General features: G+C 65.3%; 106 protein-coding genes and 3 tRNA genes (1 of these 109 running past the window's edge). 67 read left to right on the top strand and 42 right to left on the bottom strand.

Annotation, left to right across the window (positions count from 1 at the left end):
• Positions 1-223, bottom strand: partial view of a peroxidase family protein gene (locus AC5RT4_RS06495; RefSeq protein WP_494105210.1) — the beginning only. The gene continues 5,003 nt to the left of window position 1, outside the view; the window shows 223 of its 5,226 coding nt (coding positions 1-223); its start codon is at positions 221-223; the stop codon falls past the left edge of the window.
• Positions 224-328: 105 nt separating this feature from the next.
• Positions 329-745, bottom strand: a complete 417-nt coding sequence (locus AC5RT4_RS06490) for a hypothetical protein (protein ID WP_494105209.1) — start codon at positions 743-745, stop codon at positions 329-331.
• A gap of 391 nt (positions 746-1,136) precedes the next feature.
• Between AC5RT4_RS06490 and AC5RT4_RS06485 the strand changes: the two genes are divergently transcribed.
• Together AC5RT4_RS06485 and AC5RT4_RS06480 are read left to right on the top strand one after the other, a co-directional pair.
• Positions 1,137-2,495 carry a BTAD domain-containing putative transcriptional regulator gene (locus AC5RT4_RS06485; RefSeq protein WP_494041660.1) on the top strand — a complete coding sequence of 453 codons (1,359 nt, stop codon included), beginning with the start codon at positions 1,137-1,139 and terminating at the stop codon, positions 2,493-2,495.
• Between the two features lie 15 nt (positions 2,496-2,510).
• On the top strand, positions 2,511-3,926 hold the full coding sequence (locus AC5RT4_RS06480) for a sensor histidine kinase (protein WP_494105208.1): 1,416 nt from the start codon (positions 2,511-2,513) through the stop codon (positions 3,924-3,926).
• A 137-nt stretch (positions 3,927-4,063) separates the two neighbouring features.
• Here AC5RT4_RS06480 and AC5RT4_RS06475 read toward each other — a convergent pair whose 3' ends face one another.
• The gene (locus AC5RT4_RS06475; protein ID WP_494105207.1) at positions 4,064-4,726 is read right to left on the bottom strand and encodes a YcnI family copper-binding membrane protein; all 663 of its coding nucleotides are present in this window, start codon (positions 4,724-4,726) and stop codon (positions 4,064-4,066) included.
• Between the two features lie 187 nt (positions 4,727-4,913).
• On the opposite strand from AC5RT4_RS06475, the gene AC5RT4_RS06470 reads away from it, so the two are divergent.
• Positions 4,914-6,944, top strand: a complete 2,031-nt coding sequence (locus AC5RT4_RS06470; RefSeq protein ID WP_494105206.1) for a multicopper oxidase family protein — start codon at positions 4,914-4,916, stop codon at positions 6,942-6,944.
• A 148-nt stretch (positions 6,945-7,092) separates the two neighbouring features.
• On the opposite strand, the gene AC5RT4_RS06465 is transcribed toward AC5RT4_RS06470, so the two are convergent.
• The 5 genes from AC5RT4_RS06465 to AC5RT4_RS06445 all read right to left on the bottom strand — a co-directional run bounded on the left by AC5RT4_RS06465 (position 7,093) and on the right by AC5RT4_RS06445 (position 10,073).
• Complete coding sequence (locus tag AC5RT4_RS06465) at positions 7,093-7,545, bottom strand: DUF4383 domain-containing protein (protein ID WP_494041663.1); 453 nt, start codon at positions 7,543-7,545, stop codon at positions 7,093-7,095.
• Entirely contained in the window at positions 7,482-8,075 is a 594-nt protein-coding gene (locus AC5RT4_RS06460) for a MarR family winged helix-turn-helix transcriptional regulator (RefSeq protein WP_494041664.1), read from the bottom strand. The genes AC5RT4_RS06465 and AC5RT4_RS06460 overlap by 64 nt, the downstream gene beginning before the upstream one ends.
• A 92-nt stretch (positions 8,076-8,167) precedes the next feature.
• Entirely contained in the window at positions 8,168-8,842 is a 675-nt protein-coding gene (locus tag AC5RT4_RS06455) for a DUF3618 domain-containing protein (RefSeq protein WP_494105205.1), read from the bottom strand.
• Entirely contained in the window at positions 8,839-9,270 is a 432-nt protein-coding gene (locus tag AC5RT4_RS06450; protein ID WP_494041666.1) for a phage holin family protein, read from the bottom strand. Before AC5RT4_RS06450 ends, AC5RT4_RS06455 begins: the two co-directional genes overlap by 4 nt.
• A complete protein-coding gene (locus AC5RT4_RS06445; RefSeq protein WP_494041667.1) occupies positions 9,267-10,073 on the bottom strand; it encodes a hypothetical protein in 807 nt (268 codons plus the stop codon). Before AC5RT4_RS06445 ends, AC5RT4_RS06450 begins: the two co-directional genes overlap by 4 nt.
• A 315-nt stretch (positions 10,074-10,388) precedes the next feature.
• Between AC5RT4_RS06445 and AC5RT4_RS06440 the strand changes: the two genes are divergently transcribed.
• The gene (locus AC5RT4_RS06440; protein ID WP_494105204.1) at positions 10,389-11,054 is read left to right on the top strand and encodes a diguanylate cyclase domain-containing protein; all 666 of its coding nucleotides are present in this window, start codon (positions 10,389-10,391) and stop codon (positions 11,052-11,054) included.
• Between the two features lie 32 nt (positions 11,055-11,086).
• Here the strand turns inward: AC5RT4_RS06440 and AC5RT4_RS06435 are convergent, their stop codons facing one another.
• Both AC5RT4_RS06435 and AC5RT4_RS06430 read right to left on the bottom strand, forming a co-directional pair.
• On the bottom strand, positions 11,087-11,413 hold the full coding sequence (locus AC5RT4_RS06435) for a hypothetical protein (RefSeq protein WP_494041669.1): 327 nt from the start codon (positions 11,411-11,413) through the stop codon (positions 11,087-11,089).
• Between the two features lie 194 nt (positions 11,414-11,607).
• Positions 11,608-11,952, bottom strand: a complete 345-nt coding sequence (locus AC5RT4_RS06430) for a hypothetical protein (RefSeq protein WP_494105203.1) — start codon at positions 11,950-11,952, stop codon at positions 11,608-11,610.
• A gap of 134 nt (positions 11,953-12,086) precedes the next feature.
• Here AC5RT4_RS06430 and AC5RT4_RS06425 point away from each other — a divergent pair, with 134 nt between their 5' ends.
• The 7 genes from AC5RT4_RS06425 (at position 12,087) to AC5RT4_RS06395 (ending at position 20,170) form a co-directional block, all read left to right on the top strand.
• Positions 12,087-13,304, top strand: a complete 1,218-nt coding sequence (locus AC5RT4_RS06425) for an MFS transporter (RefSeq protein WP_494105202.1) — start codon at positions 12,087-12,089, stop codon at positions 13,302-13,304.
• Between the two features lie 74 nt (positions 13,305-13,378).
• Positions 13,379-14,080, top strand: coding sequence for an esterase/lipase family protein (locus AC5RT4_RS06420; protein ID WP_494041672.1), 702 nt, complete (start codon positions 13,379-13,381; stop codon positions 14,078-14,080).
• 110 nt (positions 14,081-14,190) lie between these two features.
• Positions 14,191-15,087 carry an LssY C-terminal domain-containing protein gene (locus AC5RT4_RS06415; protein ID WP_494105201.1) on the top strand — a complete coding sequence of 299 codons (897 nt, stop codon included), beginning with the start codon at positions 14,191-14,193 and terminating at the stop codon, positions 15,085-15,087.
• Positions 15,088-15,192: 105 nt separating this feature from the next.
• Entirely contained in the window at positions 15,193-16,011 is an 819-nt protein-coding gene (locus tag AC5RT4_RS06410) for a carbon-nitrogen hydrolase family protein (RefSeq protein ID WP_494105200.1), read from the top strand.
• Positions 16,012-16,112: 101 nt separating this feature from the next.
• Entirely contained in the window at positions 16,113-16,952 is an 840-nt protein-coding gene (locus AC5RT4_RS06405) for a gamma-glutamyl-gamma-aminobutyrate hydrolase family protein (protein ID WP_494041675.1), read from the top strand.
• A gap of 236 nt (positions 16,953-17,188) precedes the next feature.
• Positions 17,189-18,316 carry a glutamate--cysteine ligase gene (locus tag AC5RT4_RS06400; protein ID WP_494105199.1) on the top strand — a complete coding sequence of 376 codons (1,128 nt, stop codon included), beginning with the start codon at positions 17,189-17,191 and terminating at the stop codon, positions 18,314-18,316.
• A gap of 75 nt (positions 18,317-18,391) precedes the next feature.
• On the top strand, positions 18,392-20,170 hold the full coding sequence (locus tag AC5RT4_RS06395) for an N-acetylglutaminylglutamine amidotransferase (protein ID WP_494105198.1): 1,779 nt from the start codon (positions 18,392-18,394) through the stop codon (positions 20,168-20,170).
• Between the two features lie 14 nt (positions 20,171-20,184).
• On the opposite strand, the gene AC5RT4_RS06390 is transcribed toward AC5RT4_RS06395, so the two are convergent.
• Positions 20,185-21,090, bottom strand: coding sequence for a phosphatase PAP2 family protein (locus AC5RT4_RS06390; RefSeq protein WP_494105197.1), 906 nt, complete (start codon positions 21,088-21,090; stop codon positions 20,185-20,187).
• A gap of 100 nt (positions 21,091-21,190) precedes the next feature.
• On the opposite strand from AC5RT4_RS06390, the gene AC5RT4_RS06385 reads away from it, so the two are divergent.
• The 3 genes from AC5RT4_RS06385 to menD all read left to right on the top strand — a co-directional run bounded on the left by AC5RT4_RS06385 (position 21,191) and on the right by menD (position 26,403).
• Complete coding sequence (locus tag AC5RT4_RS06385; protein WP_494105196.1) at positions 21,191-22,186, top strand: o-succinylbenzoate synthase; 996 nt, start codon at positions 21,191-21,193, stop codon at positions 22,184-22,186.
• Between the two features lie 183 nt (positions 22,187-22,369).
• Positions 22,370-24,439 (top strand): PhoX family protein, encoded by a 2,070-nt coding sequence (locus tag AC5RT4_RS06380; protein WP_494105195.1) that lies wholly within the window; start codon positions 22,370-22,372, stop codon positions 24,437-24,439.
• A gap of 182 nt (positions 24,440-24,621) precedes the next feature.
• Positions 24,622-26,403 (top strand): 2-succinyl-5-enolpyruvyl-6-hydroxy-3-cyclohexene-1-carboxylic-acid synthase, encoded by a 1,782-nt coding sequence (menD, locus tag AC5RT4_RS06375; RefSeq protein WP_494105194.1) that lies wholly within the window; start codon positions 24,622-24,624, stop codon positions 26,401-26,403.
• A gap of 26 nt (positions 26,404-26,429) precedes the next feature.
• Here menD and AC5RT4_RS06370 read toward each other — a convergent pair whose 3' ends face one another.
• The 5 genes from AC5RT4_RS06370 to AC5RT4_RS06350 form a co-directional block, all read right to left on the bottom strand.
• Positions 26,430-27,656 carry an aminotransferase class I/II-fold pyridoxal phosphate-dependent enzyme gene (locus AC5RT4_RS06370; RefSeq protein WP_494105193.1) on the bottom strand — a complete coding sequence of 409 codons (1,227 nt, stop codon included), beginning with the start codon at positions 27,654-27,656 and terminating at the stop codon, positions 26,430-26,432.
• Between the two features lie 296 nt (positions 27,657-27,952).
• Positions 27,953-28,756 (bottom strand): amino acid ABC transporter ATP-binding protein, encoded by an 804-nt coding sequence (locus AC5RT4_RS06365; protein ID WP_494041683.1) that lies wholly within the window; start codon positions 28,754-28,756, stop codon positions 27,953-27,955.
• 12 nt (positions 28,757-28,768) lie between these two features.
• Positions 28,769-29,560: an amino acid ABC transporter permease gene (locus AC5RT4_RS06360; RefSeq protein ID WP_494041684.1), complete on the bottom strand. Its 792-nt coding sequence runs from the start codon at positions 29,558-29,560 to the stop codon at positions 28,769-28,771.
• A gap of 150 nt (positions 29,561-29,710) precedes the next feature.
• Entirely contained in the window at positions 29,711-30,514 is an 804-nt protein-coding gene (locus AC5RT4_RS06355; protein ID WP_494105192.1) for an ABC transporter substrate-binding protein, read from the bottom strand.
• 168 nt (positions 30,515-30,682) lie between these two features.
• Positions 30,683-32,074 carry an isochorismate synthase gene (locus AC5RT4_RS06350; protein ID WP_494105191.1) on the bottom strand — a complete coding sequence of 464 codons (1,392 nt, stop codon included), beginning with the start codon at positions 32,072-32,074 and terminating at the stop codon, positions 30,683-30,685.
• Between the two features lie 159 nt (positions 32,075-32,233).
• Here AC5RT4_RS06350 and AC5RT4_RS06345 point away from each other — a divergent pair, with 159 nt between their 5' ends.
• From AC5RT4_RS06345 to AC5RT4_RS06335, 3 genes are read left to right on the top strand one after another with little or no spacing between them, the layout of a single operon-like run.
• Positions 32,234-33,016, top strand: a complete 783-nt coding sequence (locus AC5RT4_RS06345; protein WP_494105190.1) for a demethylmenaquinone methyltransferase — start codon at positions 32,234-32,236, stop codon at positions 33,014-33,016.
• A gap of 3 nt (positions 33,017-33,019) precedes the next feature.
• Positions 33,020-34,360: a geranylgeranyl reductase family protein gene (locus AC5RT4_RS06340; RefSeq protein ID WP_494105189.1), complete on the top strand. Its 1,341-nt coding sequence runs from the start codon at positions 33,020-33,022 to the stop codon at positions 34,358-34,360.
• Positions 34,357-35,457 (top strand): polyprenyl synthetase family protein, encoded by a 1,101-nt coding sequence (locus tag AC5RT4_RS06335; protein WP_494041689.1) that lies wholly within the window; start codon positions 34,357-34,359, stop codon positions 35,455-35,457. Before AC5RT4_RS06340 ends, AC5RT4_RS06335 begins: the two co-directional genes overlap by 4 nt.
• Before the next feature lie 308 nt (positions 35,458-35,765).
• Here AC5RT4_RS06335 and AC5RT4_RS06330 read toward each other — a convergent pair whose 3' ends face one another.
• Together AC5RT4_RS06330 and AC5RT4_RS06325 are read right to left on the bottom strand one after the other, a co-directional pair.
• Positions 35,766-36,191, bottom strand: a complete 426-nt coding sequence (locus AC5RT4_RS06330) for a hypothetical protein (RefSeq protein WP_494105188.1) — start codon at positions 36,189-36,191, stop codon at positions 35,766-35,768.
• A 13-nt stretch (positions 36,192-36,204) separates the two neighbouring features.
• Positions 36,205-36,873, bottom strand: a complete 669-nt coding sequence (locus AC5RT4_RS06325; protein WP_494041691.1) for a trimeric intracellular cation channel family protein — start codon at positions 36,871-36,873, stop codon at positions 36,205-36,207.
• Between the two features lie 60 nt (positions 36,874-36,933).
• Here AC5RT4_RS06325 and AC5RT4_RS06320 point away from each other — a divergent pair, with 60 nt between their 5' ends.
• From AC5RT4_RS06320 to AC5RT4_RS06295, 6 genes are read left to right on the top strand one after another with little or no spacing between them, the layout of a single operon-like run.
• Complete coding sequence (locus AC5RT4_RS06320) at positions 36,934-37,827, top strand: sirohydrochlorin chelatase (protein WP_494041692.1); 894 nt, start codon at positions 36,934-36,936, stop codon at positions 37,825-37,827.
• 54 nt (positions 37,828-37,881) lie between these two features.
• Positions 37,882-39,627 (top strand): nitrite/sulfite reductase, encoded by a 1,746-nt coding sequence (locus tag AC5RT4_RS06315; RefSeq protein ID WP_494105187.1) that lies wholly within the window; start codon positions 37,882-37,884, stop codon positions 39,625-39,627.
• Positions 39,624-40,415 carry a phosphoadenylyl-sulfate reductase gene (locus AC5RT4_RS06310; protein WP_494041694.1) on the top strand — a complete coding sequence of 264 codons (792 nt, stop codon included), beginning with the start codon at positions 39,624-39,626 and terminating at the stop codon, positions 40,413-40,415. The genes AC5RT4_RS06315 and AC5RT4_RS06310 overlap by 4 nt, the downstream gene beginning before the upstream one ends.
• Positions 40,412-41,359, top strand: coding sequence for a sulfate adenylyltransferase subunit CysD (cysD, locus tag AC5RT4_RS06305; RefSeq protein WP_494041695.1), 948 nt, complete (start codon positions 40,412-40,414; stop codon positions 41,357-41,359). Before AC5RT4_RS06310 ends, cysD begins: the two co-directional genes overlap by 4 nt.
• Entirely contained in the window at positions 41,359-42,771 is a 1,413-nt protein-coding gene (locus AC5RT4_RS06300; RefSeq protein ID WP_494105186.1) for a sulfate adenylyltransferase subunit 1, read from the top strand. The genes cysD and AC5RT4_RS06300 overlap by 1 nt, the downstream gene beginning before the upstream one ends.
• Positions 42,772-42,821: 50 nt before the next feature.
• Entirely contained in the window at positions 42,822-43,988 is a 1,167-nt protein-coding gene (locus AC5RT4_RS06295) for an RtcB family protein (protein ID WP_494041697.1), read from the top strand.
• A gap of 26 nt (positions 43,989-44,014) precedes the next feature.
• On the opposite strand, the gene AC5RT4_RS06290 is transcribed toward AC5RT4_RS06295, so the two are convergent.
• Together AC5RT4_RS06290 and AC5RT4_RS06285 are read right to left on the bottom strand one after the other, a co-directional pair.
• Positions 44,015-44,842, bottom strand: a complete 828-nt coding sequence (locus tag AC5RT4_RS06290; RefSeq protein ID WP_494105185.1) for a glycerophosphodiester phosphodiesterase — start codon at positions 44,840-44,842, stop codon at positions 44,015-44,017.
• 113 nt (positions 44,843-44,955) lie between these two features.
• On the bottom strand, positions 44,956-45,366 hold the full coding sequence (locus tag AC5RT4_RS06285) for an Hpt domain-containing protein (RefSeq protein ID WP_494041699.1): 411 nt from the start codon (positions 45,364-45,366) through the stop codon (positions 44,956-44,958).
• Positions 45,367-45,697: 331 nt separating this feature from the next.
• On the opposite strand from AC5RT4_RS06285, the gene AC5RT4_RS06280 reads away from it, so the two are divergent.
• From AC5RT4_RS06280 to AC5RT4_RS06255, 6 genes are all read left to right on the top strand, one after another.
• Positions 45,698-46,837, top strand: a complete 1,140-nt coding sequence (locus tag AC5RT4_RS06280) for an ABC transporter substrate-binding protein (RefSeq protein ID WP_494105378.1) — start codon at positions 45,698-45,700, stop codon at positions 46,835-46,837.
• Between the two features lie 35 nt (positions 46,838-46,872).
• Complete coding sequence (locus AC5RT4_RS06275; protein ID WP_494041700.1) at positions 46,873-47,598, top strand: ABC transporter ATP-binding protein; 726 nt, start codon at positions 46,873-46,875, stop codon at positions 47,596-47,598.
• Positions 47,588-48,622, top strand: coding sequence for an ABC transporter permease (locus AC5RT4_RS06270; protein ID WP_494105184.1), 1,035 nt, complete (start codon positions 47,588-47,590; stop codon positions 48,620-48,622). Before AC5RT4_RS06275 ends, AC5RT4_RS06270 begins: the two co-directional genes overlap by 11 nt.
• 138 nt (positions 48,623-48,760) lie before the next feature.
• A complete protein-coding gene (locus tag AC5RT4_RS06265; protein WP_494105183.1) occupies positions 48,761-50,536 on the top strand; it encodes a glycoside hydrolase family 5 protein in 1,776 nt (591 codons plus the stop codon).
• A 152-nt stretch (positions 50,537-50,688) separates the two neighbouring features.
• Positions 50,689-51,960: a uroporphyrinogen-III C-methyltransferase gene (gene cobA, locus AC5RT4_RS06260; protein WP_494041703.1), complete on the top strand. Its 1,272-nt coding sequence runs from the start codon at positions 50,689-50,691 to the stop codon at positions 51,958-51,960.
• A 99-nt stretch (positions 51,961-52,059) separates the two neighbouring features.
• Positions 52,060-53,526: an FAD-dependent oxidoreductase gene (locus AC5RT4_RS06255; protein ID WP_494041704.1), complete on the top strand. Its 1,467-nt coding sequence runs from the start codon at positions 52,060-52,062 to the stop codon at positions 53,524-53,526.
• A gap of 101 nt (positions 53,527-53,627) precedes the next feature.
• On the opposite strand, the gene AC5RT4_RS06250 is transcribed toward AC5RT4_RS06255, so the two are convergent.
• Genes AC5RT4_RS06250 through AC5RT4_RS06240 form a run of 3 tightly spaced genes read right to left on the bottom strand, consistent with a single transcriptional unit; the run spans position 53,628 to position 55,992 of the window.
• Complete coding sequence (locus AC5RT4_RS06250; RefSeq protein ID WP_494041705.1) at positions 53,628-54,842, bottom strand: SRPBCC family protein; 1,215 nt, start codon at positions 54,840-54,842, stop codon at positions 53,628-53,630.
• A gap of 28 nt (positions 54,843-54,870) precedes the next feature.
• On the bottom strand, positions 54,871-55,698 hold the full coding sequence (locus AC5RT4_RS06245; RefSeq protein WP_494041706.1) for a DUF1206 domain-containing protein: 828 nt from the start codon (positions 55,696-55,698) through the stop codon (positions 54,871-54,873).
• Positions 55,699-55,701: 3 nt separating this feature from the next.
• Entirely contained in the window at positions 55,702-55,992 is a 291-nt protein-coding gene (locus AC5RT4_RS06240; protein ID WP_494041707.1) for a hypothetical protein, read from the bottom strand.
• 153 nt (positions 55,993-56,145) lie between these two features.
• On the opposite strand from AC5RT4_RS06240, the gene AC5RT4_RS06235 reads away from it, so the two are divergent.
• Complete coding sequence (locus AC5RT4_RS06235; protein WP_494041708.1) at positions 56,146-56,682, top strand: hypothetical protein; 537 nt, start codon at positions 56,146-56,148, stop codon at positions 56,680-56,682.
• Between the two features lie 93 nt (positions 56,683-56,775).
• Here the strand turns inward: AC5RT4_RS06235 and AC5RT4_RS06230 are convergent, their stop codons facing one another.
• The 3 genes from AC5RT4_RS06230 to AC5RT4_RS06220 all read right to left on the bottom strand — a co-directional run bounded on the left by AC5RT4_RS06230 (position 56,776) and on the right by AC5RT4_RS06220 (position 60,145).
• Positions 56,776-57,993, bottom strand: coding sequence for an AI-2E family transporter (locus AC5RT4_RS06230; RefSeq protein ID WP_494041709.1), 1,218 nt, complete (start codon positions 57,991-57,993; stop codon positions 56,776-56,778).
• A 118-nt stretch (positions 57,994-58,111) separates the two neighbouring features.
• Positions 58,112-58,792 carry a FadR/GntR family transcriptional regulator gene (locus tag AC5RT4_RS06225; RefSeq protein WP_494041710.1) on the bottom strand — a complete coding sequence of 227 codons (681 nt, stop codon included), beginning with the start codon at positions 58,790-58,792 and terminating at the stop codon, positions 58,112-58,114.
• Positions 58,793-58,798: 6 nt separating this feature from the next.
• Positions 58,799-60,145: an MFS transporter gene (locus AC5RT4_RS06220; protein ID WP_494105182.1), complete on the bottom strand. Its 1,347-nt coding sequence runs from the start codon at positions 60,143-60,145 to the stop codon at positions 58,799-58,801.
• A gap of 145 nt (positions 60,146-60,290) precedes the next feature.
• Here AC5RT4_RS06220 and AC5RT4_RS06215 point away from each other — a divergent pair, with 145 nt between their 5' ends.
• On the top strand, positions 60,291-61,844 hold the full coding sequence (locus AC5RT4_RS06215) for a CYTH and CHAD domain-containing protein (RefSeq protein WP_494105181.1): 1,554 nt from the start codon (positions 60,291-60,293) through the stop codon (positions 61,842-61,844).
• A 15-nt stretch (positions 61,845-61,859) separates the two neighbouring features.
• Here AC5RT4_RS06215 and AC5RT4_RS06210 read toward each other — a convergent pair whose 3' ends face one another.
• A complete protein-coding gene (locus tag AC5RT4_RS06210) occupies positions 61,860-63,296 on the bottom strand; it encodes a PucR family transcriptional regulator (RefSeq protein WP_494041713.1) in 1,437 nt (478 codons plus the stop codon).
• 168 nt (positions 63,297-63,464) lie between these two features.
• Here AC5RT4_RS06210 and AC5RT4_RS06205 point away from each other — a divergent pair, with 168 nt between their 5' ends.
• Together AC5RT4_RS06205 and gabT are read left to right on the top strand one after the other, a co-directional pair.
• Positions 63,465-64,895, top strand: a complete 1,431-nt coding sequence (locus AC5RT4_RS06205) for a gamma-aminobutyraldehyde dehydrogenase (protein ID WP_494105180.1) — start codon at positions 63,465-63,467, stop codon at positions 64,893-64,895.
• 46 nt (positions 64,896-64,941) lie between these two features.
• Entirely contained in the window at positions 64,942-66,312 is a 1,371-nt protein-coding gene (gene gabT, locus AC5RT4_RS06200) for a 4-aminobutyrate--2-oxoglutarate transaminase (protein WP_494105179.1), read from the top strand.
• A 90-nt stretch (positions 66,313-66,402) separates the two neighbouring features.
• On the opposite strand, the gene AC5RT4_RS06195 is transcribed toward gabT, so the two are convergent.
• Together AC5RT4_RS06195 and rarD are read right to left on the bottom strand one after the other, a co-directional pair.
• Positions 66,403-67,644, bottom strand: coding sequence for an NAD(P)/FAD-dependent oxidoreductase (locus AC5RT4_RS06195; protein ID WP_494105178.1), 1,242 nt, complete (start codon positions 67,642-67,644; stop codon positions 66,403-66,405).
• Between the two features lie 42 nt (positions 67,645-67,686).
• On the bottom strand, positions 67,687-68,736 hold the full coding sequence (gene rarD / locus AC5RT4_RS06190) for an EamA family transporter RarD (protein ID WP_494041717.1): 1,050 nt from the start codon (positions 68,734-68,736) through the stop codon (positions 67,687-67,689).
• Positions 68,737-68,819: 83 nt separating this feature from the next.
• Here rarD and AC5RT4_RS06185 point away from each other — a divergent pair, with 83 nt between their 5' ends.
• From AC5RT4_RS06185 to AC5RT4_RS06155, 7 genes are all read left to right on the top strand, one after another.
• A complete protein-coding gene (locus AC5RT4_RS06185; protein WP_494041718.1) occupies positions 68,820-69,818 on the top strand; it encodes a DNA topoisomerase IB in 999 nt (332 codons plus the stop codon).
• A gap of 104 nt (positions 69,819-69,922) precedes the next feature.
• Complete coding sequence (locus AC5RT4_RS06180; protein WP_494105177.1) at positions 69,923-71,356, top strand: FAD-dependent oxidoreductase; 1,434 nt, start codon at positions 69,923-69,925, stop codon at positions 71,354-71,356.
• 157 nt (positions 71,357-71,513) lie between these two features.
• A complete protein-coding gene (locus tag AC5RT4_RS06175) occupies positions 71,514-72,854 on the top strand; it encodes a GAF domain-containing protein (protein WP_494105176.1) in 1,341 nt (446 codons plus the stop codon).
• 90 nt (positions 72,855-72,944) lie between these two features.
• The gene (gene exaC, locus AC5RT4_RS06170) at positions 72,945-74,468 is read left to right on the top strand and encodes an acetaldehyde dehydrogenase ExaC (protein ID WP_494041721.1); all 1,524 of its coding nucleotides are present in this window, start codon (positions 72,945-72,947) and stop codon (positions 74,466-74,468) included.
• Positions 74,469-74,471: 3 nt separating this feature from the next.
• On the top strand, positions 74,472-74,882 hold the full coding sequence (locus AC5RT4_RS06165; RefSeq protein WP_494041722.1) for a DUF779 domain-containing protein: 411 nt from the start codon (positions 74,472-74,474) through the stop codon (positions 74,880-74,882).
• Positions 74,883-75,056: 174 nt separating this feature from the next.
• Positions 75,057-76,604 carry an amino acid permease gene (locus AC5RT4_RS06160; RefSeq protein ID WP_494105175.1) on the top strand — a complete coding sequence of 516 codons (1,548 nt, stop codon included), beginning with the start codon at positions 75,057-75,059 and terminating at the stop codon, positions 76,602-76,604.
• A 116-nt stretch (positions 76,605-76,720) separates the two neighbouring features.
• Complete coding sequence (locus tag AC5RT4_RS06155) at positions 76,721-77,128, top strand: nuclear transport factor 2 family protein (protein WP_494105174.1); 408 nt, start codon at positions 76,721-76,723, stop codon at positions 77,126-77,128.
• Positions 77,129-77,132: 4 nt separating this feature from the next.
• Here the strand turns inward: AC5RT4_RS06155 and AC5RT4_RS06150 are convergent, their stop codons facing one another.
• From AC5RT4_RS06150 to AC5RT4_RS06135, 4 genes are all read right to left on the bottom strand, one after another.
• Positions 77,133-77,768 carry a DUF2461 domain-containing protein gene (locus AC5RT4_RS06150; protein WP_494105173.1) on the bottom strand — a complete coding sequence of 212 codons (636 nt, stop codon included), beginning with the start codon at positions 77,766-77,768 and terminating at the stop codon, positions 77,133-77,135.
• A gap of 146 nt (positions 77,769-77,914) precedes the next feature.
• Complete coding sequence (locus AC5RT4_RS06145) at positions 77,915-79,411, bottom strand: catalase (RefSeq protein ID WP_494041725.1); 1,497 nt, start codon at positions 79,409-79,411, stop codon at positions 77,915-77,917.
• 7 nt (positions 79,412-79,418) lie between these two features.
• A complete protein-coding gene (locus AC5RT4_RS06140; RefSeq protein ID WP_494041726.1) occupies positions 79,419-79,904 on the bottom strand; it encodes a Fur family transcriptional regulator in 486 nt (161 codons plus the stop codon).
• A gap of 152 nt (positions 79,905-80,056) precedes the next feature.
• Entirely contained in the window at positions 80,057-80,548 is a 492-nt protein-coding gene (locus tag AC5RT4_RS06135; RefSeq protein WP_050054209.1) for a YajQ family cyclic di-GMP-binding protein, read from the bottom strand.
• Between the two features lie 184 nt (positions 80,549-80,732).
• On the opposite strand from AC5RT4_RS06135, the gene AC5RT4_RS06130 reads away from it, so the two are divergent.
• From AC5RT4_RS06130 to AC5RT4_RS06120, 3 genes are all read left to right on the top strand, one after another.
• Positions 80,733-80,987, top strand: coding sequence for a hypothetical protein (locus AC5RT4_RS06130; protein ID WP_494041727.1), 255 nt, complete (start codon positions 80,733-80,735; stop codon positions 80,985-80,987).
• A 189-nt stretch (positions 80,988-81,176) separates the two neighbouring features.
• Positions 81,177-81,258: transfer RNA gene (locus tag AC5RT4_RS06125), tRNA-Tyr, on the top strand.
• A gap of 185 nt (positions 81,259-81,443) precedes the next feature.
• A complete protein-coding gene (locus AC5RT4_RS06120; protein ID WP_494105172.1) occupies positions 81,444-81,875 on the top strand; it encodes a CBS domain-containing protein in 432 nt (143 codons plus the stop codon).
• Positions 81,876-82,037: 162 nt separating this feature from the next.
• On the opposite strand, the gene AC5RT4_RS06115 is transcribed toward AC5RT4_RS06120, so the two are convergent.
• The gene (locus AC5RT4_RS06115; RefSeq protein ID WP_494105171.1) at positions 82,038-82,916 is read right to left on the bottom strand and encodes a LysM peptidoglycan-binding domain-containing protein; all 879 of its coding nucleotides are present in this window, start codon (positions 82,914-82,916) and stop codon (positions 82,038-82,040) included.
• A 352-nt stretch (positions 82,917-83,268) separates the two neighbouring features.
• Positions 83,269-84,000, bottom strand: a complete 732-nt coding sequence (locus AC5RT4_RS06110) for a potassium channel family protein (RefSeq protein ID WP_494105170.1) — start codon at positions 83,998-84,000, stop codon at positions 83,269-83,271.
• 79 nt (positions 84,001-84,079) lie between these two features.
• Between AC5RT4_RS06110 and AC5RT4_RS06105 the strand changes: the two genes are divergently transcribed.
• Positions 84,080-84,625, top strand: a complete 546-nt coding sequence (locus AC5RT4_RS06105) for an acyl-CoA thioesterase (protein WP_494105169.1) — start codon at positions 84,080-84,082, stop codon at positions 84,623-84,625.
• 127 nt (positions 84,626-84,752) lie between these two features.
• Positions 84,753-85,166, top strand: coding sequence for a thioredoxin family protein (locus AC5RT4_RS06100; RefSeq protein ID WP_494042017.1), 414 nt, complete (start codon positions 84,753-84,755; stop codon positions 85,164-85,166).
• A gap of 74 nt (positions 85,167-85,240) precedes the next feature.
• Here the strand turns inward: AC5RT4_RS06100 and AC5RT4_RS06095 are convergent, their stop codons facing one another.
• Together AC5RT4_RS06095 and AC5RT4_RS06090 are read right to left on the bottom strand one after the other, a co-directional pair.
• Entirely contained in the window at positions 85,241-85,519 is a 279-nt protein-coding gene (locus tag AC5RT4_RS06095) for a putative quinol monooxygenase (RefSeq protein ID WP_494105168.1), read from the bottom strand.
• Between the two features lie 115 nt (positions 85,520-85,634).
• Positions 85,635-86,618, bottom strand: a complete 984-nt coding sequence (locus AC5RT4_RS06090) for a DNA-3-methyladenine glycosylase family protein (RefSeq protein WP_494105167.1) — start codon at positions 86,616-86,618, stop codon at positions 85,635-85,637.
• 156 nt (positions 86,619-86,774) lie between these two features.
• Here AC5RT4_RS06090 and AC5RT4_RS06085 point away from each other — a divergent pair, with 156 nt between their 5' ends.
• The 6 genes from AC5RT4_RS06085 to AC5RT4_RS06060 are packed head-to-tail and all read left to right on the top strand — an operon-like array spanning position 86,775 to position 92,509.
• Positions 86,775-87,182: a VOC family protein gene (locus AC5RT4_RS06085; RefSeq protein WP_494105166.1), complete on the top strand. Its 408-nt coding sequence runs from the start codon at positions 86,775-86,777 to the stop codon at positions 87,180-87,182.
• Between the two features lie 35 nt (positions 87,183-87,217).
• On the top strand, positions 87,218-88,603 hold the full coding sequence (locus AC5RT4_RS06080) for a cystathionine beta-synthase (RefSeq protein ID WP_494105165.1): 1,386 nt from the start codon (positions 87,218-87,220) through the stop codon (positions 88,601-88,603).
• 27 nt (positions 88,604-88,630) lie between these two features.
• Entirely contained in the window at positions 88,631-89,794 is a 1,164-nt protein-coding gene (locus AC5RT4_RS06075) for a cystathionine gamma-synthase (protein ID WP_494105164.1), read from the top strand.
• A 54-nt stretch (positions 89,795-89,848) separates the two neighbouring features.
• On the top strand, positions 89,849-90,358 hold the full coding sequence (locus tag AC5RT4_RS06070) for a winged helix-turn-helix transcriptional regulator (RefSeq protein WP_494105163.1): 510 nt from the start codon (positions 89,849-89,851) through the stop codon (positions 90,356-90,358).
• On the top strand, positions 90,355-91,719 hold the full coding sequence (locus AC5RT4_RS06065; RefSeq protein WP_494042011.1) for an MFS transporter: 1,365 nt from the start codon (positions 90,355-90,357) through the stop codon (positions 91,717-91,719). The genes AC5RT4_RS06070 and AC5RT4_RS06065 overlap by 4 nt, the downstream gene beginning before the upstream one ends.
• A gap of 25 nt (positions 91,720-91,744) precedes the next feature.
• On the top strand, positions 91,745-92,509 hold the full coding sequence (locus AC5RT4_RS06060; protein WP_494042010.1) for an SDR family oxidoreductase: 765 nt from the start codon (positions 91,745-91,747) through the stop codon (positions 92,507-92,509).
• A gap of 92 nt (positions 92,510-92,601) precedes the next feature.
• Here the strand turns inward: AC5RT4_RS06060 and AC5RT4_RS06055 are convergent, their stop codons facing one another.
• Genes AC5RT4_RS06055 through AC5RT4_RS06045 form a run of 3 tightly spaced genes read right to left on the bottom strand, consistent with a single transcriptional unit; the run spans position 92,602 to position 96,003 of the window.
• Positions 92,602-94,140, bottom strand: coding sequence for an APC family permease (locus tag AC5RT4_RS06055; protein ID WP_494042009.1), 1,539 nt, complete (start codon positions 94,138-94,140; stop codon positions 92,602-92,604).
• A 13-nt stretch (positions 94,141-94,153) separates the two neighbouring features.
• Positions 94,154-95,365 (bottom strand): glutathionylspermidine synthase family protein, encoded by a 1,212-nt coding sequence (locus AC5RT4_RS06050; RefSeq protein WP_494105162.1) that lies wholly within the window; start codon positions 95,363-95,365, stop codon positions 94,154-94,156.
• Positions 95,366-95,367: 2 nt separating this feature from the next.
• Positions 95,368-96,003, bottom strand: coding sequence for a Tat pathway signal protein (locus tag AC5RT4_RS06045; RefSeq protein WP_494105161.1), 636 nt, complete (start codon positions 96,001-96,003; stop codon positions 95,368-95,370).
• 166 nt (positions 96,004-96,169) lie between these two features.
• Between AC5RT4_RS06045 and AC5RT4_RS06040 the strand changes: the two genes are divergently transcribed.
• The 7 genes from AC5RT4_RS06040 to AC5RT4_RS06010 all read left to right on the top strand — a co-directional run bounded on the left by AC5RT4_RS06040 (position 96,170) and on the right by AC5RT4_RS06010 (position 102,777).
• Positions 96,170-96,826, top strand: coding sequence for an MOSC domain-containing protein (locus AC5RT4_RS06040; protein WP_494105160.1), 657 nt, complete (start codon positions 96,170-96,172; stop codon positions 96,824-96,826).
• A gap of 403 nt (positions 96,827-97,229) precedes the next feature.
• A complete protein-coding gene (locus tag AC5RT4_RS06035) occupies positions 97,230-99,356 on the top strand; it encodes a DEAD/DEAH box helicase (RefSeq protein WP_494105159.1) in 2,127 nt (708 codons plus the stop codon).
• Positions 99,357-99,704: 348 nt separating this feature from the next.
• Positions 99,705-99,776: transfer RNA gene (locus AC5RT4_RS06030), tRNA-Thr, on the top strand.
• 61 nt (positions 99,777-99,837) lie between these two features.
• Positions 99,838-99,911 (top strand) — tRNA-Met (locus AC5RT4_RS06025).
• Between the two features lie 289 nt (positions 99,912-100,200).
• On the top strand, positions 100,201-101,163 hold the full coding sequence (locus AC5RT4_RS06020) for a hypothetical protein (RefSeq protein WP_494042004.1): 963 nt from the start codon (positions 100,201-100,203) through the stop codon (positions 101,161-101,163).
• 191 nt (positions 101,164-101,354) lie between these two features.
• On the top strand, positions 101,355-102,155 hold the full coding sequence (gene yidC / locus AC5RT4_RS06015) for a membrane protein insertase YidC (RefSeq protein WP_494105158.1): 801 nt from the start codon (positions 101,355-101,357) through the stop codon (positions 102,153-102,155).
• Positions 102,156-102,219: 64 nt separating this feature from the next.
• Entirely contained in the window at positions 102,220-102,777 is a 558-nt protein-coding gene (locus AC5RT4_RS06010; protein ID WP_494105157.1) for a dihydrofolate reductase family protein, read from the top strand.
• Here AC5RT4_RS06010 and AC5RT4_RS06005 read toward each other — a convergent pair.
• Entirely contained in the window at positions 102,759-103,958 is a 1,200-nt protein-coding gene (locus tag AC5RT4_RS06005) for a glycosyltransferase 87 family protein (protein ID WP_494105156.1), read from the bottom strand. The genes AC5RT4_RS06010 and AC5RT4_RS06005 overlap by 19 nt on opposite strands.
• Positions 103,959-104,199: 241 nt before the next feature.
• Between AC5RT4_RS06005 and AC5RT4_RS06000 the strand changes: the two genes are divergently transcribed.
• Positions 104,200-104,859 (top strand): SDR family oxidoreductase, encoded by a 660-nt coding sequence (locus tag AC5RT4_RS06000; protein ID WP_494042001.1) that lies wholly within the window; start codon positions 104,200-104,202, stop codon positions 104,857-104,859.
• On the opposite strand, the gene AC5RT4_RS05995 is transcribed toward AC5RT4_RS06000, so the two are convergent.
• Positions 104,852-106,060, bottom strand: a complete 1,209-nt coding sequence (locus tag AC5RT4_RS05995) for an ROK family protein (protein ID WP_494105155.1) — start codon at positions 106,058-106,060, stop codon at positions 104,852-104,854. The genes AC5RT4_RS06000 and AC5RT4_RS05995 overlap by 8 nt on opposite strands.
• A 97-nt stretch (positions 106,061-106,157) precedes the next feature.
• Here AC5RT4_RS05995 and AC5RT4_RS05990 point away from each other — a divergent pair, with 97 nt between their 5' ends.
• From AC5RT4_RS05990 to AC5RT4_RS05955, 8 genes are all read left to right on the top strand, one after another.
• Positions 106,158-107,870, top strand: a complete 1,713-nt coding sequence (locus AC5RT4_RS05990; protein ID WP_494105154.1) for a glycoside hydrolase family 13 protein — start codon at positions 106,158-106,160, stop codon at positions 107,868-107,870.
• Between the two features lie 34 nt (positions 107,871-107,904).
• A complete protein-coding gene (locus AC5RT4_RS05985; protein WP_494041998.1) occupies positions 107,905-108,846 on the top strand; it encodes an aldo/keto reductase in 942 nt (313 codons plus the stop codon).
• A 169-nt stretch (positions 108,847-109,015) separates the two neighbouring features.
• Positions 109,016-109,879, top strand: coding sequence for an HpcH/HpaI aldolase/citrate lyase family protein (locus AC5RT4_RS05980; RefSeq protein WP_494041997.1), 864 nt, complete (start codon positions 109,016-109,018; stop codon positions 109,877-109,879).
• Positions 109,880-110,066: 187 nt separating this feature from the next.
• Positions 110,067-110,291, top strand: coding sequence for a DUF3188 domain-containing protein (locus AC5RT4_RS05975; protein ID WP_494041996.1), 225 nt, complete (start codon positions 110,067-110,069; stop codon positions 110,289-110,291).
• Positions 110,292-110,331: 40 nt separating this feature from the next.
• Complete coding sequence (locus tag AC5RT4_RS05970) at positions 110,332-110,793, top strand: FAS1-like dehydratase domain-containing protein (protein ID WP_494041995.1); 462 nt, start codon at positions 110,332-110,334, stop codon at positions 110,791-110,793.
• 2 nt (positions 110,794-110,795) lie between these two features.
• The gene (locus AC5RT4_RS05965; protein WP_494041994.1) at positions 110,796-111,233 is read left to right on the top strand and encodes a MaoC family dehydratase; all 438 of its coding nucleotides are present in this window, start codon (positions 110,796-110,798) and stop codon (positions 111,231-111,233) included.
• 42 nt (positions 111,234-111,275) lie between these two features.
• Complete coding sequence (locus AC5RT4_RS05960; RefSeq protein ID WP_494041993.1) at positions 111,276-112,343, top strand: UDP-N-acetylmuramate dehydrogenase; 1,068 nt, start codon at positions 111,276-111,278, stop codon at positions 112,341-112,343.
• Between the two features lie 62 nt (positions 112,344-112,405).
• Positions 112,406-113,539, top strand: coding sequence for a winged helix DNA-binding domain-containing protein (locus tag AC5RT4_RS05955; RefSeq protein WP_494105153.1), 1,134 nt, complete (start codon positions 112,406-112,408; stop codon positions 113,537-113,539).
• Positions 113,540-113,690: the final 151 nt, after the last annotated feature.

The following is a 113,690-nucleotide window of genomic DNA, read 5'->3' as shown; positions in this document are numbered from 1 at the left end:
TGTTGGCCACGTGGGCCTCCGCGATTTTGATCTGCTTCAGGATGAAGGACAAGTCGGCGGGCGTCACGGTGAATCCCGCGCCTACCGGAGCTTGCACTGCGTTTGCTGCCACAGGCGGCAGGCCCATGGACGCGGCCATGGCGACTGCCCCGGCAGCGGCCAGGAACCGCAGGCGTGGGCGGGTGCTGCTTTTTTGTGTTGGTTTACGCGATGAAGCCTTCATCCTGCAATCTGCTCCCCTGTGGGGCCAACTCCCCAGTAGAGTCGGCGAAACAAGGCCATGCTGCAGGGGTGTCCTAGGGAAAACCTTGGTGGGGTTGGTCAGGTGCTAACGCCTGCCACCTTTATCGTCGCCGGGGGCGTCGTCCGAAATGTTGTCGTCCCTGAGTCCACCTTTGTCGTCGCCCGGGTGGTCGTCTGAGACGCCGGGGCCCCTGAGGCCGCCTTTATCGTCACCGGCCTGGTGCGCGGCGCTGGCCGTCGGAACGGGTCTGTAGGTCTGCTGTTGTGCGGGGACGAGTTGTGTTCCAAGAGCTGAATGCGCAGGGGTGGCGGTGATGGTGGCCGTGGGGGTCGGTGCGGGAACCAGGGCCGCGGGGTTCTGCGTTTTGCCTGTGCCGCTGCCGGCAGTCACCACCACCCCGGGGGTAACTTCAGATGGCGGCCCGGCATTTGCCTGTCCCCAGACCCCCAGGCTCGCAGCACCCACTGCAGCTGCTACGGAGAAATACCAAAACTTCTTCATTGAAACGGCCTTCCTTGCTTCTGCCCGGACACCGTGCCAGCACTGGTTCAGTGGGACGGGGTTTTGCTTGTGCTCCAAAATTAGGGGTACCGGGTTGGGGAAAGCTTTGGCGGCAAAGTGAATACTTACACCGCGCTACCTAGGCTTTTCCCAAAGTTCGGCCGAGGCGCCCGCGTTCCGGGTGTCACCAGCGCAAACGCTCCCACAAGCAGCGGCTCACCGGAGCTGCTGTTGCCTTCCGGGGGCTTGCATTCTGTGTAATGAGTTCCAAAACCAAGTACTCCCTGGAAAAGCTCAAGTAACAAAGCGAGTACCGAGCACTGTGGTTGGTGCGTATGCCCCCGGTTTCAATGAGAACCACGCACCACCGGACTACTTAGGGGGAACCTTCGTGATTACTTTGGAACTGGCCGACAACACCGAGCAGGCAGGCCTTGTCAGCGATGTAACGCCGCAGGCACCGATCCTTCAGATTTCGGTTTTCGGTCCGTTGACGATTCGCCGCGGTGACGTGGAGCTGAGTGCCAACCACCTGGGTGGACCGAAACCCCGCCAGGTGCTGGAGATTCTCCTGATGAATTTTGGTTCGGCGGTCTCCAAGGCCCGGCTGATGGACCTGCTGTGGGGCGGCAACCACCCCGCCGTGGCGTTGCCGACTCTGGAAAGCTATGTCAGCGTGCTCCGGCGCCACCTGCAGCCCGGAAGCGGCCGGACGGGTCCCTTGAAAACAGTCACCGGCGGCTATGCCATTGACCGGTCCCTGGTGGAACTGGATCTGGACCGGTTCGAGACGCTGACCAAAATGGCCGGCCAGGCGGAGCCGCGCGTCGCGCTCTCAATGCTGACTGAGGCCCTTGACCTCGCGTCCGACCCGTTGCTCGGGGATGAGCTGCTGCCGGCCTGGGCGGAGGAGGAGCGGGCCGCCCACGCAGCGCAGGTGGGCCTTGCCCGTGTCATGGCCGCAGAAACCGCCCTCTCCGTGGGGGAAGCAGAAAAGGCGATCGCCTGGAGCGGTGCGGCCGTCAAGGAAGACCCCCTCAACGAGCGGGCATGGACAGCGCTGATTCTGGGTCTTGAGCAGAATGGCGAAACTACTGAGGCCCTGCGGGCCTACGACCGTTGCCGCAGGATCATCGATATGGAACTGGGCTGCGCCCCGGGCCCTGTGCTAAGGGAAGCGCAAACCAGGCTCCTGAGGAGCACCGGCGCACCGTCCGGGCAGGCGGAGTCCCCTCGCCCCAACCACGGGGTCACGGAGAGCGGTTCGGCGATAACCAAGCAGGATGTTTTGGCCCGGCAGGAAACAGGGCGCCTGCGGATCATGATTGTTGATGACCACACCACATTTTCGGATTTATTGGCCGGTGCCCTGGACCGCGAGCCGGACCTGGAAAGTGTGGGAGCGGCGAAGTCCGTGGCATCAGCGGTGACCATGTTCCGGGACCTCGCGCCTGACGTCGTCATCATGGATCTGTACCTTCCCGACGGTTCCGGGCTCGGTGCTGCCGAGCGCATCCTTTCCGAGGCACCGGGTACCCGGATCGTGATGCTCACGGGCAACCCGTCACAGGATGCGCTGCGCGATGCCGCCCGCATGGGCATCTGCGGGTTCCTTCCGAAAGACGGCGCCCTGGGAGTAGTGCTGAACACCTTGCGGCATGCCCACGCCGGCAACATGATCGTGAATCCATCCCTGGTGGCCAGGTGGGGCAGCACCGCCCTTTCCGCCCCGGAGCCTTCGGGAAAGTAACCAGGCAGACCAGCCGTGCTCAATTTTCATGCGGCAGAGCCCGCTAATGGCGCCAACATTGGCCGTGATGCCGCTGAACGGCGCGAGGTCCGGGCTGCTGTTGCCCGGTTTCTCACTGCCGGCTTTGCGGCCCTCGTCCTGATTGCCGTCCCCGTTTCGTTCTGGGTTGGTGCCGAGGCGGAAAGGCACGCCTTGGCTAATGCCAGGGACATCACCCAGCGCCTGGCCGACAACGTGGTTGGGCCCTTGATAACAGATCAGCTCCTTGCCCGCGACCCCGCCGCGCTGGAGCTGCTGGACCAGAGGCTGGCTCCGTGGCTGGCGGAAAGCGGCGTCACCAGGATTAAGGTTTGGGACGAGCGCGGGCGCGTCGTCTACTCTGATGCCGAATCGCTCATTGGGCAGGATTTCGCACAGGAAGAGTGGGCGCGCGAGCTCCTCGAAGGCGGGCCGGCGACGGCAACCTTTGAATCCCAGACAGGGGAAGAAAACGAGTTTGAGGCAGACTCCGGCGAACTCGTGGAAGTCTACGCCCGCTCCATCTCGCAAAGCGGAGCTCCGATGATCTTCGAAACGTACACTTCAGGCGACGGGGTCCGCCGCGAGCAACAAGCAGTCCTGATGGGAATGGTCCCGCCGTTGGCGCTTTCATTGGCGGTCCTCCAGCTGACGCAACTTGTTCCCGCCGTCCGCCTGGCACGGCGGATGCAGGTCCACCAGGCCGCGCGCAACGCCATGCTGCGCTGTGCCATCGAGGCATCGGACCAGGAGCGCCGCCAGATAGCCGCTGAACTCCATGACGAGGTCATCCAGGACCTGTCCGGGCTGGCCTACGCCCTGGAATCCGAGGAGCGCCGCGGCCCGGAGGAGCTCCAGCCCGTTTTTCTGAATGCCCGCACAATACTGCAGGACAATATCCGCACCCTGCGGGCCATGACCAGCGAACTCTATCCGCCCGACCTTGAGGAGTTGGGGCTCAAGGTTTCCCTCACGAGGCTGGAAGCACCCCTGGTGGAGCGCGGTATCAACCTCATCGTTGACATTCCCGACAAGCTCGTGGTCGACCGGGACCGGGCGGTTCTGCTTTATCGGGTGGCGCGTGAAGCCCTGGTCAATGTCAGCAAGCATTCCTCCGCCCAATCGGTGGGGATCCGGATCTGGCAGGCCGGCCAGCGAACGCAGCTCACCGTTTCCGATGATGGTGTGGGCTTCGACCCTACCGAACCCCGAGCGGAAGGCCACTTTGGCCTACGGATCCTTGCGGACACCATCCGCCAGGCCGGGGGCACCTTCGAGGTCCGGTCAGCCCCGGGGGCCGGGACTTCGGTCACCGCAACGTTCGGCGGGGCAGCTCTCGCCCTCCGCTTCACCAGCCGGCACTTTCCTACGCCCTCTTCCAGCCAGGACTCGGTAGTTTCAAGGGTTCGCTAGGCCGTATATGTGGCTCTATCGGATCAGTACTCGCCGGCGCCGGCAATGCTTGGCCCTTAGCTCTTCCTGGTACGGCCAGCACGGAGGAACGCGGCAATGCCTGCGGCGAGTCCGAACAGGCCAGCCACCATCGCTACTCAGACCTGTCCGGGGGTTCCCGCGTCCGGGCTCACTGAAGCCACCGTTTCGGTGGCCTGGGTAGCCGCAGCCGCAGCAGTGCCAGGGTGGCCGTGTTCGGGCCGCGTAGCGGTAGTGGTGGTGAAGGCTGGGGCAGGGTGTTCTGGTTCGCCTTGGTCCTCGACGACGGGGTCATCCCAGTTCCGCACGCTGCCGTCGGAGTAGGACTGCGCCACTGGGAGCATCACCGTGGTGCCGGACTTCGGAAGCTTTCCCACGTACACCGAGAACGTTTGGTATAGATCAATTGTCAGCTGGCTCGCTGCGTCGTTGGCGGTCCAGGACACAGACAACGGCGCCTCAGTGTTGGTGGCACCGTCAACGGTGGCCGGCTGGGGCAATGCTCCCCTGACCACCTCCGCGGTCCAACCCGGAACGGGCTTCACCCGGACGGACGTGAACGGGGTATCCGTTGGCAGGTCCACCTCAATCTTCGTGGTGGTGGCGGTCTTCGATTCGCTGGGAACCCTGAAGGTCACCTGGGTCGAGGCGCCTTCGGCGGGGGCGTCCGGTGTCACGGTCACGTGGGCAGAGGCGGCACCGAGGCCGAAGGTCATGAGAGTGGCAGTGGCTGCCCCCACGGCAGCTGCCTTCAGCGAACGCGGGGTTTTGGTGGTGCTCAAGGGACAGTCCTTTGCTTGAAGCCGCGCACGAGGGCAGGCGGCTGATGGGATTTTCGGCAGCTGCTTCCTCTGCCGGCCATGGCGTTGTGCCAGCCAGCCTGGCGTTGCCCGCTTGGGAAATCCTTGGCATGGCCCAGCCCCAGATTTCCCCAACTTTTTCGCACTGTGGTCCGCACATGCTTTGGACATGTCCATTTCACGCCGGCAGGCAATGCAAATAGGTGGTATCGGAATCATCGGCGCCTTTGGGCTGGCCGTGCCACTGAGATCGGTCGAGGCCAAGTCTGCAAGCCAGCTGGATCCTCGTAACATGCCCAGGCTTTACCAGCGGACCCTGACTGTCCCTGAAGTGCTGAGGCACACACACAAAACCGTGGACCCGGATGGCCACACCAGGTACCACTACCGCATTCAGCAAAAACTGGGTTCAGCGAACATTGTGCCCGGTATGACCACGCCTATTCTTGGCTATAACGGAACCTTTCCGGGCCCCACCATCAAGGTAAACCAGGGGGACCGTACCACCCTCATGATGGACAACGTGCTGCCGCTGCTCCATCCGCAGTGGGGGTATCGGCTCGATACGTCCACCCACCTGCACGGTTCGGCTTCCCTGCCTCAGTTCGACGGCTACGCGAACGATTTGACCGGGCTTGGCTACTGCAAGGATTACGAGTACCCCAACTTCCAGCCGGCGCGAACTCTTTGGTATCACGACCATGCGGTGCACAACACGTCACAAAGTGTCTATTCCGGTCTCGCCGGCCACTACCACCTGCACGATGACGTTGAGCGGAACCTGCTTCCGCAGGGCAAGTTCGACGTTCCGTTGACTGTTTCGGATGCTATGTTCGCTGCCAACGGTCAACTGGCATACGACGACAACACCCACTCCGGGCTCTGGGGTGACGTGATTTTGGTCAATGGCGCCCCATGGCCAGTGATGAAGGTCCAGCGGAGAATCTACCGCTTTCGTATCCTCAATGCCTCCATCTCCCGCTCCTACCGGTTCTCCCTCAGCACAGGGGACCCGGTGACCATGGTGGCAACGGATGGCGGCCTGATGCCCACGGCACAGCAGGTGACATCATGGCGGCACAGCGGTGCCGAGCGCTACGAAGTCCTCATTGACTTCTCCAAGTACCCGGCAGGCAAACGCGTGGAATTGCGCAACCTGTCCAACAAGAACAACGTGGACTACGACAACACCGGCAAGGTCATGGCGTTTGATGTGACGGATGAACCGGTGGATACGTCCGGGCCTGCGGCAAAGGTCCTGCCGACTCTGCTTACGTCAAGCACCACTATGGACCTCAAGCCGTCCCAATCCGTGAAAACCCGGCACATGCGGGTAAAGCGGGACAACGACATCTGGACGTTCGGTGGCATGACCTGGGACGAAGTGGTGGCGAGCGGCTACAAAAAAGTCCTGGCCGACCCGGACCTGGATGATGTGGAAATCTGGGACATCGAGAACAGCTCAGGTGGTTGGTTCCACCCTGTCCATATCCATCTGGTGGATTTCCAGATCCTCAGCCGCAACGGGCGGGCGCCCTTCAACTACGAGCGCGGGCCAAAGGATGTTGTCTACGTAGGCGAGGGCGAAACAGTCCGGCTGCTGATGAAGTTCGAACACCATCGCGGCAGGTACATGATCCACTGCCACAACCTCCCGCACGAAGACCACGACATGATGGCCCAATTCAGTGTGGGTATGAACCCGAACGACCCGGACCCCAACGATCCCATCGAGGCGTCGAGGCCGCACCCCATCACACCAGAAGGAGTGGGGGAACCGGCCAAAGAGCCAACGTCGGCAACGACTGAGTCGACCGTTGGCGACAGTTCAACCGGAACAGCTGAGCCAACAGCTGCTGCAACCCCGACCCCAACCCAAACCACAACCCAGCCGGCGGCTGAACCCCCGACTGCCCAAACCGATGTTCTTAGCATCACCACCGCCAGGCACCGTCTCCGGAAGGACTTGACGATTTCAGGCACTGCCAGGGTCGCGGGCGCCGTCCCGGCCGGTTCGGCATCGGTCACCATCTACGACGTCTCTCCCAACCGCGCACCGAGCAAACTTGGAACCGTCACGGTCAACTCCCTTGGCAGCTGGACCTTGGAGGCGAAGCCGGGCCCGAGCCAGCAGGTGACAGTGGTGAAGGCCGAATCCACGCGCGGCGGATCTGCTACGAGCGCTGTCCGCACCGACTGACAGTTCCCCTTTCCGCCGTCGAAAAAGCCCCTCCGGTTCGTCAAGAGTCGGAGGGGAAGGCGACCCCATCCGGCAGCACAAAAAGCACGGCCCGTCCTCCGGAAGGACGGGCCGTGTAAGGCGAGGTCTACTTGCCCCTCACCCTGGCTTAGCGGTGGTCGGTACGTGCGGTGTTGCGCGAGAGCAGGATGGCCAGGGCGATCATGGCGATGCCGAGGACGAAGTGGAGCCAGTTGTCCGCGTTGTTGACGGGCACGAAGTTGGCCGGGGTGTCATGACCGATAACGAGGCCGTAGAGCCAGAGGACCAGGTAGACGACTCCGCCGTAGAGGAGGAAGTTGCGCGCCTGACCGTGAGTGCGGGACATCAGGATGCCGGCCACGCCGAACAGCAGGTGGACGATGTTGTGCAGGACCGAGACCTGGAAGATGCCCAGGAGAAGTGCCTCCGAGCCATGTCCGGCAAATGAGAGTGCCCCGTAATTGCTGGTGATGCCCGGGATGAACCCGAGGATTCCTACCAGCAGGAAGACTGCACCTACTGCCTGCGCTGCTTTCTGGAGGGTTGTTTTGGGTCCGGTTGTCCGGTTTGTTGTAGCCATGGGTGTGCTCCTGGTTCATTGAGGTTTGTGCTTGTGATGTCCGGCGGCGGCAGGGCCGATGCGCCTGGATGGCGGCTTCGGGCTGTGCCCCGGGAAAGGGGAGTGTGCTCGGTGTTCCTGAGCTGGATGATGTGTTGTTCGAGTTGGCGGCGGAACTCAACCTCGGCTTCGGCTTCCGGTGATGCCTGAACCAGGTCCTCAGCCGTGGAAAGGGCCGCCCGTCCAGCTTCCGTAAGTTGGATGTTCGCGCTTCGGCCGTCCCTTCCCGGTTCTTTAGCAAGGAACCCGAGCTCGTGCAGGCGCCGCAGAACCTTGCCCAGGCTTTGCTTGCTTACACAAAGCAGCGCGGCCACGTCAGAGGCTGTGGTGGGTTCAAGTTCCGCCACTGCCTCCAGCGCGTCGAGTGCGCCTTTGGTAAGTCGGAGGCGGGAAAGTTTGCGGTTGAGCTGGCGTTCCGTGAGCCGGGCGGCGATGCTGACAAGCCGGTGAGTGGCCCACTGCTCCGGCTCCCACCGCGGAAGAGCGTTCATATGCCGCGGGCCACCGGCTGGCAACTGCTGGTCCGGTTCCGGTTGCCGTCCCGCAGGATCGCGGGGCGGCTTCCGGACCCTGTCCTGGCCGCTCACGCGTTCGCGACGTTGTCCTTGGCGTCGGTGGCGCGGTCATTGACGTCGGTGACGGCGCTTTGGCCTTCGTTTTTGACGTTTTGGGCGGCGTCAGTGGCGGTGGCCTTGACGCTTTGGATGGCTTCCTGGGCGGGTTCCTTCAGGTCCTGGACGACGTCTTTGGCGGCGTCGGTGACTTTTCCGGCCAGGGGTTCGGCAGCGGTTTTGAGCTGCTGGGCCGCTTCGCGTTCTTTCTGGCTGGCCGGGATCAGGGAGGAGATGAGCATCCCGGCGCCGAACGCGATCAGCCCGGCGGCCAGCGGGTTGCCTTGGGCCTGGGCTTTGACCTGTGCCGGTGCGTGGGAGATCGCGGTTCCGGCGTCGGAGAGTTTAGCGCTGACGTTGTCCTTGGCCCCGTGCAGGGTATCGCCGGTGCTGTGCAGGGCGTTCCCGGTGTGCCCGGTCCCGGAGGAGACCTTGTCCTGGACGGTGGAGGTGGCCGAGTCTGCTGCTCCCATGATTTTCTCCTTAGCCCCGCTGACCGCGTCCTTCACGGTGTCTTTGACTTTGTCGGTCTGGCGCTGGACAACGTTGGCCGGGGTGACCTTGTCCGCGACCGCGTCCACGTTGGTGCCGAGGCGCGCACGGGTTTCTTCGATTTCCTGACGGATTGCATCCGGGTTATCGCTCATCGGTTTACCTCACCTGGTTTTAGGGTTGGGGGAATTTCAGAAAGTGTTTCGCCCGTCTGGGGCAGGCCCTGGATCTGTTTGAGTTCCTTGCGGCCGATCGATGCCAGGACCGCGGCGATGATGCCCCAGATCACGGCGACGATCACAGCGGCCCAGCCCAGCGGCATCAGCGCGCCGAGGGCGAACATCAGCCCCAGGGACAGGAACACCAGGACGAAGTGCCCGGCCACGCCGGCGCCGGCGAGCATCCCGCCGCCCTTGCCTGCCTTCGTGGCGGACTGCTTCAGCTCGGCCTTGGCGAGGGCGACTTCCTGGCGCATCAGGGTGGACAGGTCCCGGGTGACATCACCGAGCAACTCACCCAGGGACGTGTTGTCCGCCTTCACATGCGCCTCACTCGGAGCAGGCTCCGGAATTTGGCTACTCACAGGTGGCGTCCTTCCCTCGTCTGGAAATCGTTATACGGCTCATCCACGTCCGCCAGCGGTACGCCGCCTGCCTCGGTGTCCGAGAAAACAGGCTGTCCCGGTTCCCCGTAAATGGTGTCACCGTAGGTGGCCGGGACAACCGCCTCTCCGGGGAATGGCTCATCGATTCCCGCTGTCACCAGCGGCGCAGCAGCCAACGGGGGCTGTGCGGGCTGGGGCGGGATGGCTGCCGTTCCTGCAGCCGGAGCTCCGGCGGTGAGCCCACGGGTGAGGCGGCCTGCGAGGATGCCGGCGCCTGCGGCCAGCAGCAGGAAAGTGCCGGGCTTGTTGCGGGCGAAGGTCTGAACCTCGCTCAACAGCGAGGCCGCATCCTTGTTCTCAACCCAGGAAGCAATAGAGGAGGTACGGTCAGCGGCCTGGCGGATCAGGTCACTGGCAATGCCCGGCTGATCCGGGGCATCAGCCATGCTCTGCAGCTGGCTGGAAATGGTGCGGATCCCCTCGGCAGCCTTCTGCTGCTGGGTGCCGGCCTGGCTGGAAAGCCCTGACTTGGCCTGCGACAGCAGATCCTGCGCACTGGACTTCGCCTCGGAAGCGACGTTGGCCACTTCTTCCTTCGCGGTCTGCGCTACACCCTGCGCCGCCGATGCTGCCTGGCCGGCCACATTCGACGCCTCTTCCTTGGCGGCCTGCTTCTTGGAGCTGGTGCCGTCCTGGCCTGTTGGGGGAACGGTCGGTGCTGCATTCCCGTACTGGTCAAGGGTGCCCGGGGCAGAAGCCGAGGGCCACTGGTTCTCCGTCATCATCACTCGCTTTCGTAGAAGGCAACTAATTAGTAAGCATGTTTACTATCTACATACTAAGCACACTTGTTATTTCCAGCGCAAGACAGCCCTCTGCCGTGGACATCGCTGCGATCGCACTTGACCAGCGATAACTCCCGTGGGTCCCAGGCTTCCCGGCGACCCCGCACTAGTATCTGAGGCAGGATAAGGTCACTCGATATGGGGTCATTGAAGAATGCCCGTAGCGGCAACGGCAGCCGATTCAACAGTGATTTGCCGGAACAACGTCACGGTTTCCGGTCGGCTCGGATCCACGCTGCAGTCCTAATGCCGGTGGGTGACCAAAATCTGTATTCCACCCACTGCATACCGCAGTCTGGCATCGCGGGCGCGGTGTCCGAGATAGCGGTTGAAATTACCGCTGGAGACGATCAGCGCCGGGCCGCGCTGATCCCGGCGTCGCGGTCCCCGGTCTCGACAGGGGACCCCGCCGTCGTCCGCGTCATCATCTTCAGCGCCCACGAACGCCGGTTATACGAGAAGGAACTGGTGACAGCTCTCCGGGCAGCAGAGGAATCCGAGGTCCGCCGTGCCGAGGGAGAGAAGAAGCTGCAGCGGCTCGCCCTGCAGGATGCCCTCACCGGGCTCCCTAACAGGACAGGCCTGAAGGCGGAGCTGGACCAGCGGCACTCCGGCGGCCTGGCGGAAGGAGACAGCAGGCTGGCGGCGCTCTTTATCGACCTGGACCATGTCAAGGCCGTCAATGACAGCCTGGGGCACGGCTTCGGTGCAGACTCGGGAGATTCAGCGATCGTGGGCAGCTGCATCAACCTGGCTGCATGGCTGGACGCCAATGACGCGGCAAACCGGCCCGCGCTTGACGACCTTTTCCCTCAAACTATGAGTGCAGCTACCCGTCTATTCGGATACAGCTGCACTCAAAGTTTGTGGAAAATCTGGAAGAAGAAGAAAGTTTGTGGCGGCATCCTGGCCCGATGAGTGGGCGCTGCGGGTGCCTTGCCTGTATTGCTTTAGGCCGCGATCAGAGCGCGCCGGGCCGGAGCGTGCTCCCGGCGCGGCGCCAGCACACTGATGGTGCAAGGCGCCTGCTGCGGATCGATCCTGGCCGGCAGGTGGTGGGTTTCCGAAGCGGTATAAAGCATTTCCAGCGCTTCTTCATCCACCCGTGCGTGGCTGATGTCCAGCTTCAGGTCCAGGCCTTCCCGTAAGGAGTTGGCCCGCTTAACTACTACATAAAGTGCGTTTACGCTGTGGACGGTGATATGCCCCTTTGCAATCACCAGAGCCTTGGCGTGGTCGAGATCTACACGGACAACGATGTTGAGCTTGGAGTTCAAGTTGTAAAGCCTTCCCCGGCATTTGGCTGCGACGCTGCAGCTTCTTGCTATGGCCTGTTTCTTAAGCCTTATCCAGAGTAATGGGCGAATGTGACTCACGCAACAGTTACGTATTTATTACACCAATTGGGGATGCTGGTGTTGTGACAGAGGCCCCGGGCAGTTCCGCCCGAGGCCTCGAATTTCCGGACCGGCTAGACCACCGCCTCGGGAAGACTTCCGGTCAGTACCGTCACCGGAGCGGATGACCAGCGCCCGCGCTCGGGCTCATAGGAGATGACCACGGAGGTGTCGCTGTTCCGCACCTCATCTATGGCGAGCAGGAGGGCGTCCTCAAGATGCCGCGCATATTCCAGCCGCTCAGCCAACGTTCCCCGAAGTTCGCTGTCATCGATCAACGCGTGGCTCTTGCCGTCCACGATGACCTTCAGCAAATACCCCTGGTCCTCGTGAAGGGATCCGCGGGTTGATGTAATCTCGGTGACTTTGTCTGCCCGGACCAGCCCGTTGCCGAGCGTACGGATCCACACTTCACCCATGAAATAAACCTCCCCTTCGGCCGTGGGCGCGAATCAGCACCCATAAGGCAAACGGTAGTCCTTCACAAGGGTTTTGTGACCCCCACACTTCGGCTTTTCTATCTCCTGCAGACGGCCCCCCTAGGATAAATCTGATGACTTCCCCGGACGCCCCCGAGCCCTTCAGCCTTCGCAGCATCGCGGTGGCGGCTTTTGGGCCCACGCTGCTCTTCGGGGTGGGGCAGGGGGCCATTCTTCCGGTGGTGGCGCTGACTGCGCGCGACCTGGGCGCCACCGTTGCCGCGGCGGCCCTGATCGTCACGCTGATGGGGCTCGGCTCCTGGATTTTCAACCTTCCCGCCTCCCTGGTAACCCTGAAATTCGGTGAGCGCTGGGCGATTGTGGGCGCGGCCATCGCTGCCGGCCTGGCCCTTGCCGCGGCCGGGGTGTCCTCCCTGGTCCCCAACGGGCTGTGGCTGCTCGCCGTGGCGATGGCCGTCGTCGGCATGTCCGGGGCAGTGTTCGGCCTGGCGCGGCAGAAATACCTCACGGAAGCCGTTCCTGTGGCGTTCCGTGCGCGGGCGCTGTCCACGCTGGGCGGCGTCAACAGGATCGGTGTGTTCATCGGCCCCTTTTTGGGTGCGGCCGTAATGCAGTTTTTCGGGATCGGTGGTGCCTACTGGGTGGGCGTGGTGGCGATGGCCGCCGCGGCGGTGTTGTCCCTCACCATTCCCGACCTCAAGCCGGCGGAAACGCACGACGGCGGAACACCAGGGCCGGGGCCGACCCTCCGCAGCGTTGCGGTCTCCCACGCCGGCGTGTTCCTCAGCGTTGGCGTGGGAATCCTCCTGCTGAGCGCCCTGCGCTCCTCACGGCAGGTGGTCATCCCGCTGTGGGCAGACCACCTGGGAATGGACGCCACTTCTGCCTCCCTGGTCTATGGGCTGTCCGGGGCTATCGACATGCTGGTGTTCTATCCCGCCGGCAAGCTCATGGACCGGAAAGGCCGCCAGTTTGTGGCCGTCCCATCCACGCTGATCATGGGCACTGCGCTGCTGCTGATACCGCTGACCGGGTCTTTTGTGGGGCTGCTGCTGGCCGCACTGCTCATAGGGTTCGGCAACGGCATCAGTTCCGGGCTGGTCATGACCCTGGGCGCTGACTTTTCCCCGGACCGGGGCCGCGGCCAGTTCCTGGGCCTGTGGCGTTTTATGGCCGACGCCGGTTCCACCGCCGGGCCTGTCCTTCTTTCCGGGGTGACGGCCCTGGCGTCCCTGGGCGCGGGGATCTCAGCCACAGCCGTCCTGGGGTTCGCGGCGGCGGCCGTGTTCGCCGTCGTGATTCCCCGGCTCAGGCACCGGCGCAACTACTGACAGGGTTCTGGCACAGCTGCCTGTTTCGGCCGGGGATTGCTGGGTAACGGCCTCGGCGCGGTTATCCTCAACAGATGAGTGAAACGGGCACGCCCACTCGAACCAGCCCCCTGCAAAAGGGTCTGTGGTGGTTGCAGGACTATTTATATGCCGGCGCGTGGCAGGTCCGTGGCATGTTCTCCCGGGTGCAGCCCGGCTCGTTCCACCAGGGCCACCGCACTCCAGTGGTGATCATTCCCGGGGTTTACGAAAACTGGCAGTTCATGCTGCCCCTCATCCAGTGCATCCACGACGCCGGCCATCCCGTGCACGTGGTAACGGTGCTGCAGCGAAACAGCCTGGACGTCCCCGCAGCCGCCCGGCTCGTTGCCCAGCACCTGGAGGAGGCCGGGCTGCGGGACGCAGCCATCGTGGCGCACAGCAAAGGCGGGCTCATCGGCAAGTACGCCATGCTGAACCTGGACCCGGAGCACCGGATCCACCGGATGATCGCCGTGTGCACGCCCTTTTCAGGATCGCGCTATGCCAAGTACATGCTGCTTCCCAGCCTGCGGATCTTTTCGCCGCGCAACGCCCTGACCCTCCAGCTGGCACGCGAGGAGACCATCAACACCAGGATCACGTCCATCTACGGGCCGTTTGATCCGCACATACCGGAGGGCAGCGTCCTGCCGGGGGGCACCAACATTGAGCTGCCCACGGCCGGCCACTTCCGGATCCTGGGGGATCCCGAAACCTCGCGGATCATCGTGGAACAGCTGAACCTTCCTGCGTGAGCGGGAGCGCCTCCTGTCCGCCGGGGGCCGTGCTTGCAGGGTCGGGGCTGCAGGCATCCTCCTGAACCTCTTAGGCTGGTCAAGGATTGGCGACCGAAAGGGGAAACACTGTGACGTCCACCGGCGGGAAGCGGGCTGTTCCGGAAGAGCCGGACCACTCGCGGTCCAGCAGCGCGGAAGTGCGGCGGCAAAGCAGGTGGGCCACCGTGCTGGCGGTCCTGCAGCGGCTGCTGTATCTGGTGGTGACCATCGCCGTCGGCTGGGCTGTGTACTACTTCCTCCTCGCCAGGCTCTCGCGCGGGCCCGAGCAGGCATGGGTCTTCCTGCCGGTGTGGCTGATCCTGGCGTACGCCCTGCTGCCGCGCATCCACAAAATCCTGAGCAGCCTGTACATTCCGGACTACTTCATCGGGCGGACAAGAACGGGCGACGGCGTACTGGGCGATCCCGTGAACCTCGCCGTGGTAGGCCCCAAGGAGGAGCTCCGGCAGGCGATGCAGACGGCAGGGTGGGTGGAAGCCGACCCCATCACCCCCAGCACCGCGTGGCGCACCCTGACGTCGACTGTCCTTGCGCGCAGCTACCCGCACGCCCCGGTCAGCTCGCTCTACGTTTTCGGTAACAAGCAGGACCTCGCGTTCCAACGCGAAATCGAGGGCAACCCGCGTAAACGGCACCACGTGCGGTTCTGGAAATGCCCGGAAGGCTGGATGCTGCCCGGCGGGCTGGCCGTGGACTGGGTAGGGGCCGGCACCTATGACCGGAGCGTGGGACTCTCCCTGTTCACCTTCCAAATCACGCACAAGATTGCTGACCGCACGGACGAGGAACGCGACTTCATCATCGAAACCCTCCGCTCGGCCAACGCTGTTGAGTCCGTGCACGTGATCCGCAACTACTACAGCGGCTACCACCACCGCAACGGCGGCGGCGATGCCATCCGGACCGATGGCCACCTGCCCATCATCGACCTTCACCCGCCAGACCGGCTGCGGAAGGCAAAGTAAGCCTGCGCGGCTCCGAGGGGGAGGGGCCGGGGAGGGCTGTTGACTCAACCGGGGGTATGGGAACCTTATTGGAGGGGTCCGTTTCGCGGTGGCAGGAGGACTGTAGTGAGAATCGCCTCCGGGCAGTTCAGCGCCGGCAGGGACCCCCGCCGGAACCTGCTGCACATCGGGCAACTGATGGAAACCGCAGCCCTGGGCAACGCGGACTTGTTGGTGCTCCCCGAGTCCAGCCTCTACGCCAGCACCGAGCCCCCGAGCGTCCTGGCCACTGTGGCAGAGCCCCTGGACGGGCCGTTCGTGGGAGGCATCGCCGCGCTCGCAAAGGGCCTGCACTTGCCAGTGGTGGTGGGAACTACCGAGGCCAACCCCACCGGTCTGCCATACAACACCCTGGTGGCCCTTGACGCTGAGGGGGCCATCCAGGGCACCTACCGCAAAGCCCACCTCTATGACGCCTTCGGTTGCAGCGAAAGCGCCGGAATCAGCCAGGGAACCATCGGCCCACCTGACCTGCTCTCCTACGGCCAGCTGCGCCTCGGCATGCTCACCTGCTACGACCTTCGGTTCCCGGAGAGCGCCCGCTTCCTGATCGACGCCGGAGCAAACGTCCTGCTGCTGCCGGCCATGTGGATTGCCGGTCCGGGCAAAGAAGACCACTGGAGCACCCTGGTCCGCGCCCGCGCCATAGAAAACACCTCCTATGTGGTGACGGCCAACCAGTCAGGACCCCTTGCCACCGCATATTCGATCATGGTTGACCCTTTCGGGGTGGTCATTGCCAACGCGGGCGAAGCGCCCAAAGTTGTCTTCGCGGAGCTTGAACCTGAACGGATCGCGGCAGTTCGGACCCGCGTGCCGTCCCTGCTGAACCGCCGCTTCAGCGTCATCCCCCGCACAACGGGTGAGCCCGTGGGTAGAGCCTGAAAATTGTGATCCTCTCGACACCTCGAATTGACCGCGACGAAACATTCCGGGCCCTTTGCAGCCATAGCATTAATGCAGAGAAATTCCCCGGAAGGACCACAGTGCAAACAACCGACGCCGCGATGAAACCCATCATCGGACTCACCACGTACCTCGAGCAGGCCGGTACCGATGGATGCGGCACGGTCAGGGCGGCATTCCTGCCCGAGACATACCTGAACCCCATCATCGCAGCGGGCGGTGTCCCCATCCTCCTGCCACCCCAGCCGGTGGTGGCAGGAATGATTGAACAGCTCGTGAACAGGCTCGATGGTTTGGTGGTTCCAGGCGGATGGGACGTGGATCCGGCACTGTACGGCCAGGCAGCCCACCCTGAAACTGACGAGCCCCGCCCGGAGCGTGATGCCTGGGAGCAAGCCCTGATCCAGGAAGCGATCCGGCAGGACGTTCCACTGCTCTGCATCTGCCGGGGGGAGCAGCTGCTCAACGTGACACTTGGCGGCAGCCTCCACCAGCACCTGCCCGACGTCATCGGAAACGGGCAGTACCAGCTCGGCGGTTACAACTTCAACCAGATCGCCGTCGAAATCAGGTCCGGCTCCCGCCTTGAAGAACTGATTGGTGCCAACCCCGGACCCGTCCCTGTGTCCCACCATCAGGCTGTGGACAGGCTCGGTGAGGGCCTCGTGGCTGCTGCCTGGAGCGAGGATCAGGTGGTGGAGGCTGTTGAATATCCGGCCAGTACCTTCACGATGGGTATCCAGTGGCACCCGGAAGAGCTTCCCGAGGACTTCGGCATTTTCCGGGGGTTCGTTGAAGCAGCCCGCGGTAAGTTCCTGTCCCGGCTCCTGCCGGCCACCCCGCCGTCGTCGGTCTCCGCAGAGTCGGTGGTGACAAGCCCGGCCACGGGCGCTATCTCCATACAGCCCGGCGCCTTTTAGGGCTCCGTGCCCCGGCACGGAGTCCCGCCCGGATCCCTGCCTAGCAGCCAGGTGACAAGGCTGTGGGCCACCTGTCTTGCGGGCAGGAACTAAGCCTGCTTACTATGTGAGGGTTATGGGAGGTTGAGCAAACGCCCTGGGATCCATACAAGGAGCATCGTGGCTTACCTTATCCAATACGGCTGTGCACTCGCAGGCGGGCGGTTGCCGGTTGTTACACCCTGCGGGGTGGTCCGATGACGCGTAGGGTCGGGGTTGAGGAAGAGTTCCTTATTGTCGACGCCGGCGGGAACCCGGTGCCACTGGGCGAGGTCCTCGAACAGCTGAGCGACTTTCCCCGCCTCACCAGCGAGATGAAGCAGGAGCAGATCGAAACCTGCACCCTTCCCCGGACCAGCCTTTTAGACGTGGCGCAGGACCTTACAACAGGGCGGGCGAGTGCCGACGCTGCAGCCCGGCGGGTGGGAGCACGAGCCGTAGCTTTGGCAACCTCGCCGATGCCCGTACAGTCCACCATCGCGCCCGGCGAGCGGTGCGCGGCCCTGATGGAACGGTTCGGTCTCACTGCCGCAGAGCAGCTGACCGGCGGCTGCCACGTGCACGTGGAGATTGAGTCGGACGAGGAAGGCGTCGCCATCCTTGACCGAATCAGGATCTGGATGCCCGTCCTGCAGGCGCTCAGCAGCAACTCGCCGTACTGGAACGGTGTGGACTCGAGCTTCGCGAGTTACCGTGCCCAGGCCTGGAACCGGTGGCCAACCACGGGACCGGCGGAAATTTACGGTTCAGCCGCCGCCTACCACCATGAGATGCAGCAGATGCTCAGCTCAGGGGTACCACTTGATCAAGCAAACCTTTACCTGGACGCCCGGCTGAGCCACAAACATCCCACCGTTGAGGTCAGGGTGGCCGACGTCTGCTTGTTCGCCGACGACACCGTCCTCATCGCCGCCCTGGTGCGCGCCCTGGCTGAGACGGCGGCACGGCAGTGGCGTGACGGCGTTGGCCCCGTTCCGGCGTCGGCTACCCGGCTGCGGCTTGCCGCGTGGCAGGCGAGCCGTTATGGACTGGACGGTGAGCTGGCCGATCCATTGACGGGTACTCTGCGCGGCGCCTTCGAGGTTGCACTTGCGCTGCTGGACCACCTGCGCCCGGTGCTCGAGGAGCAGGGTGAGTACAGCACTGTGGAGTTCCTCCTGTTCCAGGTTCTGGACCGGGGGACCGGCGCTGCAGTTCAGCGCAGCTCCTATGCCGAATCGGCCAGCCTCAGGGACGTGGTGGCCGACGCCGTCCACATCACTGCGCTGCCCGCCACTCCGCTGCAGGAGGTGGAGAACCGGCTTTTGCAGAACCAACTGACGTAGAGCTTGGAAAGTGGAGGGCTGGGGCTCCTCACGTGCTGCACAGGTTGCAGTCAACGCAGGAACGAGGACACCAGCATGTGCGGTATAGCCGGCGAGATCGCCTTCAACGGGAGAGCGCCTTCCCTGGAGCCGGTTTTGAAGATGATGGGGGCCATGACATCCCGGGGGCCCGACGGGGAGGGGACCTGGGAATCGGGCTGGGTAGCCTTGGGACACCAACGGCTCAGCATTATCGACCTGTCCGAAGCAGGGGCGCAGCCAATGCTCGACGACAGCGGCCTCGCCATCGCGTTCAACGGCTGCATCTACAACTACAAGGATTTGCGCCGGGAACTGGAGCCTGAGTTCACCTTCCGTTCCACCAGCGACACCGAAGTCATCCTGAAGGCCTACCGCAAGTGGGGCGATGACTTTGTGCACCACCTCGTGGGGATGTTCGCGGTTGCCCTTTATGATCCGCAGCGGGAGGAGGTCCTGCTGGTCCGGGACCGGTTGGGCATCAAGCCGGTGTACCTTTCCCACCTGCCGGGCAGGTTGCGGTTCGCGTCCAGCCTGCCGGCGCTCGTCGCCTCTGGCGGGGTAGACACCTCCATTGACGAAGTAGCCCTCCACCACTACCTGAGCTGGCACTCGATAGTTCCGGCACCACGAACCATCCTTCGCGGCATCCAGAAGCTGCCGGCCGCCACCATCCGGACCATCCGTGCGGACGGGACCTGGCACGACCGCGAGTACTGGAAGCCCAGCTACACCCGCCGCCCCGAGCACGAAGGCTGGTCCGCCCGGGAGTGGCAGGACGCTGTCCGCGAATCCCTCAAGACGGCAATACGACGGCGGATGGTGGCCGACGTGCCAGTGGGCGTCCTTCTGTCCGGCGGGCTGGATTCGAGCCTCCTGGTTGCGCTGCTTGCCGAGGAGGGCCAGCAGGGGCTGTCCACCTTCAGCATCGGCTTTGACGGCGCGGGCGGGGACTCCGGGAATGAGTTTGCGTATTCGGACCTGGTGGCGCGGGAGTTCGGCACACGGCACGAGCGCCTCCACATCAGCACCGCCGACTTTGCGCCGTCGGTTGATGCCGCGGTGGGTGCCATGTCCGAACCCATGGCCAGCCATGACGTGACGGCATTCCACCTGCTCTCGAAAACTGTTGCTCAACACCTGAAGGTGGTGCAGTGCGGCCAGGGCGCAGATGAGGTGTTCGGCGGGTACGCCTACCATCAGCCGCTGGCGGGGGCAGGCCGTTCCGAAGCACACCAGGTGTTCACCTCAAGCTTCGTCGACCATAGTCACGGGGAGCTCCTGAACATTGTGGAGCCCGAGTGGTACTGCGGATCCGATGCCAGCAGCCAGGTCCTGGCTGCAAACCTTGAAGCTTCGGGGGCGGACACCGCCCTGGACGCAGTGCTTCGGCTGGACACGCACCTGCTGATGGTGGACGACCCGGTAAAGCGCCTGGACAACATGACCATGGCCTGGGGCATCGAAGCGCGGGTTCCGTTCCTGGACCACGAACTGGTGGAACTCGCCGCGGCCTGCCCACCTGAGCTCAAGGCGTCCCAGGGCGGGAAAGGCATCCTGAAGGACCTGGGCCGGCAGCTGCTTCCCAGGGCTGTGGTGGACCGTCCCAAGGGTTATTTCCCTGTCCCTGCACTTCAGCACCTGGAGGAACCGTACATGTCCATCGTGCGGGAGGCCCTTCACTCGCCTGAGGCAAAGCAGCGCGGACTGTTCCAACCCACCTTCATCGACGGACTTTTGGCGGACCCCAACACCCGGCGGACCCCGGTCAACAGCAATGTTCTCTGGCAGTTGGCGCTGCTGGAAATGTGGCTCCAGCACCACGGGGTGGGCTAAAGCCGGGGTGACCGTCAGCGCCGAGGCGAGTCCCGGCGTCGTGCGGCGTACGCGAACAGGGCGGTGGTGGCTACCGTGGCCAGGTACCCGGCGATAACAATGAGCGAGATCCCGGCCCAAAAATAGTTGGTGGTGCTCACTTCCTGCCAAGGGGTGGGTGCAATCCGGGCCAGCGAGAACATTGCCACCGCAGCCGAGGCCAGCCCGATCAGCACCGGCAGCGTCAGCCAGATCCGCGCCGAGCCCACATGCGCGCCAAAGCCGTCCCACACGTTCCAGACTCCGCGGCGGATAATGAGCCAGCCCGCAGGAACCATAAAGGCGCCTACCAGCAGGAACGCGGCCACCACGTCGGCGGGGCGGTGCCACTGATTGATCAGCGTGGACACCCCGGAGGCGATGGCGAACGTTCCGCCCACGAACCCGGCCATCGGGCGCCAGCGCGGGGAAGCCATCAGGAACACGGCAGCCGCCGCCGATGCCGCCAGCGTCGTGTGCCCGGACGGCAGCGAATTCAACTCCAGTGTCACCACGCCTTTGTCAGGCCTGGCCGGCAGCACATCCTTGAGGACCTGCGTGGCGATGTTCGCGGCGATACACGCTGCCACCGCGATGCCGGCTTCGGTCCACCGCTTCCGGATCACCGTGACAAACAGCACCACGACGGCGGCCATCACCAGAGAGATGGTGGGCAGCAGGTCCAGGAACCTGGTGCTCGCCTTGCCTGCCGGCCCGTGGATATCGACGGCTTCCACGAGCGCGGACTCGTCAATGAACTGGCCCGTGGTGGTCTGGACGAAGTAGTAATAGGTGGCCATCAGCCCGGCGACGCACGCCAGGGTGGCAAGCACAAACAGGAAGCCCGACCCGGGAGCGGGGCGTGCTGGGGTCCTGGTCTGTGCCTGCCGTTGAAAAGCCATCACTTCAAGGTTGTCACAAAAAGCTGGGATCCTGCTGCATGCTCCCTGACCGCGGGGCGCCCCGCCAAGGTATCTCTGTCACCGCTTGTACAGTGGGTCCATGCCTACCGCGCCAGTGCCCGATCTCGAGGAACTGCTGGCCGGCGCGCACGTGGTGAACCTGCCCATGCGGGTAAAGTTCCGCGGCATCATGGAGCGGGAGTCACTGCTCCTGCAGGGCCCGGCGGGCTGGGGGGAGTTCTGCCCCTTCCCGGAGTACGGCGATGCCGAAGCGTCCCGGTGGCTGGCTTCTGCTGTTGAGGCAGCGTGGCAGGGTTTTCCTGCTCCGTTGCGTGGCGTAATCCCCGTCAACGCCACCGTTCCAGCTGTTGCTGCCGGGCGGGTGCCCGAGGTCCTTGCCCGCTTCGGCCGGGTGGACGCGGTGAAGGTCAAGGTTGCCGAGCAGGGCCAGACGCTCGACGACGACGCCGCCCGGCTCACCGCCGTCCGTTCCGCCCTGCCTGATGCCGCCATCAGGGTGGATGCCAACGGCGGCTGGGATGTTCCCGCCGCCGTCGAGGCACTCACCCGGCTGGCCGGCGTCGGCCTTGAGTACGCGGAGCAGCCGGTTCCAACCATTGACGGGCTGGCGGAGGTGCGGTCCCGGCTGCGGACTGCCGGAACGCCCGTGCTGATCGCGGCTGATGAAAGCGTCCGCAAGGAAAGCGACCCCCTGCGCGTGGCCCGTGCAGGTGCCGCCGATCTCATCGTGGTTAAGGTGGCGCCGCTCGGGGGAGTGCGGCGCGCGCTGGACCTTGTGGCCCAGGCCGGACTTCCCGCCGTCGTCAGTTCAGCGCTGGACACCTCGGTGGGGATCCGTGCGGGCTTGGCCCTGGCCGCGGCGCTGCCGGAACTGCCGTACGCGTGCGGGCTGGGTACCGTGTCCCTGTTCGAATCGGACATTACCTCGGATCCGCTGGTGGCCGACGACGGCGCCATCCGCCTCCGCGACGTCGCCGCCGACGCCGGGCTGCTGGAGCAGTATGCCGCAACACCTGCGCGCCGGGACTGGTGGCTGGCCCGGCTCCGCCGCGTCCACGCCCTCCTTCCGGCCTGACGCTCTCTCACTTTCCGCACGAATTCTCCTGACGCTCTATCACTTAATGCGCCCTTTTCCGCGACCCTCTCGCGCGTTCCCGCAGGTCACGCGCGGTTAACCGGAACTTCACCTCGGGGACTACTGCGCGTAGAAACCGCCTGACAGGGTGGGCGAACCGCATCAAATTTTTGGAAGGCACCCATGTCTGAAACGACTGCCCGCAAGTTCACCCTGCTGCCGATGCTCGGCCACACGAAGGGCAAGCGCAGCGCCGTCACCTGCGCGCTGAAGTGTGACAACGCGTGCGCCGGCGACGTCTGCAACACCAGCTCCAACAGCTACTTCCGCGACATCGCCTCCGCCACCATGTCCCGCCGCGCCGCACTGGGGTTCGGGGCCGCCGGTGCGCTCGCCGTCGTACTGGGCAGCGCCGTCACTTCACCCGATTCCGCCAACGCCGCGGGCCTGTCCAAGGCCGCCAAGGAAGGCTTCGGCAAGTCCAAGCTGCAGTTCACCGCGATCCCTTCGATTGACGCCTCCGTGGACGCCGTCACCGTTCCGGAAGGTTTCACCTGGCGGCCGGTCATCCGCTGGGGCGACCCGATCTTCAACGACGCGCCGGAGTTTGACCTGCACAACCAGACAGCAGCCGCCCAGGAGAAGCAGTTCGGCTACAACAACGACTACACGGACATCCTGGAGATCCCGGGCAGCAAGGGCCGCCGCGCGGTGCTGTTCGCCAACCACGAGTACACCAACGAGAACATCATGTTCCCGGCCACCATGCCCGCGGATCAGATGCGCGCTGTGGGGGCGGCCGCACACGGCCTCAGCGTGGTGGAGCTCGAGCGGCAGAACAAGAACAAGCCGTGGAGCTACGTCAAAGGCGCGGAACGGAACCGCCGGTTCCTGAACAACACGGAGTATGAACTGACGGGTCCGGCCGCCGGCTCCTCCCTGGTCAAGACAGTGGAAGACCCTTCAGGCCGCTTCATCAAGGGCACCCTGGGCAACTGCGCCGGCGGCACCACCCCGTGGGGCACCATCCTCTCCGGCGAGGAAAACTTCCAGGGCTATTTCGTTGGCAACGGCACCTCAGCAGGTGACAAGCGGTACGGCATCACCAACAAGCCCACCGCACGCAGCTGGGAACTGGACGAGCCGCGCTGGGATACCCGTAAGGCCGGTTACGAAAACGAAGCCAACCGCTTCGGCTGGATTGTCGAAGTCGACCCGTTCGACCCCACCTCCATGCCTAAGAAGCACTCCATGCTGGGCCGCTTCAAGCACGAGGGCGCGAACGTCATCATCGCCGAGTCCGGACACGTCGTTGCCTACTCGGGTGACGATGAGCGGTTCGACTACCTGTACAAGTTTGTTTCAAAGGACAAGTACATTGAGGGCAACCGCAAGCACAACATGACTCTCCTGTCCGCGGGCAGCCTCTACGTAGCCAAGTTCACCGGCAACTCGCCGGCAACGGAAATCACCGGCACCGGGGCTGTGCCCTCGGACGGCGCCTTTGACGGCACCGGCGAGTGGCTGCCGCTGGTGGTGGACGGCAGGTCAGCGGTGCCCGGCATGTCGGTGGAAGAAGTTCTGGTGTACACCCGGCTGGCTGCGGACAAGGTGGGCCCCACGAAGATGGACCGCTGCGAGGACGTGGAGCCGAGCCTCTTCACCGGCAAGGTGTACGTGGCCTGCACGAACAACTCCAACCGCGGCACGGGCACAAACGAAGGCGCCACAGAAGTGAACCCCCGCAACCAGAACCGCGACGGCCACATCGTGGAAATCACCGAAACCGGCGGCCAAACCTCCACCAAGTTCACTTGGAACCTGCTGATGGTCTGCGGCGATCCGGCGCAGGGCGACGTCACCTACTTCTCCGGCTTCCCCGTGGACAAGGTCTCGCCCATCTCCTGCCCCGACAACCTCGCCTTTGACTCGGTGGGCAACCTTTGGATCTCCACGGACGGTGCCCCCTCCGGTATCGGCCGCGCCGACGGCCTGTTCAAGGTCACCCTGGACGGCGCCGAACGCGGCAAGGTGGAGCAGTTCCTCGCCGTCCCCCGCGACGCCGAAACCTGCGGCCCCATCATCCACGACGACGAGCGCACGGTGTTCGTCGCCGTGCAGCACCCGGGCGAGGACGGCACGTTTGAGAAGCAGGTCTCCTTCTTCCCGGACTACGTTCCGGCAGGATCGACCCCCGCCCCCGGCCAGGCGCGCGCGGCACGCCCGTCCGTGATCCAGGTGTTCCGCGCCTAACTCCTGCCCGCGGACAAACGCTCTCTCACCTTCCGCACGTTTTAACGAAACGCTCTCTCACCACATGGCCCAATGCGGGCGTGTGGTGAGAGAGCGTTTCCCGTTTTGGTGCAGGTGGTGAGAGAGCGTTTCCCGTTTTGGTGCAGGAGGTGAGAGAGCGTTGGGGGTGGCAGACTGGTTTGGTGACTTCGTCCAACGACTCCGCCCCCGACGCTTCCCCGGACTCTTCCGGGATTCCCTCTTCCCGCGCAGGTTTTCCCGATGCCGGGCCGCCGCTGAGCGCGCTCGCCGCGGCACGGATCGCCGTCGGGGTACTGGTCGACGGCGGTGTGCAGCACGTGGTGGTATCCCCCGGTTCCCGGTCCGCGCCCATGGCATATGCGCTGGCTGAAGCGTCCGCACTGGGACACCTCGAGTTGCTGGTCCGCATTGACGAGCGCTCCGCCGGCTTCACCGCCCTGGGGCTGGCTCTCTCCACCGGTTCGCCGGCCGCGGTGCTGACTACCTCCGGGACCGCCGTTGGGAACCTGCTGCCGGCAGTGATGGAGGCCAACCACGCAGCCGTTCCGCTGATCGTCCTGTCCGCTGACCGGCCCGACGAGCTGCGCGGCACCGGGGCCAACCAGACCACCATCCAGCCTGATATCTTCGGCGAGCAGGTGCGCTTCGCCGTCGACATTCCGGCAGGAACAGACCCTGAACGCGGCATTCGGACCGGCCTGTCCGCGGCCACCGGCGCGTTCCCCGATCTTCCCCCCGGACCCGTCCAGCTCAACCTGGCCTTCCGTGATCCGCTGGTCCCCGCACCGGAAGAGAAGCTGCCGGAGCCCGCTGACCGCCCCCGATACCGGGTGGCCACCGAGCCCCTCGTGATGAACCTGCCCCCCGCATCGCCGGACCTGCCCGAACGGCGCACCGTCGTCCTGGCCGGACACGACGCCGGCCCGGTGGCCGAGGCCTTCGCCCGCGCCCACGGCCTGCCGCTGCTGGCCGAGCCCTCCTCCAACGCCCGCTTCGGGCCCAACGCCGTGGGGCCGTACCGGCTGCTGCTGGAGCATTTCGGGCCCGAGTCAGCAACGCCGATCGAGCGGGTTATCTTGTTCGGCCGCCCCACGCTGTCCCGCCCTGTTGCAGCCCTGCTTGCCCGCGCAGAGGTCCCATCCGCGCTCTACCAGCCGGTGCCCGTGGCGTGGTACGAACCCGGCCGGCGCACCGAACTGCCCCTGGAAAACCTCGCGGACCTGGCCGACTTCGCCGGCCGCGGCCCGTCAGCCTGGCTGGACACGTGGCTGCTCGCCGGTTCAGCCGCCCAGCACGCACTGGACCGGATCCTGGCCGAGGACGCAGCCGCCACCGGCCCGGGCGTCGGATCGCTGGTGTGGAAACATGCCAGCGGCCAGCTGCTGCTGGGCTCCTCCAACGGCATCCGCGATGTCGATCTTGCAGGCCTGCCCGCCCCCGAACCTGCCGCCACCATTTACGCCAACCGCGGCCTCGCCGGAATCGACGGCACCATCTCCACGGCCACCGGCATTGCGCTCGGCGGCAGGCAGGAAACCACAGTCCTGCTGGGCGATGTCACCTTCCTCCATGATGCCGGAGGGCTGCTCCTCAATTCCGGAGAGGAACTGCCGGACTTGCGGATCGTGGTACTCAACGACGCCGGCGGGGCCATCTTTGACCTGCTGGAACATGGTGCGGTGCGGGAAGCCGGGGACTATGGAGATACTGTCGAACGGCTTTTCGGCACCCCGCACGCAGTGGACCTCGCGGCCCTTGCCGCAGCGTACGGCGTCGGGCACTGCTCAGTAAGTACGACGGCGGCACTCGCCGAAGCGCTGAGCCAACCCATCGCGGGCCGCAGCATCGTGGAAGTCCGCACGGACCGGCACGGGCTGCGCGACCTGCATGGGCGGATCAAGGATGCCGTTGCTGCAGCGGTCGGGGGAGTCCTGGCCGGGTAGCCCCGGTTACGAGCAGGTGCGCCGGTTCATCCTTCGCGGCCGTTCATGCTCTCCTTCATCACCGCTTCGAAGGCAGGCAGGCTGCGTTCGATCATGTCCTCGTTGGCAGTCAGGGAAATACGGAAGAAGCCCGGCGTCTCGAAAAGCACGCCCGGAAAAACAAACACATTTTGGCGGACGAGCGACTCGGTGAAGGCCTCGTCATCCGGGATGGGGGTGGTGACGTAAAGGTAGAACGAGCCTTCCGGCGGCCGAAGACGGTAGCCCATACCGCCCAGGGCATCTACGAGACGGTCCCGGCGCCGTTGTAACTGCCCCACGTCGATGGAGAACTTCTCCAGTTCGGGAAGCGCGTGCTGGAGCAGGGCATTGGGGTACACCCAGCCCATAGCCACCTGCAGGCCGGTGATGGCGGGCCGCATCGCGTCCCGGTCCGGCAGTGTGGGCGGCAGGGCCAGGTAACCCACCCGCTGGCCGGGGGAGAGGTGCGTTTTGCCATAGGAGTATGCCAGAAGCGTGTGGGCGTAGAACTCCACGGGACTATGGAAGCGCAGGCCGTCATACACGATCCGGTTATAGGCCTCGTCCGAGACCAGGTAGATCCGCCGGCCGATCCGGGCGGAAGCCGCCTCCAGCAGGTCCGCCAGCCGGAGCAGCAGGTCCGGAGGATAAATCCGTCCGGTGGGATTGTTGGGCGAGTTGACGATCACTACCCGGGTGCGCTCGGTAATGGCAGCTTCGATTGCGGCCAGATCCAGATCGAACGTGGAGATGTCCACCTTCACCTTCACGGGGACCAGTCCGGCTTCGAGGATCAGCGGCTCGTACAGGAACCATGGCGGCAGGCTGTAAATGACTTCGTCACCCGGATCGCCCACGGTCTTCAGGGCCAGCGCGATGGCCGCGAAGCCGCCGGTGGTGAGGTAGATATCCTCCGGCCGAAACGGTACGTCCAGCAGCCGCTGAAGGGATTCTGCAGCAGCCTCCCGGGCCTCCTCTCCATTGCTCTGGTACGCGAACCATTGGTCATGCTGCGGAGTAAGGGCATCCCGCAGCGTATTGACGTAGCGGTCGGGCGGCATCTGGTGCGGGTTGCCGAAGGTGAAATCAGAAATGTCCGGCTGGCCGTGCCGGCGCAACTTGGCCGCCGTGAAGAAAGCATCGACCCGCTGGAAAGAGGGGATGGATGCCAGCCGGGCGGCACGCGCCGATACTGCCGGGGTGGCCTGGGTTGTGGTTGTCGACTCTCTCATGTCAGCGCTCCTGTGGTTGCCGGCCGGGGCCTGCTGTGTGGGTTGGCAGCGCGCTGCTGAGCCAGTGGAGGCTGTAGAGGGACCATTGTCGAATGCACCAGCCACAGAAGTAAAGGACCCCGCCGAAACGAAAACCGGCCGGCAGTGGGGCGCCCCGCCGCCGCACGAATTACGCGGGCGTCAGCGCGCAAAGGCCCAGCTGCGACGCAAAAGCGCGGGGACGCAAAAATTCCCCGCCGCCATGGATAACCACAGCGCCGGGGAATTCGCCAGACGGTCCTAAAGAGGCGGAGCGCTTATTCCTCGATGTCGATGTGTGTGGGATCGAGCACGCGGCGGAGGAACTCCTTGGTGCGAGGCTGGGTGGGGGCGGAAATGACCTGCTCGGCCACGCCTTCCTCCACCACAACGCCGCCGTCCATAAACACCACACGGTCGGCAACTTCGCGGGCGAAGCCCATCTCGTGGGTCACCACCAGCATGGTCATGCCCTCCTGGGCGAGGTTCCGCATGACGGAGAGGACATCGCCTACCGTCTCAGGGTCCAGTGCAGAGGTTGGTTCGTCGAAGAGCATCAGCTCAGGGTCCATGCTCAGCGCGCGGGCGATGGCCACGCGCTGCTGCTGGCCGCCGGAGAGCTGGTCCGGGAAACGGTCCGCGAGGTGTCCGAGTCCCACGCGCTCCAGGTTGTGCATGGACACCTTGTCCGCCTCGGCCTGAGAGCGCTTGAGAACCTTCGTTTGGGCGATGGAGCAGTTGCGCTTGGCGTCCAGGTGCGGGAACAGGTTGAACTGCTGGAACACCATGCCCACCTTGCGGCGCATCCTGTCGATGTCCACGTCGGGATCGGTGGCCTCAAAGCCGCCCACGTGGATGCTGCCCTGGTTGGGCTGCTCCAGCAGGTTCACGCACCGCAGCAGGGTGGACTTGCCGGAACCCGACGGCCCGATCAGGCACACCACTTCACCCGGCGCCACGGCCAGGTTGATGCCCTTCAGGACCTCGTTGGATCCGTAGGACTTGCGCAGGTCCTTGATTTCCACGCCGGCAGCGTGGATGGTGCCGGTGCTGCCGGCGGAGGAATGTACGACGTCGTTCATTGTCTTCCCTGCCTATCGATTGTTCCGCGCGGTGCGGCTTTCGAACTTCCGGGCCAGGAAGCTCAGGGGGATGGTGATCACCAGGTAGAAGGCGCCGGCCACCAGGAGTGGAGTAAGGCCCGCGCCGAGGCTGGAGATGCCGTCGCGGCCAAACTTGGTCAGCTCGTACTGGGATGCGGTGAGGCCCAGGACGTAGATCAGCGATGAGTCCTTGGTGAGCAGGATGACCTCGTTGGTCAGCGGCGGCAGGACGATCTTGAACGCCTGCGGGATGACGATGGTGACCATGGCCCGCCACTGCGGCATGCCAAGGGAGCGCGCGGCCTCCAACTGGCCCTTCGGTACTGCCTGCAGGCCTGCGCGGAGGGTTTCGGCGATGTAGGCCGAGGCCACCATGCCGAGCGAAACCATCACGATCACGGTGATGTTCCAGGAGACGCCGAACGCCAGCGGAACGCCGTAGCCGAAGGCGATGAAGACCAGCAGCGCGGGAATGCCGCGGAAGAACTCGATGTACCCGGTGGCGATCCAGCGGTACAGCGGGAAGCTGGAAAGCTTCATCAGGGCCAGCAGGAGACCGCCGGAGAGACCCACAATGAAGCCGAGGAAGGTGTAGATCAGGGTGTTCGTCAGGCCGGTCATGAAGATGCCCGGGAACATGGGGCCGATCTTGGCGAAGTTGAAGACGCTGTTGCCGATGGTTTCCCAGTCGGTGGCCAGGACCAGCGCGGCGATGGCCACAACAAAGATCCCGGCCTGGACATACAGGCTTACTCTGGCTCGTTGACGTGCGGTCATTGCCATAAGTTACTCACATTCGTTGTGCGTGGCAGAGGCCCCGGACTCACTGCGGTACAGCTCGTCCGGGGCCCCGGCTGCGTAGTTCTCTAAGCCGTGCACAGACCTGGGCGGGGGAGCCTCAGGCCTGCATGGCCACTACTTTGCGGTCTTTGGCTACTTGGCGGTTTCGCCGAACCAGGTGGTCTTGAACTTCTCGAGGGAGCCGTCGTCGGTCAGGCGCTTGAGCGTGCCGTTGACCTTTTCCGCCATGGCGGTGTTGCCCTTCTTGATGGAGATGCCCAGCTGCTCGCCGGTGGCGAACTCCTCAACGCTCTTGAACTTGGGCTGGTCCTTGATGGCGTAGCCGAGGACGGACTGGTTGCCCAGGGCGGCGTCGATGGTGCCGGCTTCCAGGGCCTGTACCAGGAGGCCGGAGTCCTCGAACTGCTGGGCGTCGATGCCCTGTTCCTGGGCGTAGTCGGCGCCGGTGGTGGCCTGCTGGACGCCCACCTTCTTGCCCTTGGCGCCGTCAAGGTTGGTGATGCCGGAGTCCTCGCTGGCTACCAGGGCGAGGTCGTCATCCAGATACGGGGTGGAGAAGTCCATGACGGACTTGCGGGTGTCCGTGATGGAGATGGAGGAGATGCCGAGGTCGCACTGGGTCAGTGCGGTGCCGGTCTCGATGGCCTCGAAGGAGCTGTCCACGATGCTCAGTTCAGCACCGAAGTCCTTGGCGAGCTCCTTGGCGATGTCAACGTCGAAACCGACCGTCTGGCCGTCCTTTTCGAATTCAAACGGCTCGTAGGGAATGTCGGAGCACACGGTGAGCTTGCCGGCGTTGATGAGCTGGATGCCGCCTTCGGAGGCTGCCGGAGTGGAGCCCCCGCCGCCGCAGGCCGTGAGGGAGAGGGCGCCGACGGCGAACAGTGCTGCTGCCTTGGCGGTGATCTTGGCCGTGGCCAGGGACTTGAGCTGCATGTTTCTTACCTTTTGTTGCAGGAGTATGCGGTACTAAATCGGTTCATAGTGTAGCGCCGATTACGAGATGTGCATCACAGGAAACTTAGATTTACTATTGGATAACCAAGTTACCGTTGTTTCAAGCCTAGGTGAAGGGGTGATGTTCCGGATCCCGGACTTTCCGGCCTAGCTGCTGATTCCGAGCGACTCCAGCATGGGCCGGAACTTCGCCCAGGTTTCCGCCAGTTCGGCTTCCGGCTGTGATCCGTCCACGATCCCGCAGCCGGCATAGAGGCGCACCGTGTCGTGCGACTCGATGACAGCCCCCCGCAGGGCGATGCCCCATTCTCCGTTACCTGCAGCATCCAGCCACCCCACCGGTCCGGCGTACGGTCCGCGGTCCAGGTGCTCCAGCTTGCGGATCAGGGCCCCGGCCACCTGAGTGGGCGTTCCGCACACGGCCGCCGTGGGATGCAGGGCGTTGATCAAGGCCAGGCAGGTGGGCACATGCCCTTCCACCTCCGTGAGTTCCGCTTTCACATCCGAGGCCAGGTGCCAGACGTTGGGCAGCTCAAGGATGAACGGTTCGTCATGGGCGTTCATCGCCTCGGAGAACGGCGCCAGCTGGGAGGTGAGCGACTGGATCGCGATCTCGTGTTCGTGCCGCTGCTTTTCCGACCCCGCCAGCACCCGCGTGGCGTAATCCATGGGAAGGCCGTCCTCGCCGTGGGCATCACGCCGGTCAAGGGTTCCGGCCAGCACGCGTGCCTGGGCAGTGCGCCCCTCCACCTGGATCAACATCTCCGGCGTGGCCCCCACCAGGCCGTCCACCCCGTACGTCCAGCATTCGCGGTACCGCCCGGCGAGCTCCCGCAGCACCTGAGCGGCGTTCACACCGGAGGGAACGGTAGCCACGACGTCGCGGGCGAGCACCAGTTTCTCCAGCGCGCCGGTCCGGATCTCGGCCACACCCGCTTCCACGGCGGCCATCCAGTCTTCCTCACTCAGCGACCCCGTATGCAGGGTTGCGCCGGCGGCAAGAGGCAGGGGACGTACGACGGCGCCGCCCGCCCGGGCGGTAGCCGCGCCGGAGGTGCCGTCCCCGCCGGAGTCCGCCGCCGCCGTCGTGATTCCAGCGCCTGGTGCATTGCTGATTAGCCAGCGGTCCAGCGCGGCGAGGGCACTGTCCTCTGTGAGGGGGCCGTCGTCGAGCGTTAACTGGGTGAGCCAGACCTGTCCGTCCCGTACACCCACCACTACCTCAGGCACGATCAGCCGGGATTCATGCGCGGAAGTCTTGGAGAAAGCGAAGGAGCCGAAGGCCACGGGACCGGTGCCCGGCAGATCCACGGCATCCGAGATGTCGGCTTCGAGCACCAGGTGGCGCCACCAGATGTCGGCCTCAAGAAAGCGGTCAGGGCCGGTGGCGGTGAAACGGGTGATCTCGCCGAAGCCCACCAGGCCGGCCTCGCGGCGCGTCCAACACAGGACGTCATCCCGCACCAGAAACGACGGCAGGCCCCCGGGGAATTTTTGGCCGTCAAGGGGGACTGTCAAGGAGCGGAACGTGCTGGTCATGATGGATCAACACTACCCCTCAGTAAACGGCAGCAGCGTGCCGCCATCCAGGCCGGGGTGGCCCACAAGCTCCGCGGGGCGCAGCCTTCCGCTACTGACCCGGACGTCCGCATCAAGGCCTTGGTCCGGACGCTCCGGAACATTTGAGACAATGTCTGGGTGAACCGAGCATCCTTGGAAAAGCGTCCGGACGAAGTAGCCACGATGTTTGACGACGTCGCCCCCAAATACGACGTCGTCAACGACGTCCTGTCCCTGGGGCAGACCCGCCGCTGGCGCAAGGTAGTGGTGGAAGCCATGGAAGCCACCAAGGGTCAACTCGTCCTGGATCTCGCCGCAGGAACGGGCACCTCCAGCGAGCCCTACGCGGATGCAGGCATCGATGTAGTGGCCTGCGACTTCTCGCTCGGAATGCTCAAGGTCGGCAAGCGCCGCCGCCCGGACATCAACTTCGTGGCCGGGGACGCCACCAATCTGCCGTTCGCCGACAACACCTTTGACGCCACCACCATCTCCTTTGGCCTGCGGAACGTGAACGAACCCAAGAAGGCCCTGCAGGAGATGCTCCGCGTCACCAAGCCCGGCGGCCGCCTGGTCATTGCCGAGTTTTCGCAGCCCGTGGTTCCGCTGTGGCGCACCATGTACACCGAATACCTCATGCGCGCACTGCCGGCCATCGCCGTCAAGGTGGCTTCCAACCCGGACGCCTACGTCTACCTCGCCGAGTCCATTCGCGCCTGGCCGGACCAGGACCACCTGGCCGCCTGGCTGGAGGAGACGGGTTGGGAAAAGGTTACCTACCGCAACCTCACGGGCGGGATCGTTGCAGTCCACCGTGCGCTCAAGGCCCCCGAGGCTACAGCCGGCACCCCCGGCGGATCTGCTGCCGCCATCGCTGCGCACAAGGGCCCCGTGGCCAAGCTGCGCCGCAACATCCGCTGACCCGTGAGGGTACTGATAGTCGGTGCGGGACCGGCCGGTTCCACCGCCGCGTACTACCTCACCAGGGCGGGCATCGACGTCACGGTTCTGGAAAAGACCAGCTTTCCGCGCGAGAAAGTCTGCGGCGACGGACTTACGCCGCGCGCCGTCCGCGAAATCCAAAAGCTTGGACTGCCCCACCCGGAGGAAGACGGCTGGCGCCGCAACAAAGGCCTGCGCCTCATTGCCGGCGGCCGCACCATCGAACTGCCCTGGCCCGAGGTGTCCGACTTCCCGGAGTACGGCCTGATCCGCACTCGGCTGGGCTTTGACGAGGAACTGGCCCGCCATGCCCAGGCCGCCGGTGCCACCATCCTCGAGCGGCACAGCGTGACAGAAGCCCTCCGGGACGACGACGGCCGGGTCACCGGCGTCCGCGCCGCAGTCCTCGACGAGGCAGGACGCAAGACGGGGGAAACGCGGAAGTTCAGTGCCGACGTCGTACTCGCCGCCGACGGGAACTCCACCCGCACAGCCGTGTCGCTCGGCATCCAGAAGCGCGACGACCGCCCCCTCGGCGTGGCCGTCCGTACTTACTTCACCTCGCCGCGTCAGGACGATGACTGGATGGAAGGCTGGCTTGAGCTCCCCGGCCGTGACGGCAAGCTGCTGCCCGGCTACGGTTGGGTGTTCGGAGTAGGCGACGGCACCTCCAACGTCGGTCTCGGCATCCTGAACTCCTCCAAGGAATTCGGCAAGCTCGACTACAAGCAGGTCCTGCGCGAATGGACTGCCGGGATGCCCGCCGATTGGGGCTTCACGCCCGAGAACCAGGTGGGTGAGATCCGCGGTGCCGCGCTGCCCATGGGCTTCAACCGCACCCCGCATTACTCTGCCGGCCTGCTCCTTTTGGGTGACGCCGGCGGCATGGTTTCGCCATTCAACGGCGAAGGCATTTCCTACGCCATGGAGTCAGCGCGCTTCGCCGCCGGGTTCATCATCGACGCCTCCTCCCGAAGCCTGACTGCTGGCGGAACGTACAACGCCGACGCCCACCTCTCGCGGTACGCGGACTATGTGCGGGACCAGTGGGGGTCGCACTTTACGCTGGGGCGGGCGTTCGCCGCGCTGATCGGCAAGCCGGCGGTCATGAAGCTCGCGCTGCGCACCGGCATGCCCATCCCGGTGCTGATGCGGTTCGTGGTCCGGCTCCTGGCCAACCTCACAGACCCCGCTGCCAAGGGCTTCGAGGACCGGGTGATCCGGGTCCTGGAATCGCTGGTTCCGGCCACAACGAATACATTGCCCACCCCGGCAGTCTCCAATCAGCGGTATCCGCAACAAAAAGTTAGGGTTAACCCGTGACCAACCCCGCGAACCACAGCTGGACGCATGCCGGACACGGCCTGACGGACTCCGAACCCAGCCTCAACACCACCGCCATCGCCACCGGCCTGCAGCTGCCCGCGGGGTTCGCCGCCATCGCCGGTGACGCCGAGCTGGGACCCGCCATCACCACCAACCTGGCCCGGGTTGAGAAGAAGCTCCGCGAAGCCATTGCCAACTCCGATCCGCTCGCGGACGCCACGTCCCGCCACCTCGTGGAAGCCGGCGGCAAGCGCATCCGGCCGCTGCTGACGCTCCTCTGCGCCCATCTCGGTGACGCGTCGCTGCCCGCAGTGGTGCAGGCCGCCGTCGTGGTTGAACTGACGCACCTCGCCACCCTGTATCACGACGACGTGATGGACTCGGCGCCGTTGCGCCGCGGTGCGCCCACCGCCCACGAGGTGTGGGGCAACTCAGTGGCTGTCCTCACCGGTGACCTGATTTTCGCCCGCGCCTCCATCCTGGTGTCCGAGCTGGGCGGCCGCGCGCTCGGCATCCAGGCCCGGACCTTCGAGCGGCTGTGCCTGGGCCAGCTGCACGAGACGGTGGGACCGCGGCCCGACGAGGATCCGGTGGAGCATTACCTGTCGGTGATTGCGGACAAGACGGGCTCCCTGGTTGCGGCGTCCGGACAGTTCGGCGCCATCTTCTCCGGTGCCGACGAGGCATACGAAGACGTTCTGGTGGAGTACGGCGAGAAGGTAGGCGTTGCCTTCCAGCTCGCCGACGACGTCATCGACGTCACGGGCATCAAGGTCAAGTCGGGCAAGTCACCGGGCACGGACCTGCGCGAAGGTGTTCCCACGCTGCCGGTGCTGCTCCTGCGCAAGGCCGCTGCCGATGGTGACCAGAGCGCCATCGGGCTTCTCAAGCTCATTGACGGGGACCTGACCTCCGATGAAGCCCTGGCCGAGGCTGTTGCGGGTTTGCGCGAGCACCCGGTTACTGCTGAGTCCTGGGTGGTTGCGCGCGAATGGGCAAATGAGGCCATTGCTGCGCTTGCCCCGCTGCCGGAAGGCGTGGTCAAGGAATCGCTGTCCAACTTTGCGGTGGCTGTGGTGGACCGCGCGAGCTAGCCCTTTTGTGTTGTGTGTCGAGGCCCGGCCCCCTGGTGGCGCCGGGCTTCTGCTTTTGGCGGCCGCTGACGTTCCTGCACTGTCCTTTAAACGGGACAGCCCCGGTCCGCAGCAACGGTACGAGTCATACGTTGCTGTGAACCGGGGCTGTCTCTCCGTTCGCATCAGACCCGCCGGAGGCGTTTAGCGGATCCGTGAACAGTCTATGACAGGTTTGTCACAAAGCGCAAGCAGCTTGTTACTTCCGGTGTCAAAGTCTTAGGCGAGGTGGATTTCCTGGTGGGCGACCGCCTGGTGGTCAACAGGACTTAGTCTTCGTCGTCCCCGAAGGCCCACTCGAACATATCGAACACGAACTCCGAGAAGGTGCCCTCTTCGGACTTCCACTGGCCGCGGGTGTTGTTGCGGCGGTACACAATGGGGTCCGGGACGCCGAGGTCGCCTACGCGGAAGCCCCAGGTGTACTCCTCTTCCTCATCCTCGAGGAACATGAGGAAGCCTTCGTCGTCGACTTCGAGCTCATCCGGGTCCCAGAAGTAGTGGTAGGCCTCCATCAGGTCCTCGCAGCCACCGATGGCCAGGTAAAACTCGCGGAGGACCAGGGGAATCTGGAATTGGTGGTCGGCCAGGGCCTTGTCCAGCTCCTCGGCGGACAGCCCGTCTTCTTCCTGCCATTCGTCTTCGAGATACTTCGGAACAAGCGCACGGAATTTCTCGAGGAACATGTCAGTCATGCAAATATCCTAGCTAATCGCCGCCCCGCAATTCGCCGCCTCCGGAACCGCTGCGGTGCCACCCGTTGACGGCCAGCGGGATGTACCAGGACCGCCGCCAGCCCACCACCCGGAAGGCAAAAACAAGGCCCGCCACCAAGCACGCCGTGACCGCGTTAAAGGCCCCCGTGACCCACAGCACCGTGGTCAGGGCCGCGCCGCTGAAGGCCGGCACGGCATAGAGGTCCCGGGAGTTGAACAGCTGCGGCACCTCGTTGGCGGTAATGTCCCGCAGCAGCCCGCCGCCCACCGCGGTCGTCACACCCAGGAGCACGGCAGCAACGGGGTTGACGCCGAACGAGAGCGCCTTGAGCGTGCCGGTAATGGAGAACAGGGCCAGTCCGCCGGCGTCGAACAGGACCAGCAAGGACGTGAAGCGTTCCACGCTGGAAAACAGGAAGTACACCAGGACCGTGGCAAGAAGCGGCGGGACGAGGTAGGCCGGGTTGGTGAAGGCCGCCGGGATCACGGCAAGGATGATGTCGCGGATAACGCCGCCGCCAAGGGACACGAGGGAGGCCAGCAGGAGGGAGCCCACAATGTCGAACTGCTTCCGGGCCGCCAGCAATGATCCGGAGACGGCAAAGAAGAAGACACCGGCCAGGTCCAGCCACACCAGGGCGATGTCAAAAGGGAAAGTCATGGAGCGTCCCGGCAATTCATTGAGGGCGGACAGGGCGGCTCCAACGTTACGCTAGCCCCTATGAACAGCCCCATCATGATCGCCTGCGCCCATGGGACGTCCAGCACACAGGGCGCCGCAGAGGTCAATGCGCTGCGGGACGCCATCGCCGCCCTGCGTCCCGGGCTGGATGTCCGCGAGGCCTACGTGGATGTCCAGCAGCCGGACCTGGTGGACGTGGTGGCGGGCCTGCCGGAGGGGGAGTCCGCCGTCGTGGTGCCGTTGCTGCTGAGTGTTGGCTATCACGTAAAGGTTGACATCGCCAGGGCGGTCAAGAGCCGTCCCGGAAGTGTGGCCGCCGCGCCCCTGGGGCCGGATCCGCGGCTCGCTGCCCTGCTGGACCAGCGGCTGCACGAGGCCGGGGTGACGGATCGCGACGTGATCGTCCTGGCCGCAGCGGGCTCGTCCAACCCCAAGGCGGCGGTGAGCGTCGAGGAGCTGCTGGGCCAGCTCCAGGAGCTGCGGCCCAACCGGATAATGGCCGCCTATGGTGCCTCCGCGAAGCCTTCCGTGCCCGACGCCGTCTCGATGCTTCGTGAGGAACTGGAAGGAGGTGCCGGGGCGGGAGAGTCCGCCGGAGCCGTCGACGTCGGCGGGCGGGTGGTGATCGCCTCCTACCTCCTGGCGCCGGGGTACTTCCACGACCAGCTGGCCAAGGCCGGTGCCGACCTGGTGACCGAACCGCTGCTGCCGTCTCCGGTGCTGGCCGAAATCGCACTGGCAAGGTACGACGCCGCCGTCGAAAAGGCCGCTCACACCTCCGCCACAACAGGTGCAGAAACACCAGCGGCAGTACCCGCCCAAAGCCCGGCCCACGGGCCCGCCGCAGCCCGCCCCGAAGTCGTGCCGGATGCACAGGAGGGTGGCTTCTTCAAGGCGGTCCGGCGTTTCGTGACGAAATATTTCCCTAGGTGACTCAACGTTTCCGGGCCTTTGTGACGCAATTCGGGCGGGACCTACAGTCGATGCATGACTGATACAGCTCTGGCCGGAGCGTCCGCGGACACCGCCGCCTCCAAGCGCCCGGCCCGCACGTCCCGACCCGCCGCGAAGCCGCACGGTCAGTGGAAAGTGGACGGCAAAACACCCCTGAACGCCAACGAAACCTGGAAACAGGAAGACGACGGCCTGAACGTGCGCGAGCGTATCGAGACCATCTACTCCAAGGAAGGCTTCGACGCCATCCCCGGCCAGGACCTGCACGGCAGGTTCCGCTGGTGGGGCCTGTACACCCAGCGCAAGCCCGGGATCGACGGCGGCAAGACCGCAACCCTTGAGCCGCACGAGCTCGAGGACAAGTACTTCATGCTCCGTGTAAGGATCGACGGCGGCGCCCTCACCACCGAGCAACTGCGGGTCATCGGCCAGATCTCCGTGGACTTTGCCCGGGACTCGGCGGACCTCACTGACCGCCAGAACATCCAGCTGCACTGGATCCGGGTGGAGGACATTCCCGAGATCTGGACCCGCCTGGAAGCCGTTGGCCTGTCCACCACCGAGGCGTGCGGCGATGTTCCCCGCGTTATCCTCGGTTCGCCTGTGGCCGGTATCGCCAAGGACGAGATCATCGATCCCACCCCGCTCATCGAGGAGCTGGGGGAGCGGTTCATCGGCAACCCGTTGCTGTCCAACCTGCCGCGCAAGTACAAGACCGCCATTACCGGCCACCCCAGCCAGGACGTGGTCCACGAGATCAACGACTTCGCCCTGGTGGGTGTCCGGCACCCCGAACTCGGCATCGGCTACGACCTCTGGGCCGGGGGCGCGCTGTCCACCAACCCGATGCTGGGCAAGCGCCTCGGCGCGTTCGTAACTCCGGAGCAGGCCGCGGACGTCTGGCTAGGCGTCACCAGCATCTTCCGCGACTACGGCTACCGCCGCATGCGCACCAAGGCGCGCCTGAAGTTCCTGATGGCCGACTGGGGTCCGGAAAAGTTCCGGCAGATCCTCGAGGACGAATACCTGGGCTACAAGCTGGCCGACGGACCGGCAGCGCCCAAGCCCACCTCCCCGGGAGACCACATCGGGGTGCACGAGCAGAAGGACGGAAAGTTCTTTATCGGTGCCACCCCGCTGGCCGGCCGCCTGTCCGGTGCTGCCCTGGTGAAGCTCGCGGACACCCTCGAGGCCCGCGGCTCCTACCGCCTGCGCACCACGCCGCACCAGAAGCTCGTTGTCCTGGATGTCGAGAAGGAGCAGGTGGAGCCACTGGTGGCCGAGCTGGACGCGCTGGGCCTGTCCGCCCGCCCGTCCGTGTTCCGCCGCGGCACCATCGCCTGCACCGGCATCGAATACTGCAAGCTCGCCATCGTGGAGACCAAGCACACCGCGGCCACCGCCGTCGCCGAACTGGAACGCCGCCTGGCCGATCTCGCCGCCTCCGGGAAATTGCCGCACGCCTTGTCGCTGCACATCAACGGCTGCCCCAACTCCTGCGCCCGCATCCAGACAGCGGACATCGGCCTCAAGGGCATGATGCTTCCCACGCCCGACGGCGACCCCTCCCCGGGTTTCCAGGTTCACCTGGGCGGCGGGCTGGCGTCCAACGAGCGTGAGGAAGCAGGGCTGGGACGCACCGTCCGCGGACTCAAGGTCTACGTGGACGACCTGCCCGATTACGTGGAGCGCGTCGTCCGCACCTTCGTGGCCCAGCGCGCCGAAGGCCAGACCTTCGCCGAGTGGGCACACGCCGCAGACGAGGAGGCACTCCAGTGAGCAAGCACGCCCTCGGAGTCGACCCTGTTGTAGCGCCGGCTGAGGCTTCAGCCCAGGTCGACGCCGCGGTGGCAACCGCTGCTCCCAAGCTCCGCTCCAAGGAAGAACTGAAAGCCCTTGCCGCGGCCGGCGCTGCCGAGCTCGGCTGGGACGCCCCCGCCCGCGACGTTATCGCCTGGGTGGAACGCAACTTCGACCTGCCCGCGGTGGCCGTGGCCTGCTCCATGGCTGACGCCGTCCTGCCTGCCCTGGTCGCGGACCAGCTGCCCGGCGTCGACGTCCTGTTCCTGGAGACCGGCTACCACTTCCCGGAAACCTACGCCACGCGCGACGAGGTGGCCGCGAACCTCCGCGTCAACGTGGTGGACGTGCTCCCCGAAACCACCGTGGAACAGCAGGACCGGCTTTTGGGCAAAAACCTCTTCGCCCGCGACGCCGCCCAGTGCTGCGCCCTCCGCAAGGTGGCCCCCCTCCGCCGCACCCTGTCCGGCTACGAGCTGTGGTTCACCGGCGTCCGCCGCGACGAAGCCCCCACCCGCACCAACACCCCGCTGGTGACCTGGGACGAGGCCAACGGCCTGGTCAAGGTCAACCCGGTGGCCGCGTGGACGTTCGAGCAGCTGGTGCAGTACTCGGACGATAACCTCCTGCCCGTCAACCCGCTGCTTTCCCAGGGTTACCCCTCCATTGGCTGCCAGCCCTGCACGCGGAAGGTGGCGCCGGGCGATGACCCCCGCGCCGGCCGTTGGGCAGGCTCCGACAAGACAGAATGCGGACTACACGTATGAGCACCTATCTATCCGAGGAGACCACCCAGGTGAGTGAAGCTGGAGTCTCGACCCGGTTGAGCAGCCTCGACACCCTCGAATCCGAGGCCATCCACATCATCCGCGAGGTTGTTGCCGAGTTCGAGAAGCCTGCACTGCTGTTCTCCGGCGGCAAGGACTCTGTGGTGATGCTGCACTTGGCCACGAAGGCATTCTGGCCCGGCAAGGTTCCGTTCCCCGTGCTGCACGTGGACACCGGCCACAACTTTCCCGAGGTCATCGACTTCCGGGACCGCACCGTGGAGCGGCTTGGCCTCAAGCTCGTCGTTGGCTCCGTCCAGGAGTTCATTGACCGCGGCGAGCTCGCCGAGCGTGCCGACGGTACCCGCAACCCGCTGCAGACCGTCCCGCTGCTGGACGCCATCCAGCAGAACAAGTTCGACGCCGTCTTCGGCGGCGGCCGCCGGGACGAGGACAAGGCTCGAGCCAAGGAACGCATCCTGAGCCTGCGCGACGAGTTCGGCCAGTGGGACCCGCGCAACCAGCGTCCCGAGCTGTGGAACCTGTACAACGGCCGCCACACCGTGGGCCAGCACGTGCGCGCGTTCCCCATCAGCAACTGGACCGAGCTGGACATCTGGCGCTACATCGAACGCGAGAACATCGAGCTACCCGGCCTGTACTACGCCCACGAGCGCGAGGTCTTCGCCCGCGACGGCATGTGGCGTGCGGTCGGTGAGGTATCCCAGCCGCTGCCTACCGAGGAAGTCATCACCAAAACCGTGCGCTACCGCACCGTGGGGGACATGTCCTGCACCGGCGCTGTTGAGTCGGACGCGTACACCGTTGCCGACGTCGTTGTTGAAGTCGCTGCCTCCACCCTGACCGAACGTGGCGCCACCCGTGCAGATGACCGCATCTCCGAGGCAGCCATGGAAGACCGCAAAAAGGACGGGTATTTCTAATGAGCACCGACACCGTTTTGTCCGGCGCCGACGCGCTGGTGACAGCCCTGCCCACGACGCTCTTCCGGTTCGCCACCGCGGGATCTGTCGACGACGGCAAGTCCACCCTCGTGGGCCGCCTCCTTCACGATTCCAAGGCAATCCTCGCTGACACGCTGGACGCAGTTGCCCGCACCTCCGCAGACCGCGGCTTCGGCGGCGAGAAGGGCGGCATCGACCTCGCCCTGCTGACCGACGGCCTGCGTGCCGAGCGCGAACAAGGCATCACCATCGACGTCGCCTACCGCTACTTCGCCACCGACCGCCGCAGCTTCATCCTGGCCGACTGCCCCGGGCACGTCCAGTACACCAAGAACACCGTAACCGGCGCGTCCACCGCGGACGCCGTCGTCGTACTCATCGACGCCCGCAAGGGCGTCCTGGAGCAAACCCGCCGGCACCTGTCCGTGCTGCAGCTGCTCCGCGTGGCGCACGTGATCGTGGCGGTGAACAAGATCGACCTGGTGGACTTCAGCGAATCCGTGTTCCGTGAGATCGAAGCCGATGTGCAGCAGGTGGGCCGCGAGCTCGGCCTGGGTGCTGACGGCATCAGTGACCTGTTGGTGGTGCCCGTGTCCGCGCTCGACGGCGACAACGTGGTGGACCGCTCCGAGCGGACCCCCTGGTACACCGGCCCGGCACTGCTGGAGGTCCTCGAAACCCTCCCGGCTGCAGACGAGCTGGAGAGCCACCTGGAAAGCTTCCGCTTTCCGGTTCAGCTGGTCATCCGGCCCCAGGGCGCCCTGGCTCCCGACGCCGTTGCCGCCGGCCTGGACGTGGAGGCCTACCGCGACTACCGCGCGTACGCCGGCCAGATCACCGAAGGTTCGGTCAAGGTGGGGGACAAGGTGTCCGTGCTGACTCCCGGCCAGGACCCCCGCACCACCACCGTGGCGGGCATCGACTTCGCCGGCGCCTCGCTGGAAGAGGCCGCCGCCCCGCAGTCCGTCGCCATCCGCCTCGCTGAGGAATTCGACGTCGCCCGCGGTGACACCATCGCCGCCGCCGGCACCGTCCGCGAAGCCTCGGCAGACCTGTACGCTTCGCTCTGCTGGCTTTCTCCCAAGCCGCTGCGTGAGGGGCAGAAGGTGCTGGTGAAGCACGGCACCCACACCGTGCAGGCCCTGGTGCGCAATGTCTCCGGCAAGCTGGACCTGGCCTCGTTCAAGCTGGAGCCGGCGTCAACGCTCGAACTGAACGACATCGGCCACGCTCAGCTCCGGCTCGCCGCACCGCTCCCGCTGGAGAACTACCTGCACCACCGCCGCACCGGCGCGTTCCTGGTGATCGACCCGCTGGACGGCAACACGCTGGCCGCAGGCCTGGTCAAGGACCACCCGGGCGACCACGAGGACGAGCGCTACAGCATCTAAGCCTGACGGACCCAAGTTAGTCCTCATCCGAATGCGGGTAAGGGCCGGGCATGGAGACCATCAACAGCAAGCTGCTCAACTGGGCTTCGATCCTTGACCCCCAAACCCGGGAACAGGCCGTGATGACCGCCGAGCTGCCGTTCATCTATCCGCACTTGGCGCTGATGCCCGATGCCCACCTGGGCAAGGGCGCCACCGTAGGCTCAGTCATTCCCACTTTGAACGCCATCATCCCGGCGGCGGTGGGCGTGGACATCGGCTGTGGAATGATCGCCGTGCGGACCCAGTACTCTCTGAAGGACCTGCCGAAGGACCGGAGACGGCTCCGCGAGGACATCGAACGGGTGGTTCCGCTGTCCGCGGGGCACAACAATAAAAAGGTGCTGCCAACGGCCGAACCCCGGGTGGCTGAACTGAAGCAGCAGGCAGCGATGGCAGGCTTCAACCCTGCCCAGTACGTGGCGAAATGGGAGCTGCAGCTGGGGTCGCTGGGCTCGGGCAACCACTTCATCGAAGTCTGCGCCGACGAAAACGATGACGTCTGGCTGTTCCTGCACTCAGGCTCGCGCGGCATCGGCAACAAGATCGCCCAGCACCATATCGGCGTTGCCCAGCATGTGTCCCGGAAAAACCAGATCCGGCTGCCGCACCCGGACCTTGCCTACCTCGATGAGGGCACGCCGCAGTTCGACCGGTACATCGCGGAGCTGCGCTGGGCCCAGCACTTCGCCTTGCTGAACCGGGAAGAAATGATGGACCGCGTCAGCACCCAGTTCGGCAAGTGGGTGGGCGGCCCGGTCCACGAACGGGAGCGGATCAACTGCCACCACAACTTCACCCAGCAGGAGAAGCACTACGGCAAGTCCCTCTGGGTGTCGCGGAAGGGGGCCATCAAAGCCGCGCCGGGCGATCCCGGACTCATTCCCGGCTCCATGGGGACGGCGTCGTACGTGGTGGAAGGAAGGGGCAACCCGGCATCCCTGAACTCCTCGCCGCACGGGGCAGGCAGGGAATACTCACGCAACGCCGCCCGCAGAACGTTTTCCCTGGAGGAGCTGAAGAAAGCCATGAGGGGCATCGAGTTCCGGGCATCCGAGGCCTTCATCGACGAGATTCCCGCCGCCTACAAATCAATCGACCAGGTAATGCAGGACGCCGCAGACCTCGTCACGGTCCGGCACAAGCTGCGGCAACTCATCAACGTCAAGGGCAACTGAGCGGCAGGAGCGGACTGTTGGCCGGGTCAGGCCGGCGCGGCTGCTGCCCTCCGCGCCCGTGCGGACTCGAGCCATGCCCGGGCCTGGCCGGGGTCATCGGCCGTGCCGCCGTCGGCGTTGAGCTCCAGTGCCCGGTCCAGGTCTTCGCCGCTCCTCAGGGGCCAGACGTGGACCTCCAGGCCCGCGGCCTGCAGCTGTTCCACGTGCAGGGAAGTGAGGTGCTCGAACCCCGTATACAGTGCCCCGGCACCGGTAACGATGAGGACATCCTCGAGTTCTTCCTGCTGCCGGCGCGTAGCGGGAAAACTGCTGACGATGAGGCCGCGGGGTACTCCCGGCAGGTGCAGCGTGAGGAGGAACAGTGCCTGCGGGAGGAAGCTGGAGAACTTGATGCGCCGGGTGTTGGACGGGTCCTGAGCCAGCAGCGCGGCCAGGGCGGGCACCGCCGACGGGTCCTTAATCTCCACCTGAAGCGTGGCGGTGGTCAGCCGGAGGACCTCGGCAAAAGTCAGAACCTCGTGCCCTGGCGCCAGCTGAACCGCATGCACCTCGGCCAGCGTCAGCCCGGTGACAGGCGCCGTGGCGTTCCCCCTTCCTGCTGCCAGCCGCTCAAGGGTTGGATCGTGGAGGACGATCGGGATGCCGTCGGCCGTGATGCGCACGTCAAGTTCGATGTCGTCAACACCGGCTGCCTCGGCCAGCCGGAACGACGCCGCGCTGTTCTCGGGTGCCAGGGCCATGGCCCCGCGGTGGCCGACGAGAGCGAAGCGGGCCTTCCGGGAGCCCGGCCCGACGTTGTGGTTCAGAGAGTCAGTGGGAAACTGCAGAGCGGGAAGCACCTGGTGGTTGGTCACAACCAGAACCTATGGAGGCAAGGTCAACTGCCAGGTGGAGGGACCTTAACGGGGCAAAAACTTCCGGTCAAAAGTGCGGCCGCCCTGCGGTTAATCAAGGGGCCCACGGCGCATCAGCTGAGGTCCGGTTTCTGTTTGAGGGCAGCCTGCAGGAGATAGGTGGTCTGCCGGCTGCACTGCTTGATCCGCCGGAGGTGGGCTGCTGCCAGCTGGGGCAGGGCGACGGCGGGGTCGGTGTCACGGGTATCGCGTCGAATATCCTGTTCCAGGTCCATGGCAAGCCCCGCCAGCCGTTCCGCCCCCACCATCTGGCTGGAGGTTTTGAGGCTGAGGACAGCGTCAATGGCCCCCTTAAGGTCACCGGTCGTGAGGGTCTGACGCAGCCGCTCCGTCCTTTCAGGCAGGTGCGCGATGAAGTTCTGGACAAACACTTTCCAGACTCCCTCGTCGTCGTCCAGCTCCTCGCGCAGCCTCACCAGCACGGCCGGATCCAGGAGGGGTAAGTAGCCGTCGTTCTGGGTCACGGTTGCTCCCACCGGTGAACCTCCGCGCTAAGTACAGCCCCATGACACAACCGATGCCTGAACAGCCTGTTAGCCATAACGCCCCTGAAAGTCAAAACTCCTTTGTGCCTCCCAGCAGGACTTTCCATGGACGCTACGGGGCAGGGGAGGGCCAGGCACGAGTAGGGAGTACTCGTCTTTCCCATTGCGGGAAAGCCGGCGCTTCCAAGTGGTGGGACCGCCGACCGTCAATTATGACGCTAGATGAACCCGCGTGACCCCCCGTTTCCGCTTCATTGAACGGCCTTATGCCACTCCCTATGGTGAAACAATGACTAGTTCCAAGCCCGGGATGACCCGCATCGTGGCAGGCGAAAGCGCGGTTCCCAAGCGCAGCCGTGCCATCGAGGCGGCCCTGGCTGTCGGGCTGGTCCTGCTGATCGTGGTGGGCGCTGTGGTTGCCTCCACTGTCTCGCGTAACACTGAGGCCCGGGCAGTCGAGCCCACACCCGCCGCCGACTTGAAGCTGGGCTACTTCGGGAACGTGACCCACGCCCCCGCTCTTGTGGGCATCAGCCAAGGCTTCCTGGCAGGCGCCCTCGGTGATACTGCCCTCAGCACTGAAACTTTCAACGCCGGACCCGCGGCCATCGAAGCCTTAAATGCAGGCGCCATTGACGCCGCCTACATTGGCCCCAACCCGGCCATCAACTCCTTCGTCAAAAGCCAGGGTGAGTCAGTCCGGATCGTGGCCGGCGCTGCTGCCGGCGGCGCCCAACTGGTGGTCAGGCCGGGCATCGAGTCCGCTGCGGACCTCAAGGGCAAAACGCTCGCCTCGCCCCAGCTTGGCGGCACGCAGGACGTTGCCCTCCGCGCCTGGCTTTCAGACCAGGGCTACAAAACCAACGTTGACGGCAGCGGCGACGTCGCCATCAACCCCACCGAGAACGCCCAGACGCTGAAGCTGTTCCAGGACGGAAAGCTCGACGGCGCGTGGTTGCCCGAGCCGTGGGCGTCCCGGCTGGTGCTCCAGGCCGGCGCAAAGGTACTGGTGGATGAAAAGGACCTGTGGGACGGAAGCGGCACCGGCAAACCGGGAGAGTTCCCCACAACGGTCCTGATCGTGAACCAGAAGTTCGCCGCTGACCACCCGGACACGGTGAAGGCCCTCCTGGCCGGCCATGCGAAGTCGGTGGCCTGGTTGAACGAGGCTCCTGCCGCCCAAAAGGCAAGCGTCATCAACGCGGCCCTGCAGGAATCTGCCGGAGCAGCCCTGGCCGGGGACGTCCTCGCACGGTCACTGGCCAACATCACGTTCACCCTTGACCCGCTGGCCGGAAGCTACCCCCGGCTGCTGGAGGACGGGGTGGCGGCCGGAACCACCAGGCAGGCGGACATCAACGGGTTGTTCGACCTCCGTCCGCTCAACGAAGTCACCGCCACCAGCGGCGCCACCGCACCTGTTTCAGCAGCCGGCCTCGGCCAGGACTGACACCCTCACTTCCGTAACTACCTAAGGACGGCACCATGCCAGTCGTACTGGAACACCTGGGCAAGAGCTTCGGCGATGGCGCCCCGGTACTGGACGACGTCAACGCCAACATCGGCAAGGGCGAGTTCGTTGCCCTCCTCGGTGCCTCCGGCTGCGGCAAGTCCACCCTGCTGAACATCATGGCCGGACTGGAGGCCCCGTCATCGGGCGCCCTCGAAGTTCCCAGTGACGGCGCCGCCTTTATGTTCCAGGACGCCGCGCTGTTCCCCTGGCTCACCGCCCGGGAGAACATCGAACTGGCCCTCAAGCTCCGCGGCGTGGGCAAAGCCGAACGCAAGGCCAAGGCCCAGGAGCTCCTCGAACTGGTGCACCTCGGCGCCGCGGGGGACAAGCGCCCGCACGAACTGTCCGGCGGCATGCGCCAGCGGGTGTCCCTGGCCCGGTCGCTCGCGCAGGACCGGCAGCTGCTCCTCATGGACGAGCCCTTCGCTGCCCTCGACGCCATCACGCGCGACCTGCTGCACGATGAACTGGAGCGCATCTGGAAGGAAACCGGGCGCACCATTGTCTTCGTGACCCACAACGTCCGCGAGGCCGTGCGCCTGGGCCAGCGGGTACTGCTGCTGTCCTCCCGTCCCGGCCGCGTTGTCCAGGAATGGGCCGTCACCGAGGAACATCGAACCGACGCCGGGCTTGCCGGCCAGCTGACCGGAGTCATTACGGCCCGGCTGCGTGAGGAGATTCGCCGCCATGCCAAGTAAGTCCCTTTCCAGTTCCGCGCCGGATGCCGCCCCCGCCCCTTCGCCGGACGGCTTTCGTCCTTCGGACGAAGCGTCCGGCTCCGACAGGCCCGATGCCACTCCCTGGGCGGCATCCGGCGCTGTACCCGCCCGGCACGTCCATGCTGCTTTGACGAGGACATCGACCGGGAACGAAGACCTGCGGGAGCTGGAGTCCGGGCTGGACTCCCTGCAGTCCGACGCCGACCGTAAACATCGGATCGACTGGAGCCGGGTGCTCCTGCCGATCGCCGCCCTGGTTGCCCTGGTCCTGATCTGGCAGTTCTACGTCTCGCTCGGGGTCAAGCGCCGGGACCTGGTGCCCGGTCCACTGGACGTGGTGGCCCAGATGGGTGTCCTCTGGAACGAGGGCAAACTGCAGGAATCCCTGTGGACCTCCATGCAGCGGGGACTGGTCGGCTTCGTCATCAGCGTGGCCATCGCGACTCCCGTGGGTTTGCTGCTGGCCCAGGTGGCTCCGCTCCGCCGCGCCTTCGGTCCGCTGATCTCCGGCCTGCAGGTGCTGCCGTCCGTGGCCTGGGTACCGGCAGCCATCATCTGGTTCGGCCTGACCGACGCCACCGTGTACTTTGTGATCTTCATGGGCGCCATCCCGTCCATCATCAACGGGCTTATCTCCGGAGTCGACCAGATTCCGCCGCAGTATCGCAGCGTGGGCACCGTCCTCGGTGCTTCCCGGCTCCAGATGTCACTGCAGATCATCCTCCCCGCAGCGCTTCCCGGGTACCTCAGCGGACTTAAGCAGGGTTGGGCATTTTCCTGGCGTTCGCTCATGGCCGCGGAAATCATCGCGGTCGGCGGCACCATCGGCTTCGGCCTGGGCTCACTGCTGGACCAGGGCCGGCAACTGTCCGACATGTCCGTGGTCATGGCGGCAATCCTGCTCATCCTCGCCGTCGGCATCCTGATCGAACTGCTGGTGTTCGCCCCGATAGAAAAGCGCCTCCTGCGCAGCCGCGGCCTGCTGGCCGGCAGCACCCGCTGACCGGGCGGCGGCGGCCCGGACAAAACCTGCGGTAATGCCCGACGGCGACTTCCGCCGTCGGGCATTACCGTTTCTCTGGGCAGCTGATACCGCTGCGAATAAGCTGGGCTTTCAAGCGTCGACCGAGGGGAGACAGCGGTGCCCGGTACCGGTACTTCCGAGCCGTCCCATGGGTGGCGCCGCATTTTGGGCGGCGCAGGCAAACCCTGGGTGCAGGCGCGGTGGTTGGTGGTCCTGCTGGTTGCCGTTCCTGTGCTGATCGTGGCGGGATGCACCGTGTTCCTCAACAGCGGCGCAGACCGGAAGCCGGACTCCGAGTTTGTCACAGCGTACGGCCGTGGCCTGTTCGTCAACGGTGAACCCACCAGGCTCAAAGCCGTAAACTTCTCGAACTTCTACCACCGGAACCTCAAGGGAAATGAGCTCCTGGACTCCCAGCACCACTCGGCAGCCGACTTTGCGCGGGCCAGGGAAATGGGATTCAACAGCGTCCGCTTCGCCTTTGACGGAGACTGGTACGTGGATTCGCCGGACTTCTTCTTCCAGTGGCTGGACCGGAACGTGGCGTGGGCGAAGGAGCATGACATGCGCCTGGTCCTGGACCTCCATACCCCCATCGGGGGCTTCTGGCTGGACCGCGCCAGTGATGCGGTGAGCTTCGACCTCTGGTCCAGTCCGGAACTGCAGCAGCGCAACCTGGACCTGTGGCGTGACATCGCCGGGAGGTACAAGGATGAGAAGGCCATCGCCGCCTACGACCTGCTGAACGAGCCGGTGACAGCTGACGCTACAGGCGAGCAGTGGCAGCGGCTGGCAGGGGACATGGTGGCTGCGGTGCGTGCTGTTGACCGGAACCACCTGCTGGTGGTGGGTGGAATCTACGGCGTCAACGGGCATTACGGAACCACCGGAATCGACCCCCATTTCCTGGTGGACGATGACAACGTGGTGTACGACTTCCATTTTTACGAGCCCATGGAGTACACCCACCAGTACGCCTCATGGATCGGCGGTCCGCTCAGGGACGGGGGCCGCTACCCGGACCCAAACGTCGTCATCTCAACTGGCGACAGGGTCCTGCTTCCGGAAAACCGGATCACCACTCCGTCCCTGCCGCCCGGGACATCGGACTGGGCGCCCTATGACAGCGGCGTCATTCCCATCGACAACGACCGGGCCATGGCCGCTGCGCCGTTGGTCACGGTACAGGGCGGGATGAAGGGAACCGTCCGGTTCGATGCCATCGCGGTGACCGAATATGGCCCGGACGGAGCGGAAATCCGGAAAGTCACCGAGGACCTGCTGGACGGCGACGGGACGCGGGACTGGCACGAATGGCAGTATGGCGGGGATGATGCAGCGCCGGCGGGGTTTGCGCGGGAGGCTGCCGGGTACCAGGACAACGGCAGCCTCTCCATCACCAACGTTGCCGCCGGTGCCACGGCAGGCTGGAGCAGCGATTCACACCTGTTCAGAGTGGTACCGGGCAACAAATACCGCATCCAGGGCTACATGCGGGGGCAGGACATCGCAGCCCTGGCCGGGTCAGCCCCGCGCATCAGCCTGCAGCTGGACGTTTACGCCGGAACACCGGGTGCGGCAGGAAACGGTTTCGTGGAGCTCGGCAAGGAGTACCTGGCCAACGAGCTCGCAAAGCACCTGGACTTCGGCGCCCGCCACAACGTCCCCATGTCCGTCATGGAGTTCGGACTGGTACGGCAGGCCTTCGAAATGGAAGGCAAGGGCGGAGACCGGTGGGTGGCCGATGTACTCTCCCTCCTTGAGGACAACGATCTCAGTTTCGGCTACTGGCAGTACCACAACGACCACATGGGCCTCTATCTCACCGGCACGGGTCCACCCGGGGAGCCGAACTGGTTGCTCCAGGACACGCTCACACGCGAACTGCCGTAACCGTGCATGCCCGGCAGGAGCCGTGGCGTGACAGCGTGCGAGCGGGGAGTCCGAACGGCCCGGCAGGGCCTTGTATGACGCAGCGTTACCTTGCGTGAACTGGTGTTGCTCGGCCTTTGTTGGCGATTGTGACGCGGCCCTACCGTTGATTCATGGCAATTCAGGATATTTACCCCACAGCGTTGCGGTTGCTCGGCCGCCCGGTGCTGGTGGTGGGCGGCGGCCCCGTGGCTGCCCGGCGCGCCAAGGGTCTGCTCGACGCCGGTGCCCGGGTCACCGTCGTGGCTCCGGTTGCCTCTGACGCGCTCCAGGAAATGGCCCGCTCCGGCCTGCTCGCCTGGGAGCCGCGCACCTACTCTTCCTCCGACGTCGACGGCGTCTGGTTCGTTCAGACGGCCACCGGGGACGCTGCGGTGGACGCCCGGGTTTCCGCCGACGCCGAGGCGCAGCGGATCTGGTGCGTCAACGCCTCCGACCACGAAGCCTCCGCCGCCTGGACTCCCGCCGTGGCAGAAGTGGACGACGTCAAAATCGCCGTGAACGCCGGCGGCGACCCACGCCGTGCCATGGCCGTCCGCGATGCTGTAGCCACAGCCCTGGAAACCGGTGACCTGCCGCTGCGCCGCCGCCGCGCGTCCGCCGGAAGTGTCGCCCTCGTCGGTGGCGGTCCCGGAGATACCGGCCTCATTACCGTCCGCGGCCGCCGGCTCCTGGGCCAGGCCGACGTCGTCGTCGCTGACCGCCTGGGCCCCCGTGAACTACTGAACGAACTGGCGCCCGACGTCCGCATCATCGAGGTGGGCAAGACCCCCGGCCACCACCCCGTCCCGCAGACAGACATCAACCGGATCCTCGTTGAGGAGGCCCGCAACGGCCACCGCGTGGTCCGGCTCAAAGGCGGCGACCCCTACGTCCTGGGCCGCGGCGGCGAGGAAGCCGAGTACTGCCGGCAGCACGGCGTTGAGGTTGAAGTGGTTTCCGGCGTCACGTCCGCCATTTCCGTTCCCGCCGCCGCCGGCATCCCGGTCACGCACCGCGGCCTGGCCAAGGGCTTCAGCGTGGTGACCGGGCACGAAGAACTCACCGAAGTACCGGCCCGCCCGGACCACACGGTTGTCCTGCTGATGGGTGTGGGCCAGCTGCGCGAATCGGTGTCCGCCCTGGGCAAAGCCGGTCTGCCCGGCAACACCCCGGTTGGTATTGTTGAAAACGGCTATTTGCCGAACCAGCGCGTCACCATCGGCACCCTCGGTTCCATCGCGGACCAGGCCGAAGCCGCCGGAGTCGCAAATCCCGCAGTGATAGTCATCGGTGATGTGGTGCGCGTCAGTCCCTTCGCGCCGTCGCACTTCAAAACCGCTGACTACAGCACCATCACGCCGAACCAGCCCCGCACCACCAAGCCCCGAATCCTCACCTCCTAGCCCACAACCCAACCAGGTAGCAGTAACTGTCGTTATGAGCCCTCAAAACGACAGTTAGTGCTACCTGGTTGGGCCGGAACGAACAAAAGGAACACAGCCGTGTCATCAAGCACCACCGTAGGTTCTGCCGAACGTCCGCTGCGCGTCGCCGTCGTGGGCTCCGGCCCGGCCGGCGTCTACGCCGCGGACATCCTCACCAAGAGCGAAGCCGTCAAAAGCGGCGAGCTGACTGTGAGCATTGACCTCTTTGACCGCTACCCGGCACCCTACGGACTGATCCGCTACGGCGTGGCCCCGGACCACCCCCGCATCAAGGGCATCGTCAACGCCCTGCACAAGGTGCTGGACCGCGGCGACATCCGCTTCTTCGGCAACGTGGACTACGGCACCGACCTCACCATCGAGGATCTCCGCACCCACTACGACGCCGTCATCTTCGCCACCGGTGCCGTCAAGGACGCGGACCTGAACATCCCCGGCATTGAGCTGGACGGCTCCTACGGCGGCGCGGACTTCGTCTCGTGGTACGACGGCCACCCCGACGTGCCGCGCGAGTGGCCGCTGGAGGCAAAGGAAATCGCTGTCATCGGCAACGGCAATGTGGCCCTTGACGTGGCCCGCGTCTTGTCCAAGCACGCCGACGACCTGCTGGTCTCCGAAATTCCGGACAACGTCTACGCCGGCCTCAAGGCTTCGCCCGTCACGGACGTCCACGTCTTCGGCCGCCGCGGTCCCGCCCAGGTCAAGTTCACCCCGCTGGAGCTGCGCGAGCTGTCCCACTCCAAGGACGTGGACATCATCCTGTACCCGGAGGACTTTGAGTTCGACGAGGAATCCGACCGCCAGATCCAGTCCAACAACCAGACCAAGACCATGGTGGGCACGCTCACCAACTGGATCGCCGAGCAGCCCGAGGACCTCTCCGAGCTGAAGGCCTCCCGCCGCCTGCACCTGCACTTCCTGCACAGCCCGGTGGAAATCTACGACGACGCCGAGACGCCGGGCAAGGTTGCCGGCATCAAGTTCGAGCGCACTGAACTGGACGGCACCGGCAACGCCCGCGGCACCGGCGAGTTCGTGGACTACCCGGTCCAGGCCGTCTACCGCGCCATCGGATACTTCGGTTCGGCCCTGCCGGAGGTTGAGTTCGACCACAAGAAGGGTGTTGTTCCGAACGACGGCGGCCGCGTCCTTGACGCTGACGGCAAGCATGTGCCGGGTATCTACGCCACTGGCTGGATCAAGCGCGGACCGGTTGGCCTGATCGGCCACACCAAGGGCGATGCCCTCGAAACCGTCACCTACCTCCTGGAGGACCGCGAAAACCTGCCGGTGGCCGCCGTCCCGGAGGCGGAGTCCGTCGTCGACCTGCTGGACGCCCGCGGCGTGAAGTTCACCAGCTGGGAAGGCTGGCTTGCCCTGGACGCGCACGAGCTGGCGCTGGGGGCAGCAGCAACGGAAGCCGGCGGTTCACACGGTGTTGAAGTCAAGCGTGAGCGTATCAAGGTGGTGCCGCGCGAGGACATGGTCGCCATCTCCCGCGACGGCGTCGCGGCGCAGGTCTAACGCAAAAACAAGAACTGCGCGGTCCCTTTCCGCCCGCCCGTTTATGGGTGTGGCGGGAAGGGACCGCCTGCTTTAAGCACGGACGGGCTGTCCCGTCGCCCTTACCTGCCTGCTCCGCCGACAGCCATGAGCTCCAGGCGCTTGAGGGTTTCACGGTTCCGTACCGTGATCATCGGGTCCCGCATGATTTTGGGCACCTTCTGACCGGGGCCGCGGATGGCGTCCTCGGCGATGGTCACAAGGCATTGCCCGCCCTGGTCCTGGAGTGTGATGACTATCTTGGCCTCACCCATGGGCCAGCCGCGCGCCACCAGTTCCAGGGACTTTCCGGGGTCGACGGCGGTCACCCGGGTGCTGTCGTTGATGACCAGCGGCCAGGCGCCCACTGAGTGATGAAGGCGGGAACCGGTTTGCGGCCAGGTGTCATCCACGGCACGGATGCGGGAGGCGCCGACAACCCAGCCGGAGTACAGCCAGCCATCGGCGATGACCCGCCAGACATCGGCGGCAGGAGTATTGAACAACTGGGACACGGTGGACATGGGTTTCCTTCCTGGGGCGGCTGGGCTGGTGCGTTCTCCGGCGGGAGCAGGAGCAGATCGGGCGACGGCGGGCGGAGCGGGCAGCTGCGCCGTCCGGTAGGAGCGCTCCCGCAGGCGGCGGGTCCACCCGTATATCCCGGCGCCGGGCGGTGCGTTCCGTATGGGGTTGAAGCGGAGGGCCGTGTCAGCCTGTTCCGGGGCCGCCCGCAGCCGCAGTTCCCCGCACTGCCGCCACTGCCCGGCCGGCTTGGCCCAATACAGCCCGAGCACCCACTCGCCGGCGGTGACGGATCCAGCCGGCAGGGTTACGGTGCGGAGCCCCAGGAGTACCGGACCCTTCCGGCCCTGGTAAGGCATTATTGTGGTGAAGGTGGCGGAGGGAACGTCGAGCTTGGGCTGGAGCAGGAACCTTCCGGGCACCTGCCAGCCGGTGGAGGCAAACAGGACGTCAGCGGTGTCGTTAATCCGGAGCGCAAGCCCCAGGACGTCCGGAAGCCGTTCGGGGAGCCCGGCCGAGCGCGAAAACCGCGCTGCAACGGGGTCCTCCCCGGGAACGTCGAGCCAGTCCAGGCCGCTCGGCTCGCCCGGGTTGCCGGTCCTGGTAAGTTCGCAATCCAGGCGGATGCCCTTGGGGTGGATTGGCCGGTCGGGGCGGGCCACCTTCAGGAGCCGGAACAGGGCAGCAAAAGCCCGGCCCGCCGTCTCCGTGGCACCGGGCACCACGTCCCGCGCCGCGCCGCCGCCGGCTGGTTGCTCCCTCAACAAATGCGTCATGCTTCCTTCCTACCCACAAAAGGTGGAACTACATGCGCCCGAACCTCGACCGGATCAGGGCGAAAATCCCGTAGGCGATGAACCCTGCCCCAATGACCACGAGCAGGTACGGGCCGAAGGGGTGGTCCCGGAGGGCTTTGAGGCCGCCGTCCAACCCGGTGGACTCCTCCGGGGTGTGCTTGGCAGCGGCAATGACAAAGAGCAGGCCGGTGAGGCCAAGGGCGGCGCCTTTTGAGACATGGCCGGTGACGCCGAGGGTGTCGATGAGCCGGCCGCGCCGGGTGCCGTCAAAATGGAACAGCTCCTCCTTGAAGCCCCGCCGGACGCCCTTGAACACGAAGTAAATGCCGATCCCGATGATGGTCAGGCCCAGCGCCACCAGCCCCCACCGGCCCCAGGACGTAGCCATGAGCGAGGCGCTGAAGTCCCGGGTGCTCTCGCTGGAATCCCCCCGCATCCCCACGGCAAAACCGGCAAAACTGAAGCCCACACTGGTGTAGGCGACGGCCAGGAAGCCCGAGGAGATCAGCTTGGATACGCGTTCCTTGCGGGGCAGGTGGCGGGCCCGCAGCGTCGCTTCGCTCGCCTGCCACAACCCCAGGCCGATGCATGCCAGCACGCACGCCCACATGACTGCCGGGCCCCACGGGTTTGCGGCCAGTTGCTCAATGGCTCCGGTGGGTTCCGCTTCCCCCGGTTGGCCGAAAGCCACGGCGACGGCGATAGCTCCGATGATGACATGCAGCAGGGCCATTACGGCGAACCCGGTCCGGGCCAGAACGTCCAGGGCGGGGTGGTTGGAGGCCTCCTCAACGGCATCCGCGGCCTGGCTGATGGTGGATTCGCTCTCTGACACAGGTCAGCCGTTCATGGGCCCTTCGGCACGGATCTTCTCCGCACCGGGTCCCTCCACGTGAACGGTGCAGCGCACCACGAGCTTTCCGGGTGCGTTGTCCAGCTCCACCAGGGTATCGTCCGCACTCAACACGGTGAACACCTCGGAGCCTGGGACAACAGCGAGGCCCTTGGCTTTGGCGGTGTCCTGCGCATTTCCGAATGCTTCGCGTTGAAGCCCGTCCACGTAGCTGTCTTCATTTTCGCGGGCCGGGTCTCCGAAGGCCCAGCCGAACAAACTCCCAGTAGTTCCCATGAGCACGATATTACGCGGTCGGCATGGGCAAGACGGGCTTTCGTAACATTAGTAAGTGTGCTTACCATAGGCGGACCATGACCTCGATGGGACACGGCAAGTGAAGTCCGCAGGCACGGCATCTCAACCAGTTCAACGTTAGGAATGCACATCATGGCAGGAAATCTCATTGCCCGGTCAGTTCACGACCTGACGGCAGCAGCATGGTTTGGTGGGTCCCTGATGGGGGCCATCGGCCTGAACGGCGCAACAGCGCAAGCCAAGGACCCCGCTGAGCGCACCCGGCTCTCCAGCGCCGGCTGGATGAAATGGGCGCCGTTCCAGACGGCAGCATTTGCCTCGCACCTCGTAGCGGACCTCGCCATCGCCTTGGAGAACAAGGAGCGCATCGCCCAGCAGGACGGCGTGGCAAGGGACACCGTCATCAAGACGGCCGTGACGCTGGTTGGCGCAGCGGTAACCCTGTACTCCGGCATCCTTGGCAAGAAGGTCGAAAAGCTCGCAGCGGAGGGCGCCGAAGGCGCCACCGAGCCGCGGCCTGACGCTTCCGACGAACTCCAGGCCGCGCAGCAGCAGCTCAAAATGCTGCAGTGGGTCATCCCCGCTTTCGCCGGACTCGTAGTGATCCTTGGAGCCAAGCATGGCGAGATGCAGCGGCCCAAGAACGTGTTCAAGGGACTGCGCAGCTAACTCCCGCGGCGCTGACGCAGCAAACGCAGCGACGGTCCGGCACCCAGGTGCCGGACCGTCGTCGTGATTGGGCCAAGAGGTTCCCGGAGCGCTTTAGATTGGCTGGCTGTTGGGCGGCGGAAGGTCCGGGTTCATGTCCTCCATGTTCGGATCCTCGGCCGTCCAGACCTGGATGATGGCCCAGGCAACGGCGGCCAGCGGGACGGAGAGCACCGCGCCGACGATGCCGGCCAGGATGGTGCCGGCGGTCAATGCCATCAGGATCACCAGGGCGTGAAGCTGCAGGGACTTGCCCATCACAATCGGCTGCAGCAGGTCGCCCTCGAGCTGGTTGACGGCGATGACCACGGCCACCACGATCAGCGCAACCACGGGGCCATTGGCCACCAGGGCCACCAGTGCGGCCAGAATGCCGGCCACGGTTGCGCCCACCAGCGGGACAAAGGCTCCAATGAAAACGATGATGGCCAGGGGGATGGCCAGCGGAACCTGCATGATCAACAGCGCGGCCCCGATGGCTACAGTGTCCACCAGCGCAACGATTGCCGTACCGCGGACGTAACCGCCCAGTACCTCAAGGGTGCGGCTGCCGACCCGGCGCAGCTTGGCTTCGCGTTCCCCCTTGAAGGGACGGAGGAAGAAGTTCCAGATTTTGGCGCCGTCCTTCAGGAAGAAGAACAGGATGATGATTACCAGGCTTGCCCCTGCCAGGAACTCGGTGACCACGGACAGCCCGGTAAGAGCCCCCGACCGGACCTGGCTGCTGGTGGCGAACTGGATAATGCCCTCGCGGGCCTGGTCCAACTGTGCCTGTTCGAGGGGGATGGGGCCGGTCAGCAGGAACTGCTCGAGCTCATCCAGCCCTGATGCAGCCTGCTGCGCCAATTCGCCCCACTGGTTCCGCACCGAGTGGTAAATCACAGTGGAGACGCCGCCGAGTACCAACAGCAGCCCAATGAAGGCGATGCCGGTGGCCAGGCCGCCCCGCATCCCGCGGCGCCGGAGCATGTTGACGAACGGGCCGATGGCGGCGGCCAGGATGAGCGCGATCAGGATCGGAATCACGAGCAGCTTGATCTGCAGCAGCGCGTAAACGGAGACCGCGGCGACTGTCAGGATCAGCAGGACCTGCGCCGAACGGATGCCCACCCTGCCCAGCCCGTCCGCCCACAGCGCGCCGGCCGGCTTTGGTTCCTTCTTCCGTGCAGCGGGGGCGGGGGTGTGTTGCTGCGGTGCTGACCCGGCCGCCGGCACGGGCTGCGGGGTGTCCGTGGCCGGCCCCTGGTCGGTCACGCGTATTGCTCGCGCCATGGGGGACTCCTCATCATCGGCGGGTGCCTGGGCGCGGGTATGCGCCGCAGGCCTACTACCTGTCTCAGATAGTAAGCCTACTGACTGATTGAGGAGGGGCGAAACCCCGAGGAACAGATTATCCGGCCAACCACTCGGCGCATGAGTTCAGGTTGGCGTTGACCGTTGCAACTGCCGCGTCTTCGTCCCGCTGCTCGATGGCGGCCAGCAGAAGGTCGTGGCCTTCATGCTGGAGCCCGTCGAATCCGGGCCGGCGGAGTTGTTTCAGCAGATCCCCGTGGACAACGGCGCCGAAGCTGACGTAAAGCGCGTGCAGCAGGGGATTTGCCGATGCCTGCGCCACCCGCTCGTGGAAGCCCCAGTCAGCCCTCGCCCATGCCTCGAAGTCCTCCGAGATCCAGGCCTCGTTCCGGTCCGCGAGGAGGGCTCGCAGGGAGGCGGTGTCGTCCGCCGTCGCGTTCCGCGCCGCCAGCCTGGCAGCCTGCGTGTCCAGTCCGCGCCGGACCTCCAAGATGTGGGCCTCTGTGTGGTCCTGGTACATGCGGCGGGCGGCGCCGGAGATCTCGCTGGTGGCGCGCACATAGGTGCCGTCACCACGCCGGACTTCCAGCATCCCGCTGTGGGCAAGCGCCTTGATGGCCTCGCGGAGCGTACCGCGTGAGACGCCCAGGTCAGCCATCAGTCCCGTCTCGGACGGGATGCGCTGGTTAAGGGGCCACTCGCCGGACTGGATCATGGTCCGCAGCTTTGCCGTGACTTCGTCGGCGAGCGGCGGGCGGTGGGAAGTGCTCAGGGCCATGGCGTGCTACTTCCCGGTGGCCGCGGTGCTGCCGGCAGGGATGCCGATGGGGTTTTTGGCCTGGGTGCCGGCAACGCTTCGGGTCATCGCGCCGCCCGTGATCAGGTGGGCCACCACAATCTGCACCACCGCCAGGCCCAGCAGCAAAGCGAGGGGGAGGGTCCAGCCGCCCGTGGTGCTGTGCAGGAGCCCCATCCCGAACGGGCCGGTAGTGGCGAGCAGGTAGCCGGTGGACTGGGCCAGCGTGGACAGCGCAGTGGTTTCGGTTGTGCTTGCACCGCTGCGGCTGATCATCACCATCACCAGCGGGAAAATGCCCAGTCCGAAACCCAGCAGGATCACCGGAAGGATGGCCAGGCCAACGGGCAGGACCAGGAGCAGGGCAAGGCCCGCCGCCATGGTGATGCTGACCAGGTAGAACGCCGGCCGCAACATCCTGGGCCGGGAACCGATGGCGATCAGCAGCATGCCCGCGGGAACGGATACCAGCTGCATCAGTCCGAACATCAGCCCGCTGCCGGAGGCGCCAAGTCCCATGGTGGTGAGCATGTAGGGAAGCCAGCTCAGCAGCGAGTAAGCCATGAGGGATTGGAGCGCGAAAATTGCGGTCAGCAGCAGCCCTTTCCGGGTTTGCAGCAGTGGCCAGGGCGACACGTGCTTTTCCGCTGGGCGGCCGCTGTGCCGGTGCGCATGAAGTGCAACAGGGAGGAAGCCCAGGAATGCGGCCACCGCGGTGATGCCGATTGCCCCGACGGCGGCGGACGGGGATCCGAGGGCCTGCGCCAGGGGGACGACGGCAACGGAGGTGACGGTGGCCCCGGTGGTCATGGTGACCGTATACAGGGCCGTCATAAGGGAGGTCCGGTGGGCGAAGTGCTCCCGGATGAAGGACGGCATGGCCACGTTGCAGACCGCCAGCCCGGACATTCCCACAACGCTTCCGGCCACCAGCATCCCGGTAGCGGGAATCCCGCGCAGCAGCAGGCCGCCCGCAAGCATGGCCAGGGACAGCAGGATCGCCTTTTCCACCCCCAGCCTGCCCGTCAACCAGGACGTGCCCGCCCCCGCCAGGGCGAAGCACAGCGTGGGGATCGACGGGATGAACGCTGCCACCAGCGGCCCATACCCCAGCACATTCTGCAGGTCATGCAGCAGCGCGGACGCCCCGGTGATGCCCGCCCGCAGATTCAGCCCGATCAGCACCAGCGCAATAACCCCGAACACGACGGCCGAACGCGGCCTGGTGACCTGGGCCCCGGCAGTGGACGCGGCAGGCGCAGGCACGCGTGCGGCCGGCGGCTTGGATAATGGCTTGGAGGGCGCGGCGGCAGGAGCGGGGGGAGCGGCGGGCATGGTTCAAGGCTAAAGGTTAGACGTTTGATGTCTCCAGTTCTGTGGCCAACCTCTCCCCTCGCATTGCATCTGCACAATAGACTTCCAGCGGGGTTCCGGAACGCAGAGTTCCGGCCCGCAGGAAGGACCAAGCGGAAGGACAGCTGTGAAGGCTTCCCAGGGGATTGAGATTGAAAAGAAGTACGACGTCGGCGACGACGCCGCAGTACCCGCGCTGAAAGGCCTGCCGGGCGTTGCCCGGGTGGGGACCCCCCACACCGCCCATCTTGAAGCTGTCTATTTCGATACAGACCGCCACACGCTGTCATCCCGCCGCATCACTCTCCGCCGCCGCACCGGGGGAGTGGATGCGGGCTGGCACCTCAAGCTGCCGCCGGAAGCCGCCGCAGCATCCGAAGGGGAACCCCAGCAGCGCAGGGAGCTGCATGCACCGCTTGGCCAGCCCGACGTCGTACCCGACATCCTGCTGGCCCACGTCCAGGCGTACCTCCGCGGCGCGCAACTGGTGCCGGTTGTCCGCCTGGAGACAGTGCGCACCACGCACGCGCTCTACGGGGAGGACGGAGGTCACCTGGCGGACTTAGCGGACGACCAGGTGGCGGCGACGCGTCTGCACCCGCCCGCGGACGAACAGCCGCAGCGCTGGCGGGAGTGGGAACTTGAACTTGTCGACGGCGGACCGGAGCTGTTCGGCCCTGCCGGTGCACTCCTCGCTGCCGCCGGCGCCCGCCCCGCAGCCCATGCCTCCAAGCTCGCGCGGGCACTTGGCAGCATCTCAGGGGAGAAGGAAAGCCCCGCCGCGCCCAGGACGGGAAAGAAGGCCACGGCCACTTCCGTCGTCACGGCCTATGTAGGGGAGGAGTTGGGCCAGATTTTCGCCGCGGACGCCGCCGTCCGGCTGGAGGAGCCCGAGGGCGTCCACGACATGAGGTCCGCGACCCGGCGGATCCGTTCGGTGCTGGCCGCCTACCGGAAGCTCTACCGGGCCGTCCCGGTGCGGCGCCTCCGGGACGAGCTCCACTGGCTGGGCCGCCTGCTGGGCGAACCCCGGGACGCTGAAGTCCTGCTGAACCACTTACGGGCGCACATCGCTGAGCTGCCGCCCGGTGAGGGGGCCGACGCGGCAAGGGCCCAGGTCGAACGCAAGGCCGGGGCAGCTTTCGACGCCGGGTACCGCCAACTTCAGGAGGCATTGCAGTCGGAGCGCTATTTCAAATTGCTGGATGACCTGGAAGGTTTTTGCAACCGGCCGCCGGTGCTGTCCCGGGCGGCTGCTTCAGGACGGACCGTTGCCGCAAAGGTGGTGGAGAAGTCGGCCCGCCGCCTGCGGCGCTCGCACAAGGCCGCGGCCCATGCAAGGCGGGGAACGGCCCACGAAAATGCCCTCCACCAGGCGCGCAAGGACGCCAAACGGCTCCGCCACGTTGCGGAATCCGCTGCGCTGGTGCGGGGCAAACGCGCCGGGAAAGTGGCCAAGGCCGCACACCGGCAGCAAAAGATGCTGGGGGACTACCATGACGCCGTCATTGCACGGAACCTGTTGCAGGCCCTCCAAACAGGCCAGGAACTGTCGGGGACCACGGCTGAGGCACTGGCCGCACTCGGGACCCGGCAGGCGGAATTGATGGATTCGGCCGAGGCCAAGTACCGCAAGGCCCGCAAGAAGTCCCGGAGGCTGCTGAAGCCCCGGGTCATCTGACGACGTCGGGTTTCCTTACTTTCCCTGCCTGGCGGACAGCCTGGCCACTGCCAGCGCCAGCCACAGCTGCACCCGGTCAGCGGTGACGGCGGGATCGTAGCCGGTGAGCTCGGTGATCTGCGCCAGCCGGTACCTGACGGTGTTCCGGTGCAGGGTGAGTTCCTCGGCCACCGCGGCCACGGAACCGTTGTTGTTCAGGTAGCTCTCAAGCGTGGTCATCAGTTCGGCGCCGTGGGCGGCGTCGAAGGTCCGGAGCGGGTTGAGAGACTCGTGGGCCATGTCGGCCAACGGCACGTCTTCGCTTGCCAGCAGCAGGGACGTCAGGCTCAGCCGCTCCGGCTCGTTTACGGGCAACCCGTGGCTGGCGGCGTCACGCCCCTCAAAGTAGCTCCAGCGCAGACCGTTGGGCTTGGTGTACGCCCCGCCGATGCCGATCGTCGCATGGATGCCCGCCTCAGCGAGGTGGTCACTCAACTTGCGCGCCAAAGACGGCGCCGTGCCGCCGTCGTCGTTCATCACCAGCACGAGATCCTTGCCCACGACGGCGGCAACGGCGTTCTCCAGCTCCCGCGGTACTGAGGTGCTCAACAGGGCTTTGTGGTGGGCGGCGGAGACTGCCAGCAGCACAACATTCTTGCGGGTGCTGTTCACGCCGATGCCGGCGAGCCGGCGCTGGGCCTCACTGGTTTCCAGGGCCCCGTGGATCACGTCCTCCAGCACCTGCCCGCACAGCGCGCGCTCGGACTGGCGCTGTTTGACCATGTTATTCAGTTCCACGCTGATCAGGTTCTGGGCGTAACCGATGATGCCCGAGTCCTCGAAAGGCTTGTGCACCCACAGCGTGCAGGCATCACGCCGGCCAGTTGGGATGGGGTACGAGGACCAGGTGTCCGCCTGCGGAGTGTCCTTGCTGCTGTTGTACAACTGGGCAGTGAACTGGGTGAGGGCAATGTCCGCCCGCAGCATGCCACCCAGGTTCTTGAGGAGCTCGGCCAGGCCGCCGCCTGTCAGCAGGGCGCGCGCCAGGACCTGGTGCCCGGCGATCAGGCGCTCAAGTTTGGCGTAGTGGTCCGCGGACTGGGCGTCAGCAACCAGCTTGCCGATGGCGATGAACGGTGTGGCGTAGGGGACTTCCACCACGGGCAGGCCCCACCGGTTCGCCTCCGCGAGCAGTGCCGGCGGCACGGCCTCATGCGAGAGTCCCACACCGAAGCCGATACCTACGGCGCCGGCCCGCTGCACCTGCCGCACGAAGCGCCGCTGCTCCGGCGCGGACTTCAGCCGCAGGCCGGTGGTGAGGATCAGTTCCCCGCCGTTGATGAACCTCTGCGGGTCCTCCAGCTCGGTCACTGCCACCCAGTTGATGTCCTGGTGCCACGTGGTCTCGGCAAGCCCTGCTTTGGACAGGTTCAGGGACTTGACACCCAGAAGGGCAGCGAGGGAAATGGCCATGAACCAAGGATAAGCGGGCGCTAGTCAACCGCACTAACAAGCAGCAGAAAGGGTGTGCAGGTGGCTATTCACCGCGCAGGAGTGCTGGCATAGGCTCAAGGCAGTCAAATCCGTCCGCCCTGATTACCGCTCAGGTGCGGGTGGCCCCCAGGAAAGAGGTTGCACACCGTGGTCCAGACCTTGCAGAACTTCATCAACGGGACGTTCGTTACGCCTGCCGGAACCGGCACGCTGGACATCGTCAACCCCACCAACGGTGACGTTGTGGCGCGCGCGCCCATCTCCGTGCAGGAAGACGTTGACGCGGCCATGGCAGCCGCCAAGGAAGCCTTCAAGACCTGGAAGCACGTCACCCCGGGACAGCGGCAACTGATGCTGCTTAAGCTCGCGGACGCCATCGAGGCCAACAGCGAAGAATTGGTGGAGGCGCAGCACCGCAACACCGGGCAGGTCCGTTCCCTGATCGCTTCGGAGGAAATCGCGACCGGCGCTGACCAGTTGCGCTTCTTCGCAGGGGCCGCACGCATCCTTGAAGGGAAGTCCGCCGGCGAGTACTTCGAGGGCCACACCTCCTATGTGCGCCGCGAGCCTATCGGCGTGGTGGCACAGGTTGCTCCCTGGAACTACCCGTTCCTGATGGCCATCTGGAAGATCGGCCCCGCGCTCGCGGCCGGCAACACCGTGGTGCTGAAGCCCTCGGACACCACCCCCGAATCCACCCTGGTCCTGGCCCGCCTTGCCGGTGACATCCTTCCCGCCGGCGTGCTCAACGTGGTGCTCGGCACGGGCAGAACCGGAGCCATGATGGTGGACCACAAGGTCCCGGGGCTCGTTTCCATCACCGGCTCCGTGCGTGCCGGCATTGCCGTCGCCTCCGGTGCTGCCAAGAGCCTCAAGCGCGCGCACCTGGAGCTCGGCGGCAAGGCTCCTGCCATCGTTTTCAAGGACGCGGACATCAAGAAGAGCGCCGCGGCGATCGCCGAGTTCGCCTTCTTCAACGCAGGCCAGGACTGCACCGCCATCACCCGGGTCCTGGTGGAGGATTCCGTGCACGACGACGTCGTGGCCGCCATGGTGGAGCACACCCGAACCCTGCGCACCGGTTCGCAGAACGACGAAGACAACTACTTTGGCCCCTTGAACAACGTGAACCACTTCAACCAGGTCACCTCGGTGGTGGAGAACCTGCCCGCGCACTGCCGGATCGAAACCGGCGGACACCGTGCAGGGGAGAAGGGCTTTTTCTTCGAACCGACCATCATCACCGGCGCCAGGCAGTCGGACAACATCGTCCAGCAGGAAACCTTCGGGCCCGTTATCACCGTGCAGAAGTTCAGCACGGAGGCAGAAGCCGTGGAGCTGGCCAACGACGTCGACTACGCCCTCGCCTCCAGCGTGTGGACGTCCAACCACGGCACCGCGATGCGCTTGAGCCGCGACCTGGACTTTGGCGCCGTCTGGATCAACACCCACATCCTGCTTACCGCCGAAATGCCCCACGGCGGCTTCAAACAGTCCGGCTACGGCAAGGACCTCTCCATGTACGGCGTCGAAGACTACACGCGCATCAAGCACGTCATGAGCGCACTTGATGCATAACCCACTCTCCTAGTCCTACCGGCGCCCTAACTAAGAAAGAAACCCCATGACCACCACCGCATCAGACATCACCTTCCGCCTTGAGCAGAAGCGGCGCGTCCAGGCCGACTTCCCGGGCCCCAAGTCCCTCGCCCTGGCCGAGCGGCGCAAGGCCGTGGTTGCAGCCGGCGTTGCCTCTGGCGTCCCCGTCTATGTCGCAGACGCCGACGGCGGCATCATCCACGACGTGGACGGCAACTCCTTCATCGACCTCGGCTCAGGCATCGCCGTGACCAGCGTCGGCGCGTCCGATCCCGCCGTCGTCGGCGCCGTAAAGGAAGCCGTCGAGCACTTCACCCACACCTGCTTCATGGTCACCCCGTACGAAGGCTACGTCGCCGTCGCCGAGCAGCTGAACCGCCTCACCCCGGGCGACCACGAAAAGCGCACGGTCCTCTTCAACTCCGGCGCGGAGGCAGTGGAGAACGCCGTCAAGGTGGCGCGCCTGGCCACCGGCCGTGACGCCGTCGTCGCTTTCGACCACGCCTACCACGGCCGCACCAACCTCACCATGGCGCTGACCGCCAAGGCCATGCCCTACAAGACCAACTTCGGCCCGTTTGCGCCCGAGGTCTACCGCATGCCCATGAGCTACCCGTACCGCGAGGAAAACCCGGAGATCACCGGCGCCGAGGCCGCCAGGCGCGCCATCACCATGATCGAGAAGCAGATCGGCGGGGACCAGGTAGCCGCGATCATCATCGAGCCCATCCAGGGCGAGGGCGGGTTCATCGTCCCGGCCGAGGGCTTCCTCCCCGCGCTGGCCGCGTGGGCCAAGGAAAAGGGCATCGTCTTCATCGCCGACGAGGTCCAGTCCGGCTTCTGCCGCACTGGCGAATGGTTCGCCGTCAACCACGAAGGCGTCATCCCGGACATCATGACCCTCGCCAAGGGTATCGCCGGCGGCATGCCGCTGTCCGCCATCACCGGCCGGGCAGACCTGCTCGACGCCGTCCACCCGGGCGGCCTGGGCGGCACCTACGGCGGCAACCCGGTGGCGTGTGCTGCCGCGCTGGCGTCCATCGGCACCATGGAGGAATACGACCTTGCCGGCCGCGCCCGCCATATCGAGGCGGTGGCCACCACCCGCCTGCGTGAGCTGCAGACCGAGCTGGGCGGTGCCGGCTCTGCCGTGATCGGCGACGTCCGCGGCCGCGGCGCCATGTTGGCCATCGAACTGGTCCAGGCCGGCTCCAAGGAACCAAACCCGGAGCTCACCAAGGCTGTTGCCGCCGCCTGCCTCAAGGAAGGCGTCATCATCCTCACCTGCGGCACGTACGGCAACGTTATCCGTCTCCTGCCGCCGCTCGTGATCACCGACGAACTGCTGAACGACGGACTGGACGTCCTTGCAGCGGCGATCAAGGCCAACGCTTAAATAGAGTTAGCGTCTCCTCGCAACGGCGCGAACAAACCCTGGGACCCCGGAACATCAGTTCCGGGGTCCCAGGGCTTTAACACTGAAGTTTCATTTCGGTTCTCCGATAACCACCTGGGCCGGGCTGTGCAGGACGTAACCGTTGAGCCAGGAAAACAAGGCGCGGACCTTCTGCTGGAATCCGGACAGGAGGGCAAGGTGGACCAGGAGCCAGGACAGGAAAGCCAGTGAGCCTTGAAGCTGGACTCGCTTGCGGCCCAGTTCAGCGACGGCGGCGCCCCGCCCGATCATGGCCATGTACCCCTTGTCGACGTAGCGGAAAGGCTGCCGGGTACCGCCGTTGAGGTCCGCGTGGATGTTGCGGGCAGCCCATTTACCGGCCTGCTGCGCCACGGACCCGAGCTGCGGGAGCTTCGCGCCGGTGGAATCAGTGATGTTGGCGGCGTCACCGATCACGTACACGCCTTCGGCATCCGCGGCAGTCAGATCCGGGCGGACGTCCACCCGTCCGCCCTTCCCCTGCGGCAGGCCCGAGCCGGAGATCAGGTTCCCGCCCTTCAGCCCGCCGGCCCAAACCACGACGTCCCCGGGGATCTCCGTCCCGTCAGCCAGCGTCACGCCGTCCGCCCGGACCTCAGTGACGCCCACTCCCATGTGGAGCTGAACCCCGATTTTTGTCAGGCGTTTTCGGGTGTATTCCTGGGACTTGCTGGAAAACATGTTGAGCACTGTCGGGACCATGTCCACCAGGTGTACGCGGCACCGGGACGCGAGATCGGGGGAGAAGTATTTGGTCACAACGAAATTGATGTTTTCGGCCAACGCCCCGGCCGTCTCCACGCCGGTGGGGCCGCCGCCCACCACCACCATGTCCACCGCGGTGCCCGGCTCCCGGTCCGCCTGGTCCAGCAGGTGGGTCACGCTGGTACCGAGCCTGCTGGCGTCCGATACCGAATACAGAGGGAAAGCATGCTCCTCGGCACCGGGGGTATCGAAGAAGTTCGGGACGGCGCCGACGGCGAGAACCAGGATTTGGGCCCGGAACGTATTGCCGTCGGCTGTGGTGACGGTGTGGTTCCCGGCATCGACCCCCGTCACCTCTGCAGTCAGGACCCGCACGTTTCGAAGCCGCCGGAAGACTGACCGGATAGGCCGGGCGATTGCTGAGACGCCGATCTGTGACGTTGCCACCTGGTACAGCAGGGGCTGGAACTGGTGGTAGCTGTTTGAGTCGACGAGCAGTACCTGCACGCCTTTGCGGCCGAGTTCCTTCGCTGCTGTCAGGCCGGCGAACCCGGCCCCGACCACGATGACCTGATATGAGTCCTCCATTCGAGCAACCTACTCCAACGGAGGTTCCGGGCAACAGGGGGGTCAGGAGGATTTCAGCGAAGCTTTGCTGCGCCGCCGTGCTGCCGACGCTTTACCGGCGGTCCGCAGCATATCCACGGTGAGGACCAGCAGCGCCACCCAGACCACACCGAACCCGATCCAGCGGTCCAAAGTCATCGCTTCGCGGAAAACCACGAGGGCGAGGATGAACTGGAGCAGGGGTGCGAAGTACTGGAGCAGCCCGATGGTGGTCATGGGCAACCGCCGGGCCGAAGCTCCGAAGAACAGCAGCGGAACGGCGGTAATCACACCTGAGGCCAGCAGGAGCCAGAAATGGCCCGGGCCCTGAGTGGTCAGGGTGGCTGTTCCGGACGCTGCAAGGTAGATCATAGTGACCGCCGCGAACGGGGCCAGCACCATGGTCTCCACGCTGAGGCTGGTGGCGGCGTCCACCTTGGGGCCGACGCGCTTCTTGACGAAGCCGTAAAGGCCGAAGCTGAATGCCAGGGTCAGGGCGATCCACGGCAGCTTGCCGTAGGAGTACGTCAGGACGCCCACTGCAATGAATCCGATGCCCACCGCCGTCCACTGAAGCGGGCGAAGCTTTTCCTTGAGCACGAAGACGCCCAGCAGGACCGAGACAAGCGGGTTGATGAAGTAGCCAAGCGATGCCTCCACCGCCTGGCCGGTGGTCACTCCGTAGGTGTAGGTCAACCAGTTGACGGCGATCAGGAAGGCGGCCAGTGCCAGGGAACCAAACACTGTGCGGTCCCGGAGGGCGCGGGCAAGGTTGGACCAGGAACGGGTAACGGTAATGAGGAGCGCGCAGAACAGCAGCGACCACACTACGCGGTTCGCCACAATTTCGACGGCGCCCGCCGGCATCAGGACGAAGAAGTAGAGGGGGAGCAGCCCCCACAGCCCGTAAGCTCCGATGCCAAAGAGGATTCCCGCCGTCGTCTCCTTGTCCACTGCCTTGGGCAGCGCCCCCCTGGTGCCTGCCGGCGCCGTTTCGGAGGGCGGCGCTGCTGGAGCGGCTTGGGCAGGGACATGGGAAGTGGAAGATCCATCGGGAGAAGGCACGACATCCATAACATCAGTCCCAGGGCAGGTATTCCGGCAAATAGTCAGTAGGCTTGCTTTATGATATTTGCCGAAGGGCCGGAGGCCGCCTGATGAGGCTCCGGCGAAGCAACGCATCGGGCCGCGGATACCGCCGTGTCCCGGCAGGCAAGGGCTTCAGCTACCGGGACCTCAACGGTTCAACCCTGCCGGCTGGCCCTGTGCGGGACCGACTGGAGAGCATCGGCATCCCGCCGGCGTGGACGGACGTGTGGATCGCCCCGTTTGAAAACGGCCACATCCAGGCCACAGGGGTGGACGCCGTGGGCCGGCGGCAGTACATCTACCATCCTGAATGGCGGGAACGTAAGGACCGGGTCAAGTTCAACCGTGCCCTGCAGTTGGCTGAGTCGCTCCCTGCCGCCCGCCGGCGGGTCACCATGGACCTCCGCGGCGAAGGTTTTTCCCGCGAACGCGTCCTGGCCGGGGCGTTCAGGATGCTGGACAGCGGTTCGCTGCGGGTCGGATCCGAACGGTATACCAACGAAAACGGCAGCCATGGGCTCGCCACCCTGCTCTGTGCTCACGTCCAGGTGCGGAAGGACCGGATCCTCCTGAGGTTCCCGGGCAAGAGCGGCAAGGACTGGGAATCGGAGATCCGTGACGCTGACCTTGCGGCCCTCCTGCGCCTGCTCAAGCGCCGCGGTCCCAATGCCCGCCTCATGGCATACAAGGAAGGCCGCCACTGGCGTCCTGTCACCAGCGCTGACATCAATGCCTACGTCAAGGAGCGCACCGGATCGGACTTCACCGCCAAGGATTTCCGCACCCTCCGCGGCACCGTGGCCGCTGCCGCCAGCCTGGCCCGGACCGGGGCGCAACGAACGGCGGCGAAACGCAAGAGGGCCATCAGCCGCGCCATGATTGAAGCATCCGAGGTGCTGGGCAACACTCCCTCGATTGCCCGCAAGAGCTATGTGGACCCGCGCGTCCTGGACCATTACCACGAGGGCGAGACCATCGACCCCAAGCGGCCTGACTCTGCCGAAACGGAACTCCGTGCCCTGCTTTACCGTGAAGGCAACGTGGTTCCGTTGGCCCAAAGCGGCTAGGGCCCCTGCGCTGCAGGCAGCAGCGGGCCGCGGAAGCGGCCAATTAGAATAAGTGATTGTGCGCTGCTCCTGCTGCGCAACGTCATCGGTCAGAAGGGTCCCAGGTGTCCAACCACGGCGAAACCACCCCCGCACGTCCCCTCCGCGTAGCAATTGTGGGCGCGGGACCGGCCGGCGTCTACGCTGCGGACATCCTTACCAAGTCAAGGGGAGTGGCGGACGGTGACTTCGAGGTCAGCATCGACCTTTTCGAGGCCTACCCTGCCCCCTACGGGCTGATCCGCTACGGCGTCGCCCCGGACCACCCCCGGATCAAGGGGATCGTCAACGCGCTCCACAAGGTCCTGGACCGCGGCGACATCCGGTTCCTGGGCAACGTAACCTACGGCCGGGACCTCACGCTGCACGATTTCCGCGCCTTCTACGACGCCGTCATCTTCTCCACCGGCGCCATCAAAGACGCGGACCTGAACATCCCGGGCATCGATCTGGCGGGATCGTTCGGCGGGGCCGATTTCGTTTCCTGGTACGACGGCCACCCGGACGTCCCGCGGGAGTGGCCGCTGGAAGCCAAGGAGATCGCCGTCATCGGTAATGGCAACGTGGCCCTGGACGTGGCCCGGATGCTGGTGAAGCACCCCGAGGAACTGCTGACCACCGAAATCCCGGACAACGTCTACCAGGGCCTGAAGGCGTCACCTGTCACGGACGTGCACGTCTTTGGCCGCCGCGGCCCGGCGCAGGTGAAGTTCACGCCACTGGAACTTCGCGAGCTCAGCCACATGCATGACGTGGACATCGTGCTCTACCCCGAAGACTTCGAGTTCGATGAAGCATCCGACGAAGCAATCCGCAGCAACAACCAGATCAAGACCATGGTGAACACCCTCACCAACTGGCTGGTGGAGGAACACGCTGAGTCCGAGCACCCCTCCTCGCGCCGCCTGCACCTGCACTTCCTGCATAACCCCGTTGAGATTTACGACGACGGCGGCTCGGGCAAGGTGGGCGGGATCAAGTTCGAGCGCATGCAGCTGGACGGCACGGGCAACGCCAAGGGAACGGGCGAGTTCATCGACTACCCCGTGCAGGCGGTTTACCGCGCCATCGGCTACCACGGCTCCGCCCTGGACGAGCTGGAGTACGACGCCGAGCGCGGCGTTATCCCCAACGAGGGAGGCCGGGTGCTGGACGCGGAGGGCAAACCCGTGCCGGGGATCTACGCCACCGGCTGGATCAAGCGCGGGCCGGTGGGCCTGATCGGCCACACCAAGGGTGATGCGCTGGAAACCATCGGGTTCCTGCTCGAGGACCGGCTCACCCTGCCTCCCGCCCGGAACCCCGACCCGCGGGCAATCATCGATCTGCTGGAAGAGCGCGGAATGGAATACACCACCTGGGAAGGCTGGAACAAGCTCGACGCCCACGAAGCCGGCCTCGGTGCAGCCTGGACCGGCCCGCAGGGCTCCGACCATGTGGTGCGTGAACGCATCAAGGTGGTGCCGCGCGAGGAGATGATCCGCATCTCCCGCGCATGACCCCCGGAGTTAGGGAGAAGCCGGGTCCTCATCACCCTCCTGGCCCTGGCATCTGACCCAAACTTACTGTTGGGTAGGGGGAGGAGGGCCGCGCTAGAATGGCCACCACCCTTGGCCGGCATTGTGGCGCCGTGCCTGCAGGCAGCACAGGAGTTCGATGAGGAACCTGATTCAGGCGGAGCCGGTGCAGCGCTGTGCCCTTGCGGCCCATGAAAACCTCGACGGCGGCGGCATGTCCGATGCCGCCAGCGGACTCCGCCCCCTCATCCGCGAATCCTGGCAGCGCTCCGCCGGCTTCAACGCAAACCCGGACAACCCTGCTGCACCGCTGGCCATCGACCGGGACGAGCTGGAGGACTACCGCCGGCAGCACCCGTTGGCCGCCATCATGCCGGTCATCAACAAGCTCCTGGTCCAGCCCAGCCACGACAGCGGACTGCTGGTGGCGGTAGGGGATGAGGTGGGCCGGTTGCTCTGGGTTGATGGTGATCCTGCCCTGCAGAGAAGGGCCGAGGGCATGATGTTCGTTCCCGGCGCCGACTGGTCCGAGGCCACCGTTGGCACCAGCGCACCCGGAACCGCCCTCGCCCTGGGCCGCGGCATCCAGATCTCAGGACCGGAGCACTACCAGCGGGCCGTCCATGCCTGGAGCTGCACGGCCGTCCCCTTCCACGACCCGGATTCCGGCGCACTGCTCGGAGTCGTGGACATTACCGGCACTTCCACTGCGGTGGCACCCCACACGCTGTCCCTCGTGGAGGCAACCGTGGCTGCCGCGCAGGCACAGCTGCGCATTGAACGTCTTCAGCGCGCCTCGGAGCGTGCCGCCATGCCCGCGCGACGGCGTCCGGAGCATGCCGCCTCCCACGCACCGGGGGCCGGTGCCAAGATAAGCAGCCTCTACCGGAACAGCCTGCAGCTGCTGGGCCGCGACCACGCGCTGCTCAGTCTGCGTGGCAGGACCGTTGCACTTTCCGCCCGGCACAGCGAGATCCTCACACTGCTGAGCACCCACTCCGATGGTCTCAGCGCCGGGGAGCTCAACCTCCTGCTCTATCCCGGGGACGGCTCCACCATCACTCTCAGGGCTGAAATGGTGCGCCTGCGGAAGGTCCTTCAGCAACTCGATCCGGACGCTGTTCCGGGTTCCCGGCCTTACCGGCTTCCCCTGGACCTCGTCCCGGACAGCGCCCAGGTGCTGAGCTGCCTGCAGCGCGGCGCCCACCGCATCGCCCTGGAAATTTACCGCGGCGCCGTTCTGCCCCGCTCTGAGGCGCCCGGCATCATCGAGCTGCGGAACAAGGTTTCCTCGCTGCTGCGGGAAGCAGTACTGACGGACGGCAGCGCCGAGTCGCTGCTCCGGTACGCAGCGCTCCCGGAGGCAAGGAACGACGTCGGCATCCGCCGCGCCGCGCTCCGCCTCCTTCCGGCCCGCTCACCCAAGCGCGCCGCCGTCGTCGCGGACCTGGAACGGCTGGAAGCAGAGCTCCACGCCTAAATGGCACTGGATGCAACCTTGCTGCAACCTTCCCGCTCCTACGCTGGCTCCAACGGCGAAAGCCTGGTTTGCACAGCAAAGGAGCTAGCAATGACTGTTTACGCACAGCCCGGTACCGAGGGCTCGAAGGTCACGTTCAAGGACCGCTACGAGAACTGGATCGGCGGGGAATGGGTGGCCCCGGTGAAGGGCCAGTACTTTGAAAACATCACACCGGTAACGGGCAAGGCCTTCTGTGAGGTGGCCCGCGGCACGGCCGAGGACATCGAGCTGGCACTGGATGCAGCGCATAAGGCAGCACCCTCGTGGGGCAAAACCTCTGTGGCCGAGCGCGCGGCGATCCTGAACAAGATCGCGGACAGGATCGACGGCAACCTTGAGATGCTCGCCGTTGCTGAGTCCTGGGACAACGGCAAGCCCATCCGCGAGACCCTCAACGCCGATCTTCCGCTCGCGGCCGACCACTTCCGCTACTTTGCCTCGGCCGTACGCGCCCAGGAGGGCAGGCTGTCCCAGCTTGATGACGACACCACTGCCTACCACTTCCACGAACCGCTCGGGGTCGTAGGGCAGATCATCCCCTGGAACTTCCCAATCCTGATGGCAGTGTGGAAGCTGGCTCCGGCGCTCGCCGCCGGCAACGCCGTGGTGCTCAAGCCCGCTGAGCAGACGCCGTCGTCCATTCTGGTCCTGATGGAGCTCATCGGCGACCTTCTTCCCGCGGGTGTGGTCAACGTGGTCAACGGCTTCGGTGTGGAGGCCGGCAAGCCGCTGGCATCCAGCCCCCGGATCCGCAAGATCGCATTCACCGGGGAAACCACCACAGGCCGCCTCATCAGCCAGTACGCCAGCCAGAACCTGATTCCTGTCACCCTGGAACTGGGTGGCAAGAGCCCGAACATTTTCTTCAACGACGTCGCCCAGGACAACGACGCGTTTTACGACAAGGCCCAGGAGGGCTTCGCGCTGTTCGCCTTCAACCAGGGCGAGGTGTGCACCTGCCCGTCCCGCGCGCTGGTGCAGGAGGACATCTATGAATCCTTTATGGCCGACGCGATTGCCCGGGTCGAGAAGATGGTCCAGGGCAACCCGCTGGACACCGACACCCAGGTGGGCGCCCAGGCCTCAAACGACCAGCTCGAAAAGATCCTCTCCTACATCGACATCGGCAAGCAGGAGGGCGCCAAGGTGCTGACCGGCGGCGGCCGGGCAGAACTGCCAGGCGACCTGGCAGGCGGCTACTACGTCCAGCCCACGGTGTTCGAAGGCCATAACAAGATGCGGATTTTCCAGGAGGAGATTTTTGGCCCGGTGGTGGCCGTGACCAAATTCAGCGATTACAACGACGCCATGGGACTGGCCAACGACACCCTCTACGGGCTGGGTGCCGGCGTCTGGTCCCGCAACGGCAATGTTGCCTACCGCGCCGGCCGCGAAATCCAGGCCGGCCGCGTCTGGGTCAACAACTACCACGCCTACCCGGCCGGCGCCGCCTTCGGCGGCTACAAGTCCTCCGGCATCGGACGTGAGAACCACGCGATGATGCTGGACCACTACCAGCAGACCAAGAATCTGCTGGTCAGCTACAACGAAAACAAGCTCGGTTTTTTCTAGGCCATGGCTGCGGAAAGTGTTATCGAAGCCGCGGCGGCGTTGCCCGGGGAGGACTTTTCCCGGGTGGCCCTCGTGCCGGCGGCCGCGGAGCTTCTGCGAAAGCTTTGGCTTCAGCATGGACCGCTGATGTTCCACCAGTCCGGCGGGTGCTGCGACGGTTCTTCGCCCATGTGTTACCCGAAGGGCGACTTCCTGACCGGTGACTCCGACGTCCTCCTGGGCGTGTTCGATGTTTCCACTGGGCCCGAGCCCCAACTCCTGGAGTTTTGGATGTCCCGGGAGCAGTTCAACTACTGGAGTCACACGCATCTGACAGTAGATGTCGTGCCGGGGCGGGGCAGCGGTTTTTCGGTGGAAGCGCCGGAAGGCAAGCGGTTCCTCATCCGGTCCCGGCTGATGGACTGGCCTGCCTGACTATTCGGACTAAAAGCGCTTGAGGCCCTCTCTATGGAGGGTCTCAAGTGCTCTTGGCAGAACATGGTTCGGCAGGAGTGCGTCTCACCATCCGGAACCATTGGGACCGGCCAGTGGATGGACACTATCGTTGATAGGTCTGTTTCCATCAGAAATCAGGATAGTGATCCCCTTATGAACCTCCTCCGGACCAAATCCATCGAGCAGTCCATGGCTGACGCCGATGAGCCCGGACGCAAGCTCAAGCGCTCCCTCAGCACCTGGGACCTCATGATCATGGGCGTCGCCGTTGCCGTCGGCGCCGGTATCTTCTCGGTCGGCGCCAAGGCAGCAGCCAACTTCTCCGGCCCCGCCGTCACGCTGTCCTTCGCGATCGCCGCCATTACCTGCGCCCTTGCCATCATGTGCTACGCCGAATTTGCCACCGCCATTCCCGTGGCAGGCTCCGCGTATGTATTCACTTACGCCACGATGGGCGAACTCCTCGCCTGGATCATTGGCTGGAACCTGATCCTTGAGCTCTTTACCGCGGCCGCCGTCATCGCCAAGTACTGGGGCATCTACCTCAGCAAGGTCTTCGCGCTGATGGGCGCCGACATCCCCGCGGCAGTCTCACTCGGCGGTGTGGACCTTTACTGGGGTGCTTTCCTGATCGTTGCCGTGTTTACGGTGCTGCTGGTGCTGGGCACCAAGCTGTCCGCCCGTGTGGGCAACATCTTCACCCTGATCAAGATCGGTGTGGTCCTCTTCGTCATCGTGGTGGGCTTCACCTACGTGAAGTTTGAAAACTACAGCCCGTTCATCCCGGCAGCTGAGCCAACCGGCGGCACCGGCACCGCCGATGTCCTGAAGCAGTCGTTCTTCGGCTTCCTCACCGGAGCAGCCCCGGCACAGTACGGCACCCTCGGCATCTTCGCCGGCGCTGCCCTGGTGTTCTTCGCCTTTATCGGCTTCGACGTGGTGGCCACCTCTGCTGAGGAAGTCAAGAACCCGCAGAAGACCCTGCCGCGCGGTATCTTCGGCGGCCTCGCCCTGGTGACGCTGCTCTACATCCTGGTTTCCCTGGCGCTGACCGGCATGGTTTCCTACACCCAGCTGGCGGAGGCAGAGAGCCCGACCCTGACCACCGCATTCGAAGCAGTGGGTGACACGTCCGCGGCCAAGGTCATCGCGTTCGGATCCCTGGTAGGCCTGACCACCGTGATCATGGTGCTCCTCATGGGCCTGTCCCGCGTAGTGCTTGCCATGAGCCGTGACGGCCTCCTGCCGCGTGCACTGTCCAGGACCAGCGAGAAGCGTTCAACGCCGGTGCGTCTCCAGATCATCTGCGGCGCCGCTGTTGCGCTGGTAGCAGGCCTGACCAATGTGGACCTGCTGGAGGAAATGATCAACATCGGTACGCTGTCCGCCTTTGTGGTGGTGAGCCTTGGCATCCTCGTGCTGCGCAAGAAGCGCCCGGACCTGAAGCCGGCTTTCCGCGTCCCCTTCGGCAAGGTCCTGCCGATTGTTTCCGCCCTGCTGTGCCTCTACCTGATGACCAACCTGGCCGTGGAGACCTGGATCTTCTTTGCCATCTGGCTGGCCATCGGTTTGGCCATCTACTTCGCCTACGGCCAGCGCCACTCCCGGCTGAACGAGCGGTTCCAGGAAGCGAATACCGCCGTCAATGGTGCTTCCGTTGCTGCCGGCAGGAACGACGAGGACGAACTGACCCGCGCCTGACACCCTCCGAACTGCTTGCCTGAATGCAGAACCGCCCGCTGATCTTTGGACAGCGGGCGGTTTTCGTTTTGCAGAAGCCGGAATTACACGTGCAGCCGGAGAGACTTTGGAGTTCAATGAGTGGACCGAAGGTCGGCCAAGGGGGCACTAAGGGAGTGGGCGGTATGCAGGTGGCGATGGAAGCGGTAGCCAGGGCTTTTTCGAGCCATCGGTTCGAAGATGCCGTGCCCCAGCTGGACAACGACATCATCTGGGAGCTTGTGGGCGGTGAAGCCCTTACCGGAAAGCCCGCCGTTATGGACGTCTGCACATCCCTGGCACGGGATCTCAGGGGCGTCCAGACCACCTTCGACACGTTCAGGGTGATAGAGGCTTCATCGAGTGTGGTGGTGGACAGCGTCGCGAGCTATGTCTCAGGCGATGGCAGCGTCAGCCGGGTGGCGTCCTGCGACATCTATGACTTCGTGGACGGGCGGGTGGTCCGGATCCGTTCCTACAACGTGGAACTGGCCAGCACCATGTGAAAGCTTAGGGCGCGGCGTACCGGCCCACCCATTCCACCAACGGCCGCAGCTCATCCCACAACGCTCCAATTTCCTGCACTGCTTCCGGTGTCTCCAGCCAGGCAGGCTGTCCGAGGTTCACGCTTGCCGCTAGCGACTTTTGCTTCAGCAGCGCGCCCCGGGGATGGTCCCGGGGATACCCGCGCGGTACGGTTTTGAGCCGTTCTCCTTCCACCACAAAACCGGCAGCACTGACGGCATCCACAATGTGCCGGAGTGCTTCGCCCGTTCCTGACGCATCCACAGAGTTCCGGTATCTCGCCAGTTGCGCGGGCGTGTGGGAGTGGTAGCCTCCGCTGACCAGGAGCCCGTCCGCGCTGATTTGGAGGTAGTAGCCCATCCCTTCCTGATTGGATGCAAAAGCACCCTGTGCAGTTTTGTAAGGCGACTTGTCCTGGGAGAAGCGGACGTCCCTGTTGGCCCGGAAAACCCGGCCGGGGCCAAAGCGGGGCTCCAGCTCCGCGAGGAGGAGCGTGAGCGGTTCCCGGACCAGCTCCTGGTACCTGTCCTTGTACTCCAGCCACCACTCGCGGTTGTTGTTGTCCTGAAGCTCTTTGTAGAACTCGAAGGCGCCGGCAGGTATGCCCTGGAAAGTTGTCATGCGTCGATCCTAGGGAGGGCTGCGAGTGGTGACCACGGCTCGGGCGGCTATGTGGAAAGCACCGGATTTGTGGAAAAAGCCAAAAGACCACCCCGCCACGGAAACCGTGACGGGGTGGTCTTGAAAAAGCTCACCAGGCAGCTGGATCAGCCGATCTTGTTGGCAGCCTCTGCATCGGAGGACGGAGCCGACGCGACAGCAATGGCGCCGAGGTTGGCGCGCAGCTTGGCGCCGAGTTCGGCGTCAACGTTGGTCCAGTACTGGATGGCGCGCTCCTTGATGCCGGGGCTCTTGACGCCGCCCACGGCACCGGTGATGGTCTCCAGGAAGCGGGCCTTGCTGGCTTCGTCGTACACCTCGCGGTACAGCGTGCCGGCCTGGATGAAGTCGCTGTCCTCGGTGTGGAGGGAGTGCGCGGCAAGGGTCAGCTCGCCGTCGTTCTCCCAGCCGCCTGCCGGGTTCTGCGGCTCAACTGCAGCCGGTCCGCCCACCGAGTTGGGGGCGTAAACCGGGACGGACGGGGCGTTGAAGTGGTAACGCCCGGCGCCGTCCTGGCTGTAGTTGTTGACCTGGTTCTTCGGCTGGTTCACCGGGATCTGGGCGTGGTTGGTGCCCACGCGGTAGCGGTGCGCGTCAGCGTAGGAGAAGATGCGGGCCTGCAGCATCTTGTCCGGGGAAGCCGCAATGCCCGGCACGAAGTTCGACGGCGCGAAGGTGGCCTGCTCGATCTGCGCGAAGTAGTTCTCCGGGTTCCGGTTCAGCTCCATGGTGCCCACCTTGATCAGCGGGTAGTCGCCGTGCGGCCACACCTTGGTCAGGTCGAACGGGTTGAAGCGGTAGGTCTTGGCGTCCTCGTACGGCATGACCTGCACGTGCAGGTCCCAGGACGGGAAGTTCCCGGCTTCGATGTTTTCGGACAGGTCGCGGATGTAGAAGTCCGCGTCCGAGCCGGCCAGCTGCTCTGCCTGCTCGCTGCTCATGGAGTTCACGCCCTGGTTGGACTTGAAGTGGTACTTGACCCAGAAACGCTCGCCCTCGGCATTGATCCACTGGTAGGTGTGGGAGCCGTAGCCCTGCATCTCACGCCAGGAGGCGGGCAGGCCGCGGTCGCCCATGAGCCAGGTGACCTGGTGTGCGGATTCGGGGGACAGGGTCCAGAAGTCCCACTGCATGTCGGCGTCGCGCAGGTGGGTACCCGGAAGGCGCTTCTGGGAGTGGATGAAGTCCGGGAACTTGATGCCGTCGCGGATGAAGAACACCGGGGTGTTGTTGCCCACGAGGTCGTAGTTGCCCTCGGTGGTGTAGAACTTCACGGCGAAACCGCGGGGATCACGCCAGGTGTCCGGGGAGCCGTTTTCGCCGGCGACGGAGGAGAAGCGGATCAGCATCTCGGTTTCGGCGCCGGGCTGGAGGAAGGCTGCCTTCGTGTACTTGGACACGTCCTCGGTGGTCTTGAACGTACCGAATGCACCGCCGCCCTTGGCGTGCACTACGCGCTCCGGAACCCGCTCGCGGTTGAACTGGGCGAGCTTTTCCACCAGGTAGTGGTCAGTCAGGATGATCGCACCGTCGGCGCCAGTCGACTTCGAGTGGGCGTCGGACGTTACGGGTGCACCTGACTGGGTTGTTGAAATGGCAGTCATTGTTCTCCTATTTCTGTGTTTCTTGTGACAAACGATTGGAAGGAAGTTGTTGGGACTGCTGGCAGTCCTGGCAGATGCCCTGGTACATGACATCGGCGATCTGGATGGTCATCGGCTTGGCGTTCTCGTCCCAGTGCGGTGTGAGGCAGGGAGCGTGGCCCACTGCGCAGTCAACGTCCTCCACGCGGCCGCAGCTGATGCAGATGGCGTGGTGGTGGTTGTCGCCCACGCGGGTTTCGTAGAGCGCGGGTGAGTGCGGGGGTTCGAACCTGCGAAGCATGTGCAGGTCCGTCAGGTCTCCCAGCACCACGTATACGGACTGTGCCGTCAGTTCAGGGAGCTCAGCGCGGGCAGCAGAAAGGATGCTTTCGGCAGGGGAGTGCGGGTGGCGTTCGACGGCGGCGAGGACGGCCAGCCGCTGCTTTGTCACCCTGCGGCCATGGGCGCGCAGGGCGTTGGCCCAGGCCTCGTGGCCGTCGAAGTTCTCCGTCATGACACCATTCAAGCACTTATTATGAACATCTCACAATAAGGCTCAGCTAACCTTCCTCCCGGTGCGCAAAGAGGCCGGCGCAACCCGTATTCAGGGTGCGCCGGCCTCCTGGTGGAGCGGCTGTACTTTGCGCGTCGGAAACGACGGCGCGGCTAGCTGCGGAAGTTAACGAACTGCAGGTCGGCCTCGTCAAAGTCCTTCAGCAGCGCCATGGTGGCCTGCAGGTCATCGCGGGACTTGGACGTCACACGCAGTTCGTCGCCCTGGATCTGGGACTTCACGGACTTGGGGGCTTCGTCACGGATCAGCTTGTTGATCTTCTTCGCCAGGTCCTGGGCAATACCTTCCTTAATGGAAGCCTCAAGGCGGAACTCCTTGCCGGAGGCGTAGGGCTCCCCGGTGTCCAGCGACTTCAGGGAGATGCCGCGCCGGATCAGCTTCGACTGCAGCACATCCAGTACCGCCAGGACGCGCTCCTCAGAATTGGCCTTCATGAGGATCTTTTCGCCGCTGAAATCCACCTCAGCGCCTACACCCTTGAAGTCGTAGCGCTGGGCCAGTTCCTTTTGTGCCTGGTTAAGGGCGTTGGCCACTTCCTGCTTGTCCACTTTGCTTACGACGTCGAACGTTGACTCGCCTGCCATGACTCTCCTTGCACTGGTGGGAGCCCCGTCGGCGGACGGGGCCTGGTGGGCTGGATTCAAGCGTAATACGGATGCTCCCGCTGGGGGTGCGGTATTCACAGTTCCCTCCCAGCGCACGCCCCGGGGGAACGAAGGGGGCCCGGGCACAGTTGAAAGGGTTGGAAAGCTGCACGAAAGGAACACGATGCACCGCAAGGCTGCGCAATATGTCACACGAACCAGCTCGGCGGCGGCCGGCGCCGTGGCCACCGCAGCAACGTCCGTGGCGGCAGCGGCGGTGGCAGCCTCCATTATCTTCAGCCCTGTGGCGGACGCCGCATCCCGGATGGAGGGTGTCAGAGAGGACCTTCTCCGCGCCGTCCAGCTGAACCAGATCACCGAGGAGCAGGCGGTGAAGTTCGAGGCCCGCCTGGCCGGGCGGATTCTGGGTGAAGCCTGACGCGTCCGGCCACCGCCATACCTCGAGGATGGACCCGCTAAAACCGCGCTTTTTTTGGCCGTGGTGCGCCGATTCGATTCTTCGGCGGAAGTTCTGTAAAGTTGTCTTGCCCGCGGTTACTGGAAGCGGAACGGCCCGGAAACGGACGTTCCACGGACTGCAGCCGGGGGTGATCTTCTTTTGAAGTTCGGCAGATTACCCGAGCGGCCAAAGGGGGCTGACTGTAAATCAGCTGGCAACGCCTACGGGGGTTCGAATCCCTCATCTGCCACCCAAGGAAAAGCCTCCGGAACCCCAGGTTCCGGAGGCTTTTCCGTGTCCCGCAAAGAGTCTGCATCCACGCCTTTACAACCAGCCGACCGCCGTCGACACGGGCCGTCCCCGGGCGTAGGCTGACAGCATCGGCGCATGCGCCCGATGCCCTGCGTCGATTAGGAAATCGATAAAGGAGGATCAATGAGTGCCGTACGTGAATTCATGACGACGGACGCACAGTGTATTAAGGAAAACCAGACCCTCGCCGACGCCGCCCTCATGATGCTGGATCTGGACTGCGGGTCGCTGCCGATCTGCGGTGACGACGGCAAGCTGAGGGGCATGATCACCGACCGCGACATCGTGCTCAAGTGCGTAGCCGCCGGGCGCGATCCCCGCGAAATGATGGCCCGTGACCTGGCCACTGGCCGGCCCTACTGGGTGGATGCCGACGCGAATGTTGATGCCGCCATCGAAATGATGGAAAAGTACCAGGTCCGGCGGCTTCCGGTTATCGCGGACCACAAGTTGGTGGGCATCATCAGCCAGGGAGACATCGCCCGCAACTACTCCGAACAGCGTGTGGGTGAGCTCGTGGAGCACATCTCGGAGCGCAAACGGATGAACGCCTAGCCCTGCTTCCCTGAGGGAATGTCCCGCAGAACCAACGCCACAGAGTTCGCTTCGTGGCGTTACTTTATGTCCATGCATGCGCCCCTGCCGCAGCCCAGACAAGCAACAGCCGCGGAAAGGCCCGGACGTCGGCCCAGTTTCAACCCGGCTAGTTCACCCCGGCTAGTTCAGTGCGATCAGGAGCATCTGGCTGGTCCCCGGAATGCAGGTCTGCAGGATGGCCCGCGGGAAACCACCGAACACTGCGATGACGTCATTGGTGGTTCCCGGGTTGGGTACCTGGCCCCTCGCGGTTGCTGTGTAGGTTCCGTAGCCCGGGATCTCTACCGTCTCACCCACCCCAATTCCGGAGAAGCGCCCCCAGCCCCCGCAGAAGTCGTGTTCGGTGATGAAAAGCGAGTAGCCGTCGTTCGGGGTGTAGTGGATGGGGCCGATGCAGGCGTCCACCATGGATTGCCCGCCGGCGCCGACCACGTAAATGGTTCGGATTGCCGGAGCAGCCGGAACCACCGGAACAGGAGCAACGGGTGCCGGCGCCACGGCCAGTGCCGGAGCGCTGGCCACGGCGGCTGCCCCCTCGGGTGTTGCAGGGGCTGGACCGGAAAGAATCAACGTCTGATCTGGCGGCTCAGGGGCTGGCGCGGGGGCGACAGCGGGCGGAACAGGAGGTGGCGCCTGCGCTTCCATTGCAGGGGGCACCGCCGCAGGTGCGGCCGCGGGAACGGCCGGCTGCTCCTGCCCGTCGCCGGAAGAGGTCCCGGAGGAATCGCCTTCGGCCGCAGCCTGGCCAGCCGCGTCAACGCGGGCGGCCGGTTCCGGCGTCCCGGCAACGGGGGCAGCCGCAGTCGAGTCCTGCAGCAGTGACGTGGCCGGGGCAGCGAGCGCACCGACTCCCACCGCCGCCACTACGGCGGCAGCGGCCATCCCGGCCCACAGCCTGTTCATGACGGTGGGCGGGGCAGCCGTCACGCCGGAGCGGAAAGCGTTTGTGGTGAAACTGCGTCCTGGTGGTTCGGAGGTTTGAAACTTCGGCTGGTTCATGGGATAGCCCATCGGGGTTCGGTCCAGCCAGGCAGCTGCAGGCGCACGAAGCGAAGGCGGGACGGAGCGCGTGTGATGCGCCGGGGCGGTCCCCTTCCAGGCTGGCCGCCGTCGGCACAAGATGGAGTGTCCGCATACCCAGAAGATACGGAAGCTCCGCGAGGAGGCACTGCCATCCGGAAGCCACCCGGTGAACAGGCCAGCACATGTTCGGTCCTAGGATTCCCGAGTCTAGGAAGTGTGCATCCTGCGGGCACCAGTAGGAATTACCCGAATATCCTTGCCGGGTACTCGGGCGTTCAGCCCCGGATACTCAGTCTGATTCCGCCCACTTACCGGGCATCAGCCTGTGCTAGCGGCTGGGCTGGTCCTTCAGCGCAGCGACTTCCCGGCGAAGCGCAGCCAGTTCCGCCACGAGTTCTGCCAGCTCCGCCCGGACCGGCGCCTCAGCATCGGCCACGGCCTCAGCAGTGTCCTCCACACGCTGGACCAGCCAGGACGCGATGGAGGCCGTCACCACACCCAGGACGGCAATTCCGCTCATCATGAGGGCGGCTGCGACCATCCGCCCAATCGGTGTCACGGGGTACATGTCCCCGTAGCCCACGGTGGTGATGGTGGTCATGGCCCACCACAACGCGTCTCCAAAGGTAGTGATCCTGGCATCCGGGACAGTCTGTTCCACGTCAAGGACGGCGAGTGCGCCCACAAACACCAGCATCGCCGCAGACCCTGCCACATACGTGACCACGCGTCCCCGCAGCGTGTCCCCGAGCGTGCGGTGCAATACGGACAGCAGCGTCACCAGCCGGAGCAGGCGCAGCGGCCGGAAGAACGGCAGCACCACAATAAGCAGTTCATGCAGGTTCCGGAGAAACCAGCTGCCCCGGTCATCCGCCAGCCACAGGTTAACTAAGTAGTCCACGGCAAAGATACCCCAGGTCGCCCACATGACAGCCTCAAGCCAGAAGGCGCTACTGCCTTCGATGCGGCCCAGCACCTGCCATGCATACGCCGCCAGGAAGATGAGCGCCGTCACCGTGAGCGGCCAGTCCGCGAGGTCCCGGTAGCGATGTTGGGTCATGCAGGAAATCCTACGTGGGTCAGGCCGGGCGTCTTCGTGCTTGATCCCGCCCGACATTACCCGTAGGTAACATGATCGAATGCACCTGCTTCTGCGAACCCTCCTGCTGCTCTTCACCTCTTCCCGCCGCCCGCCGCTGACGGTTTGGGACAGTTCCTCGCTTCCGCTCAGGGTGCTGCCCACCGACATCGACATCGCCCTGCACGTCAACAACGGAATGTATCTTTCCCTGCTGGACCTGGGCCGGTTTGACCTGATGGCGCGAAGCGGAGTCTGGAAGCGGATGCGCCGCCGCGGGTGGGGCCCGGTGGTGGCCGCAGAAACCATCGCCTTCCGGAAGTCCCTTCAGCTGTGGCAGCAGTACACCATCGAAACACGCATCATCGGCCTGGACGCTAAGGCCATCTACTTCGAGCAGCGCATGGTAGCCGACGGCGAGATCTACGCCCGTGCCCACATCGCCACCCGCCTGGTCCACAAGGGCAGGCCGGTCAGCCAGGAGGAGATCCTGCGGGAGTTCGGCGGCCCGCCGTCGGACCTGGTGCTTCCGGATTGGGTACACGAGTGGCGAGCTTCCAGCGCACTGCCGGGAAGCCGGAGGCCTGCGCCGCACGTTTGGGGCTAGCCCTCCCGGGCAGAGCTCCAAGGTCTCCCCGGGTCCGCTGTGCAGGCCCGGTTATTCCCAATGACGCGGGGAGCGAACAAACGGCCGCGGCCGCGACATCCCGGGCGGCCGCGCGTACCGTTGACTCATGGCTACCGTTGACATCACAGGTGAACAGTTCGCGTCGATTATCGAGGGCAATGACATTGTCCTGGTGGACTTCTGGGCAGAATGGTGCGGCCCCTGCAAGCAGTTTGGGCCCACGTACTCCACCGTTTCCGAGAAGCACCCGGACGTCCTCTTCACGAAGGTGGACACGGAAGCGGAGCAGCAGCTCGCCGCCGAGGCAGGCATTTCCTCAATCCCCACCCTGATGGCTTTCCGCGAGAAGGTGCTGGTGTTCTCACAGCCCGGAGCCCTGAACGCACAGCAGCTGGAACAGGTGGTTGACGCCGTCAAGGCGCTGGACATGGACGAGGTCCATGCCCATGTAGCCCGCCAGCGGGAGGAAGCCGCTGCCGCGGCCGGCCCCCAGGACGGTACGCAGATTCCGGAAGCGTAAACATCCCCCACAACGTAGAAGCGGCGCCCTCCACGAGGAGGGCGCCGCTTCGCTTTAACCGCGTTTAGAAGAAGTTAGAGGCGTTCCAGCTTGACGGGCTCGGCCAGGAGCGCGCTCAGGGACTCGTTCAGGTCCTGCACCGCGATGCCGTTGGAGTGCTTGGTCAGGTCCTCCTCCGACGCCCACTGTTCGGTGAGGACCAGTTTTTCCTCCGTTGCTTCAGTAAGCTCGTAGCGGATGCAGCCCGGCTCGTTCACCACCTCGTCGATGGCGATTTCCAGAGCCAGCTTCACACGGTAAAACTCGCCGTCATTGGGGATGAACGTTGCCTGCAGGTCAATAGGTGAACTCATGGATTTCACAATACCGGCCCCTGCCCGCGTGCCCTTTACTGTTGACGCAGGCCCGCCGGACTGTTGCGCCACTAATCGATTCTCCTGCCGGTATCAGCCGTTCGTCCTGGCCGGATCAGTGCCGGCGGTGGTCCTGAATGGTCATCCTGGGTCCGAAGGTGGGTTTGCGGAAGCCGCTGCTCTGGATCATCCGCACCACGCGCTGGCGGTGCCCGTGCCACGGGGCGAGGAGGCGGAGCATGCCGGCGTCGTCCGTCCGCCGTCCCGTCAACGCGGCCCCTACATAGGCGGCGAGGTGGTAGTCGCCCACCGAGATGGAGTCAGGGCAGCCGTGGGTGCGCTGCACCACCTCCGCCGCCGTCCAGATGCCGATGCCGGGGATGGTCTGCAACTTCGCCGCCGCTTCCAGCGCAGGCAGCGCTGCCAGCCGTTCAAGCGCGACGGCGGAGCGGAGCGCCCGCATCACGGTTGCAGAGCGCTGCGGCCCTACTCCGGCCCGGTGCCACTCCCAGCTCGGCACCTGCAGCCATTGGGTGGCGGTGGGTGCCAGCAGGAGCCCGGCAGGAGCCAGCGATCCGGCCGTGGGAGCGGGGGAGCCGTATCGGTGTATCAGGTACCGGTAGGCCCGGCGTGCCTCAATTACTGTCACTTTTTGTTCCAGGATGATCGGCACGAGCTGGTCCACCATCCGACCGGTGGATGGGAGCCGCAGGGCCAGGCTGCGCCGCCGCGCTTCCCGCACCATGCGGGGAAGTGTGGCGTGGAATGACGGCTCGTCAAATCCCTGCCAGTCGTCCTCCGCCCCCAGGAGCCGCGGGACAGACGCCAGGGCTGCGCCGGCGCCCGGACCCCACGCCTGCACGTCCACCCGGTGCTCCAGCCCGGCGCTGCCCGCCCCGCTGAACCTCACGGTGGCCGGGCCCTCTTCCGTGGTGAAGGCATTCCAGATAACGCTGCCCTGGACACTGAAGGATGGATCGCTGTTGCCGCGCAGGAGCGGGCTGAGAGTCCGCGCCAGGTCATAGGGGCCACCCGGATACCACCGGAGCGAGGCGTCCGCCGCGGCCGCCAGCCGCGGGGGTGCCTCTGCGATTGTCATGCAGCAATCGTCCCACGACGGGGTGACAAAACACCCGCAGGGCTGGAACGGCGTCGGACGTTCCGGGCCCTTATCCAGCACGCATCCGGAGACTAGAATTCTGCCTGTGGTGCGGAAAACACTGCAACCGGAAGCTCGAAAAACCAGGAGGAAACGATGGGTGGAGTCGTGCACTTCGAAATTCCCGCGGATGATCAGGAGCGGGCCAGAAGCTTCTACAAGGAGGCCCTCGGCTGGCGGATCGACCCCGTCCCGGGCATGGATTACAACATGGTGGTCACCACGCCCATGGACGAGTCCACCGGACAACCCACGGAAGCGGGGGCGATCAACGGCGGCATGATGGCGCGGGAGGCTGACCTGTCCAGTCCCGTCATTACCGTGGACGTGGAGGACATTGAGGCTACCTTGAAGACGGTGGAGTCTCTGGGCGGCGCGGTGGTAAGGCCGAAGGAAACCATCCCGGGCATGGGCTCCTTCGCATACTTCAAGGACACCGAAGGCAACGTCATGGGCCTTTGGGAAAACCTTCCCGCGGACCAGCAGGCGCAGGCTGCCGGGTAGGGGACAGGGCCTGTGAAAGCGGTAGCTTTGTACTCATGAAGTACGCCCAGTCCATCCTGGACCTCATCGGCAACACCCCGCTCATCAAGCTCAACCACGTTACTGAGGGCATCAAAGCCACAGTCCTGGTCAAGCTGGAGTACCTAAACCCCGGCGGATCCATCAAGGACCGCATCGCGGCCAAGATGATTGAAGACGCCGAGCGGGAGGGCAAGCTGCAGCCTGGCGGAACCATTGTTGAGCCCACGTCCGGCAACACCGGCGTGGGCTTGGCGCTGGTTGCACAGCAAAAAGGCTACAAGTGCATTTTTGTTGTGCCGGACAAGGTGGGCGAGGACAAGCGGGCCGTCCTGCAGGCCTACGGAGCCGAAGTGGTGGTGACACCCACTGCCGTCCCGCCGGACAGCCCGCAAAGCTACTACGGTGTCTCGGACCGGCTGGTCCGGGAGACACCTGGCGCCTACAAGCCGGACCAGTTCTCCAACCCCGCCGCCCCCGGCAGCCACTACCAGACCACCGGGCCGGAGATCTGGCGGGATACGGACGGCCTGGTCACCCACTGCGTTATCGGCGCCGGTACCGGCGGAACCATCACCGGTGCGGGCCGCTACCTCAAGGAGGTCTCGGCTGACCGGCCGGAGTCCGACGGCGGGCTGGTCCGGATCATCGGTGCCGACCCCGAGGGTTCGGTCTACTCCGGCGGCACCGGACGCCCCTACTTCGTTGAAGGCGTGGGGGAGGACATGTGGCCGGCGAACTATGACAAGTCCATCCCGGACCAGGTCATCGCCGTCTCCGACGCCGACTCGTTCGCCATGACGCGCCGGCTTGCCCGCGAGGAAGGCCTGCTGGTGGGCGGATCCTCGGGCATGGCTGTGGTGGCCGCGCTGCAGGCGGCGCGGGACCTGCCGGAGTCCGCCGTCGTCGTCGTCATCCTTCCCGACTCAGGCCGCGGCTACCTGGCGAAAATCTTCAACGACCAGTGGATGCGGTCCTACGGCTTCCTGTCCGGCGGTGAAGAGACGTCCGTGGGCGAGGTCATCAGTTCCAAGAACGGCGAACTGCCGGACCTGGTACACATCCACCCCAACGAGTCCGTCCGCGATGTCATCAACATCATGAACGAGTTCGGGGTCAGCCACATCCCGGTGCTGTCGCAGGAACCGCCGGTCGTGATGGGCGAGGTCCTGGGCGCGGTGGACGAACGCACCCTGACCGCCAAGCTCTTCCGCGGCGAAGCCAGGCTGACGGACAAGATCTCCGAGCACATGGGCCCCAAACTGCCTGTCATCGGTTCACTCGAAACCATCTCGGCCGCCCGCGAGCTGCTCTCGGACGTGGACACCGTCATGGTCACGTTCGTCGGTGCGCCGGTGGGCATCCTCACCCGCCACGACCTCCTGGCCTACCTCAGCAACTGACCTGCTTCCCCCAACAGAAGGAGCATCATGTCCGCCTCCCAGAACCAAGGTTTTAATACCCGCGCCGTGCACGCGGGGCAGGATTTCGAGCCGCGCACCGGCGCGGTGGTGCCTCCCGTGCATTTCGCCACCACCTATGCGCAGGACGGCATCGGGGGACTCCGGGACGGGTATGAGTACGGCCGCGGGGGCAACCCCACCCGCGACGCCCTGCAGGAGCAGCTGGCCGCGCTGGAACTGGGCACCCACGCCTACAGCTTCGGCTCGGGCCTCGCGGCGGAAGACGGGCTGATCCGCGCCTTGACCCGCCCGGGTGACCACATTGTGCTCGGCAACGATGCCTACGGCGGAACCTACCGGCTCATCAGCCGTGTGCTGGGTCCCTGGGGAATCGGCAACACCCCGGTGGATATGGCGAACCTGGACACCGTGCGGCAGGCTGTCGCCGCCAACAACACCCGGCTCCTGTGGGTGGAGACACCGTCCAACCCGCTGATGAAGATCACCGACATCGCCGCGCTCGCCGGGATCGCGCACGACGCCGGGGCCCTCCTGGTCGTCGACAACACCTTTGCATCCCCCTACCTGCAGACCCCGCTCGCCCTGGGTGCCGACGTCGTCGTTCACTCCACCACCAAGTACATCGGCGGGCACTCCGACGTGGTGGGCGGCGCCGTGGTGGTCAAGGATGCCGAACTGGCCGAGAAGATCGGCTTCGTCCAGTTCGCCGTCGGGGCAGTTTCCGGCCCCATGGATGCTTTCCTCACCACCCGCGGCCTGAAGACTCTGGGCGTGCGGATGGACCGGCACAGCCTGAACGGCCAGGCCGTGGCCGAATGGCTGCTGGACCGGGCCGAAGTGGAAGCCGTCCTGTATCCGGGCCTGCCCGGCCACCCTGGGCACGAGCTGGCGAAGAAGCAGATGCGGCAGTTCGGCGGCATGGTGTCCGTACAGTTCAAGGGCGGCGAGGCGGCCGCGCGCAAGGTGGCTGAATCCACCAAAGTGTTCATGCTCGCGGAGTCCCTGGGCGGCATTGAATCGCTGATGAACTACCCGTCGGAGATGACCCATGCCTCGGTCAAGGGCACCGAACTGGCGGTTCCGGTCAACCTGCTCCGCCTGTCCTGCGGGATTGAGGACGTGGAGGACCTGATCGCGGACCTGGAACAGGCCTTCACCTCACTTCCTTAGGGGGTCTTCGGCGGGATGCTGGCTATCTTTAAGAAAGCCAGCTACGGTTTTGCCATGGCACTTCGATCCGACTGGTCCGGGCAAAACTGCAGCATCGCCCGCGGCGTTGACATCCTGGGCGACCCCTGGGCCATCCTTGTCCTCCGGGAGCTTTTCTTCGGCAACGGCCGCTTCGACGCCATCAGGTCGCGGCTGAAGGTGGCGGACTCTGTGCTCACCAAGCGCCTGGCAGGCTTGACCGCGGCAGGGCTGCTGGCGAAAAGGCCGTACGACGACGGCGGGCGCACACGCCAGGAATACGTCCTCACCCCCATGGGCGAGGACGCCCTCCCGGTCCTGAATGCGCTGACGCTCTGGGCAGAAAAGCATCTGGCCGCACCCTCGGACAAGGCCCACCTCTTTGTCATTCACTCAACCTGCGGCAAAAGGACCGGCTCAGCCGATACCTGCACCGAATGCGGTGAGCGGCTGACGGCGGCCAGCACGAGCTGGCACAGCCAGGCGAGGTCGGAACGTCCCATCGCGCTTTCCACCGCTGCACCCCGGAAAGGAGCCGCGGCGTGAGCACTGTCCCCGATGAAGCAGCAGTGCCCGATGAACAGGAAGCGCCCGCAGCCCGGCCGGAGGGGTGGCCCGGGCGCCGCTTCCATCCCGCGTGGATTGTTGCCGCCGTCGCCTTCCTCGCCCTGGTGGGTGCCGCCGGCTTCCGCGCCGCGCCCGGTGTCCTCATGGTGCCGCTCCAGCAGGAGTTTGGCTGGTCCACCACCGTTCTGTCCGGGGCGGTCAGCATCAACCTGGTTCTCTTCGGACTCACGGCACCCTTTGCCGCTGCGCTGATGGAACGCTTCGGCATCCGGAAAGTCACGGCAACGGCACTGGTGCTGATCGGTCTGGGAAGCGCCCTCACCGTGCTGGTGAACCAGTCCTGGCAGATCCTGCTGACCTGGGGCCTGCTAATCGGGCTCGGCACCGGCTCCATGGCACTGGTCTTCGCCGCCACAATCGCCAACACCTGGTTCGTCAAAAGCCGCGGGCTGGTGATCGGCATCCTCACCGCAGGCAGCGCTGCGGGACAGCTGGTCTTCCTGCCGTTCATCGCCATGCTGGCCCAGGACCCGGGCTGGCGGCAGGCGTCGCTGCTGATCGCCGCCGGCGCCCTGGCGGTGGTCCCGCTGGTGCTGAAGTTCCTCAAAAACTCACCGGCCGACGCCGGCGTGCTGCCGTACGGGGCCGCTCCGCCCGCCGCCGGGGCCTCCGCGCAAGCGCCGGCACCGGCAGACAGGACCCGCGACAACGCCGCGGTCAGGGCGCTGCAGGTGCTTCAACGTGCCAGCAAGGTCCGGACCTTTTGGGCGCTCGTGGCAGGGTTCGCAATCTGCGGCGCCACCACCAACGGCCTGATCGGCACCCACTTTATCCCCTCCGCACACGACCACGGCATGGCGGAAACCACCGCCGCCGGCCTGCTCGCCGTCGTCGGGGTCTTCGATATTGTGGGCACTATCGCCTCCGGCTGGCTGACGGACCGGTACAACCCGCGGATCCTGCTTGCCGTGTACTACCAGTTCCGCGGGATCGGCCTGCTGGTGCTTCCCCTGCTCCTGAGCGCCGAAGTCCAGCCCAGCATGATCGTTTTTGTGGTGATCTACGGCCTTGACTGGGTGGCCACCGTTCCGCCCACCGCCGCCATCTGCCGCGAAACCTTCGGCGCGGACGGCAGCGTTGTGTTCGGCTGGGTGTTCGCCGCGCACCAGCTTGGAGCGGCCGCGGCAGCACTGGGGGCCGGAGCCATCAGGGACGCCACCGGCCAATACACCTACGCCTGGTTCGGCGCGGCGGCCATGTGCACCATCGCGGCAGTCATCAGCGCCACCATCCGCAAACACCCGGCGTCCCGGGAAGCTGAGCCGGTTCCAGCCCCGTAGCGCCCTCCGCCGCTAGGCTGGGCGGATGGAGCCTCCCGCAACAACGCGCAAAACCGCACTCATAACCGGGGCAGGACGGCTGGCCTCCATCGGCGCCGGCATCGCGCGGCAGCTTGCCGCGGAGGGCTGGGACCTGGTGCTGGCTTACTGGCAGGACTACGACGCCCGGATGCCCTGGGGGAGCGAGCCGGACGACGTCGTCCGTTTGACCGCCGAACTGGAAGCCATCGGCGCGCGCGTGCACCTGCTGCCCGTGAACCTGGAGGACCCGGCGGCGCCGGAACGGCTGCTGTCCGAAGCGGTACGGCTGGCCGGTCCGCTGCAGGGCATGGTCCTGAGCCACGCCGAATCGGTGGACTCGGGCATCCTGGACACCAGCCTGGAGTCCTTCGAGCGCCACTTTGCCGTAAACACCAGGGCCAGCTGGCAGCTGATCGCCGGGTTCGCGCGGCAGGCAACAGCCGACGGCGGCGCGATCGTGGCGTTGACCAGCGACCACACGGCGTTCAACCTGCCGTACGGTGCATCCAAGGGGGCGCTGGACCGGATCGTGATTGCGGCTGCCCGCGAGCTGGGACCGATGGGCATCTCGGCGAACGTCCTGAATCCGGGCCCGGTGGACACCGGCTGGATGGACGACGGAATCAGGGAAGCCGTCCTGGCCCGCCAGCCGACCGGACGCCTGGGAACCCCTGCCGACGTCGCCGGCACTGTCGCGTTCCTGCTCTCCCCGGCGGGCCGCTGGGTCTCGGGACAGCTCATCAAGTCCGACGGCGGCTTCTCGGCGTGAATCCTGTTCCGCCCGGCCCGCCTTCCCCCGCACCACCCAACTAGCTCGCAGTTGTTGTCGTTTTGAGCGCCCAAAACGACATTTACTGCCAGTTAGTTGGGGAGGGGAGTGGTGGTTTCTCCGGTGCGCGCCTTACCGGTGAAATAGCCGCGGGTTGCGGGGAGGAAGCGGCAGACAATCGCGAGCACCACGCCCAGTGCCAGCAGCACCACGCCGCTGACGAAGGCACCGCCGACGCCGAAGATCTGGGTGTCGCCGTACGCCGGGTCCCACATTTGGACCGCAGAGATGAAGAACGCAGCGGTCAGCAGCAGCGCCCCCACCAGCGGCAGGATGCCCCGGAACCACAGGTTCCGTGCGGACCCGCGCAGCGTGTTCCGGAAGTACCAGAAGCAGGCGTAACCGGTGAGGGCGTAGTAAAAGGCGATGAACAGGCTGATGGCGCTGATGGAGTCGGAGAGCAGGTTTTCGCTCAGGAAGCTCATGGCCACGTAGTAGGCGATGGCCGCGGCCCCCATGACCTGCGTGGAGAAACCGGGAGTCTGGTTCTTGGGGTGCACTTGGCCGAACTTGGCAGGCAAAGCACCGTGAACGCCCATGGACAGGGTGCCCCGCGCAGTGGGCAGGATGGTGGTCTGCGTGGAGGACAGCACCGAAGCCAGGACCGCGACGACGATCAGCCAGCCCCAGGGTCCGAGCACCACGTCCTTCATGGCCAGGAAGACGTCGTCCTGGTTCGCCTCGTTGCCCAAACCGATGCCGTCGCTGCCAACGGTGGCGTACATCATCACCAGGAGCGCAACGGACACGTAGATGGCTACCAGGACGAACGCGGAGATCACCGCGCCGCGGCCCGGGGTGGTGGACGGATTTTCCGTCTCCTCGTTAACCGCCAGGCAGGTGTCCCAGCCCCAGTAGATAAACAGTGCCAGCAGGGCGCCGTGCACCACCGCGCCCGGATCGGCGAACGCGCCCACCGGGTTAAACCATTCAAAGTCGAATGTCTGGATAGTGGTGTCCCCGGCCGAGGACCCGGCCACAATACCCACTACAACGGCCAGTGCGAAGATGCCCAGCGCAACGTACTGCACGTAGGTCAGGACCCGCTGGACGTGCTCGCCCAGCCGGATGCCCCGGTAGTTCACCAACGTCATGACCGCAATGAACAGCACGCCCGTGGCGGTGACCAGCGCCGTGTTCTCAGCCAGCGCGCCGTCACCTACCAGGAGCCACAGATACTGGCCCGCCACCTGGGCGAGGTTGGCCAGGACCACGATGCCTGCGAGCGCAACGCCCCAACCCCCCAGCCAGCCTGCCCAGGGTCCGAAGGCCCGCCGTGACCAGGTAAAGGTGGTGCCGCAGTCCGGGATGGCGCTGTTGAGCTCCCGGAAGGCGTACGCAATGAACAGGACGGGGATGAAGCCGAGCAGCAGGATCAGGGGAGTGTAGTTGCCGTTTACGGCGACAATAAGCCCCAAGGTGGCGGCCAGCGAATATACCGGCGCCGTTGAAGCCAGCCCCAGCATGACGGAGTCGCCAAGGTCCAAAATGCCGGCGCGAAGTCCCTTGGGCGGTACAGAAGCGCCGGGCCCGCTGCCGGGTGCCCCCGCCGTCGTAATTTCTGTGCTCATGGTGTCACCGGGCTCATAGTGCAATACCTGCTTTGCTTGAATCGGTCAGGGCGGGGGGCGGGGCCGCGGCGTCAATGGTGTTGGGCACAAACCTGCAGAAGTAATCGGTGATGGGGCCGTCAGATTCCCGGATACCGCAGCCCACGGACTCGCCGTCCACCACCCAGAGGCCAAGAACGGGGTGGTTGCCCTCGAAGTCCGGCAGGGGATGATACTGCTGGTAGCACCAGCCTTCGCGGCCGTACCCGCCGGGCTGTTCGAGACTGATGCCCTGAGCGTGGATCTTGATGTTGTCGCCTTCGCGGCCGTGCAGGGGCTTGGCCACCCATTCCTTCAGCGGTCCCGGTTCGTTCAGGTACGCGGGCAGCAGGTTGGGATGGTCCGGGAACAGGTGCCACAGCGCTGCAAGCAGCGCCTTGTTGGAGAGCAGCATTTTCCACGCCGGTTCAACCCAGCGGGGGTTGTGGGCGCGTTCCAGCAGTCTGGGCCCGAACGGTTCCTTCATCATCAGCTCCCACGGATACAGCTTGAAGATGGTGCTGATCATGAAGTTGTCCAGGTCCACGAACCGGTTTAAGTTGGGGTCCCAGCCGATGTCGGACATGTTGATGCCGATAGTCGTCCAGCCGGCTTGGCTGGCCACATCCCGCATGTAGGCCGCGGTCATCCAGTCCTCACCGGATTCCTCCACCTCCGAGTGCGCTACGTGGAGAGTGCTCATGCCGGTACGGAACTGCATCTTTTTCCACTGCCGGATCAGTGCTTCATGGATGCCGTTCCACTGGTCCGTTTCCGGAAAGACGTCCTGCAGCCAGAACCACTGGGCCACTGCCGCCTCGATTAGGCCGGTGGGGGTGTCTGCGTTGTACTCAAGCATCTTCGCCGGTCCGCCCTGGCCGTCGTAGATGAAGTCGAACCGGCCGTAAACATCAAAATCACCGGCCTGCAATGATGCAGCAGCCAGTTCCAGAGCCTGCGGACCGATACCAATGTCCCCCATGGCGCCGGTGGCCAGGAGCCGCGCAGCCTCCAAGCACATTTTGTGCATGTCCTCGGCCGTTGCCTCGAGGGTCTCCACCTCGTCCATGGTGAATTCGTAGTAAGCGGCCTCGTTCCAGTACTCGATCCTGCGGCCGTCCGGCATGGTGGTGGTGGAGAAGACCAGGCCCTGTTCTTCAATCTTCCGTTTCCATCCGGGCCTGGGCTCGCTCAGCAACCTTTTCACGCTCAGCCCCCCGAGACTTTGCTGCCGCCGCCGCTGGTGCCGCTCTTTGCGGTGGTGCCGAATCCGCCACGGCTGACGGTACCGCCCTTGGTGCTGTAGCCGGTGGATGCCTTGGCGCCGCTGGGCACAGTCCGGGTGTAGTTCGGCGCCATGGACCGGTTTTGCCCGATGGCAGGCACGAAGGCGCCGCGTGAAAAGAAGTACCAGGCATAGATGCCGCCGCCACGCCCAGCGGAGCTGTTGCAGTTGGTGTCTTCCACGCGCTCGCCGGTTTCATCGTTGAAACAGACCTGGGCGTACTCCGGATCGTCCTGGTTGCTGGCCACGACGGCGGTGAGGGTGCCCGCGAGCAGCGCGGTGACACCGAGACCTACGACGACGGTCCGCCGTTGGGAGCGCTTCTTCCGTGTTGCCGCCTCTGCCTGCTTCTCCCGGTCCCGGGCAAAAGGATCCATCGGAGTGACTGGTTCATTGAGGAGTTCCGGGCGCAGTTCCGGTTTGGGTACCTGCCACGGAGGAGGCTTGGGGCTGTCCGAGGCGGGGCTGCCGTCCGGTGCGGCACCGGAACCGCGGGCCGGGCCTGGCTGCCGGCCGTCGCCTTGGGCTGGATTGTGCTTCGGATCCTTATTCGGGTCCATGGCGTCCCCCTCAGTTGTCCACATGAATTGGGCACAGCGCTGCACCCCCAATTGCAATCCTCAAATCAGCGTAGTCCCTGCAGCCCACCGCTGCGAGCAGGCACGGGAGAACTCCCCACGGCGGGAAAGCCAAGCCGGGGCGGTAAGGGATCCCTACACTGGTGCCATGGAAACTGCCGCTGTGCTCGCCGTCTGCCGTGTCCACCAGCTCCTGCCGGATGCCTCGAATGTGGGCGTGACCGCGATCGACAAGCGCTCGGTGGAGGGCCCGGTGAAGGTGCACAAGCTGGGCCTGCAGGGGGATATCCAGGCGAACCGCGTCCATCACGGCGGGCCGGACCAGGCTCTTTATGCCTATTCCCAGGCCGACGCCGACTACTGGGCGCGCGAACTTCAGCGGGACCTTCCGCCGGGAATCTTCGGGGAGAACCTGCGCGTTGCAGGGATCGAGGCAACCGGGGCCGTGATCGGCGAACGGTGGAAAATCGGCCTGGACGTGGAAGTGGAGGTGACTTCCCCGCGGACACCCTGCGCTACCTTCCAGCGCCGGCTGGCCGAGCCGCGATTCGCCAAACGGTTCACCGCTGAGGGCCGGGTGGGCGCGTACCTGCGTGTGCTGCGGGTGGGCACCATCCGGGCAGGGGACCAAATTCACCGGCTCTACGTCCCCGGGCACGGGGTCACCGTGCGCCAGTGGTTCCGGGAACCGGACCTGGAGTCCATGGAAGCGCTCCGTGACGCCGAGGCCGGCGGCGACATCCGCCTTCAGCAGCCTGAGTTCAGGCGGAAGTTCGCCCAGCTGGAGCGGCAGCTGGGCCGGTAGCTGTCCCGCCGCGCGGCTGGGGAGCAGGCGGTGTGCGCAAGCTCACCGCCGCCGTCGTGCCCTTAATTACCGCTGGGGCTGGCGGTGCCCTACACTTGAAATATCCCCCACTCCGGAAATCCCTTATTCCTGCCCAATTTTTGAGGCAGGACTGGCAAGTGTTGGGGCCCGCTAATGTGAAGCGGGCATTTTCATAGGGAGAGCCGGCTAAAGAAAACGCTGTACAGACTGCTGGGATAGCAGCCAAGAGATGCAGCGGGAAGTCCTGCCACGGGATTGCGAAAGCGCCGGACTTCTGTGACCGGCCGGTCAATGTACGCCCGGCACCCACGGCACACGTACTGCGGCTCCGCTCACCTCGGGTAGCGCCGCCTGGCCCCCTATGGATGAGGAACATTCTCCTATGCCCGAAAATCAAAACGACGACGCCACCTTCGAAGCGGCATCACCCGAAACCGCCGCCGTCGAATTCACCGAGGCCGCTGTTCCCGCAGCAGAGCCCGCCCCCGCAGCTTCCGTCGAAGCGCCTGCCGCCCCCGCAGCTTCCGGGGAAGCGCCAGCCGCCGCCGCAGCCGGCCCTGAGGACGAGGAAGACGCCGTAAAGTTCGCCGACCTCGGCATCGACGGCCGTGTCCTCGCAGCACTGCAGGACGTCGGCTACGAAAAGCCTTCGCCCATCCAGGCAGCAACCATCCCGCTGCTGCTGGAAGGCCGCGACGTGGTTGGCCTGGCACAGACCGGCACCGGTAAGACTGCAGCTTTCGCAGTGCCGGCACTGTCCCGCCTGGCCGAGCTCCACGACCTCAACGGCCCGTCCCGCAAGACGCAGGCACTGGTTCTGGCCCCCACCCGTGAGCTCGCGCTTCAGGTGGCGGAAGCCTTCACCTCCTACGCCAAGCACATCGACGACTTCACCGTCCTGCCCGTGTACGGCGGTTCCGCTTACGGACCGCAGCTCGCCGGCCTGCGCCGCGGCGCACAGGTTGTTGTTGGTACCCCGGGCCGCGTGATTGACCACATCGCCAAGGGTTCCCTGGATCTTTCCGAACTTCAGTACCTGGTGCTGGACGAGGCCGACGAGATGCTGCGCATGGGCTTCGCCGAGGACGTGGAGCAGATCTTCCAGCAGACCCCGTCGGACCGCCAGGTAGCGCTGTTCTCGGCCACCATGCCGAGCCAGATCCGCCGCATGTCCAAGCAGTACCTGAACAACCCGGCTGAGATCTCCGTCAAGTCCAAGACCACCACCGGCGCCAACACCCGCCAGCGCTACCTGCAGGTCATGGGCCCGCACAAGCTCGATGCGATGACCCGCATCCTCGAGGTCGAAGAGTTCGACGGCGTCATCGCCTTCGTGCGCACCAAGATGGCTACCGAGGACCTGGCTGACAAGCTGAAGGCCCGCGGCTTCCAGGCAGCAGCGATCAACGGCGACATCCCGCAGCAGCAGCGTGAGCGCACTGTGGACGCGCTGAAGGAAGGCCGCATCGACATCCTCGTTGCTACCGACGTTGCCGCCCGCGGGCTCGACGTCGAGCGGATCAGCCACGTGATCAACTACGACATCCCGCACGACACCGAGTCCTACGTGCACCGCATTGGCCGCACCGGCCGTGCAGGCCGTTCCGGTGACGCCATTCTGTTTATGACGCCGCGCGAGAAGTACCTGCTGCGCTCCATCGAGAAGGCCACCCGCCAGCCGGTGGAGCAGATGCACCTGCCCACGGCCGAGACCGTGAACACGCTGCGCCTGGGCAAGTTCGCCGAGAAAATCACCGAGACCCTCGCCTCCGAGGATGTCGCCGCCTTCCGCGACCTCATTGCCTCCTACGAGGAAGAGCACAACGTACCGGCTGCGGAAATCGCTGCTGCCCTTGCCGTCATGGCGCAGGGCGGCCAGCCGCTGCTGGTGAAGGAACTGCCGGCGGCTCCCGAGTTCCAGAAGCGCGAACGGGCCAAGGACGGCTTCGGCTCACGTGGACCGACCCGCACGCTTACTGAAGGCAATGCCACCTACCGGATCGCCGTGGGACGCCGCCAGCGTGTCATGCCCGGTTCGATCGTGGGCGCCATCGCCAACGAAGGCGGCATCTCCTCGGCCCAGATCGGCGGCATCGACATCCGCTCGGACCACTCCCTCGTGGAGCTTCCGGCGGACCTGAGCCCAGAGCAGCTGCGTGCCCTGTCCCGCACCCGGATCGGCGGCGAGCTGATCCACCTTGAGCTGGACAACGGTCGCAAGCCCTCTGGCGAACGTGGCGCGTACCAGGGGAACCGCGGCGGTGACCGTGGCGGCAACTTCAAGGGCAACGGCGGGTTCAAGAAGGAATTCCGCAAGAACGACGGCGAACGTTCCTCCGCTGACCGCGGCGGCCGTTCGTACTCCGAGCGTTCCTTCGGGGCTGACAGCGGTTCCAGCCGCGGCCAGGCCAGCGACTCCCGCTTCGGCGGCCACGGCGACGGCTCCCGCAAGCCCCGCCACGGCAACGAGGGCGGTCAGCGCGACTTCAACCGCAAGGGCAAGTGGTAACCCGTCAGGTAGTCTGACGCGTTCTCCTGGTGGGCCGGCTTTCGAGCCGGCTCACCGGCGTTTAACCAGCCCGTTAGCGGACAGGTACCAGGCTTTCCGGTCAGCTCAGGTCGTAGCGCCCGTCCGAAACCTATGGGACGGTGTGTGCCTGAACACATTGATGCCTTCCACCGGGTCCAAAACCCCCGTGGCAGTCGGGGCCGCACTCGGCTCGAATAACAGAAACCCCAGTGATGGCGCGGAAAACAGGCCTGCCCAGGCGTGAAAAGCGGCTGCGGAGCAGCTGCCAAACCGCTGCAGGCGCCGATTTGTTGGGAGGAAAATCTTCCGGTAGAGTATTTACTCGTTGCCCCCCTAGCTCAGTGGTAGAGCGCGTTCTTGGTAAGAACGAGGTCACCGGATCGATTCCGGTGGGGGGCTCTGAATGAGGGCCTGTGTCAAGGCGGTTTTGACCGGCTTGACACAGGTTTTTCTCATTCGTGGCGGTGTAGCTCAGTTGGTTAGAGCGCACGACTCATAATCGTGAGGTCGGGAGATCGAGCCTCCCCACCGCTACAGGCCAAGCCCCCGGATCCACTCAGGATCCGGGGGCTTTTCAGTTAATTGCCTCTAATTTTCACGCAGCAGGGCCTGTCCTTACCCGATTGGCTTCTTCCCTGCCGGTCCATGTAACGTTTAGGTCACCGGTCGGCGCACACGCCCGACGAAAGCGTTCTGAATGCTTTTGCGTGTGCTAGTCCCCAGGTGGCAGCGCCTTTTGTGCTCCACAGACCGTGACCAACTCCTGGCAGGACATCCCACGGAACCTGCCGTTCCGCACTTCCATGAAGAGGCTTAGTTTTCCATGCGCAGAAATACTCTGCTGGCCGCCGGCATGCTCTCCGTCCTACTCGCCACCTCGGCGTGTGCCGGAACCGGCGCACCCTATACGTCCGCACAACCATCTGCGGCCGGTGCCGGTCTTGAAGCCAGCTCCAGCACCTTGGCCGGAACATCGTCCTCCGAGGTAGGAACCTCCCAGCGTGCCGCAGCGGAAAGGGCCGCTGCGGAGAAGGCCAAACAAGCCGACGCAGCCGCCGCAGCCGAAAAGGCTACGGCAGCCGAGGCGGCGCGAAAGGCCGAGGCCGACGCCGCTGCTAAAAAGGTTGAGGCTGCCGCTGCCGCAAAGGCCAAGGACGCTGCCGCGCTGGAGCAGGCCGCGAACCGGGTGCCGGCAGTTGGCTCCGTTCCCGCCCCGTCTGCGGCCGCACCGGCAGCCCCAAAGCCGTCTGCGGCACCTGCGGTCCAGGCGTCGTCCTCCGAGCGCATCGTCACCACCGCCTACACCACCGCATACACCTGGTACGACAACACCCCGGCGGGATCGACTGCCATCAGCCACCCGGTACTGCACAAGACTGCAGGCGGCACCGGCACCTATGAGGACCCCATCACGATCGCCGTAGGGCACTCCCTTGCCACCGGCCAGGACGTGCTGGACTTCCCGGCCGGTACCCGGATCTACCTTCCGGACGTCCGCCGTTACTTCATTGTCGAGGACACCTGCGGGGACGGCAGAGAGCCGCAGGGCGGCCCCTGCCACCAGGGCGTCAATGTCCACGGCACGAACTCCACCATCTGGCTTGACATGTGGATCGGCGGTCAGAGTGTGAACGCCGACGCTGCCAACGCCTGCGCCAGCAAGGTGACCAACGTCAACACCGCCGTCTTCAACCCCGCAAACAACTACGCCGTGGCGCCGGGCGCCGGCGTCATCCACGACGGCAAGTGCGATGCGGGCTACGGAAATGCGCTCGTAAAGCAGTAGCAACAGGGCACCCGATGTCGGGTCTTACCGGGGGTCTCACGGAAGCCGGCGTTCATCCGCCGGCTCCCGTTCCTGTCTCCGGCCCCCGACAAGTGCTGCACCTGGCCCGCCACGATCCCGCCGCGCACGGAAGCGTGACAAGTCCAGTGATTCCCCGTAGTTTTGCCGCAACTCACGGATGGGGGAAGCGCATGGACTCCGACGCGGTCATGGTCCCGTTCAGATGGCTTGTGTCCGCCATTATGGTCGGCTTCCATGAAGGACTGGGCGCCGCTGGCATGCCGCCCGCCAGCGGTTGGACGTGGGCGCTGTCCATCGTCGGGCTGGTGCTGGTCATCCGCGCTGCCATGATTCCCGTGTTCCTCAAGCAGCTTGACGCGCAGCGGCGGATGCGGCTCCTGCAGCCAGACCTGAAGACACTGCAGGATAAGTACCAGGGCAAGGCTGATCCGCTTTCCCGCCAGTTGATGGCGCAGGAGCAAATGGCTTTGTATAAGAGGCATGGCACCAACCCTTTTTCGGCATGCCTGCCCATGCTGATCCAGGTGCCTTTCTTTTTCGCGCTGTTCCAGGTTCTCTCCGGCATCAGTGCCCGGGCGAGGCAGGACGAGGGGATTGGTGCGATGGGCCATGACCAGGTGGTGCAGTTCGACCAATCGAGCATTTTCGGCGCTCCGTTGACTGCGTCCGTACTGCACGGAGGGGGTGATCCCGCGGCCGTCGCTGTGCTGACCGTCCTGATGATTCTGGCCATGACGGCGGCGCAGTTCATCACACAAAAGCTGGTCATGGCCCGGAACGTGCAGTCAGGCGTGGAGGCAAGCCCCTTCATGCGCCAGCAAAAGATGCTGCTGTACATCCTGCCGCTCATTTTTGGTGTGGGCGGTGTTCTCTTTCCCATCGGCGTCCTGGTCTATTGGACAGTCTCCAACGCCTGGACCATGGTTCAGCCGTTCCTTGTCCGGGACCGGCAGGCACCGAACAACACGTAGGTAAAGGGGGACCCGCCAGCTGCGGCCCTTACCAAGAGGCCCGCAGCCCGGGCAGAATTAGCCCATGGCCCGGCTCATCTACATCGGCATTGCCTCCCTTGATGGCTACGTGGCGGACAGCAGCGGCAACTTCGACTGGAGCGCCCCCGACAAAGAAGTCCATGCCTTCGTCAACGACCTCGAGCGCGACGCCGGCATTCACCTGTACGGGCGGCGCATGTACGAGGTCATGTCTGCCTGGGAAACCATGGGGGGCCCCGACGATCCGGCGGTGATTCAGGACTACGCCCGGATTTGGCGGAGGGCAGAGAAGGTGGTCTATTCAGCGTCGCTGGCAACCGCGGCCACTACGCGCACCCGCGTGGTGCGGACTTTCAATCCGGAAGCGGTAAGGGAGCTGAAGGCCAGTGCCAGCGGCATCATCAGCATTGGCGGCGCAACCTTGGCCGCCGCTGCGCTCCGGGCCGGACTGGTGGACGAGTGCGGAATCTTCCTTAACCCCGTAGCCGTCGGAGGCGGCCTGCGGTTCCTTCCCGACGGCCTGAAACTGCGGTTCGAACTGCAGGACGAACGGCGGTTTGGCAATGGAGTTGTGTACCTCAGCTACCGCATTAGCTCCTGACTGCCGCCAGGAACTGACGCGCCGGGATGCGGCATCGGCCTGCCGGGGGCGGTCGCCAGCCAGGCAAGCACCATGACGGCAGCGAACAGCCCGCTTTGCACGAGCATTTCAGATACCGGGGTGATCGACGCGTAGGGGTTCGGGGAACCAGCCAGTTGAGCAGCCTCCAGGGGCGTCAAGGCAAAGCTGGCAACCACCAGGACACAGAGGACGTGGGCGGGCGAGCGCGCGAACGTATGCCACGTAAAGCCTCCCGCTTCAGCCCGGGGGTACGTGCCGAGCAGCGCCGGAACCAGCAGTACTACCCAGACCCAATGATGGGCCCAAGAGACCGGTGAGATGAGCAACATGACGAGCGCCGTAGCCGCCACCGGGCCCCACTGGTCGGGGGAGTGGCGCGAGCGGTGAATAGTCAAAGCGCCCAGTGCGATAACGGCAACCGAGGCACCAATCCATACTGCTGTGCCGACAGCTGGTTCCAATTCCAGCCGGGCTACGAGTCCACGCAAGGAAAGGTTTTCGAAGCGTGACAGCACACCTACGCGATTGGTATCCCCCAGGGACGCAAGCCAGAACTGTGCCGATAAGGCAGGGGTAAGGACTGCCATCAGCACCACTGTGCTTGCAAATGCTGCCGCCATTCTGGCCGCGCTCCTGAAATCGCGGCGAACCACGAAGTACAGCATGAACACTAGGGGAGTGAGTTTGATGCCGGCAGCGAGGCCGGTAAGTATGCCGCGCGGCAAAAAGCCGTTCGGGTAGCGTCTGGATCTTCCAAGCAGGTCAACAACAATCAGCGTCATCAGCATCGGGTTTATCTGGCCGAGGTCAAGGGAATTACGCCAGGGCCCCGCCAGCAGAATCAGGCCGGTCACGAAGGCTCCGGTGATCCACCATCGCCGCCCTTTTGCCGGATTCAAAATGCCTTTCCGGTGGAGGTAGTGGGCAATGTGCCAGCCCACGATGCACGCACAGACAATATTGATTGTTGTTTGAAGGGCCAGTGCGACTTCCGTCGGCAGCAGTGCAAGAGGCGCGAACATTGCGGCGGCGAACGGGGGATATGTAAAAGCCATTCCCCCGAAAGGCGTTCCGGGAAGCCCGTCCGCGTACAGGTCACCGCCGGCAATAAACTCCTTGGCCCCGGCCAGGTATACCGTCAGGTCCAGCCCATCATTCATGGCCCGTTGGAAAAGGTAAGCCGCCACTATCAGCGGAAAAGCAACACGTGGCAGGTCCCAAAGCAAAAGCCTTCTTATGTCTTCCCCAACCAGGGCCATGCTGATCTCCATATCACGTCGTTGCCTGACAAGCCTCGCACAAAATTGACGACGTCATTGATGCGGCTGCGACGGGACAGCTGCAGCAAGGACCGACGCGCCGGGATGCGGCATCGGCCTGCCGGGGGAGCAGAATGGGCCCATGACCCGAATCGCAATCATCGGCGGCCACGGCAAAGTGGCCCTCCACCTGTCCACCCTGCTCACCGAAGAAGGCCACAGCGTCACGTCGTTTTTCCGCAACCCGGACCATGCGGACGACGTGGCGCGAACCGGTGCAACGCCGTCGGTCCTGGATATCGAGAATTCGACGACGGCGGCAATCGCCGAGGCGCTGCAAGGCAACGACGCCGTGGTTTGGTCCGCCGGCGCCGGTGGTGGAAACCCGGCCCGGACGTACGCGGTGGACCGGGACGCTGCCATCCGTTCCATGGACGCCGCAGCACAGGCCGGTGTGGACCGCTACGTGATGGTGTCCTACCTGGGAGCCCGCAAGGACCACGGCGTGCCGGAGGGCAACGCCTTCTTCGCCTATGCCGAAGCCAAAGCTGCCGCTGATGATTATCTTCGCGGCACCAACCTCGCCTGGACCATCCTCGGGCCGGGCACGTTGACGGACAAGCCCGGCACGGGCCTGATCACGGTGGATCCTGGTCCGGAGGAGGTAGACCGGGGAACGTCGCGCAGCAACACGGCCATCGTGGCAGCTGCCGTGCTGGACCTGCCGGACACGGCTGGCTGGATGATCAGCTTCTGCGACGGGTCCCTGCCGGTAGCCGCCGCACTGGAGTCCTTTAGCTGACTGCCCCTCTAAGTGCAAGATCCAGGGAATTCTTTTCCACGTAGTCGAGGGCGGCCCGGACCGCGCCCACGGCCACGATGGAATCGCCCAGGGGTGATACCGCAACGCGCGGGGGCGTGGCGGTAAGGTCCTTCAGCTTCCGGGCGATCGGTTCCAGCAGCACGCCGGCGGAATTGGCCACGGCACCACCTATGACCACGAGCTCCGGGTTGAGCATCGTGGCCACTGCGCCGATAACCCGGGCCATCCTGTCTGCCAGGCGGTTAAGGATCTCCAACGCCACCGCATCCCCGGCAGCAGCGGCGGCAAAAACGTGCTCGGCCTCCACGACACCTGTCTGCAAGTGTTGGCGAAGGGTGGTCCTGGCGTCTCCAGCCAGAGCCTCGGCAGCCCAGGCCCTGGCAAGGCTTGCGATGCCGAACGTGTCACCCACGCCCCGGACCTGTTCCAGGAATGCGAGCTCGCCCGCGCCGCCGCGGCTGCCGTGCAGCAGCCGCCCGCCGTCCAGCATCCCTGCACCCAAGCGTTCGCTGGCAAGAATAACGACGACGTCCTGGACTCCCGCGGCCGCGCCCCGCCACCGGTCACCAAGGGCAGCAAGGTTGGCGTCATTCTCCAGCAGCACCGTCCAGCCGTGCCGCGCCCGCAGTGCCGACTTCAGGCCAACGTCGAACAGGCCCCAGAAATGCTGGGCCACCAGAACGTCCCCGTTGCGGTCCACCGGGGCGGCGATGCCGGCGGCCGCGGCAAGGACGAACCCGGGGGAGGCGCCTGCTGTGTCCAGGGCCGCCAAGGCCGCGCGGTCAATGACGGAGACGCGTTCCTCCGCCGTTATTTCCGCCTCGGCGAACGGCAGGCTTGACCTGCCCAGGGTGTTTCCCCGGAGATCTGACACCACCACTGTTGCCTTGGAGATGCCAACGTCCATTCCCAGCACCACCCCGGCCCGCTCATTGAGCTCGAAGCGCCGGGCGGGCCGTCCCTTTTGGTACCCGCCAAAAGCCCGCTGGTTTTCCAGCTCCCGGATCCAGCCGCGTTCCTTCAGGTCTTCACACACTGCAATGGCTGTGGCCCGCGTCAGGCCTGTTGCTTCCATGACCTCTGTAACGGTCACGTCCGAGGAGGAGCGCATGAACTCGAGCACCGAGCCGGCGCTGACCCTGCGCAGCAGCTGGGGAGTTGCCGGGGCGGTGTCGGCCATGGGTGTTGACCTTTCCGTGTATTGCGCCAGATAATGATCAGGAAACTAAATTTAGAACCAAAATAAATATAGCCGACAAGACGCAAAGGATCACCCCTTGTCCACCACCGCCACCCTGGCAACCCTTTCCGATTCCGACCGCCTGGCCGATCCGAACTGGTGGCGCCAGGCCTCCGTGTACCAGATCTACCCGCGGAGCTTCGCGGACTCCAATGGTGATGGCATTGGCGACCTCAAGGGCATCACCTCCAAGGTTTCGTACCTGAAATCGCTGGGCATCGACGCCGTCTGGCTGAGCCCGTTCTACCCCTCGGCACTGGCCGACGGCGGCTACGACGTGGACGACTACCGCGACGTCGACCCCAAGCTGGGAACGTTGGCGGACTTCGACGAGATGGCCGACGCGCTGCACGCGGCCGGCATCAAGCTCATCGCCGACATCGTCCCCAACCACTCCTCGGACCGGCACCAGTGGTTCAAGGAGGCGCTTGCCTCACCCAAGGGGTCGGCTGCCCGGGACCGCTACATCTTCCGTGACGGCAAGGGCCCGAACGGCGAGTTCCCGCCGTCGGACTGGGACTCAGTGTTCGGCGGCCCTGCCTGGGAGCGCATCACTGAACCGGACGGCACCCCCGGCCAGTGGTACATGCACATCTTCGCCAAGGAGCAGCCGGACCTGAACTGGTCCAACCGCGAAATCCGCGAGGACTTCCTCAAGACCCTGCGCTTCTGGTCCGACCGGGGCGTCGACGGTTTCCGGGTGGACGTGGCCCACGCCCTGACCAAGGACCTCACCGAGCCGTTGCTGTCCAAGCTGGAACTGAGCGCGGCCAACACCGGCGTGGACGGATTCGACGACGGCACCCACCCCTTCTGGGACCGCGACGAGGTCCACGAGATCTACGCCGAATGGCGTGAGGTGTTCAACGAGTACAACCCGCCCCGTACCGCCGTCGCGGAGGCCTGGGTCCACGCCACCCGCCGCGCCCGTTACGCCAGCCCCCAGGGCCTCGGCCAGGCCTTCAACTTCGACCTGCTGCAGGCCGATTTCGACGCCGGGGAGTACCGGGAAATCATCACCCGGAACCTCGCCGAGGCAGCGGCCACCGGCGCCTCCTCCACCTGGGTCTTCTCCAACCACGACGTAGTCCGCCACGCCACCCGGTACGGACTGCCCCAGGTGTCCAGGGGCAAGGCAGGCACCAAGGGCCAGGACGGCAAGGACTGGCTCCTCGCCGGCGGCCCCGCCGAGGAGCTCAACGTGGAGCTCGGTGAACGCCGTGCCCGCGCGGCGACCCTCTTGATGCTGGCCGTCCCCGGCTCCGCCTACCTGTACCAGGGCGAGGAACTCGGCCTTCAGGAAGTCGCCGACATCCCGGAGTCCGAGCGGCAGGACCCGTCCTTCTTCCGCAACAAGGGCGTGGAAATCGGGCGCGACGGCTGCCGCGTGCCGCTGCCCTGGAAGGTGGAAGGAACCTCCTTCGGCTTCGGCGACGGCGGGGCACACCTGCCCCAGCCGGACTGGTTCAGCAAGTACGCGGTGGAGGCCCAGGACGGTACCTCGGGCTCCACACTGGAGCTCTATCGTGCAGCCCTGAAGCTGCGCCGCGAATTGCAGACCGACGAAGAGCTCGAATGGGTTGAAACCGGCACCCCGGACGTCCTGCACTTCCGCCGGCCCAACGGCTGGCAGTCAGTGACCAACTTCGGTGACAGCGCCGTCGACCTTCCGGCCGGCAAGGTGCTGGTCAGCAGCGCTCCCCTCGAGGACGGGAAACTGCCCGCGAACACCACCGCATGGCTGCGCTGACCCCCCGTCGCCGTCCGGCGGGGCGGCCGGCCTAATGCAGGAACTGATTTACGGCTGCATGGGCCTGGGCGGCAGCTGGTCCGACGAGCCGCATGCCGGCGAGCATGTGGACGAGGCCGCTGCCGCCGTCGAGGCCGCACTGGATGCGGGAATCACGCTGTTTGACCACGCAGACATCTACCGGAGCGGCAAGTCGGAGGCTGTCTTCGGGGAGGTGCTGGCGGCCAGCCCCGGGCTCCGGGACCGCGTCCGGCTGCAGACCAAGTGCGGCATCAGGTTGAACGAGCGCGGGTTGCAGACGCACTACGACCTCAGCCGGGAGGCCATCCTCGAGCGCGTCAACGAGAGCCTCAAACGGCTGCGGACCGATTACGTGGACATCCTCCTGCTGCACCGCCCGGACCCCCTGGCGGACCCCGCTGAGGTGGCCGCCGCCGTCGGGCAGCTCATGGCGGAAGGCAAGGTCCGGCAACTGGGTGTCTCCAACATGTCCGGGGCGCAGATCCAGGCGCTGCAGGACCGGCTGGAAACCCCGGTGGTAGCAAACCAGCTGGAGATGAGCCTGCTCAAACGGGCTTGGCTGGAAAGCCAGGTGCTGGTCAACCATGCCGAGAACCTGGACTACAGCTTTCCGCACGGCACGCTGGAGTACTGCATCCGCCATTCGGTCACCCTGCAGGCCTACGGTTCCCTGGCGCGCGGCCTCTATACCGGGGCGGAACCGGACAGCCTGACGTCGGCAGAAGCCGCCACCGCAGAACTGGTTGCGGAACTGGCAGGGCAGTACGGCAGTTCGGGTGAAGCAGTCCTGCTCGGATGGCTGATGAAGCACCCGGCAGGGATCTCGCCGGTGATCGGAACGGTTAACCCGGCCCGGATCCGTAACTGTGCTGATGCTGCCCAAGTGGCACAGGCCATGAGCCGGGCCGAGTGGTACCGCCTGTGGGTGACGGCACGGGGCAACAACATCCCCTGACTTCCCCCCCAACCTGCCGGCAGCAAGGGCCGTAATGTCGCCGCACAACGGCCCTTGCTGCTGCCTGCATTCACGCCGGTTACAGTCATATCCCGTTTAGTTCGTATTGAACCTCACAAGGGGGCCCTTTTCTTGGCCTTGCCGCTTGCCGGGCGGATACGGTAGATACATGACGTCTACCATCGCCACCGAGACCGTAAGGCCGGAACGCAATATCCCAGCAGAAATCGCCCGCTCTTGGCTCCTCGTGAATGCCATGAAGACCGAGCTTTTTGACCAGTCGGCCGTGTCCCGCGCCGATTCGATCATCCTGGATATTGAAGATGCCGTGGACCCCTCGCAGAAGGACCAGGCCAGGGACAACGTGGTTAACTGGCTGACCGCCGGCGGCAAGGCCTGGGTCCGGATCAACGATGCCACCAGCCCCTTCTGGGCCGCAGACCTCGCCGGACTGCGCGGCACCCCCGGCCTCCTCGGCGTGATGCTAGCCAAGACCGAATCCGCGGACCAGGTCACTGAAAGCTTCCACCGCATGGACGGCAAGACCCCCGTCATCCCGCTGGTGGAGTCCGCCATCGGCATCGAGGAAGCCAACAACATCGCGAAAGCCCAGGGCGCTTTTCGCCTGGCCTTCGGCTCCGGCGACTTCCGCCGCGACACCGGCATGGCCGCCACTGCCGAGGCCATGGCCTACCCGCGCGCCAAGCTCGTTGTAGCCAGCCGCGTCGGCAACCTCCCTGGCCCCATTGATGGCCCCACCGTGGGCACCAACCACCCCATCCTGCGCGAGCAGACCGGCATCACGGTGATGATGGGCATGACCGGCAAACTGTGCCTGGCCATCGACCAGACCCCCGTCATCAATGAGGTCATCAGCCCCACGCCATCGGACGTCGCCTGGGCCACGGACTTCATGGCCGATTTCGAAGCCAACGGCCGCGTCATCCGTGACGGCTCGGACCTGCCCCGCCTTGGCCGCGCCGAGAAGATCATGAAGCTCGCTGTAGCCTTCGGGGTGCAGCCCGCGCTCTAGCACCCGCATGTTTTCAGGAAACCCCGTGACCGGTACCCGCTATCCGGTCCACGGGGTTTCCTGGTCTGCGCCCTGAAGCTCCGGGCGGGCAGCGGGCCTTCCCTGTCGTGCGGGCGGAGGGCCACTGCCTTTGACCGTCCCGGCCCTGGTCCGACTTGTGCCCCGGGCAGGCCGGTAGACTGGCACGGTGCTGAACGAATTCTGGGCCACTGCGCCAACCCGCTACAAAATCCTGGTCTTCAGCGCGATGGGACTGATCGCCGTCGGCATCATCCTTAACCTGGCAGGAAACACCAGCGGAAACCAGGCACTGGCCGTGGCCTCATTGCCGCTGATCGGGCTGGGACTTGTCCTGCACATCGCCGGAATCGTGGTCCGCGGCCAAGCCATCCGGAAGAACCTCCGCCGGTAATTTTCGGGCCGCTTCGGAGGCTGACGATAGGCTTGAGCCCATGACTATCAATCCGGACCTGCAGGGCCGAAGCTACCCTGCCGCAGAGGTGTACGACGTCGGCCGCGAAAAGATCCGCGAGTTCGCCCGCGCCGTGAAGGCCACCCATCCTGCACACTTCGACGTCGACGCCGCCAAGGCCCTGGGCCACACCGACCTGGTTGCCCCGCCGACGTTCGCCATCATCATCGCCCAGCGCGCAGACGCCCAGCTCATCGAGGACCCGGAAGCGGGCATCGACTTTTCCCGGGTGGTCCACGCTGACCAGCGTTTCACCCACCACCGCCCCATCCTCGCCGGTGACCGCCTGGTGGCGGAACTTCACGTGGACGGCGTCCGCGCCATGGGCGGGGGAGCCATGATCACCACGCGCTCCGAAATCTTCGCGCTCCTCGGGGACGAATCACGGGAGCCGGTCACCACCACCACGTCATCCATCCTGGTCCGCGGAGAGGGACAGTAACCATGAGCCTCAGCATCCACGAACTCAGCCCCGGCCAGGAGATCGGCAGCCGTACCATCGAGGTCACCCGTACTGACCTGGTCAAGTACGCCGGTGCTTCCGGGGACTTCAACCCCATCCATTGGAACGAGGCATTCGCCACCGGCGTGGAGCTGCCCGGCGTCATCGCACACGGCATGTTCACCATGGGCTCTGCCGTGCAGCTGGTCAGCGACTGGGCAGGCGACCCGGCCGCCGTTGTCGACTTCCAGACCCGCTTCACCAAGCCCGTGCTGGTCACGGACACCACCGGAACGGAAGAGCCCGGCGCCACCATCGAGGTGAGCGGCCTTATCGGCAAACTCGACGCCGAGGCCAACACGGCGCGCATCGACCTCACCGTTATCTCGGCGGGCCAGAAAGTGCTGATGAAAGCCCAGGCAGTGGTCCGGCTGAGCTAAAGCCGCGAAGGCGCGGCCTGACTTTCCCGATAGGGTTGTTTGGTGACTTCCACTCTCCTTTCCCAGCTGACCACGGCCGCCGTCGGGGGCCCGGCCGGCGCCTTCATCGAGGCCCGGACCGAGGCTGAGATCATCGACGCCGTGCGCACTGCGGACGCGGCCGGCGAGCCGCTGCTGATCCTTGGCGGCGGGTCCAACCTGCTCATTTCCGACGACGGGTTCCCCGGGACCGTCGTGAGGATTGCCTCGGAAGGGTTCACCGTCAACGCGGAGGACTCCTGCGGCGGGGTCGCGGTGGTAGTGCAGGCCGGGCACAACTGGGACAAGCTGGTGGAGCATGCGGTCCTGCACGCATGGTCCGGGATCGAGGCCCTCGCCGGTATTCCGGGCTCAACCGGGGCAACACCGGTCCAGAACGTGGGCGCCTACGGTTCTGATGTTTCCCAAACCATCGCCGCCGTCCGCACCTGGGACCGCGAGCGTAACGCCGTGAAGACCTTCACCAACTCTGAGCTGAAGTTCGGCTACCGGGACTCCATCCTTAAACAGACCACCGTCAACGGCTCACCCCGGTACGTGGTGCTGACTGTGGAGTTCCAGCTCCCGTTGGGCCGGATGAGCGCTCCCATCCGGTATGCCGAGCTCGCACGGTCGCTGGGCGTGGAGCAGGGCAAGCGAGCCTACTCCACGGACGTGCGCAGGGAGGTGCTGCGGCTGCGCTCTTCCAAGGGGATGGTGTGGGATTCCGAGGACCGGGACACGTACTCCACCGGTTCATTTTTCACTAACCCCATCGTCCCGGCCGACGTCGCCGCCGCCCTCCCGGAGGGCGCACCGCGCTACCCTGCGGGCAAGGACGGGCTGGTGAAGCTCTCCGCCGCGTGGCTGATCGACCAGGCCGGCTTCAGCAAGGGCTTCGGCCTGGAGCCGGGCAGCGTCAGCGGGGGCCGCGCTTCCCTGTCCACCAAGCACACTCTGGCCATCACCAACCGCGGCTCAGCCAGCGCGGCGGACCTGGTAGCGGTGGCCCGCGAAGTGCGGGCCGGCGTCGAACGCCGTTTTGGAATCAAACTGCACCCGGAGCCGCTGCTGATCGGCCTGGAGCTGTAGCCCCCGCTTCCCCATGTGCCTTCCCATGTCCCGCGGACCCGCCCGGAGCCTAGGATAGGCCCATGGCTGCGAGGGTGGGTAAACGACTTGACCGCCGGACCATGGGCAGGCTGCGGCTGGCATCCCAGAGACTGGTGCCGGTTCCAGCCCCTGCACCGGGGTTAGCGGATGGGGCCGTCTCCGTCGCCGGGACAGTCCGCTGGATGACCGCGATCCAGGCGCAGGACCTGCAGGCCGCTTTCTGGGCCGTGGGTGTGAGGGTTCCCGGAGCTGGATTAGGGGATGTGCGGTCCGCGCTCGATTCCGGCGCCGTGGTGCGGTCGTGGCCAATGCGGGGCACCTTGCATCTTGTGGCGCCCGAGGACCTGCGGTGGATGCTGGACCTTACTGCCGAGCGGCTCACCCGGGGTATCGCCGCCAGGCACCGCGAACTTGGGATTACGTGGCCGGATATTGAGAAGTGCCGCGACCTTGCGCTGGAACGGATTGCGGCTGGCGGAGCAGCGAGCCGTTCGGAGCTTTTCACCGCTTTTGAGGCCGCAGGGCAAGCCACCAACGGGCAGCGCGGAATCCATATCCTGGGGACATTGTGCCGGCATGGCTGGCTTGTGCAGGGGCCGCTGGCCGGGAACCAGCAACTGCTCGTGGGCTTCGAGAGCTGGATCCCGGTCTCCCGCCGGCTGGAGCGGCAGGAGGCCGTTGCGGAGTTCCTGTTGCGCTATTTCCGGAGCCACGGACCCGCCACCATCCGCGACTTCGCCTGGTGGACGCAGATTCCCCTGACGGAGGTGCGGGCGGCCCTCAAGGAGATCCAGAGCCGGCTGGTGGAGCTCGACTTCGAGGGCACGGGCTACTGGCTGTCCCCGGAGACAGCGTCACTGCTCGACGGCGGCGTGCCGGGACAGCGGTCGGTTCTCCTGCTGCCTGGCTTCGACGAGTTTGTGCTTGGCTACACGGACCGAAGCCTAGTCCTGGCACCCGAGCACGCGAACAGGATTGTTCCCGGCGGCAACGGCGTCTTCAAGAAGACCGTGGTGGCCGGGGGAGAGGTGACAGGCACCTGGGCGCGGGAAGGCGCAGGCCCGCGAGCCGTCGTCGTGCCTCAGCTGTTCGACGAAACAAAGCCCCTGGGGGCCACCGCCCGTGCTGCTTTCGCCCGCGCCGCCCGGCGGTACCTGGAGTTCCTGGACTCATGACCCGTGCCCCAGGGACACTGCCCAGGGACACAAAAGCGGGGCTGGCCCACAAGAGAAGGGGAAAAAAGGTGGGAAAACGGGGGGGTGCAGGGTTCTCGTGGTGGTGTTTGGCGTGCGGATCAAAAGCCCGGCCGCGACCCCCAAAAGCTTG

The sequence above is a fragment of the Arthrobacter sp. sptzw42 genome, from assembly GCF_059089685.1.
The sequence above is the reverse complement of the archived record's forward strand: the minus strand, read 5'-3'. Positions and strand labels throughout refer to the sequence as shown.

Excerpts from the sequence above, each read along its gene's own strand:
- AC5RT4_RS06120 (WP_494105172.1), top strand. The coding sequence starts at position 81,444 with ATGAGTGCCGTACGTGAATTCATGACGACGGACGCACAGTGTATTAAG.
- AC5RT4_RS06145 (WP_494041725.1), bottom strand. The coding sequence starts at position 79,411 with ATGACTGCCATTTCAACAACCCAGTCAGGTGCACCCGTAACGTCCGAC.
- AC5RT4_RS06045 (WP_494105161.1), bottom strand. The coding sequence starts at position 96,003 with ATGGACCCGAATAAGGATCCGAAGCACAATCCAGCCCAAGGCGACGGC.
- yidC (WP_494105158.1), top strand. The coding sequence starts at position 101,355 with ATGGACTCCGACGCGGTCATGGTCCCGTTCAGATGGCTTGTGTCCGCC.
- AC5RT4_RS05955 (WP_494105153.1), top strand. The coding sequence starts at position 112,406 with ATGGCTGCGAGGGTGGGTAAACGACTTGACCGCCGGACCATGGGCAGG.
- gabT (WP_494105179.1), top strand. The coding sequence starts at position 64,942 with ATGACCACCACCGCATCAGACATCACCTTCCGCCTTGAGCAGAAGCGG.
- cobA (WP_494041703.1), top strand. The coding sequence starts at position 50,689 with ATGGCAATTCAGGATATTTACCCCACAGCGTTGCGGTTGCTCGGCCGC.
- AC5RT4_RS06095 (WP_494105168.1), bottom strand. The coding sequence starts at position 85,519 with ATGAGTTCACCTATTGACCTGCAGGCAACGTTCATCCCCAATGACGGC.
- AC5RT4_RS06070 (WP_494105163.1), top strand. The coding sequence starts at position 89,849 with ATGGCACTTCGATCCGACTGGTCCGGGCAAAACTGCAGCATCGCCCGC.
- AC5RT4_RS06455 (WP_494105205.1), bottom strand. The coding sequence starts at position 8,842 with ATGAGCGATAACCCGGATGCAATCCGTCAGGAAATCGAAGAAACCCGT.
- AC5RT4_RS06295 (WP_494041697.1), top strand. The coding sequence starts at position 42,822 with ATGGAGACCATCAACAGCAAGCTGCTCAACTGGGCTTCGATCCTTGAC.
- AC5RT4_RS05985 (WP_494041998.1), top strand. The coding sequence starts at position 107,905 with ATGCAGGAACTGATTTACGGCTGCATGGGCCTGGGCGGCAGCTGGTCC.
- AC5RT4_RS05980 (WP_494041997.1), top strand. The coding sequence starts at position 109,016 with ATGACGTCTACCATCGCCACCGAGACCGTAAGGCCGGAACGCAATATC.
- AC5RT4_RS06075 (WP_494105164.1), top strand. The coding sequence starts at position 88,631 with ATGTCCGCCTCCCAGAACCAAGGTTTTAATACCCGCGCCGTGCACGCG.
- AC5RT4_RS06355 (WP_494105192.1), bottom strand. The coding sequence starts at position 30,514 with ATGCAGCTCAAGTCCCTGGCCACGGCCAAGATCACCGCCAAGGCAGCA.
- AC5RT4_RS06465 (WP_494041663.1), bottom strand. The coding sequence starts at position 7,545 with ATGGCTACAACAAACCGGACAACCGGACCCAAAACAACCCTCCAGAAA.
- AC5RT4_RS06100 (WP_494042017.1), top strand. The coding sequence starts at position 84,753 with ATGGCTACCGTTGACATCACAGGTGAACAGTTCGCGTCGATTATCGAG.
- AC5RT4_RS06185 (WP_494041718.1), top strand. The coding sequence starts at position 68,820 with ATGAGGCTCCGGCGAAGCAACGCATCGGGCCGCGGATACCGCCGTGTC.
- AC5RT4_RS06160 (WP_494105175.1), top strand. The coding sequence starts at position 75,057 with ATGAACCTCCTCCGGACCAAATCCATCGAGCAGTCCATGGCTGACGCC.
- AC5RT4_RS06315 (WP_494105187.1), top strand. The coding sequence starts at position 37,882 with ATGACTGATACAGCTCTGGCCGGAGCGTCCGCGGACACCGCCGCCTCC.
- AC5RT4_RS06155 (WP_494105174.1), top strand. The coding sequence starts at position 76,721 with ATGAGTGGACCGAAGGTCGGCCAAGGGGGCACTAAGGGAGTGGGCGGT.
- rarD (WP_494041717.1), bottom strand. The coding sequence starts at position 68,736 with ATGGATGTCGTGCCTTCTCCCGATGGATCTTCCACTTCCCATGTCCCT.
- AC5RT4_RS06115 (WP_494105171.1), bottom strand. The coding sequence starts at position 82,916 with ATGAACCAGCCGAAGTTTCAAACCTCCGAACCACCAGGACGCAGTTTC.
- AC5RT4_RS05965 (WP_494041994.1), top strand. The coding sequence starts at position 110,796 with ATGAGCCTCAGCATCCACGAACTCAGCCCCGGCCAGGAGATCGGCAGC.
- AC5RT4_RS06425 (WP_494105202.1), top strand. The coding sequence starts at position 12,087 with ATGACTTCCCCGGACGCCCCCGAGCCCTTCAGCCTTCGCAGCATCGCG.
- AC5RT4_RS06250 (WP_494041705.1), bottom strand. The coding sequence starts at position 54,842 with ATGACGCATTTGTTGAGGGAGCAACCAGCCGGCGGCGGCGCGGCGCGG.
- AC5RT4_RS06175 (WP_494105176.1), top strand. The coding sequence starts at position 71,514 with ATGAGGAACCTGATTCAGGCGGAGCCGGTGCAGCGCTGTGCCCTTGCG.
- AC5RT4_RS06130 (WP_494041727.1), top strand. The coding sequence starts at position 80,733 with ATGCACCGCAAGGCTGCGCAATATGTCACACGAACCAGCTCGGCGGCG.
- AC5RT4_RS05970 (WP_494041995.1), top strand. The coding sequence starts at position 110,332 with ATGACTATCAATCCGGACCTGCAGGGCCGAAGCTACCCTGCCGCAGAG.
- AC5RT4_RS06275 (WP_494041700.1), top strand. The coding sequence starts at position 46,873 with ATGCCAGTCGTACTGGAACACCTGGGCAAGAGCTTCGGCGATGGCGCC.
- AC5RT4_RS06110 (WP_494105170.1), bottom strand. The coding sequence starts at position 84,000 with ATGACCCAACATCGCTACCGGGACCTCGCGGACTGGCCGCTCACGGTG.
- AC5RT4_RS06370 (WP_494105193.1), bottom strand. The coding sequence starts at position 27,656 with ATGAGAGAGTCGACAACCACAACCCAGGCCACCCCGGCAGTATCGGCG.
- AC5RT4_RS06390 (WP_494105197.1), bottom strand. The coding sequence starts at position 21,090 with ATGGCTTTTCAACGGCAGGCACAGACCAGGACCCCAGCACGCCCCGCT.
- AC5RT4_RS06300 (WP_494105186.1), top strand. The coding sequence starts at position 41,359 with ATGAGCACCGACACCGTTTTGTCCGGCGCCGACGCGCTGGTGACAGCC.
- AC5RT4_RS06210 (WP_494041713.1), bottom strand. The coding sequence starts at position 63,296 with ATGGCCATTTCCCTCGCTGCCCTTCTGGGTGTCAAGTCCCTGAACCTG.
- AC5RT4_RS06320 (WP_494041692.1), top strand. The coding sequence starts at position 36,934 with ATGAACAGCCCCATCATGATCGCCTGCGCCCATGGGACGTCCAGCACA.
- AC5RT4_RS06385 (WP_494105196.1), top strand. The coding sequence starts at position 21,191 with ATGCCTACCGCGCCAGTGCCCGATCTCGAGGAACTGCTGGCCGGCGCG.
- AC5RT4_RS06165 (WP_494041722.1), top strand. The coding sequence starts at position 74,472 with ATGGCTGCGGAAAGTGTTATCGAAGCCGCGGCGGCGTTGCCCGGGGAG.
- AC5RT4_RS06035 (WP_494105159.1), top strand. The coding sequence starts at position 97,230 with ATGCCCGAAAATCAAAACGACGACGCCACCTTCGAAGCGGCATCACCC.
- AC5RT4_RS06005 (WP_494105156.1), bottom strand. The coding sequence starts at position 103,958 with ATGAATGATGGGCTGGACCTGACGGTATACCTGGCCGGGGCCAAGGAG.
- AC5RT4_RS06150 (WP_494105173.1), bottom strand. The coding sequence starts at position 77,768 with ATGACAACTTTCCAGGGCATACCTGCCGGCGCCTTCGAGTTCTACAAA.
- AC5RT4_RS06135 (WP_050054209.1), bottom strand. The coding sequence starts at position 80,548 with ATGGCAGGCGAGTCAACGTTCGACGTCGTAAGCAAAGTGGACAAGCAG.
- AC5RT4_RS06000 (WP_494042001.1), top strand. The coding sequence starts at position 104,200 with ATGACCCGAATCGCAATCATCGGCGGCCACGGCAAAGTGGCCCTCCAC.
- AC5RT4_RS06240 (WP_494041707.1), bottom strand. The coding sequence starts at position 55,992 with ATGGGAACTACTGGGAGTTTGTTCGGCTGGGCCTTCGGAGACCCGGCC.
- AC5RT4_RS06350 (WP_494105191.1), bottom strand. The coding sequence starts at position 32,074 with ATGACCAGCACGTTCCGCTCCTTGACAGTCCCCCTTGACGGCCAAAAA.
- AC5RT4_RS06330 (WP_494105188.1), bottom strand. The coding sequence starts at position 36,191 with ATGACTGACATGTTCCTCGAGAAATTCCGTGCGCTTGTTCCGAAGTAT.
- cysD (WP_494041695.1), top strand. The coding sequence starts at position 40,412 with ATGAGCACCTATCTATCCGAGGAGACCACCCAGGTGAGTGAAGCTGGA.
- AC5RT4_RS06140 (WP_494041726.1), bottom strand. The coding sequence starts at position 79,904 with ATGACGGAGAACTTCGACGGCCACGAGGCCTGGGCCAACGCCCTGCGC.
- AC5RT4_RS06470 (WP_494105206.1), top strand. The coding sequence starts at position 4,914 with ATGTCCATTTCACGCCGGCAGGCAATGCAAATAGGTGGTATCGGAATC.
- AC5RT4_RS06105 (WP_494105169.1), top strand. The coding sequence starts at position 84,080 with ATGCACCTGCTTCTGCGAACCCTCCTGCTGCTCTTCACCTCTTCCCGC.
- exaC (WP_494041721.1), top strand. The coding sequence starts at position 72,945 with ATGACTGTTTACGCACAGCCCGGTACCGAGGGCTCGAAGGTCACGTTC.
- AC5RT4_RS06490 (WP_494105209.1), bottom strand. The coding sequence starts at position 745 with ATGAAGAAGTTTTGGTATTTCTCCGTAGCAGCTGCAGTGGGTGCTGCG.
- AC5RT4_RS06380 (WP_494105195.1), top strand. The coding sequence starts at position 22,370 with ATGTCTGAAACGACTGCCCGCAAGTTCACCCTGCTGCCGATGCTCGGC.
- AC5RT4_RS06080 (WP_494105165.1), top strand. The coding sequence starts at position 87,218 with ATGAAGTACGCCCAGTCCATCCTGGACCTCATCGGCAACACCCCGCTC.
- AC5RT4_RS06400 (WP_494105199.1), top strand. The coding sequence starts at position 17,189 with ATGACGCGTAGGGTCGGGGTTGAGGAAGAGTTCCTTATTGTCGACGCC.
- AC5RT4_RS06060 (WP_494042010.1), top strand. The coding sequence starts at position 91,745 with ATGGAGCCTCCCGCAACAACGCGCAAAACCGCACTCATAACCGGGGCA.
- AC5RT4_RS06430 (WP_494105203.1), bottom strand. The coding sequence starts at position 11,952 with ATGGGTGAAGTGTGGATCCGTACGCTCGGCAACGGGCTGGTCCGGGCA.
- AC5RT4_RS06230 (WP_494041709.1), bottom strand. The coding sequence starts at position 57,993 with ATGGCGCGAGCAATACGCGTGACCGACCAGGGGCCGGCCACGGACACC.
- AC5RT4_RS06395 (WP_494105198.1), top strand. The coding sequence starts at position 18,392 with ATGTGCGGTATAGCCGGCGAGATCGCCTTCAACGGGAGAGCGCCTTCC.
- AC5RT4_RS06270 (WP_494105184.1), top strand. The coding sequence starts at position 47,588 with ATGCCAAGTAAGTCCCTTTCCAGTTCCGCGCCGGATGCCGCCCCCGCC.
- AC5RT4_RS06420 (WP_494041672.1), top strand. The coding sequence starts at position 13,379 with ATGAGTGAAACGGGCACGCCCACTCGAACCAGCCCCCTGCAAAAGGGT.
- AC5RT4_RS06235 (WP_494041708.1), top strand. The coding sequence starts at position 56,146 with ATGGCAGGAAATCTCATTGCCCGGTCAGTTCACGACCTGACGGCAGCA.
- AC5RT4_RS06325 (WP_494041691.1), bottom strand. The coding sequence starts at position 36,873 with ATGACTTTCCCTTTTGACATCGCCCTGGTGTGGCTGGACCTGGCCGGT.
- AC5RT4_RS06195 (WP_494105178.1), bottom strand. The coding sequence starts at position 67,644 with ATGGAGGACTCATATCAGGTCATCGTGGTCGGGGCCGGGTTCGCCGGC.
- AC5RT4_RS06020 (WP_494042004.1), top strand. The coding sequence starts at position 100,201 with ATGCGCAGAAATACTCTGCTGGCCGCCGGCATGCTCTCCGTCCTACTC.
- AC5RT4_RS06090 (WP_494105167.1), bottom strand. The coding sequence starts at position 86,618 with ATGACAATCGCAGAGGCACCCCCGCGGCTGGCGGCCGCGGCGGACGCC.
- AC5RT4_RS06460 (WP_494041664.1), bottom strand. The coding sequence starts at position 8,075 with ATGAACGCTCTTCCGCGGTGGGAGCCGGAGCAGTGGGCCACTCACCGG.
- AC5RT4_RS06085 (WP_494105166.1), top strand. The coding sequence starts at position 86,775 with ATGGGTGGAGTCGTGCACTTCGAAATTCCCGCGGATGATCAGGAGCGG.
- AC5RT4_RS06225 (WP_494041710.1), bottom strand. The coding sequence starts at position 58,792 with ATGGCCCTGAGCACTTCCCACCGCCCGCCGCTCGCCGACGAAGTCACG.
- AC5RT4_RS06360 (WP_494041684.1), bottom strand. The coding sequence starts at position 29,560 with ATGGCAATGACCGCACGTCAACGAGCCAGAGTAAGCCTGTATGTCCAG.
- AC5RT4_RS06220 (WP_494105182.1), bottom strand. The coding sequence starts at position 60,145 with ATGCCCGCCGCTCCCCCCGCTCCTGCCGCCGCGCCCTCCAAGCCATTA.
- AC5RT4_RS06055 (WP_494042009.1), bottom strand. The coding sequence starts at position 94,140 with ATGAGCACAGAAATTACGACGGCGGGGGCACCCGGCAGCGGGCCCGGC.
- AC5RT4_RS06445 (WP_494041667.1), bottom strand. The coding sequence starts at position 10,073 with ATGACGGAGAACCAGTGGCCCTCGGCTTCTGCCCCGGGCACCCTTGAC.
- AC5RT4_RS06365 (WP_494041683.1), bottom strand. The coding sequence starts at position 28,756 with ATGAACGACGTCGTACATTCCTCCGCCGGCAGCACCGGCACCATCCAC.
- AC5RT4_RS06280 (WP_494105378.1), top strand. The coding sequence starts at position 45,698 with ATGACCCGCATCGTGGCAGGCGAAAGCGCGGTTCCCAAGCGCAGCCGT.
- AC5RT4_RS06010 (WP_494105157.1), top strand. The coding sequence starts at position 102,220 with ATGGCCCGGCTCATCTACATCGGCATTGCCTCCCTTGATGGCTACGTG.
- AC5RT4_RS05995 (WP_494105155.1), bottom strand. The coding sequence starts at position 106,060 with ATGGCCGACACCGCCCCGGCAACTCCCCAGCTGCTGCGCAGGGTCAGC.
- AC5RT4_RS06040 (WP_494105160.1), top strand. The coding sequence starts at position 96,170 with ATGGAAACTGCCGCTGTGCTCGCCGTCTGCCGTGTCCACCAGCTCCTG.